Annotated in this window: 93 protein-coding genes, 1 tRNA gene and 2 pseudogenes; 42 read left to right on the top strand and 54 right to left on the bottom strand. The window is 30.4% G+C overall.

The window, feature by feature from the left end; translation table 11 throughout:
• Positions 1-64 precede the first annotated feature (64 nt).
• The 7 genes and pseudogenes from MPF19_RS13055 to MPF19_RS13030 all read right to left on the bottom strand — a co-directional run bounded on the left by MPF19_RS13055 (position 65) and on the right by MPF19_RS13030 (position 5832).
• Complete coding sequence (locus MPF19_RS13055; protein WP_249988574.1) at positions 65-691, bottom strand: hypothetical protein; 627 nt, start codon at positions 689-691, stop codon at positions 65-67.
• A gap of 239 nt (positions 692-930) precedes the next feature.
• Complete coding sequence (locus tag MPF19_RS13050; protein ID WP_249988573.1) at positions 931-1320, bottom strand: hypothetical protein; 390 nt, start codon at positions 1318-1320, stop codon at positions 931-933.
• A gap of 97 nt (positions 1321-1417) precedes the next feature.
• A complete protein-coding gene (locus MPF19_RS13045; RefSeq protein ID WP_249988572.1) occupies positions 1418-1987 on the bottom strand; it encodes an outer membrane beta-barrel protein in 570 nt (189 codons plus the stop codon).
• Between the two features lie 86 nt (positions 1988-2073).
• Positions 2074-3375 carry an OmpA family protein gene (locus MPF19_RS13040; protein ID WP_249988571.1) on the bottom strand — a complete coding sequence of 434 codons (1302 nt, stop codon included), beginning with the start codon at positions 3373-3375 and terminating at the stop codon, positions 2074-2076.
• A gap of 28 nt (positions 3376-3403) precedes the next feature.
• Positions 3404-3595 (bottom strand): annotated as a pseudogene (locus MPF19_RS19510) (T9SS type A sorting domain-containing protein); the annotation flags it as partial.
• 51 nt (positions 3596-3646) lie between these two features.
• Positions 3647-3973, bottom strand: coding sequence for a hypothetical protein (locus MPF19_RS13035; protein ID WP_203391821.1), 327 nt, complete (start codon positions 3971-3973; stop codon positions 3647-3649).
• 302 nt (positions 3974-4275) lie between these two features.
• On the bottom strand, positions 4276-5832 hold the full coding sequence (locus tag MPF19_RS13030; protein ID WP_249988570.1) for a response regulator transcription factor: 1557 nt from the start codon (positions 5830-5832) through the stop codon (positions 4276-4278).
• Positions 5833-6169: 337 nt separating this feature from the next.
• Here MPF19_RS13030 and aspS point away from each other — a divergent pair, with 337 nt between their 5' ends.
• The 3 genes from aspS (at position 6170) to MPF19_RS13015 (ending at position 10557) form a co-directional block, all read left to right on the top strand.
• Positions 6170-7924 carry an aspartate--tRNA ligase gene (aspS, locus tag MPF19_RS13025; RefSeq protein ID WP_203391819.1) on the top strand — a complete coding sequence of 585 codons (1755 nt, stop codon included), beginning with the start codon at positions 6170-6172 and terminating at the stop codon, positions 7922-7924.
• A 212-nt stretch (positions 7925-8136) separates the two neighbouring features.
• Positions 8137-9921 carry a chloride channel protein gene (locus MPF19_RS13020; RefSeq protein ID WP_249988569.1) on the top strand — a complete coding sequence of 595 codons (1785 nt, stop codon included), beginning with the start codon at positions 8137-8139 and terminating at the stop codon, positions 9919-9921.
• A gap of 42 nt (positions 9922-9963) precedes the next feature.
• Positions 9964-10557, top strand: a complete 594-nt coding sequence (locus tag MPF19_RS13015) for a hypothetical protein (RefSeq protein WP_249988568.1) — start codon at positions 9964-9966, stop codon at positions 10555-10557.
• 11 nt (positions 10558-10568) lie between these two features.
• Here the strand turns inward: MPF19_RS13015 and MPF19_RS13010 are convergent, their stop codons facing one another.
• Complete coding sequence (locus MPF19_RS13010; protein WP_249988567.1) at positions 10569-11564, bottom strand: LacI family DNA-binding transcriptional regulator; 996 nt, start codon at positions 11562-11564, stop codon at positions 10569-10571.
• 164 nt (positions 11565-11728) lie between these two features.
• Here MPF19_RS13010 and MPF19_RS13005 point away from each other — a divergent pair, with 164 nt between their 5' ends.
• The 4 genes from MPF19_RS13005 (at position 11729) to MPF19_RS12990 (ending at position 18622) form a co-directional block, all read left to right on the top strand.
• A complete protein-coding gene (locus MPF19_RS13005; protein WP_249988566.1) occupies positions 11729-14410 on the top strand; it encodes a TonB-dependent receptor in 2682 nt (893 codons plus the stop codon).
• Between the two features lie 101 nt (positions 14411-14511).
• Positions 14512-15816, top strand: coding sequence for an MGH1-like glycoside hydrolase domain-containing protein (locus MPF19_RS13000; RefSeq protein WP_249988565.1), 1305 nt, complete (start codon positions 14512-14514; stop codon positions 15814-15816).
• A 23-nt stretch (positions 15817-15839) separates the two neighbouring features.
• Positions 15840-17486, top strand: a complete 1647-nt coding sequence (locus tag MPF19_RS12995) for a sodium:solute symporter family transporter (RefSeq protein ID WP_249988564.1) — start codon at positions 15840-15842, stop codon at positions 17484-17486.
• A gap of 11 nt (positions 17487-17497) precedes the next feature.
• The gene (locus MPF19_RS12990) at positions 17498-18622 is read left to right on the top strand and encodes a glycerate kinase (RefSeq protein ID WP_249988563.1); all 1125 of its coding nucleotides are present in this window, start codon (positions 17498-17500) and stop codon (positions 18620-18622) included.
• A gap of 4 nt (positions 18623-18626) precedes the next feature.
• Here the strand turns inward: MPF19_RS12990 and MPF19_RS12985 are convergent, their stop codons facing one another.
• Positions 18627-19160, bottom strand: coding sequence for a hypothetical protein (locus MPF19_RS12985; protein WP_249988562.1), 534 nt, complete (start codon positions 19158-19160; stop codon positions 18627-18629).
• 79 nt (positions 19161-19239) lie between these two features.
• On the bottom strand, positions 19240-20214 hold the full coding sequence (gene glpQ / locus MPF19_RS12980; protein WP_284041510.1) for a glycerophosphodiester phosphodiesterase: 975 nt from the start codon (positions 20212-20214) through the stop codon (positions 19240-19242).
• A gap of 48 nt (positions 20215-20262) precedes the next feature.
• Here glpQ and MPF19_RS12975 point away from each other — a divergent pair, with 48 nt between their 5' ends.
• Positions 20263-20502, top strand: coding sequence for a hypothetical protein (locus tag MPF19_RS12975; protein ID WP_249988560.1), 240 nt, complete (start codon positions 20263-20265; stop codon positions 20500-20502).
• A gap of 93 nt (positions 20503-20595) precedes the next feature.
• On the opposite strand, the gene MPF19_RS12970 is transcribed toward MPF19_RS12975, so the two are convergent.
• Entirely contained in the window at positions 20596-21627 is a 1032-nt protein-coding gene (locus MPF19_RS12970) for an endonuclease/exonuclease/phosphatase family protein (protein ID WP_249988559.1), read from the bottom strand.
• A gap of 222 nt (positions 21628-21849) precedes the next feature.
• Here MPF19_RS12970 and hflX point away from each other — a divergent pair, with 222 nt between their 5' ends.
• The gene (gene hflX, locus MPF19_RS12965; RefSeq protein WP_249988558.1) at positions 21850-23058 is read left to right on the top strand and encodes a GTPase HflX; all 1209 of its coding nucleotides are present in this window, start codon (positions 21850-21852) and stop codon (positions 23056-23058) included.
• Between the two features lie 34 nt (positions 23059-23092).
• A complete protein-coding gene (locus MPF19_RS12960; protein WP_249988557.1) occupies positions 23093-23806 on the top strand; it encodes a VIT1/CCC1 transporter family protein in 714 nt (237 codons plus the stop codon).
• Positions 23807-23872: 66 nt separating this feature from the next.
• On the opposite strand, the gene MPF19_RS12955 is transcribed toward MPF19_RS12960, so the two are convergent.
• The 6 genes from MPF19_RS12955 to MPF19_RS12930 form a co-directional block, all read right to left on the bottom strand.
• Positions 23873-24985, bottom strand: a complete 1113-nt coding sequence (locus MPF19_RS12955) for a CNNM domain-containing protein (RefSeq protein WP_249988556.1) — start codon at positions 24983-24985, stop codon at positions 23873-23875.
• A gap of 88 nt (positions 24986-25073) precedes the next feature.
• Positions 25074-26000, bottom strand: coding sequence for a DUF3078 domain-containing protein (locus tag MPF19_RS12950; RefSeq protein WP_249988555.1), 927 nt, complete (start codon positions 25998-26000; stop codon positions 25074-25076).
• Between the two features lie 59 nt (positions 26001-26059).
• Positions 26060-26926, bottom strand: a complete 867-nt coding sequence (locus MPF19_RS12945; RefSeq protein ID WP_203391804.1) for a DUF3078 domain-containing protein — start codon at positions 26924-26926, stop codon at positions 26060-26062.
• A 39-nt stretch (positions 26927-26965) separates the two neighbouring features.
• A complete protein-coding gene (locus MPF19_RS12940; protein ID WP_203391803.1) occupies positions 26966-27478 on the bottom strand; it encodes a DUF2480 family protein in 513 nt (170 codons plus the stop codon).
• A gap of 95 nt (positions 27479-27573) precedes the next feature.
• Positions 27574-27894, bottom strand: coding sequence for a DUF59 domain-containing protein (locus MPF19_RS12935; RefSeq protein WP_203391802.1), 321 nt, complete (start codon positions 27892-27894; stop codon positions 27574-27576).
• A gap of 39 nt (positions 27895-27933) precedes the next feature.
• A complete protein-coding gene (locus MPF19_RS12930; protein WP_203391801.1) occupies positions 27934-28359 on the bottom strand; it encodes a SufE family protein in 426 nt (141 codons plus the stop codon).
• 72 nt (positions 28360-28431) lie between these two features.
• Here MPF19_RS12930 and MPF19_RS12925 point away from each other — a divergent pair, with 72 nt between their 5' ends.
• The 5 genes from MPF19_RS12925 (at position 28432) to MPF19_RS12905 (ending at position 38384) form a co-directional block, all read left to right on the top strand.
• Positions 28432-29358 carry a PfkB family carbohydrate kinase gene (locus MPF19_RS12925; protein ID WP_203391800.1) on the top strand — a complete coding sequence of 309 codons (927 nt, stop codon included), beginning with the start codon at positions 28432-28434 and terminating at the stop codon, positions 29356-29358.
• Positions 29359-29425: 67 nt separating this feature from the next.
• Entirely contained in the window at positions 29426-31324 is a 1899-nt protein-coding gene (locus MPF19_RS12920; protein WP_249988554.1) for an amidophosphoribosyltransferase, read from the top strand.
• Positions 31325-31546: 222 nt separating this feature from the next.
• Entirely contained in the window at positions 31547-34516 is a 2970-nt protein-coding gene (locus MPF19_RS19425; RefSeq protein ID WP_249988553.1) for a DUF8693 domain-containing protein, read from the top strand.
• Positions 34517-34669: 153 nt separating this feature from the next.
• Positions 34670-37156, top strand: coding sequence for a zinc-dependent metalloprotease (locus tag MPF19_RS12910; RefSeq protein WP_249988575.1), 2487 nt, complete (start codon positions 34670-34672; stop codon positions 37154-37156).
• Positions 37157-37430: 274 nt separating this feature from the next.
• On the top strand, positions 37431-38384 hold the full coding sequence (locus tag MPF19_RS12905; RefSeq protein ID WP_249988552.1) for a tRNA-dihydrouridine synthase family protein: 954 nt from the start codon (positions 37431-37433) through the stop codon (positions 38382-38384).
• Positions 38385-38590: 206 nt separating this feature from the next.
• Here the strand turns inward: MPF19_RS12905 and MPF19_RS12900 are convergent, their stop codons facing one another.
• Positions 38591-40219 carry a mechanosensitive ion channel family protein gene (locus tag MPF19_RS12900; protein WP_203391797.1) on the bottom strand — a complete coding sequence of 543 codons (1629 nt, stop codon included), beginning with the start codon at positions 40217-40219 and terminating at the stop codon, positions 38591-38593.
• Positions 40220-40319: 100 nt separating this feature from the next.
• Between MPF19_RS12900 and MPF19_RS12895 the strand changes: the two genes are divergently transcribed.
• Both MPF19_RS12895 and MPF19_RS12890 read left to right on the top strand, forming a co-directional pair.
• The gene (locus MPF19_RS12895; RefSeq protein ID WP_249988551.1) at positions 40320-40721 is read left to right on the top strand and encodes a Spy/CpxP family protein refolding chaperone; all 402 of its coding nucleotides are present in this window, start codon (positions 40320-40322) and stop codon (positions 40719-40721) included.
• A gap of 187 nt (positions 40722-40908) precedes the next feature.
• The gene (locus tag MPF19_RS12890; RefSeq protein WP_249988550.1) at positions 40909-41385 is read left to right on the top strand and encodes a hypothetical protein; all 477 of its coding nucleotides are present in this window, start codon (positions 40909-40911) and stop codon (positions 41383-41385) included.
• A 176-nt stretch (positions 41386-41561) separates the two neighbouring features.
• On the opposite strand, the gene MPF19_RS12885 is transcribed toward MPF19_RS12890, so the two are convergent.
• The 3 genes from MPF19_RS12885 to MPF19_RS12875 all read right to left on the bottom strand — a co-directional run bounded on the left by MPF19_RS12885 (position 41562) and on the right by MPF19_RS12875 (position 45338).
• Positions 41562-42077 carry a gamma carbonic anhydrase family protein gene (locus tag MPF19_RS12885; protein WP_203391794.1) on the bottom strand — a complete coding sequence of 172 codons (516 nt, stop codon included), beginning with the start codon at positions 42075-42077 and terminating at the stop codon, positions 41562-41564.
• Between the two features lie 29 nt (positions 42078-42106).
• Positions 42107-42838 (bottom strand): LytR/AlgR family response regulator transcription factor, encoded by a 732-nt coding sequence (locus tag MPF19_RS12880; RefSeq protein WP_249988549.1) that lies wholly within the window; start codon positions 42836-42838, stop codon positions 42107-42109.
• A 295-nt stretch (positions 42839-43133) separates the two neighbouring features.
• Entirely contained in the window at positions 43134-45338 is a 2205-nt protein-coding gene (locus tag MPF19_RS12875; RefSeq protein WP_249988548.1) for a tetratricopeptide repeat-containing sensor histidine kinase, read from the bottom strand.
• Between the two features lie 238 nt (positions 45339-45576).
• Between MPF19_RS12875 and MPF19_RS12870 the strand changes: the two genes are divergently transcribed.
• Complete coding sequence (locus MPF19_RS12870) at positions 45577-46707, top strand: vWA domain-containing protein (RefSeq protein WP_249988547.1); 1131 nt, start codon at positions 45577-45579, stop codon at positions 46705-46707.
• A gap of 126 nt (positions 46708-46833) precedes the next feature.
• Here the strand turns inward: MPF19_RS12870 and MPF19_RS12865 are convergent, their stop codons facing one another.
• On the bottom strand, positions 46834-47625 hold the full coding sequence (locus MPF19_RS12865; RefSeq protein ID WP_249988546.1) for a DUF2797 domain-containing protein: 792 nt from the start codon (positions 47623-47625) through the stop codon (positions 46834-46836).
• An 82-nt stretch (positions 47626-47707) separates the two neighbouring features.
• Here MPF19_RS12865 and MPF19_RS12860 point away from each other — a divergent pair, with 82 nt between their 5' ends.
• Positions 47708-49225 carry a GH3 auxin-responsive promoter family protein gene (locus tag MPF19_RS12860; protein WP_249988545.1) on the top strand — a complete coding sequence of 506 codons (1518 nt, stop codon included), beginning with the start codon at positions 47708-47710 and terminating at the stop codon, positions 49223-49225.
• A gap of 78 nt (positions 49226-49303) precedes the next feature.
• Positions 49304-51712, top strand: coding sequence for a TonB-dependent receptor (locus tag MPF19_RS12855; RefSeq protein WP_249988544.1), 2409 nt, complete (start codon positions 49304-49306; stop codon positions 51710-51712).
• A 12-nt stretch (positions 51713-51724) separates the two neighbouring features.
• Here MPF19_RS12855 and MPF19_RS12850 read toward each other — a convergent pair whose 3' ends face one another.
• The gene (locus tag MPF19_RS12850; protein ID WP_203391787.1) at positions 51725-52702 is read right to left on the bottom strand and encodes a polyprenyl synthetase family protein; all 978 of its coding nucleotides are present in this window, start codon (positions 52700-52702) and stop codon (positions 51725-51727) included.
• A 116-nt stretch (positions 52703-52818) separates the two neighbouring features.
• On the opposite strand from MPF19_RS12850, the gene MPF19_RS12845 reads away from it, so the two are divergent.
• Both MPF19_RS12845 and MPF19_RS12840 read left to right on the top strand, forming a co-directional pair.
• Positions 52819-54354 (top strand): toxin-antitoxin system YwqK family antitoxin, encoded by a 1536-nt coding sequence (locus tag MPF19_RS12845; RefSeq protein ID WP_249988543.1) that lies wholly within the window; start codon positions 52819-52821, stop codon positions 54352-54354.
• Between the two features lie 180 nt (positions 54355-54534).
• A complete protein-coding gene (locus MPF19_RS12840; protein ID WP_249988542.1) occupies positions 54535-55131 on the top strand; it encodes an LURP-one-related/scramblase family protein in 597 nt (198 codons plus the stop codon).
• A gap of 105 nt (positions 55132-55236) precedes the next feature.
• Here the strand turns inward: MPF19_RS12840 and rlmN are convergent, their stop codons facing one another.
• The 4 genes from rlmN to MPF19_RS12820 all read right to left on the bottom strand — a co-directional run bounded on the left by rlmN (position 55237) and on the right by MPF19_RS12820 (position 59810).
• Positions 55237-56274, bottom strand: a complete 1038-nt coding sequence (rlmN, locus tag MPF19_RS12835; protein WP_203391784.1) for a dual-specificity RNA methyltransferase RlmN — start codon at positions 56272-56274, stop codon at positions 55237-55239.
• A gap of 306 nt (positions 56275-56580) precedes the next feature.
• Positions 56581-57630 (bottom strand): tRNA preQ1(34) S-adenosylmethionine ribosyltransferase-isomerase QueA, encoded by a 1050-nt coding sequence (gene queA, locus MPF19_RS12830; RefSeq protein ID WP_203391783.1) that lies wholly within the window; start codon positions 57628-57630, stop codon positions 56581-56583.
• A 71-nt stretch (positions 57631-57701) separates the two neighbouring features.
• Positions 57702-58931 (bottom strand): 3-phosphoshikimate 1-carboxyvinyltransferase, encoded by a 1230-nt coding sequence (locus MPF19_RS12825; protein WP_249988541.1) that lies wholly within the window; start codon positions 58929-58931, stop codon positions 57702-57704.
• A gap of 177 nt (positions 58932-59108) precedes the next feature.
• On the bottom strand, positions 59109-59810 hold the full coding sequence (locus tag MPF19_RS12820; RefSeq protein WP_203391781.1) for a crotonase/enoyl-CoA hydratase family protein: 702 nt from the start codon (positions 59808-59810) through the stop codon (positions 59109-59111).
• A gap of 469 nt (positions 59811-60279) precedes the next feature.
• On the opposite strand from MPF19_RS12820, the gene MPF19_RS12815 reads away from it, so the two are divergent.
• Positions 60280-61581, top strand: coding sequence for a voltage-gated chloride channel family protein (locus MPF19_RS12815; RefSeq protein ID WP_249988540.1), 1302 nt, complete (start codon positions 60280-60282; stop codon positions 61579-61581).
• Positions 61582-61610: 29 nt separating this feature from the next.
• Here the strand turns inward: MPF19_RS12815 and MPF19_RS12810 are convergent, their stop codons facing one another.
• The 3 genes from MPF19_RS12810 to MPF19_RS12800 form a co-directional block, all read right to left on the bottom strand.
• A complete protein-coding gene (locus MPF19_RS12810; RefSeq protein ID WP_203391779.1) occupies positions 61611-62579 on the bottom strand; it encodes a BT_3928 family protein in 969 nt (322 codons plus the stop codon).
• Complete coding sequence (locus MPF19_RS12805; protein WP_203391778.1) at positions 62576-63214, bottom strand: hypothetical protein; 639 nt, start codon at positions 63212-63214, stop codon at positions 62576-62578. The genes MPF19_RS12810 and MPF19_RS12805 overlap by 4 nt, the downstream gene beginning before the upstream one ends.
• Positions 63215-63314: 100 nt before the next feature.
• Complete coding sequence (locus MPF19_RS12800; RefSeq protein WP_203391777.1) at positions 63315-63848, bottom strand: DUF1599 domain-containing protein; 534 nt, start codon at positions 63846-63848, stop codon at positions 63315-63317.
• 88 nt (positions 63849-63936) lie between these two features.
• On the opposite strand from MPF19_RS12800, the gene MPF19_RS12795 reads away from it, so the two are divergent.
• From MPF19_RS12795 to MPF19_RS12775, 6 genes and pseudogenes are all read left to right on the top strand, one after another.
• A complete protein-coding gene (locus MPF19_RS12795; protein ID WP_203391776.1) occupies positions 63937-64518 on the top strand; it encodes an LOG family protein in 582 nt (193 codons plus the stop codon).
• Position 64519: 1 nt separating this feature from the next.
• The gene (folP, locus tag MPF19_RS12790; protein ID WP_249988539.1) at positions 64520-65344 is read left to right on the top strand and encodes a dihydropteroate synthase; all 825 of its coding nucleotides are present in this window, start codon (positions 64520-64522) and stop codon (positions 65342-65344) included.
• Positions 65345-65520: 176 nt separating this feature from the next.
• Positions 65521-65628: pseudogene (locus MPF19_RS19505) on the top strand (hypothetical protein); the annotation flags it as partial.
• A 61-nt stretch (positions 65629-65689) separates the two neighbouring features.
• A complete protein-coding gene (locus tag MPF19_RS12785) occupies positions 65690-66295 on the top strand; it encodes an ExbD/TolR family protein (RefSeq protein ID WP_249988538.1) in 606 nt (201 codons plus the stop codon).
• A 52-nt stretch (positions 66296-66347) separates the two neighbouring features.
• Complete coding sequence (gene cdaA / locus MPF19_RS12780) at positions 66348-67124, top strand: diadenylate cyclase CdaA (RefSeq protein ID WP_249988537.1); 777 nt, start codon at positions 66348-66350, stop codon at positions 67122-67124.
• Positions 67125-67137: 13 nt separating this feature from the next.
• Positions 67138-67350 (top strand): hypothetical protein, encoded by a 213-nt coding sequence (locus MPF19_RS12775; protein WP_249988536.1) that lies wholly within the window; start codon positions 67138-67140, stop codon positions 67348-67350.
• Positions 67351-67402: 52 nt separating this feature from the next.
• Here MPF19_RS12775 and MPF19_RS12770 read toward each other — a convergent pair whose 3' ends face one another.
• From MPF19_RS12770 to truA, 3 genes are read right to left on the bottom strand one after another with little or no spacing between them, the layout of a single operon-like run.
• Positions 67403-67969 (bottom strand): hypothetical protein, encoded by a 567-nt coding sequence (locus tag MPF19_RS12770; RefSeq protein ID WP_249988535.1) that lies wholly within the window; start codon positions 67967-67969, stop codon positions 67403-67405.
• Positions 67970-68020: 51 nt separating this feature from the next.
• Positions 68021-69787 carry an ABC transporter ATP-binding protein gene (locus MPF19_RS12765; RefSeq protein WP_203391770.1) on the bottom strand — a complete coding sequence of 589 codons (1767 nt, stop codon included), beginning with the start codon at positions 69785-69787 and terminating at the stop codon, positions 68021-68023.
• Positions 69788-69790: 3 nt separating this feature from the next.
• Positions 69791-70516 (bottom strand): tRNA pseudouridine(38-40) synthase TruA, encoded by a 726-nt coding sequence (gene truA / locus MPF19_RS12760; RefSeq protein WP_249988534.1) that lies wholly within the window; start codon positions 70514-70516, stop codon positions 69791-69793.
• Between the two features lie 100 nt (positions 70517-70616).
• On the opposite strand from truA, the gene MPF19_RS12755 reads away from it, so the two are divergent.
• Positions 70617-71114, top strand: a complete 498-nt coding sequence (locus MPF19_RS12755; RefSeq protein WP_249988533.1) for a metallophosphoesterase family protein — start codon at positions 70617-70619, stop codon at positions 71112-71114.
• Here MPF19_RS12755 and MPF19_RS12750 read toward each other — a convergent pair.
• The 4 genes from MPF19_RS12750 to MPF19_RS12735 form a co-directional block, all read right to left on the bottom strand.
• The gene (locus MPF19_RS12750) at positions 71101-72831 is read right to left on the bottom strand and encodes an ATP-binding protein (RefSeq protein ID WP_249988532.1); all 1731 of its coding nucleotides are present in this window, start codon (positions 72829-72831) and stop codon (positions 71101-71103) included. The two genes, MPF19_RS12755 and MPF19_RS12750, sit on opposite strands and share 14 nt — an antisense overlap.
• Before the next feature lie 113 nt (positions 72832-72944).
• Complete coding sequence (locus MPF19_RS12745) at positions 72945-73634, bottom strand: hypothetical protein (protein ID WP_249988531.1); 690 nt, start codon at positions 73632-73634, stop codon at positions 72945-72947.
• 196 nt (positions 73635-73830) lie between these two features.
• Positions 73831-74496 carry a response regulator gene (locus tag MPF19_RS12740; protein ID WP_249988530.1) on the bottom strand — a complete coding sequence of 222 codons (666 nt, stop codon included), beginning with the start codon at positions 74494-74496 and terminating at the stop codon, positions 73831-73833.
• A 289-nt stretch (positions 74497-74785) separates the two neighbouring features.
• Positions 74786-75217 carry a DUF4293 domain-containing protein gene (locus MPF19_RS12735; protein ID WP_203391764.1) on the bottom strand — a complete coding sequence of 144 codons (432 nt, stop codon included), beginning with the start codon at positions 75215-75217 and terminating at the stop codon, positions 74786-74788.
• Between the two features lie 198 nt (positions 75218-75415).
• On the opposite strand from MPF19_RS12735, the gene rho reads away from it, so the two are divergent.
• Positions 75416-77107, top strand: coding sequence for a transcription termination factor Rho (gene rho / locus MPF19_RS12730; RefSeq protein WP_249988529.1), 1692 nt, complete (start codon positions 75416-75418; stop codon positions 77105-77107).
• 146 nt (positions 77108-77253) lie between these two features.
• On the top strand, positions 77254-79167 hold the full coding sequence (locus MPF19_RS12725) for a CocE/NonD family hydrolase (RefSeq protein ID WP_249988528.1): 1914 nt from the start codon (positions 77254-77256) through the stop codon (positions 79165-79167).
• Positions 79168-79222: 55 nt separating this feature from the next.
• Here the strand turns inward: MPF19_RS12725 and MPF19_RS12720 are convergent, their stop codons facing one another.
• Positions 79223-80428 carry an MFS transporter gene (locus MPF19_RS12720; RefSeq protein WP_249988527.1) on the bottom strand — a complete coding sequence of 402 codons (1206 nt, stop codon included), beginning with the start codon at positions 80426-80428 and terminating at the stop codon, positions 79223-79225.
• A 298-nt stretch (positions 80429-80726) separates the two neighbouring features.
• Between MPF19_RS12720 and MPF19_RS12715 the strand changes: the two genes are divergently transcribed.
• Complete coding sequence (locus MPF19_RS12715; protein ID WP_249988526.1) at positions 80727-81344, top strand: DUF1684 domain-containing protein; 618 nt, start codon at positions 80727-80729, stop codon at positions 81342-81344.
• A gap of 4 nt (positions 81345-81348) precedes the next feature.
• On the opposite strand, the gene MPF19_RS12710 is transcribed toward MPF19_RS12715, so the two are convergent.
• From MPF19_RS12710 to MPF19_RS12695, 4 genes are all read right to left on the bottom strand, one after another.
• The gene (locus MPF19_RS12710; protein WP_203391759.1) at positions 81349-81597 is read right to left on the bottom strand and encodes a hypothetical protein; all 249 of its coding nucleotides are present in this window, start codon (positions 81595-81597) and stop codon (positions 81349-81351) included.
• Positions 81597-81923, bottom strand: a complete 327-nt coding sequence (locus MPF19_RS12705; RefSeq protein ID WP_166387013.1) for a nucleotide pyrophosphohydrolase — start codon at positions 81921-81923, stop codon at positions 81597-81599. Before MPF19_RS12705 ends, MPF19_RS12710 begins: the two co-directional genes overlap by 1 nt.
• Positions 81924-82079: 156 nt before the next feature.
• A complete protein-coding gene (locus tag MPF19_RS12700) occupies positions 82080-82853 on the bottom strand; it encodes an alpha/beta fold hydrolase (RefSeq protein ID WP_249988525.1) in 774 nt (257 codons plus the stop codon).
• Between the two features lie 140 nt (positions 82854-82993).
• The gene (locus MPF19_RS12695; RefSeq protein WP_249988524.1) at positions 82994-83707 is read right to left on the bottom strand and encodes a pyridoxine 5'-phosphate synthase; all 714 of its coding nucleotides are present in this window, start codon (positions 83705-83707) and stop codon (positions 82994-82996) included.
• Positions 83708-83773: 66 nt separating this feature from the next.
• Between MPF19_RS12695 and MPF19_RS12690 the strand changes: the two genes are divergently transcribed.
• The 8 genes from MPF19_RS12690 to murI all read left to right on the top strand — a co-directional run bounded on the left by MPF19_RS12690 (position 83774) and on the right by murI (position 91698).
• On the top strand, positions 83774-84427 hold the full coding sequence (locus MPF19_RS12690) for a CBS domain-containing protein (protein WP_249988523.1): 654 nt from the start codon (positions 83774-83776) through the stop codon (positions 84425-84427).
• 35 nt (positions 84428-84462) lie between these two features.
• Positions 84463-85362: an NAD kinase gene (locus MPF19_RS12685; RefSeq protein ID WP_203391755.1), complete on the top strand. Its 900-nt coding sequence runs from the start codon at positions 84463-84465 to the stop codon at positions 85360-85362.
• A 105-nt stretch (positions 85363-85467) separates the two neighbouring features.
• On the top strand, positions 85468-86166 hold the full coding sequence (porG, locus tag MPF19_RS12680; protein WP_249988522.1) for a type IX secretion system protein PorG: 699 nt from the start codon (positions 85468-85470) through the stop codon (positions 86164-86166).
• Positions 86167-86171: 5 nt separating this feature from the next.
• Positions 86172-86915, top strand: a complete 744-nt coding sequence (gene uppS, locus MPF19_RS12675; RefSeq protein ID WP_203391753.1) for an undecaprenyl pyrophosphate synthase — start codon at positions 86172-86174, stop codon at positions 86913-86915.
• Between the two features lie 7 nt (positions 86916-86922).
• The gene (bamA, locus tag MPF19_RS12670; RefSeq protein ID WP_203391752.1) at positions 86923-89454 is read left to right on the top strand and encodes an outer membrane protein assembly factor BamA; all 2532 of its coding nucleotides are present in this window, start codon (positions 86923-86925) and stop codon (positions 89452-89454) included.
• A 64-nt stretch (positions 89455-89518) separates the two neighbouring features.
• Entirely contained in the window at positions 89519-90298 is a 780-nt protein-coding gene (locus MPF19_RS12665) for an OmpH/Skp family outer membrane protein (protein WP_249988521.1), read from the top strand.
• Between the two features lie 25 nt (positions 90299-90323).
• Positions 90324-90830, top strand: a complete 507-nt coding sequence (locus tag MPF19_RS12660; protein WP_203391750.1) for an OmpH/Skp family outer membrane protein — start codon at positions 90324-90326, stop codon at positions 90828-90830.
• A 70-nt stretch (positions 90831-90900) separates the two neighbouring features.
• Positions 90901-91698, top strand: a complete 798-nt coding sequence (gene murI, locus MPF19_RS12655; RefSeq protein WP_203391749.1) for a glutamate racemase — start codon at positions 90901-90903, stop codon at positions 91696-91698.
• Here the strand turns inward: murI and MPF19_RS12650 are convergent.
• From MPF19_RS12650 to MPF19_RS12600, 11 genes are all read right to left on the bottom strand, one after another.
• The gene (locus tag MPF19_RS12650) at positions 91695-92678 is read right to left on the bottom strand and encodes a PorP/SprF family type IX secretion system membrane protein (protein WP_203391748.1); all 984 of its coding nucleotides are present in this window, start codon (positions 92676-92678) and stop codon (positions 91695-91697) included. The two genes, murI and MPF19_RS12650, sit on opposite strands and share 4 nt — an antisense overlap.
• A 147-nt stretch (positions 92679-92825) precedes the next feature.
• Positions 92826-93524 (bottom strand): sulfite exporter TauE/SafE family protein, encoded by a 699-nt coding sequence (locus MPF19_RS12645; protein ID WP_249988520.1) that lies wholly within the window; start codon positions 93522-93524, stop codon positions 92826-92828.
• Complete coding sequence (locus tag MPF19_RS12640) at positions 93524-93970, bottom strand: FixH family protein (protein WP_249988519.1); 447 nt, start codon at positions 93968-93970, stop codon at positions 93524-93526. The genes MPF19_RS12645 and MPF19_RS12640 overlap by 1 nt, the downstream gene beginning before the upstream one ends.
• A 201-nt stretch (positions 93971-94171) precedes the next feature.
• Positions 94172-95593 (bottom strand): cytochrome c oxidase accessory protein CcoG, encoded by a 1422-nt coding sequence (ccoG, locus tag MPF19_RS12635; RefSeq protein WP_203391745.1) that lies wholly within the window; start codon positions 95591-95593, stop codon positions 94172-94174.
• Between the two features lie 5 nt (positions 95594-95598).
• Complete coding sequence (locus MPF19_RS12630) at positions 95599-96546, bottom strand: cbb3-type cytochrome c oxidase N-terminal domain-containing protein (RefSeq protein WP_249988518.1); 948 nt, start codon at positions 96544-96546, stop codon at positions 95599-95601.
• Between the two features lie 11 nt (positions 96547-96557).
• Positions 96558-96725: a CcoQ/FixQ family Cbb3-type cytochrome c oxidase assembly chaperone gene (locus MPF19_RS12625; protein ID WP_203391743.1), complete on the bottom strand. Its 168-nt coding sequence runs from the start codon at positions 96723-96725 to the stop codon at positions 96558-96560.
• 4 nt (positions 96726-96729) lie between these two features.
• Positions 96730-98925: a cytochrome-c oxidase, cbb3-type subunit I gene (gene ccoN / locus MPF19_RS12620; protein ID WP_249988517.1), complete on the bottom strand. Its 2196-nt coding sequence runs from the start codon at positions 98923-98925 to the stop codon at positions 96730-96732.
• A 10-nt stretch (positions 98926-98935) separates the two neighbouring features.
• Complete coding sequence (gene ccoS, locus MPF19_RS12615; protein ID WP_203391741.1) at positions 98936-99112, bottom strand: cbb3-type cytochrome oxidase assembly protein CcoS; 177 nt, start codon at positions 99110-99112, stop codon at positions 98936-98938.
• 91 nt (positions 99113-99203) lie between these two features.
• Positions 99204-100571 carry an oxygen-independent coproporphyrinogen III oxidase gene (gene hemN, locus MPF19_RS12610; RefSeq protein WP_249988516.1) on the bottom strand — a complete coding sequence of 456 codons (1368 nt, stop codon included), beginning with the start codon at positions 100569-100571 and terminating at the stop codon, positions 99204-99206.
• Positions 100572-100684: 113 nt separating this feature from the next.
• The gene (gene deoD / locus MPF19_RS12605) at positions 100685-101386 is read right to left on the bottom strand and encodes a purine-nucleoside phosphorylase (RefSeq protein ID WP_249988515.1); all 702 of its coding nucleotides are present in this window, start codon (positions 101384-101386) and stop codon (positions 100685-100687) included.
• Positions 101387-101388: 2 nt separating this feature from the next.
• Positions 101389-103764 carry a heavy metal translocating P-type ATPase gene (locus tag MPF19_RS12600; RefSeq protein WP_249988514.1) on the bottom strand — a complete coding sequence of 792 codons (2376 nt, stop codon included), beginning with the start codon at positions 103762-103764 and terminating at the stop codon, positions 101389-101391.
• Positions 103765-103868: 104 nt separating this feature from the next.
• Between MPF19_RS12600 and MPF19_RS12595 the strand changes: the two genes are divergently transcribed.
• Positions 103869-104555 (top strand): Crp/Fnr family transcriptional regulator, encoded by a 687-nt coding sequence (locus MPF19_RS12595; protein WP_249988513.1) that lies wholly within the window; start codon positions 103869-103871, stop codon positions 104553-104555.
• Between the two features lie 162 nt (positions 104556-104717).
• Here the strand turns inward: MPF19_RS12595 and MPF19_RS12590 are convergent.
• Positions 104718-104791, bottom strand: a tRNA-Asp gene (locus tag MPF19_RS12590).
• Positions 104792-104802: the final 11 nt, after the last annotated feature.

Below are 104802 nucleotides of genomic sequence, written 5' to 3'. Positions count from 1 at the left end.
TTCATAAATATGTAAAATTTAAAATTAATAAAAAAATCTCAGGTTAATTAATTAACCTGAGATTTTAAAACTTACACACTTTATGAGACAGTGCCTTTTTAACACAGATCATTTCTAATTTTAATACAACACCTTTATACATTAATTGTTTAGCACCGTGTATATCCCAAACTTCGCAATTGTATCCAAGAAAATTTTCAGTACCAATTAATTTACCGCCCATACCTTCTAACATTGATTTACCCGTTTTATGAACATTACCATTGGCAAAAGTTTTGTTTAATTCCATTGCCATATCACGTCTCAAGAAAATTTGTTGTTTGTTAAAATCTACGTGATAACTTTCGCCATTATTTAGTTTATACATGGAATGTGTAGTAGCTATATCTGTGTTTTTTTTACCAAAAATATCCGTATTTGTTGTTCTTGTAGATTTTTCTTCTACAAGTTCTAAATTACCCCAATCTTTAAAGTATAAACTCTCAGATCCTCCACCAACAATTTCACTTCCCATAACACTACCGTTTATGGTTAATTTGTATTTAATAATACCCGATTGTACTTCGTATCTTTTTAATTTAGATTTTAGTTGTTCTGCATGTACAGATAAACTATCTCCAATTTTTTTTTCGTTTCCTTTGCAACTTACTGTTGCAATAAATAGTGCTAGTATGATATATAAATTTCTCATTTTCTTTAAGTTTTGTAATCATTCTTAATTGCCTTTTAATTTAATTCTTTTGTCGTTTATTGATTGTTAGAACAGCTATTTTATTATAATGGATTTGCTATAATATTTAATTCTGCTGTAACCTGCACTTTAAAATCTGTTACCTTTCCACTTCTGTAATCTCCAGTTACTCTAATTGTTAATTGTTTGTTGTTTTTAAGAAGATTTGCTATTTCATTTATTTTAGCGATATCTACAACTTAAAAAATAGTTTGATTGGTATAAGCTTGGTAAATGTTAAACTCTAGATTACTCAACAATTTAATACTGTCTGCATAAAAATCGACAAAAGCTATGTCTGAAGACGTATCATCTCCTGAAAACTCAACAATTTTAAATGTCATTTTTTTTATACTAACATCTTCAAATTGATGTAAATAATCGTGTGTATCAGTATTATCTAAACTTAATACTTTTGTTAAATCTATACTTTCTTGACTTACATTTTCATTAAAATGGACTGGAATTTTAGCCGTAATTTCTGTGCCAAATTCTACATCGGCTAACTCTTTTATTTGTTTACAAGATGTAAATGTAAAACTGGCTACAATTACTACTAATACCGCTAAAACTTTGATTGACTTTTTCATTATATTTTTTTAAAGTTTTTTTTCAGAACACTCTTTACTCCTTTTTACAGTGTTAAGAAAAAGGAGTAAAAAGTGTTTTTCTTAAAATAATTAGCTTTTAAAGCTGATACAATACTCCTACACTCACTTGCATATATCCACCATTGTTTACTGCATATTTAGCTTCTCCCATGCCAAATAAATTGTCTGATAATTGATAACGACCTCCAACACCTAAATTAAAACCAGTATCTGTACTACTTATAGATCCAGAAGACATATACTCTTGTTCACTAGGCATATAATCATCATAAGGCGTATATTTTTCATCATAAGAATAATCGAAACCAGGAATAGTAATACGCATAATATTTACCCCTGCGATACCATAAATTTCAAAGTTATCTTTTGCAGAAAAAACATAATGAGCATCTAAATCAAAGCCCATCCATTTAATTTCAAAATCTCCTTCTCCTTTCGGAAAAAAGTAGTTAATACCTAGCGATCCTTCCCATTTATCATTTATTTTATAAACTCCTTTTGCAAAAATTGCTACAGAATTTATTTCGGTTGCGTACGCAACACCACCTCCTAATAAGATTTTAGATTCTTGTGCTTTTAATTGATTTGTTGATAATGCAACTATTGATATAATTGCGATTGCGAATACTAATTTTAACTTTTTCATAATTATTTAATTTAAATTTATATTAATTGATTTATTTAAAAATTTTACTTGCTACTTTAAAAAACCTAAATGGTTTTAAAATCTACTCAAAACTTAACAAATTCAACTCTTCTATTATTTGCTTTTCCTTCCGGAGTACTATTATTATCTATTGGTTTAGATTCTCCAAAACCATTATATTTTAATCTGCTAGCAGCAATCCCCATAGAAACTAATTTATCCATCACAGATTTTCCTCTTGCTTTAGATAATGTCATATTTGCTTCAACTCCTCCATCACTATCTGTATGGCCTTCTACACTAAATTTTAGATCTGTATTTTTCTCCATCAACTGATAAATTTTATTAATTGGGCCCATACTTTCTGCTTTTAAAGTGGCTTTATTGGTGTCGAATTTTATCCCGTTTACAATAATTTTGCCTTCGGATAAAACTCGATCATAATATTTTACGCCTCCTTTGGCAATACGAATATTTTTCAAATACATTTTATTAGTCTCTCCTTTAATCGTAAACCCCCAAGGATTTCCTTCTAAGTGAGGAATATTTATAAGTCGGGTATCATCCATGTATGCTTTAAATTCTCCTTTGGTATAGGCTATAGAAATATGTCGCCATTTACCTATTGGTTCAACACACCAATTAAGATTCTCAGTGCCCGGGTATCTTTTATTGGTTTTGGCAAATTGCAACCCTGTAGGTGTAACCGTTAAATATTGATTTAATCCTTTATTCCATTGATTTTTTTGATCTTCAAAATGAATATAATATCTACAAGCTGTGCTATACTTTTTTTCAAACCAAACATCAAATTCTATTGTGAAAATTTCAGGCAGATAATCTTCATCTGATTTTTTTATGTAGGGAACAATACTACCACCTCCCTCGAGGAATATAATAACAGGTTCTCCATCTACTTCGCCAATTTCAGCACTTCCCTTATATAAATCCCAACGGCTTGGAAACTCACCATTTTCTTCTTTAGTACTTGGACTATCTTCAAAAATAACAGTGTCTCCTGGAACAAAATCGAACTTACTCCAAACAACATTTAGTTTTTTTGTAGCTGTTGAATTTTCTTGATCAGCATCTACATTAGTCTCATCATTTTTTTTGTTATTTGCTTTTTTAGCATCAACTTCCTTGTCATTTTTTTTCGTTTTCCCGTCAATAACATCTTCTGCCTGATCAAATTCTTTCTCGATTTTTTTGTTCATACGGCGTTCAGAACGTTTTTCTGCTTCTTGTTTAATTTTCTTTGAAGCTTTTTCTTTTAACTTTTTAAAAAATTGAGCATTAGAACCTTGTGGTATTGCTATTAGCATACATAATGTTAAAAGCAATTTAAAGAGTACTTTAGTACTTATTTTTCTTTTTGCTGTTTTCATTTTATATCGTTTTTACCTCCTAAGAGAATTATTGAATAATAATTTTTTTAACACTAGGGTTTCTAGTATTTGTATTTTTTAAAAAGCATAGCCCTTTTGAAATACTAAAAACAGATATCGCGTTATTTCCAACAGATAATTTTCCTTTTCTTAAAATTTCCCCGTTTAGATCTATCAGAACAAAATTTGCTTCTGCTTCTATAGATAGGCGTATGTATTCTGATGTTGGATTTACTTTATCTTTTTATAAAATAAATTAGACCTTTTAAGACTATTCACAGGGTGCTGCTATTTCTTCTTCTAATTCTTTTATTAGTTCATTAATACTCTGTTCTTCTGAAGCAGGAATGCAATCTTTAAGTTTATTCAAAAAATCAATCACATTTTGTGCTTCCTTTTTTACATTGTTACAGTTTGCAGTAGAAGGAGTTTGATATTGCACCATAGTGGCATCGCTATATTTTTTTAAAGTGGTTTGAAACTCGGCAGTATATTCATCGCAAATACCACTTGTAGGATCATCATTGCTACTAGAACAAGAAACATTAAATAACAAAACTGTTAATAATAATACGAGTACTCTTTTAAAATTTTTCATAATAATTTGTTTTTAATTATACTACAAATTTAGGCGTAGAATTAAAAAAACAGACCATTAGAATAGGTGATTTCTATCACCCTAAAGGGTGATTTAAGAAAGGAAAAACCCTATTAAACCTAACAATAGAAGGGTTTTTACAATTACACTACTAAAAAAGGTGAATAAAAATTTTGATAATGAAGTTAAATCTAAAAGGCTACTTTTTAGCCTCTAAAAAGTGTGCATCTTGAGCTAAAAAGTTAATTGGTAAGATCATTTTTCTCGAAAACTAGCATCAGATTTCAAAAAAACAGGTACGTTTAAGAAGAAATTTTTTGAACTGCTTGAACTCTATTTTTTACATCGAGTTTTGTGTAAATATGAGAGATATGTGTTTTAATGGTATTGTTAGAAACAAACATTTTTTCTGCAATTTGGGCATTGCTCAATCCATTAGATATATGTTTAAGAACTTCTATTTCTCTTTTAGATAGTTCAAATTCTTTTAACTCTTTATTAGAAAAAGAAGGATCTTTTGAATTACTAGTTTTTAATTTTTTAATTTGAAGTAAATAATTTTTTATTTCATTATTTTTTTGATCTAATTCTAATAATTTATTTCTTCTCAATAATATTAAAATAAGAATAGTAGTAATACCAATTGCAACACTCGCTATAAAAAGCCAAAAATTAGAATTTGCTTTTTGATCACTTTTATTTTTTTCTTTTGCCAATAATTGAATTCTAGTATCTTTTTTAGACGACTCATAACTAATTTGTGTGCTAATAAAACTTTTCTGAGAAGCTTCATTAAGAATACTGTCTCTAAAAGCCAATACTTGCTTTTGAGCACTTAAGGCTTTTTTATATTGATTGGTTTTAGAGTAATAATCCGTTAAAGTTTCATAACCTAACAAAATATTTTCTTTAGAATTTATTTGCTTTGCTTTATCTAACCCAGCATTAATACACTTTTTCGACTCCTCAAACTTTTTTAAATGCAGATTATTAATACCAATATTTAGGTAGCTCTTACTTAAATAGCGGGTATTTTTAAATTTTTCTAATTGCGGAATTGATTTTATATAGTATTCGTTAGATTTTTTATAATCTTCTTTTCTTTGATATAATTTTCCGAATAAGGTGTATTTAATAGCAACACCTTCTTTTCTTGGGTACTTTATGGCTAATTTTAACGCTTTATCAATATAAAAATAGGCAGAATCAAACAGCTTTTTTTCTATAAATATTTCACCCAAATTAGCATAACCATATTCTTGCCCTTTGTTATTGTTTCTTTCTTTTTCGAGTAAAATTCCTTTTCTTAAATAATAAAGTGCTTTATCATATTGGTGGGTATCAATAAAAACATTCCCTATTCCGTTTAATGCAATAGATTTACTACGGTTATCCCTAAATTTTTCGGAGAGTTTTAATGCTTCAAAATAATAATTAAAAGCTTCTTTTTCTAAATTTACTTTTCTATAAGTAACTCCTAAATTATTTAAACAGATAAGTATTAACAAAGTATCTGTAGTTTGTGTTAAATAAGATAAAGCTCTTTTATGATTGGTTATAGAACTGCTATAATCTTGCTCGTACCTTGCAGTAATACCTTTTCGGTCATAACAAGTACCTATACCTTTAATATAAAAAATATGCTTAGAAATAGTTAAAGCATCTTCTAAAACACTTTTATTAATTTCTTTTTGTCTGATAGATTGTTTGTATAAGGTTATTAAATCATCTACCTTATTTATAGAATTCGGAGTATTTTTTAGAACTTGATAGGCACTATCTATTTGTATGTTCTTTTTTTGAGAAAATATTGAAATTGGTAAAATTAAAATACACAAAAGTAGACATAAGTACCTCATAATTAGATTATATCTTTCAAAGATAGTTCTAAACCCTTAAAATAATTAATTACAACAGCCTTTTTTAGTCAAATTTATAATGATTATTTATAACTAATTTTAGTGAATTAAACGGGTTCTGCGTTACCGATTGTAGTACTTCGACGACGCTCAGTATAAACTAATGTTTGAGCTCTTTTGAGGCACGAAAAAAGCGAGTGCGGAAAGCGGGGCATTTCTCTTTAGAAATGAACGCCCAAAAACCTCATATTAAATAGAAAATGATTAATTTTGCAGCTTGAATAAATGAGACTTCTGTCTTCGAAGGAATGGCAGATAAGAATATAAAAATAAAGAAATGTATAGAAGTCATTCTTGTGGCGAGTTAAGAGCATCGCATATAAATACAGAAGTAACCTTAGCGGGTTGGGTACAAAAAAGCCGTGATAAAGGTTTTATGGTTTGGGTAGATTTACGTGATAGGTACGGAATTACACAACTTATTTTTGATGAAGAGCGTACGCCAAAAGAAATGATGGAGAAAGCAAAATCTCTAGGTAGAGAGTTTGTTATTCAGGTTACAGGTACTGTAATTGAGCGTGAAGCAAAGAATTCTAAAATGAAAACAGGAGACGTAGAACTGTTGGTTTCTAAGTTAGAAATCTTAAATGCATCTGTTACTCCGCCTTTTACAATTGAAGATGAAACTGATGGTGGTGAAGATATTAGAATGAAATATCGTTATTTAGACATTAGAAGAAACCCGGTAAAAGACAGTTTAATTTTCCGTCATAAAGTGGCAATGGAAGTTAGAAAATACATGTCTGACCAAGATTTTATAGAAGTAGAAACTCCTTATTTAATAAAATCTACGCCAGAAGGTGCAAGAGATTTTGTGGTACCTTCTCGTATGAATGAAGGTCAGTTTTATGCGTTACCTCAATCTCCACAAACCTTTAAACAATTGTTGATGGTTGGTGGAATGGATAAATATTTTCAGATTGTAAAATGTTTTAGAGACGAAGATTTACGTGCAGACAGACAGCCAGAATTTACACAAATTGACTGTGAAATGGCATTTGTGGAGCAAGAAGATATTTTAAATGTTTTTGAAGGATTAACGCGTCACTTACTAAAAGAAGTAAATAATGTTGAAGTGGAGAAATTCCCGAGAATGTTATATGACGATGCCATGCGTTTGTATGGAAACGACAAACCAGATATCCGTTTTGGAATGGAGTTTGGCGAGTTAAATGCCGTTACGCAACATAAAGATTTTGGTGTTTTTAATAGCGCAGAATTAGTGGTTGGTATTGCTGTACCTGGCGGAAACGCATACACAAGAAAAGAAATAGACAATATTATTAAATGGGTTAAGCGTCCGCAAGTTGGTGCTTTAGGAATGATTTACGCACGTGTAAACGAAGACGGAACATTCAAATCTTCTGTAGATAAATTCTACAATCAAGAAGATTTAGCTAAATGGGCAGAAATTACAGGCGCAAAACCTGGAGATTTAGTGTGTGTATTATCTGGTGACACCAATAAAGTTAGAGCACAATTATCTGCTTTACGTATGGAATTGGCAACACGTTTAGGCTTGAGAGATCCTAAAGTATTTGCTCCGCTTTGGGTAATAGATTTCCCATTACTAGAATTAGATGAAGAAACAGGGCATTATCATGCAATGCACCATCCATTTACCTCACCAAAACCTGGTCAAATGGAATTATTAGATACAGATCCTGGAGCCGTAAAAGCAAATGCGTACGATTTGGTTTTAAACGGAAACGAAATTGGTGGTGGATCTATTAGAATTCACGACAAGCAAATGCAAGCAACCATGTTAAAGCATTTAGGTTTTTCTGAAGAAGATGCAAAAGCACAGTTTGGTTTCTTAATGGATGCTTTTGAGTATGGCGCACCACCTCACGGTGGATTGGCTTTTGGATTAGACAGATTAGTTGCTATTTTAGGCGGACAAGAAACTATTCGTGATTTTATTGCATTCCCAAAAAACAATTCTGGCCGCGACGTAATGATCGATGCACCTGCATTTATTGATGACGATCAATTGAAAGAACTAAGCTTAAAATTAGATATTAAAATATAAAGATTTAAATCCCGCTGCTAAAGCGGGATTTTTTATGAACTTTAAAAAAATCAGAAACTATAAAAGAAAATGTATTTTAACAAACTCCTGTTTTTATGTGAGTTTGTATTATTTTTGCCCCCGAATTAATTTCTTAATGTACATAAGACTTATTAAAAGGCAATTAACATCAAGAAAAAATAAATTTATAACAACAATTACTTATACATACAGTGCCTACAACTAAAGATATTTACAGAAAAATCCTAAAGTGGAAATATAGAAATATTTCTAACAAACAATTTACAAACATTGCAAGTGCCATTATTGGGTTATTGGCTGGTTTAGGTGCCGTTACTCTAAAAAATGCAACCCACTTAATTCAACATTTATTAGAAGGCGAATTTATTAAAGAAATTCATAGTGCATTTTATTTTATTTTTCCAATTATTGGATTATTAATCGTACTATTTTTAGTGAAGTTCGTCATAAAAAAAAGAGTTGGACACGGAATACCATCTACATTATATGCTATTTCTAAGCAAAAAGGAATTATGCCAAAACATCAAATGTGGGCATCTATTCTTACAGCTCCTATAACCGTTGGTTTTGGAGGTTCTGTTGGGCTAGAGGGACCAACAGTTGCTACAGGTGCTGCATTAGGTTCTAATTTTGCACAACTTTTTAGATTAAACCAAACAACCAAAACATTATTAATAGGTGCAGCGGCAGCAGGTGCTATGTCTTCTATATTTAAAGCACCAATTGCAGCGATTGTTTTTGCTGTAGAAATTTTTAGTTTAGAGTTAACTTTAGCATCCATGATTCCGTTATTATTGGCATCTATTACGGCTATTCTAACTTCCTATTTCTTTTTAGGAGATGATGTACTATTACACTTTAATATACAAGACAAATTTGAACTTAATGATGTCCTTTTTTATATTTCGCTAGGTGTTTTTACGGCTTTAATTTCAGTCTATTTTAGTAAAGTCTATTTTGCCATTGCTAAATTATTTAGAAAAATAGAAAAACCTTATCAAAAATTATTAGTAGGAGGAATCTCTTTAGGAGTGTTGGTTTTTTTAATTCCACCATTATTTGGAGAAGGGTACGAAACAATCAATAATGTATTAAAAGGAAATATATTAGAAGTGGTACAAAATAATATTTTTAATTCCATTTCAGATAATATTTACTTAGTTATTTTATTTTTATTAGGTTTAATTATCTTTAAAATAGTAGCAACTTCTTTAACTTTTGGAGCCGGAGGAATTGGAGGTATTTTTGCTCCAACATTATTTACGGGTAGTTTAGCAGGCTATGTTTTTGCACTGTTTATAAACTACACCAACGTATTTGGTCATAAATTATCTTTAATAAATTTTGCTATGGTTGGTATGGCAGGTTTAATGGCAGGAGTTTTATTAGCTCCCTTAACCGCTATCTTTTTAATTGCAGAAATTACAGGAGGCTATGAGCTGTTTATTCCTTTAATGATTGTAAGTTCAATTTCATTTATCATAACCAAACGCTACATCCCTCATAATATTTATGCTGCCCAATTAGCTAAAAAAGGAGAATTGATAACACATAATAAAGACAAAAATGTACTTATGTTTTTAGATACTGATTCGCTTATTGAAAAAGATTTTATATCTACAAAACCTAAAAAAACACTAGGAGAATTGCTAAAAGAAAATGTCGCAAAATCTAGTAGAAACATATATCCTGTATTAGATGATGAACAACATTTTATGGGTATTGTTTTATTAGATGATATTAGACCTGTAATGTTTAACCAAACAATGTACGATAAAATTAGAGTTTCTGATGTTATGACGAGTGCGCCAGAAGTAATTTTAAGTGCAGATACTACAGAAAAAGTAATGCAAAAATTTAAAGAAAGTGGTGCTTGGAACCTGCCCGTTGTTAAAGGTGGAATATATGTAGGTTTTATCTCTAAATCTAAATTATTAACGGCATATAGAAATAAATTAATAGAAGTAACTGCATAAAACTATTGAAAAAAAATGAGGACAAATAGTTTTACAACAAATATGAGGACAAAATCTAACAAAGAGTTAGAGACCATTCTAAAAGAGAAAAATAATTACACGGAAGAAGCCATACAGGCTGTAACCTGGGAATTAGAAGACAGAAATATCATAGAAAAAACAGTTGATATTTCTAAAGAAATAACCGTAGAAGATCAAATTACGGATACTTCTATTGCTAAAAAAACTCTAGAAAATAACGAAAGTCCTTTTAAAGAATTAGAAGTACCTTTTTTATATTCTAAAAAAGCAATACTAGGTTTTACCATCTTCTTTTCTACCATATTTGGTGCCGTGTTATTAATGCAAAATTTAAAAGAAATGAACAAGCCAAAAGCAAGAATTGAGGTTCTTGTTTTTGGAATATTATACATTCTTTTTTCAGCTGTACTTTCAACCTACCTGCCTCAAATGATGTTTATCCCATTATTATTTAACATAATTGGATATGCAGTACTAACAGAATATTATTGGAACAAAAATTTAGGTAAAGATTTCGCATACCAAAAGAAACCTATTTGGCAACCATTAGCAACTTCAATACTAATTGTACTTCTACTAGTTATATTACTTTATTTTACCACAACTTTTGGATAAAGAACTTAGTTTTAAATAGGCAAAAAAGTAGAGGCTCTAATTATTAAATTCGTTTTAATTTCAATTGTTTTACTATTTGCATAGCTATTATGTTCTTGAATTTCTCTAATTAAATAATCTACCGCCAACTCACCTATTCTTTTACCAGGTTGATCTGTAGTTGTTAAATTTGGTTCTACTATTGTAGATATTAAAGAATTACTAAAACCTACCACAGCAATTTCTTCTGGGATTGTAATATTAAATTTTTTTAAAGTTTGTATTACGCCCACAGCTGCTGCATCTGTTATAGAAAATATAGCATCTGGTCTTTCCTTTAAACTAATTAACTGACTCGCTAACATTTTTCCTTTATTTAAAGAAATATCATCTGTACTTAAAATAAGTTTTTCATCAATAGGAATGTTATGCGTTTTTAAGGCTCTCAAATATCCTTGAAACCTTTTTTCTGAATTATAAGAATGCTCAAACTCTTTTATAATAGCAATTCTTTTTTTACCAATATTTATTAAATGTTCAACCGCATTAAAAGCAGCTTCTTCTCCATTAATTATAATTTGAGTACAAGGAACTTTATTAGAAACTTTATCAAACAACACCAATGGTTTTTGATTTAATGCATATAAAATAGGATCTACATCTTTCGTATTTTTAGATAAAGACATTAAAATACCATCTACACCAAACTGCAACATGGTTAATAACATTTCTTTTTCCCGAGCAATGTCGTTATTAGATTCAGAGATAATAACCCGATAGCCTTTCATTTCAGATTGCAATAAAATTTCTTTTAAAATTGTTGATGTAAAGTAAGAAGTAATATTTGGTACAATAACTCCAATAATATTTGTTTTATGCAGTCTAAATCCCTTTGCAAAAATATTAGGCATATAATTTAGTTTTTTTGCCAAATCTTGCACACTCTTAGTTGTTGCCGGACTAATATCTGGATGGTCGTTTAAGGCTCTAGAAATAGTAGAAGTGGATAAACTCAGAATTTGAGCCATTTTTTTAAGTGTTACAACCTCTTTTTTCAAAATACATCGTTTTCGTAAAAATACTAAAAACAAACGTTCCCGCAAACGTTTGCGTAACATTTCCATAAAAAAAAGCATTTAAAACGTTGTAATTGTTAATAAATTTGGCTTATAATTAACTAATTCTTAAAAACATGAAATATTCATTACTTACATTATTATGTGTCTTTAGTTTTTCTGTAGTAGCAGCTCAGACAAATATAAAGGGAACAATTAAAGATAATACAGGCGAAGGAATTCCGGGTGCAAGTATTATTATTAAAGGAACTACATCCGGAGGAACATCTGATTTTGATGGAAATTTTAATTTTACATCTTCTGCAAATGGAGCTCAATCAATTCAAGTATCCTATATTGGATTTACAACTTTCGAAAAGAAAGTGAATCTAAATGGAACTACAATAAAAGTTGATGTTGTTTTACAAGAAGGAGGCGCAGAACTAGATGAAATAGTACTTACTGCCTCTGCAACTTTTAGATCTCAAAAAGAGACACCAATGTCTATTAGTTCTATTAAGCAAAAAGAAATTACAAAACTTTCTGCCAATAGTCAGGCAGATATCCTTAGAAGTGTACCCGGTATTACTGCAGAAGGTGGTGGTGGTGAAACAGCGACCAACGTTTTTGTTAGAGGTTTACCTTCAGGAGGACAATATGTATTTAATCCACTACAATATGATGGAATGCCATTAATGAGTACGTTTGGTTTAAACTCGTCTGCACATGATGTTTACGCAAGACCAGATATTGGTTTTAAAGGTGTAGAATTTGTAAGAGGTGGTGCAGCTGTTTTATACGGTGCTGGTTCTGTAGCCGGAATTATTAACTATACAAGTAAAACCGGAGATTCAAATCCTGGTAATATCGTAAATGTAGAATGGGCAGATAAAGGTCGTTTAAAAACAGATTTTTATTCTGGAGGAAGATTAGGAGGAGAAGATTCTAATACTTTTTATGCTTTTACGGGGTTTGTTAGAAAAGATGACGGACCAATAGAAACAGGTATGCCAACAAAAGGTGTACAGTTTAGAGCCAACATTAAAAAGAAATTTGATAAAGGATCTTTTACATTACATGGTCAGTTTATTAATGACAGAGCTCAATTCTTTTTGCCACTTCCATTAGATGGTGATAGAAATAGAATTGACGGAAATGATGGACAACCAGTTTCTCAGTTATTATCTAGCGAATTAGCACATACCTCATTTTTAACTGCAGGTGGCGCTTATGAAAGCCCTATAGAAGATGGTGTTTACACCGCTGGTGGATATTTAATGGGAGATTTTGATTATAAGTTTTCTGATGATTTAAAATTTAAATCAAAAATAAAATACGCTAATTATAAACATAATTTTGCTTTATATGTTGGTGGTAACGGAGACAACGGAAACCCAATTAAATTAAGTGATTATGTTGCAGATGTTGCTCCAGGAAACCAAGGATATACAGCACAATATCAAGGAAGTGCAGCTGGTTCATCCGTAAGCAATTCAGATTTAGTGGTAGATAATTTACATGTAGATAGATTACGCCCAATGACAGACTATTCTGGAGAAGCGTCTTTTACTAAAACCTTAGAAACAACTAAAGGAACTCATAATATTACAGCAGGTGTTTATTTAGCACTTACCGAAGCAGAAGATGTTAACTATCAATACAGAGTTTTATCAGAATTTAACAACGATCCACGTTTAGTAAACTTAAGTTATGTAGATGCTAGCGGTAATGATGTTACTTTCTCTGAAGGAGGATTGTATAATAGAATTGGTATGACATCTAACAAGTTTTTAACGCAAAACAAAACAGCGTTCTATTTAACAGATGAAATTGTATATGATAAATGGCGTTTTGATGCTGGTATTAGAATAGAAAATACAAATGGTACTTTTAGTAACGGAAACATAGTAAGCACTAAAGTATACGATGATGCTACTTTAACTGCAGAATTAGCAAACGTTAATTATGCCGATGGAAGTTTTACAAGAGGAAATATTGATGCTACTGACTGGGCTTTATCTTTAGCTGCATTGCATAATTTAACAGATGAAGTTAATTTATATGCTAACTTTTCAAAAGGTTTTTTCTTTCCACAAATTAGAAGTTTTGCTCCAGTAGCAGGTATAAAAAACACAAATTACGATTCAGAAAAAATTATTCAATTTGAAGCTGGTGTAAAATTAGGTAAAGAAAGATTATCTGGGTCTTTGGCTGCATACTATGTAAGTTTAAGCGATAGAATTAAAATAACGCAAGCATTTAATACTGCTGGTGCTTTAATTGATAAAACGAGATCTGAACAAGCAACAAAAACTTTAGGTTTAGAAGCAAACTGGTCTTATAAACTAGCAGATCATTTAGATTTTAGAGGTACTGCTACTTACCAAGAACATGAAATTACAAAAAACATTGATGAAGATTTAGAAAATGGTGGATCTACAGAAATTAATGTTGGTAATAAATTAGCAAGACAACCTAATTTCTTAGCAAGTTTAGGTTTAAACTATGACAATAATAGTTTTGATGCGCTGCTTTCTTTAAATCATACAGGAAAAAAGTTTGCTGCAGATAACAACAACGTAGAGTTAGAAGCAATAAACATTGTTAGATTAGGTGCAGGTTACACCTTTGGTTTAAATAAATCGGAAGACAGCCAAGAAAACTTAAGAATAGGTGTCTCTTTCTTTAACTTATTTGATAGTTCTGGTATTACAGAAGGAGATCCAAGAAATGTAAACCAATCTGGTGATGCCGAATTTTTTAACGGAAGACCAATTCTACCAAGAAGAATGTTTGTAACAGCAACCCTTAATTTTTAATCCCCCAACCTTTTATAAATAAGTTTCATTTTTAGGTTACTCACTATTCTAAGTAACATCTGAATAGTGAGTTTTTAAATTATTATAATCCATTTTTAAATATGAACAAATTAGAAAAACAAGCAATAGAAGTACTTAATAATAACTGGACAGGAAGTTTTAGTATTCCCTGTGCTAATTTATATCCTTTTCAATGGAAATGGGATTCTGGATTTATAGCCATTGGTTTTGCACATTTTGATATGCCTAAAGCAGAAAAAGAAATAGAAACCTTATTAGATGCTCAATGGGAAAACGGATTTATTCCACACATAATTTTCCATACAGACAATGATAGTTATTTTCCTGGTGCAGATTTTCATCGTTCAGACTTACATCCATTAGCATCAAAAAAATACAAATCTACAGGAATGACACAACCTCCTGTAACAGGTTTTGTGTTAGAGGAAATGTATAAAATTAGCAATAATAAAGAAGCTTCTTTAAAATATATAGCGTCTGTAATTGATAAAGTATATTTTAATCACGAATATTTTTATAAAAATAGAGACCCACAAAATGAAGGTTTAGTTTATATTTATCATAATTGGGAATCTGGTACGGACAACTCCCCTATTTGGGATGATATTTGGGCAACCATGAATCCACCAGAATATACTTTTGAAAGAAGAGACACCACGCATGTAGATGCAGCACAGCGTCCATCTAAAAGAGAGTACGATCATTATTTACATATTATAGAAATTGCTAAAGCGAATAATTATAGTGATGAAAAAATAGCAGAATTATCACCTTTTTTAGTTCAAGATCCATTGTTTAACGCAATGCTTATAAAATCTAACCAGAGTTTAATCGCTTTGTATAAATTGCTTGGAGGTAACGATGATAAAGTAGCACAGTTAGAGAAATGGCAAACAAAAAGTAAAGAATCGTTTAACAACAAATTATTTGATGAAGAAATAGGCGCTTATATTCATTATGATTTAAGAAATGAAAAACCTTTACGATATTTATCATCATCATCATTTTCACCTTTATTTGCTGGTATTCCATCAAAAGAAAGAGCAGAAAGAATGGTAAATGTTATGCTAGAAAAATTTGGTAATGAGAACCAATATCTATGTGCTTCTTTCGATCCAACAAGCGATCGTTTTAATCCGAAAAAATATTGGAGAGGTCCTGTTTGGATCAATTTAAATTGGATGCTTTTTAACGGATTAAAAGAATATGGCTATAATGATATCTCTAAACGTGTAAAACAAGATTCTATAGATATGATTGAAAAAAATGGTTTTTATGAATATTTCGATTCTAGAAAAGAAATGCATAAAGAGGGTAAAGCAGGTTATGGAGGTAATCATTTTTCTTGGAGTGCCGCTTTATTAATAGATATGCTTAAAAATTAAATTCACATAAAAACAAACTGATTATGAATTGGCTAGATTATAGTATCGTAATATTTTATATCATTTTCTTTTTAGGAATGGGTTTCTTCTTTAAAGACAATAAAGACTCAAAAGATTATTTTTTAGGAGGCAAAAGCATGGGATGGTTTCCATTGAGTTTATCAACTATGGCAACACAATTATCTGCCATCAGCTTTATTTCTGCTCCCGCTTTTGTTGGCTTAAAATTGGGTGGAGGAATGAAATGGTTAACCTTTGAGTTTGCCGTTCCTTTGGCAATGATTTTTATTATGATTGTTATAATCCCGCCATTATTTAGGTCTGGAGTAGTTAGTATTTATGAGTTTGTAGAAAAGCGTTTTAGCACTTCTACACGTTTAATTTTGAGTATCGTTTTTCAGATAAGTCGTGCATTGGGTACAGGTGTTATGGTGTATACTATTGCCATTATTTTACAAGCGGTTTTAGACATCGATTTTGTGTACACCATTTTAATAATTAGTGTTATTACTATCATTTATTCCTGGCAAGGCGGTATGAAAGCCGTTGTTTGGGGAGATGCTATACAGATGATTATTCTCTTCGCAGGTTTAATTATATGCTTGTATTTCGGCTGGACTCTTTTACAAGAACATGGTGGCTTGCCAAATGGTTTTGATCCTGAAAGGTTAAAAGTAATCGACTATAATCTAGGAATTGGTGAAGGAAACGAATATGGTTTGTTACCAATGATTATTGGTGGTTTCTTTTTATATGCTTCTTATTATGGTTGCGACCAAACACAAGCACAAAGAATGTTATCTGCTAAAGATGAAAAAACCATTAAACAACTTTTACTAGCCAACGGACTTTTAAGATTCCCGGTAGTTTTAATCTATTGTATTATGGGGTTAGTTATTGGTGGTTTAATAACACAAGCTCCAGGTTTCTTAGAAGAAATAGCCATGACTACCCAAAAATATTTCCCCGAAGAATTTGCAACGCATGGTGTAAAAGCAGATTTAATGATTCCTGTTTTTATCATGAAATATTTGCCTCATGGTTTAATTGGTATTTTAATGGTAGGTATTTTATCGGCAGCAATGTCTTCTTTAAGTTCTACTGTTAATTCTTTATCTGCAGTAACTGTAGAAGATTTCTTTAACAGAGGTGAAAAAAAATTAAGCAATAAAAAATACATGTTAATATCTAAAGGATCAGTTGTATTTTGGGGTGTAATTTGTATTGCTGCAGCCTTTCTTTTTGGAGGAAGTAAAAGTGCAGTGATAGAAATAATTAACGCCATTGGTTCTGTATTTTACGGGCCAGTATTAGTGACGTTCTTTTTGGCTTTCTTTTCTAAAAAAGTAAATCATATTGGTATGAATGCTGCAATTATTTCTGCCGTATTAATCAACCTAATATTTTCTAAAACCATTCAAGAATTGTTTCATATAGATTTAGGCTTTAACATTTTTTGGATTTGGCTAAACTTTACGGGTGTAATAATTGCATTGGTAGTTGCCTATACTGTTAGTGCATTTACACGTAGCACAGAAGTAAAACGTATTTCCAATTTTAATGTAAGCATTAAAAAAGAAGATTTTATGATAAAAGAAGTGTACATTCTTGTCGCCTTTTTTGTTTTTATAGTTGTATTAAGTTATTTCCTTCCAACTATTTTAAGTTAAAATTTAAGCAAATGAAAATAGTACTAGCACCAGATAAATTTAAAAATTCTTTAACAGGGTTAGAATTTTGCAATATTGTTGAAAAAGGAATTTTAGAAGAATTCCCCAATACAGAAATTCTTAAATTACCACTAGCAGATGGTGGTGACGGTACTATTGAAGTTGTAGAATACTACATTAAAGGAAGTACCATAAATGTAAAAGTGAACAACCCTTTTTTTGAAACTATAAATGCAACTTACATTTATTCAGAAAAAACAAAAACGGCTTTTATTGAAATGGCAGAAGCATCTGGTGTTAAGCTGCTAAAACCAACACAATTCGATTGTAAAAATGCGACTACATTAGGTACAGGAGAAATGATTGTTGACGCCATTAACAAGGGTGCTAAAACTATTATTATAGGTATTGGCGGCAGTGCAACCAACGATTGTGGTATTGGAATGGCAACGGCTTTAGGTTATCAGTTTTTAGATAAAAACAATAAATCAGTAAAACCTATTGGCGCAAATTTATCGAATATAAAATCGATAGATGTTACTAATGTTCATCCTAAATTAAGTGCTGTAGATTTTAAAATAGCTTGTGATGTTACCAATCCCTTATACGGAAAAAATGGTGCAGCCTATGTTTATGGTGCTCAAAAAGGTGCATCAGAAGAAGATATTGTAATGTTAGATAAAGGCTTACAAGATTTTTCTGAAATTCTAAATGCTATTTTCACGATCGATGTTCAGTCAGTAAAAGGTGCTGGTGCTGCAGGTGGAATGGGAATTGCTAGTAAAATATTCTTAAACGGAACTTTAGAACCCGGTATTCAATTGATAAAAAATATCGCGAATTTTGATACTCAAATTGAAGGTGCAGATTGGATTATTACTGGTGAAGGAAAACTAGACACACAAACCATGTCTGGCAAAACAATACAAGGAGTGTTGACTTCTGCGGTAGCTAAAAAAATAAAAGTAGCAGCTTTTTGTGGCGCGATAGATTTAGATGGAAAACAACCTGCTAATTTTGGAATTCAATATACGGATGCTGTTATAAATTATGCAAAGAGCCTAAAAGATTCTATGGAAAACAGCAGAGAATACCTGCGTTTATTATCAAGAAAATTCGCAGAAAAAAACCTTTAAAATACTAACTCCAAGGTTCGTCGTTGGGTTCTAATTGTTTTTGACTGGTAATAATTGTTTTACCTCTTTGTTCTACTTCTCCTATTTTTAAGCAAGAAAACAATAAAAAAGAAATTACTAAATCTTTTTCTTCCAAAAGTTGAAGTTTTATTCGATCACTAAAATCGGTATCTAAAAAAGATTCGTCTATCTCTGCTATTTTATCACCATTTTTAAACACAGATCTTTTCTTATTATGATGAATTTTTAGCTCATAAGTAATATCATTTACATCAATAGCATAAATGGTTTTTTTAGCATTCATAGAAATTAATTCTGTTACCACTCCATGATCATTTTTTATGGTAAACACCATTTTCCACTTCCAAAATTTGAACTTTTTAGAAACATAAAAAATTATTTTTTCTTGCTCATTAAAGAATTCAGAACCAAATTTACCAAACTCCATAAACCATTTAGAGCTGTATAATTTATCCTCAGCATTAAAAAGATCTAAAATATTATTAGCGTGTTTTATAGAATAGATTTTTGTGCTCATAATACATATATATTTAAAAATAAAAATACTGCAACTAAATAGAAATTCAATTTATTTATGGCACTTTTTAATTTATTTTTTACTTTTTTAAGAATATTGAAACTTTGTCTGGAAAATCAGTAAAAGCACCGTCTACCTTTGCATCAATTAAAAGTGTTTTTAGCATTTCATCAAAACTAGCAAACTCATCTAAATCATCTACTCTAAAAGTATACGGATGCACTTTTAACCCGAGTTTGTGAGCATCGGTAACTAAAGAAGTAAATTGCCATTTCCCCTCTACTTTCTTATCTAAAATTTGTTTATACCAAGGTCCTATTCCGTCTGCATAGCTAGCAAAATGGGCTAATTGTTTTGTTTCTTCTTCAAATTCCATAAGTTGAATTAAAAACAAATCAGACTTTAATTCTTTCCGAATCCTTTCTAATTCTTTAGCATCAAAACATTGTAAAATACAATTGTCTGCTTTGGTTTTGTAACCATAATCCGCAAGTATTTTTAGTACAATTTCCGTTAGGTTTTTACCTTCTTTTTGATGAAAACCAGGATCTTTAATTTCTGGGTAAATACCGATATTTTTTCCTGTAGATGTATTTAAACCTTGAATCAACTCTATTTCTTCTTGCAAAGAATGGAGTTTAAAATTTCCTTTTCCTATCGGAAAACGATTTGGATATACTTGGGCTCCCGTTTCAGTATTAAATCGTTCTGTAACAGTAAGCGTTTGTAGCTCCTTAAACGTAAAATCAATTACATAATAACGATTGTCATTTCTTTTCCTATCCAGAAATTTTAGGGCAACATCCGTTACATCATCTAAATAAATATCATGAATTACAATTGGTACATCATCCTTACTCAACACCAAATCTTGCTCAATAAAATCAGGATTCATAGCATAAGCCATTACTTTTGCTTCCATGGTATGTTCTGGCAAGTAACCAGAAGCACCTCTATGGGCAATCACAATTTTTGTGTTCATCTGTAAATCTTTTTTAGGTGAATTGCATGAAAAAAGTAGCAAACCAATCAAAAATAATGAAAATGATTTCATTTCGCTAAAAATTAGAAATTAAAGATATAACTTTTGTAATTTTGCAATATGAAGTTAACGTTAAAAATAATGTTTGCCATCTTTTTAGTTTGGATGGCTATTGGAATCTATCTCGTAAATACAGATCATGAAAAAGCACAAATTGTAATGGGGTTAGGCGTATTTTACTTTTCCTTTCTATTTATGCCTTTCTTTATTTATTACAGATATAGAAACGGCAAATACAAAAAGTATATTTTAAATGATGAAAAGCTAAAAAATGCTTTTAAAGATTTTGGAAAAGAATAATTAGTTTAAACGATGAAAATCAATTGTAGAATAAAGATAATTAAAACATCTATTTTTAATTTTCTTCTACAATTTCTTTAAAGTATCTCATATTTATTCTCCCTTTTTAAAGAAAGCATACACCGGAAAATGATCTGAGAAACCTCCTTGATACCAAGGACCAATATACGTTCTAAAGGGACTTCCTTTTAATTTTCCTTTAAATATTTTTAGCCATTTTTTATTAAAAACTTCGGCATGTTTAAAATACAATCTACCTTCTTTTTTATCTAAAAAGTTTTTTGTGATAATAATTTGATCAAATAAATTCCATTTACCCTCATAGGTTAAAGAACCAACGGAATCTCTATCCAATATTTTTTCCATAGGATTAAATAAATCATCTGTCATTAAAAATTCTTTAACAGACTTATTTGTTGGATCATCGTTAAAATCGCCCATAATGATAATCTTAGCATCAAAATTATTTGCTTGTATTCCCTCTATAATTACTCTGGCTAATTTTGCTGCAGCAATCCTTTTGGGTTCAGACACTTCCACACCTTCACTTCTAGATGGCCAATGATTTACTAAAATATGGACTAATTCTCCGTTTAAATTACCAGAAACAACTAAGATATCTCTAGTATAATCTCGTTCTCCCTTTTCATCTTCTAAATACAATGGAAAGTGTTCGGAATCTATTAATTCAAATATTTGTTTATTATACAAAAGAGCCACATCAATTCCTCTTTCATCTGGCGAATTGTAATGCACAAAACCATAATGATACTTTTTTAGGTATTTAGAGTTTACCAAATCTTTTACAACTTTTGCATTTTCTACTTCAACCAAACCAACAATTGCCGGTACATTATAAGATTTTTCTGCACCCAATTGAGAAATTACAGAACCTAATTTTTTAATCTTATCTCTGTAACGTTTATTGTTCCAATGATTTTTTCCGTTCATTGTAAAATCATCATCAAAAGTTTTGGGATCATTTACAGTATCAAATAAGTTCTCTACATTATAAAATCCGACTGTAAGAATGTCTTTACTCCTTTTTGAGGATGAAAAAAATGAAAGCATTGATGATTTTTTAGGTGAAATGTAAAAATAAGAAAATATTCCATCTGTATTCATAACTTAAATTATATGTTTTGTTAACATTAAGCTATAGTATATTATCTTATTCTCTTATAAATTTGCAATGATTAAAATCTGAATAAAGTATAAACCTATAAAAACCCATTGCTATAAGAAGAAAAAGTATTGAATTTGAATTTGAATTAATTATTAAAACCTCTACTATCTTGAGGTTTTTTTTATGCTTTTACAAATCAAATCTTTGTATTTTTGTATTCTATGATAGACGAACGCGAAGTTATTTCTGAAAAAGCCGTTTTAATCGGTATTATATCTCAGCAACAAGATGAAATTCAATCTACAGAATATTTAGATGAATTAGAATTTTTAACGTTAACTGCAGGTGGAGTTGCCGTTAAACGTTTTGTACAAAAGATGGAGAAACCAAATCCTAAAACCTTTTTAGGTGTAGGTAAGTTAGAAGAAGTTAGAGATTATATTGAATCGAATCATATTGGAACAGCCATTTTTGATGATGAATTGTCTCCTGCACAAATACGTAACATTGAGAAAGTTTTAGATTGTAAAATTCTAGACAGAACCAACTTAATATTAGATATTTTTGCACAAAGAGCACAAACAAGTTCGGCTAAAACGCAAGTAGAATTGGCACAATGTCAATATTTATTACCTCGTTTAACTAGACTTTGGACGCACCTTGACAAGCAAAAAGGGGGAATTGGAATGCGTGGACCTGGTGAAACCGAAATAGAAACAGATAGACGTATTATCCGTGATAAAATAACCATCCTAAAAAAGAAATTATTAACCATTGATAAACAAATGGCGGTGCAACGTAAAAACCGTGGTAAAATGGTTAGAGTTGCTTTAGTTGGATACACCAATGTTGGTAAATCTACCTTAATGAATGTGATTAGCAAAAGTGATGTTTTTGCTGAAAATAAGTTATTTGCAACCTTAGATACCACGGTTAGAAAAGTGGTAATAAAGAACATTCCGTTTTTATTAACAGATACGGTTGGTTTTATTAGAAAGTTACCTACGCAATTGGTAGAGTCTTTTAAATCTACCTTAGATGAAGTACGTGAAGCAGATTTATTGTTGCACGTTGTAGATATTTCTCACCCAAATTTTGAAGACCATATTGCTTCTGTAAACACTATTTTGGCAGATATAAAGTGTGCAGACAAACCAACTCTAATGGTTTTTAATAAGATTGATGCCTATTCTCATGAAACTATTGATGAAGATGATATTGTTACAGAAAGAGATAAAAAACATTATACGTTACAAGATTGGGAAAAAACTTGGATGAATGATTATGATGTAGAATCTATCTTTATTTCTGCATTAAACAAAGATAATTTAGAAGAATTTAAAGAAAAAACATACGAGGAAGTGAAGAAAATTCATATTCAACGTTTTCCTTATAATGACTTTTTATATTATGAATATAAAGAAGAATAAATAGTTATAATTTATTAAATTAAACTTTTTAGAAATGAACAAGAGCTCTATTGAATTAAACGACCATTTAGACCACCATTACATACACAAAAGTAATTGGTTAAGGGCTACTGTTTTAGGAGCAAATGACGGTATTCTATCTACCGCAAGTTTGGCTATTGGAGTTGCAGCTGCAAGTGATTTAAGAGAACCTGTAATTTTGGCAACTTTAGCTGGTTTAGTTGCCGGAGCATTATCTATGGCGGCAGGAGAATATGTTTCTGTAAGTTCTCAAACAGATATTGAAAACGCCGACATTGAAAGGGAAAAAATAGAATTAGAAGAAATGCCAGAACTGGAACTACAAATGTTGGCAAGTATTTATGAAAATAGAGGTCTTAAAAAAGAAACTGCTTTAATTGTTGCTAAAGAATTGACAGAAAAAGACGCCTTAGCTGCACATATTAGAGATGAATTAGGTATCAATGAAATTAGTCAAGCAAACCCTATACAAGCTGCAATGGCTTCTGGAGCTGCTTTTACCCTTGGCGGAATACTTCCGTTTTTAGTGACTCTTTTTCTACCTCTACAAAGCTTGGAATATTCAATTTATGGTTTTTCCATCCTTTTTTTAATGCTTTTAGGAGCATTTTCTGCTAAGGCAGGAGGTTCTAATATTGGAAAAGCTATTTTACGAATTACCTTTTGGGGTACCGTTGCTATGGGCTTAACTGCTTTAGTTGGATATTTTTTTAATGTAACCCTCTAAGAAAAATAATTACTGCTGTTTGTTGGTAATAAATAATTGTTTTAAAAAACTTGTAGTATAAAAATACTAGTCTTTTTTATCTTCAATTATCCCCATTCTTTTAGCACGTTTTTCCCAAGATTTTCTGGCATGAGCTTGCAAGTCTGCAACAGAATCACTTTCATCCATAATTTCTAAACCTAATAAAGTTTCTATAACATCTTCTTGAGAAACTAGACCACTTACAGAGCCATATTCATCTACCACTAAAGCAATATGTTCTTTCTCATTAATCAATCTTTCAAATAAATCTGGAATGTATAAATCTCTTTCTACGATTATAATATTTCTTTTTATAGAGGCTAAAGTTGCTTCTCCTTTTCCACTAATCATGGCTTCTAACAAATTGTCTTTTAGAAAATACCCTGTAATTTCATCTGGATTTTCAGCAAAAACAGGAATTCTAGAAAAACGCAAGTTTTTATGCTCTTTATAAAAAGATTGAACGGTTTGGCTTTCATCTGCAATTTCTAAAACAGATCTTGGTGTCATTACATCATTTACTTTTATCTCTTTAAAACCTAATAAATTTCTAATAACTTTACTTTCACTTTCATGAAAAACACCATCTTTTTCTGCCATTTCTGTCATCACCAAAAAACCTTCTCTACTTAAAATACTTCCATGTCCTTTACCGCCTATCAATTTTGTGGTAAGTTGTAATACCCATAAAAAACCAGTCCACTTTAGTGGAAAAATCATAATTTTTAAAGCTTTAGAAGTAAAATTAGCTAACTGTTTCCAATACGTTGCCCCAATTGTTTTAGGTATTATTTCTGAAGCTACTAAAATTAAAATGGTCATTATTGTAGATACAATACCTACCATAACATCTTCTGTTAATTTAATACCTAAAATTGTTTTCACAGAAGTACCATACATTTCTGCATAGGCTACTTTGGCTTGTACACCTACCAAAATGGCACCAACCGTATGCGCAATGGTATTAATAGTTAAAATTGCAATTAAAGGTTTGTCTACATCTTTTTTTAGTATTTCTAATTGTGTAGCATACTCATAACCCTCTTTCTTTTTAAGATTGATAAAAGTTGGGGTAATACTTAACAGAACTGCTTCTAATATAGAACACAAAAATGAAAAGAAAATAGAAATAGTAGCGAAAATTATTAATAATGTCATCAACAAAGGTTTAGACTGTAAAAGTAAGGAAAATAAAAAACCTCAAGAATTTCTTCTTGAGGTTTTGTAAAAAAATTATATTTTATATTTAGAAACCGTAGTTAAGACCAAATAACCAGTATGATTGTAATTTGTTATCTACAGTAGCAAAAGTTTCAGCTGGCACAGGGGTAAAGCTATTAGCATTATTTAATGCTTCTTGTTTGTTGCTTCTTAAACCAAATTCAAAACCTAAACCAATACCTCTCCATAATGTATAACCGAAAGAGTTGGTCCAAGTAATGTTAGATAAATCGTTAGATTTATAACTTTGAAAAGCAGAAACGTTAGACTTAAAGTTAATTGCACCAATTTTTCTAGTATAATCTGCATAAATCTTAGCACCTAAAGAAGATGTGTAATCTGATGCTCCATTACTAAATACAAAATTGTAGTTTAATGGGTGTACAACAACTACTAAATTTTTAATAGGAGTCCATGTTGCACCAATACCAAGATCTAAATATCCTGGATCATTAAAATTATCTATTAAAGTAGTTCTGTATTCTCCTAAAACAGAAGCAGCTAATTTTTCTGTAATTTTGTAACCGTATAAAGAAGTTAATGTAAATACATCGTTTGCCGTTTCAAAATCATCATCTAAATCAGAATCTTTATCAATATCATTTTTTAACCAAGAAATATTTACATTTAAAGAGTTTCTCCAAAAATATTTTTCTCTATCTAAGTTTGCATAACCATTACCAATAATTGCAATATTACCTGCATTATTGTCTGGTGCTGCTTTTGAGTACCAGTTGTTAAAACCAGAAAGGTTAACACCTAAAGTACCAAACGCTCCATATTTCCATCCTGGAAAAGCATCAATTTTTGCTTGTAAAGCACCTACTTCTCCGTTTAATTTAGAAATCTCACCTTTTTTAGATGATACTTCTTTTTTTAATTCTTCTACTGTTTGAGCATTCATAAATGTATATGAAAATGCAAAAACGAATACTAAAATAACTTTTTTCATTTTTGTTTATTTTTAAGAGTACAAAAGTACCCTTTTTCTTAATTTAGACAATAAAAAAATTAATAAGTCACTTTTTCATGAAAACTATAATTTAACCCCAATCCAAATAATTGTCTAAACTGCACTTTACTAGAGGCATTATCATCTACAATTGCATGAAAAGTCATGTTCATTTTAATATGATTATTTACTTTAAACTTAAGATTAGTTTGGTTTTCTATATCTACATTCTCTGGTTTTTCTAGGTAATCTGAGTAAACGGCTACAATATTTTCCATTTCAATATTCTCCATCACACGAAACTTAAAATAACCAGATAGATTAAAACCTAAACTAAACGCTGTATTGTCTCCTTCATCTACCCCATACTGCCCAGAAAAAAAGTCACTAACCATTGTTAATCTGGCCGTAGCTGGAGCAATGTTTATACTTGAATTATCAGATTTTTTCCATAACATACCTGTTCCAATACTTAGATATGCCGGTGATAAAAAATCTGAAACTGGTAAAGCGGGTTCTTTTTTATAATTATAACCTCTTGTATACTGAGTTTTAAAATTAATAAATTGAGAAAGAAACCAATCTTTACCTGATTTTATTCCTAATAGTGAATTTAATTCGAATCTATCATTTGTTTTTCGATATCCCTTGTCATTTAAATGACTCAATCCATACCCCGTTAAAATTCTAGTATCCCAGTTTACATTCTTTTTTTTGTAATTAATATCGTAGTGAATATTTAAATCTCCAGCAACGGTATTTTCTCCACCAGATGCCCAATTAGAAAAAGTAGATTGGTTAAAAACAAAATCAAACTTGCCAAGAATCTTCCATTTAGGTATAGGTAGTGTATCTTTTTTCTTTTTTTGTGCATAAAAAGAACTAGACATAACAAGTAATACTAGAAGTAGCAATGGTCTTCTCATTGTAATTTAAATTGCAAAAACAATAGCATAATTAAAATACTATTGTTTTTTAGTTTTATATAAAGGCACTGTTGAGCAAGCTTCTCCAAACATGATAGACCTTGCTACTGGTTGTAATTTTTCTATTAAAAAAATGTAAGCGGAATTAGGTATGGGCTTATTAGCACATCCTTTTATAATAACGGGTGCATCTGCAAATTCTTTAAAATCTAAGAACCCTATTAATTCTTGATAAAGTACAGTTTCTAATAATTCTAAATTACCAATAACTACTTTATTTGCAAACGGAATTAACTCTGAAGCCACCAACATAAAAGCCCAAGAAGGAATTATGGCATCTACAGAACAAGAAATAGCTACAAAAGAATTTTTGTATTGAGACCAATCATGGTTTTTTACAGATTCTCTAAAGTCTTTTTCTTTTAAAATCAATTCTTGAAACAACCAATCTTTTACATCAAATACCACTCTTTTTCCTTCTGGATAGATTTCTTCTAAATCAAAGGTTTTAAGCTTACTATTTGATACCCTATTTATAATTTCTTCTGCCATGTAAAAAGTTTAAAAAATGAGATTTCTCAATCGCTTAAAAAAGCTCATTTCGAAATGACGTTAGTTGTTTTTATTTCTTAGAACTGAATACTATTTTATAGCATTCCTAATTCTAGTTTTGCTTCTTCACTCATCATATCTTGTGTCCAAGTAGGATCGAAAGTAATTTCTACTTCACACTCGTTAATTTCCTTTAAAGTTTTTACTTTATCTTCAACCTCAACAGGTAAACTTTCTGCAACGGGGCAGTTAGGTGATGTTAAAGTCATTAATATTTTTGCATTATTTTCTTCAGATACAAAAACATCATAAATTAAACCTAATTCGTAAATATCTACAGGGATTTCTGGATCGTAAATTGTTTTTAAAACATTTACTATTTTATCTCCTACTATTTCTAACTCTTTATCTGTCATTATATTTCTTTTAACAATGGCTTTATACCCCTTGTATTTTTAATTCATTAATTTAGTTTGTTGTGCTATTGCATACATTTTTATGTACTTAATCATAGAAACTAAACCATTAGCTCTTGTTGGCGATAAATGTTCTTTTAAACCAATTTCATCAATAAAATCTGTATTTGCAGCTAAAATATCTACTGGTTTTTGATTTGAGTAAACCCTCAATAATAATGCCACAATTCCCTTTGTTAAAATAGCATCACTATCCGCAGAAAACTTAATAACATCATTATCTAATTCAGAAAATAACCAAACTTTAGACTGACATCCTTTTATTAAATTCTCATCTAATTTATGTGCATCATCAATAATTGGTAAAGATTTCCCTAGCTCTATAATGTACTCATAGCGTTCCATCCAATCATCAAACATAGAAAACTCATCAATAATTTCTTCTTGTATTTCTTTGATAGTCATTTTTAAAACTTATTTTTGCCTTTTTTAAAACGCATTTTTATAAAATGCAAAATTACGTATAAAATCTAAGAAATGAGTAAATTATTAGCAGTTGGTACAGTAGCTTTTGATGCAATTGAAACCCCTTTTGGGAAAACTGATAAAATATTGGGGGGTTCTGGAACCTATGTAGGTCTAGCTGCAAGTCAGTTTGGAGTAAAAACAGGCGTTGTTTCTGTAGTTGGTGGAGATTTTCCATCTTCTTATCTAGAAATGATGAATTCTAAAGGAATTAATACTGATGGAATTGAAGTAGACAAAGAAGGTAAAACTTTTTTCTGGAGTGGTAAATATCATAATGATATGAACTCTAGAGATACCTTAATTACAGAATTAAATGTATTAGAAACATTTACACCTGTTGTACCAGAAAACTTTAAAGACGCAGGTATTGTTATGTTAGGAAACTTACATCCGTTAACTCAAGCCTCTGTTATAGACCAAATGTCTGAAAGACCAAAATTAGTAGTATTAGATACTATGAATTTTTGGATGGATATTGCTTTAGATGATTTACATACTGTTTTAAAAAGAGTAGATGTAATTACTATTAATGATGAAGAAGCACGTCAATTATCTGGAGAATATTCTTTAGTAAATGCTGCTAAAAAGATTCATGAAATGGGACCAAAATACGTGGTTATTAAAAAAGGAGAACATGGCGCATTATTATTTAATGAAGGAAACATGTTTTATGCACCAGCATTACCTTTAGCAGAAGTATTTGATCCTACAGGAGCAGGAGACACATTTGCTGGTGGTTTTTGTGGTTATTTAGCTAAAACAGAAGACATTTCATTTAACAACATGAAAAATGCAATTATATATGGTTCTAACTTAGCTTCTTTCTGTGTAGAAAAGTTTGGTACAGAACGTATGCAAGAGCTTACTGCAAAAGAAGTTAAAAAGCGATTACAAGCTTTTAAAGAATTAACACAATTTGATATAGAAATATCTTAATTTTAATCCGCGGTTTTTGCTGCGGATTTTTTTTTACAACAACACAACAAAAAAACCATAAATACCAATGAGTGATGCTATTAAACATGAATGTGGAATTGCACTTGTTAGATTAAAGAAACCGTTACAATTTTATAAAGACAAATACGGTTCTGCTTTCTACGGAATTAATAAAATGTATTTATTAATGGAAAAACAGCACAATCGCGGACAAGATGGTGCCGGTTTTGCTAGTGTAAAATTTAATGTAGCTCCAGGTACAAGATATATTAGTAGAGTTCGTTCTAACCAATCGCAACCTATACAAGACGTGTTTGCTCAAATTAACGAGCGTTTAAATGGTGTTTTAGAACAAAACCCAGATAAAAAAGACGATGTTGCTTGGCAAGAAGAAAACATGCCTTATGTTGGTAATTTGTTTTTAGGACACGTACGTTACGGAACTTTTGGTAAAAATAGCATAGAAAGCGTACATCCGTTTTTACGCCAAAGTAACTGGAAACACAAAAATTTAATAGTTGCGGGTAACTTTAACATGACCAATTCTAATCAAATATTAGAAGAATTAATTGAGTTAGGGCAACACCCAAAAGAATTTACAGATACGGTAACTGTAATGGAAAAAATTGGTCATTTCTTAGAAGATGAAGTTGGCAAATTATACCAAGAAGCAAAGAAAAAAGGATTTAATAAAAAAGATGCTTCACCCTATATTGAAGAAAATTTAAAGCTTAAAAAAGTATTAAAAAGATCTTCTAGAAACTGGGATGGTGGTTACGCCATGGCTGGTATAGTTGGGCATGGAGATGCTTTTGTATTAAGAGATCCAAACGGAATTAGACCTACCTATTTTTACGAAGATGATGAAGTTGTTGTAGTTGCTTCAGAAAGACCTGTTATTCAAACAGTATTCAATGTAAAAATTGACGAGGTACAAGAATTAGAAAGAGGGCATGCTTTAATCATTAAAAAAAGTGGAAAAACTTCGATAAAATTAGTCAACGAACCTAAAGAAAATTTAGCATGTTCTTTTGAGCGTATTTACTTCTCTAGAGGAAGTGATGCTTCTATTTATGAAGAGCGTAAAAACTTAGGAAAATATGTTTTTCCGGAAGTTCTAAAATCTATAGATAACGATATTTCTAACACTGTTTTTTCTTTTATTCCTAATACAGCAGAAACTTCATTCTACGGAATGACAGAAGCTGCAGAAGACTTTTTAAATCAGCAAAAAACAGCAAAAATTTTAGCAGGGGTTGGTAAGTTATCAGCCGAAAAAGTTACAGAAATATTATCTGCAAGACCTCGTTTCGAAAAAATAGCCATTAAAGACGCCAAACTAAGAACTTTTATTGCAGACGATAGCAGTAGAGATGACTTGGTAGAACATGTATATGACATTACTTATGGTGTAGTAAAACCAACAGACAATCTTGTAATTATAGATGATAGTATTGTTAGAGGTACTACTTTAAAGAAAAGTATTATTAGAATTTTAGACAGACTAAGCCCTAAAAAAATAGTAGTAGTTTCTTCTGCTCCACAAATTCGTTACCCAGATTGTTACGGAATAGACATGGCAAAAATTGATGGTTTTATTGCTTTTAATGCAGCTTTAGAGTTATTAAAAGACACCAATCAATATCATATTGTAGACGAAGTTTACAAAAAATGTAAAGCGCAACAATCTAAATCTGATACCGAAATTATAAACTATGTAAAAGGAATTTACACCCCCTTTACTGCCGAAGAAATTTCTGCAAAAATTGCAGAAATGTTAAAAACAGAAGATATTAAAGCTGAAGTTGAAGTTATTTATCAAACGATAGAAGGCTTGCATAAAGCTTGCCCAGATAATCTAGGTGATTGGTATTTTACCGGTAATTATCCTACTCCAGGAGGAATGAGAGTTGTAAACCAAGCTTACATTAACTTTTACGAAGGAAACAACGAAAGAGCGTATTAACTACACTTTTTTATTACCGTATATTCTATATTTCTAGTTTTCCTTTTATTTAACAACTTACACCAATAGATCTACAAATTAATTTGTAGATCTATTATCACTATTTAAAATAAAAAAAAAATATTTTTGCTACATTATTAAAGAAATTAAACAGTTATGTTAAAACACTCCCTAAATATGTTTTTTCTAAAATCACTACCTTTTATTTTTATATTACTAAGTGTGAGTTCTTTTGCCCAAAAAGGTCCTGGAGGAGTTGGTGACAGTAGTAATAATGGCCTTTGGTTAAGGGCTGATAGTTTTTCTTCTTACGGTTCTGTTAGTTCTTGGAAAGACACTTCTGGCAACAATAACAATGCAGGTCAAACAGCACCTACAAAGCAACCAATCAGCCATTCTACTAGTAATTTAAATGGAATGCCAATTGTACGTTTTGATGGAGCATCTGGTGTTACAAACGGTGATGAAATGGCAGTACCTGATGCCGATATATTAGATGGTACCGCAGGTATTTCTTATTTTGTTGCACTAAGACCTAATAATTTAAACGCTAGTCCAAGAGGTATTTTAGGCAAGAGGATAAGCTCTGGAAATACATATAATTATTCTTATACTTGGTTTTTTTGGCAAACACCCCAAAATTTATACGTGGACCTTCAGACTCAAGATGATCGTTTTTATACTAACGAAACGTTTTCCAATAACATTAACTATATTTTATCTTATACTTTTGATGGTAGTCTAGTTTCAAGCGAACGAAGTAAGATTTATAATGAAATGAACTTAATAAGAACATCTAATGAAACTAGTACAATGATAGAAAACAGTAACCAACCTTTAGCAATAGCTGCTTTAAATGTTGGTTATGGCACATATTTGGGAGCGGATTTCGCAGAAATTATACATTATAATTATACAGTTACTGAAGTAGAAAGAATTATAATAAACAATTACCTATCTGCTAAATACAACATAACTTTAACTAATAATGATTTTTATGATGAGGATACTACAGGAGAAAATTTCGATTTTAAAGTAGCCGGTATTGGACAAGCATCAGATGGCTCTAACCACACAGACTCTCAAGGATCCGGTATTATCAGAATAAATACACCATCAGCATTGTCTAATGATACCTTTTTATTTTGGGGAGAAGATGTTAAAAATGCAAATTATAACTTTTCTTCGTCCGCTGCTACAAACTATAATGAAAGATTAGACACTAAATGGAGAGTTAGTAAACGTAATAATTTAGGTACAGTAACTTTATCTTTAAAAGCATCAGATATTACTTTTAATTCTCCTGATGGATGTAACGCTTTAAAATTAATAGTTAGTAATTCATCTACCTTTGCAACAAAAACAAGTTATGATTTAGTATTATCTGGTGGAGTCTACACCGCAACCGGAGTTACCTTCAATGATAATGATTACTTCACTTTAGAGTATAAGGACTTAATTGTTTTAGATGGCACAACATTTTATAATGGCGCCGGAACTTCTAACGCTCCAAATACTACAGATGGTTGTTATAAGTTATTAGTAAAGAATACAGCAACAGGTAGTCTAACGTTAACAGAAAATGCAAATGTAAGAGAAGTAGAAGTTGAGACTGGCGGAATTTTAAGCACAGCTTCAAATATTTTACTACAAGTAACAAATGGTATTCAGAATAACGGAGATATTAGATTAGTTGGTAATTCTCAACTAATACAAACACATGGTGGTACAAATCTTAATACAGGATCCGGAAACCTTTATGTAGATCAAAAAGCAAATACTTCTAACTTTTATCAGTCTGGTTATTGGTCTTCACCTGTAAGAAAAGCAGGAACAGCAATAGGAATAGATTTTGCCATTAATGATGTATTAAAAGACGGTTCTGTTGCAACCGCATCAACCTCTTCAGTTGGAGAAGCTGTTGATATTGATTTTATTGTGGGATATGATGGAGATGCATCTTCTTCACCCATTAAGATTAGCAAAAGATGGTTGGCTAAACTAATTGACGCACCTGATTGGACAAGGTACCTAGACCCTACATCTGCAGTTTTAAAACCAACCTACGGTTGGAATATGAAAAGTGTTGGAGCAACTTTTACCTTTAAAGGACTACCTAATGATGGTACTTACACGTCTACAATTACCAAAGATAATTATAGTTTATTGGGTAATCCCTATCCTTCTGCATTAGATTCTGAAGCTTTTATAGCAGATAATTTATCTGCCATCAATGGTACTTTGTACTTGTATAATAGCGCAAGTGACAATACTCATGTAAGAGGCAGTTATACCGGTACTTACACAACCATTGTGTCTAGAGTTACTATTGGAGGCGGAATATATCTGCCGATTGGACAAGCATTTTTTGTTACAAGAGAAGCAGATGGTTCTGGTACAGTAACATTTCAAAACTCACAAAGAACTATAACAGACGTTAGTGATACTGCTTCAATATTAGCTAAAAGCAATCAAAAGAATAAGTATAAAAGTGAATATAGTTTCCCTTTATTAAGACTAGGTTTTAGCGTTGAAATTGATAGTGACTTTACATATAAAAGACAACTAGCAGTTGCTTTTAGAAACCTTACACAAGGTTACGAAAATGGTTTTGATGGAGAAATGTTTGACCAAAAACCAAGTGATTTAGGCTTGATAGTTAAAGATAGAGAGCTTCCTTTTGTAATATCTACCGTAGAGGAATTTAATAATGAAATAGAAATTCCTTTAATCTTAGTATTAGATAAAAACAGAAAAGTGACTTTTAATATAGATGCTCTAGAAAATTTTGATGAGGCTTCTATCTTTTTAAATGACCGTTTAGAAAATAAATTCTATAATTTATCTGAAGAAAAAGTTGTTTTAGATTTAATTCAAGGAACCTATTCTAACCGTTTTTTTATCACCTTTAAAAAGGAAACGTTATCTCTTAATGACGATGTCTTTAATGAAAATTTTAACGTGTATCAAAATGATATTTCTAAAGAACTTGTCATAAATAATTTAGGAGAACAAACCATAAATAGAATAACTTTATACTCTTTAACAGGTAAAAAAATACTTAAATTAGAAAAAGACGTATTATTGAATAACGAAATAAGAATTAAAACGAATAAGATTTCAACTTCCCTGTATGTCATTAAAATTAAAACGGAACAAGGTGTTACTTCCAAAAAAGTATTTATTAGATAAGTAAAGCACTAAAAATTAGAATTATAAAAAAGCATCCTAAAATTTTGGATGCTTTTTTTTTGTATTACAAGTAGTTTGTCTTTAACATATAATTAAGATTGCTATTTTTTTAGATTCCTTAACTTCGAAACCAATTCAAACAACATTTTAATGATGTCAAAAAAATTACTTACTAAATTATTTTTAGTTGCTTTTGTTTTTGGTTTTACAATCCAAACAGAAGCCCAATTTTGGAAGAAAAAAAAGGACGAAACTCCTAAAGAAGCTCCAAAAAAGAAACCCGAAAAAGGAGACTTACAACCTTATAACAAAGTAGTAACCAAAGACTTTACAACGGACGAGGGTTTATTTAAAGTTCATTCAAAAGACAATACATATCTTTTTGAAATACCAGATTCCCTTTTAACAAGAGAAATGTTAATGGTTACAAGAATTGCAAAAACTGCAACTGGTATTGGTTTTGGTGGCGGAAAAACCAACACACAAGTTTTACGTTGGGAGAAGAAAAAAAAACAAATACTCTTAAGAATTGTTTCTTATGACATCGTTGCAGACACTATTTTACCTGTTCATGAAGCTGTTGTTAATTCTAACTTAGAACCTATACTATTTTCTTTTCCTATAAAAGCAATTAGTAAAGATTCTACTGCAACAGTTATAGATGCTACTGCCCTATTTTCTGCAGATATAAAACCCTTAGGTCTTCCTGGGTTTTACAGAAAAACATATGGGGTTACAAGAATGGATAAAGATCGTTCTTATATAGAACGAGTAAGTAGTTACCCACAAAATATAGAAATTAGACATGTAAAAACATATTTTGCAAGTAAGGCACCTTCTAATAATGCCCTAGGTTCTATTACCTTAGAAATGAGTAATTCAATGGTTTTGCTACCAAAGGTTCCTATGAAACGTAGATATTTTGATGAACGTGTAGGTTGGTTTGCACGCGGACAAACAGATTATGGTTTGGAAGCTCAAAAAAGTAAAACGGTTACTTATTTAGACAGATATCGTTTAGAAGTAAAAGATGAAGATATCGAAAAATTTAAAAGAGGAGAATTAGTAGAACCTAAAAAACAAATTATTTACTACGTAGACAGAGCAACTCCAGAAGAGTGGGTTCCTTATATTATACAAGGAGTAAATGATTGGCAAGTTGCTTTTGAAGCAGCAGGTTTTAAAAATGCAATTGTAGGTAAAAGAGCACCTAGTAAAGAAGAAGACCCAGAGTATAGCCCAGAAGATATTCGTTATTCTGTAATTAGATATTTAGCATCACCTATTCCTAATGCAAACGGTCCTCATGTTAGTGATCCTCGTTCTGGAGAAATTTTAGAATCAGATATTAACTGGTATCATAATGTAATGTCTTTATTACACAATTGGTTCTTTATTCAAACTGCAGCGATTAATCCCGATGCAAGAGGAAACAATTTTAAAACAAAAACCATGGGAGAATTAATCAAATTTGTGTCTTCTCATGAGCTAGGGCACACGTTAGGTTTACCACACAACATGGGGAGCTCTACTGCATATCCTGTAGATTCTTTACGCTCTGCATCTTTCACTAAAAAATACGGAACAGCTCCATCAATTATGGATTATGCTCGTTTTAATTATGTGGCACAACCAGAAGATAAAGGTGTTGCTTTAATGCCAAATATTGGTGTGTATGATAAATATGCTATTTCTTGGGGATATAGACCAATTCTTGATAAAACTGCTAAAGAAGAAAAACCAATTTTAGATGCTTGGATTTTAAAACATGCGGGAGACCCAATGTACAGATTCGGACATCAACAAGCTACAGGTGTTGTAGACCCAAGCTCTCAAACGGAAGATTTAGGAGACAATGCTATGAAAGCTTCTATGTACGGTATTAAAAACTTACAAAGAATTTTACCGAGATTAGAAGAATGGACTTCTGAAAAAGGTGAAAATTATGATGAATTATCTACGATGTACGGACAAGTTTTAAGTCAGTTTAATAGATATATGGGGCATGTAACAGCCAATGTTGGTGGTGTTTATGAAAACTTTAAAACTACCGACCAAGAAGGTGCTGTTTACACGTGTGTAGACAAAGCAACTCAAAAAGAAGCTTTACAATTTGTAATTGATGAATTATTTAAAACACCTACTTGGATGCTAGATAAAAATATTTTTAACAAAACCGAATTTTCTGGTTCTGTAGAAAGAGTGCGTGGTTTACAAGCTAAGACTTTAAATAATATATTAGATGCTGGAAGAATGGCTCGTATGATAGAAAATGAAACTTCTAATGGTACTAGTGCTTATTCATTAATTAATATGATGAGCGATTTAAGAAAAGGAGTTTGGAGCGAAATCTATGCTGGTAAATCTATTGATACCTATAGAAGAAACTTACAAAGAGCATATTTAGATCGGTTAGATTATTTATTAAATAAAGCAACTGACCAAAAAGGTTATAATAGCGGTTATAGAAAAAGTACTGGTATTACTATCAATCAATCTGATGTAAAATCTTTAGCAAGAGGCGAGTTGAAACGTTTACAACGTGATGCAAAATCTGCTTCTAACAGAGGGAACACTTTAACACGCTACCACTTGCAAGATGTTGTAGACAGAATTGATACTATTTTAGATCCTAAATAATTTAAAATATTCATCACATAGAATTATAAAACCTCATCAAATTTGATGAGGTTTTTGTTTAAACTAAAGTTCTAAATAAGTCATCCGATACGGGAAATTCAAAAATTCTAAAACTCAAAATCTTTTACATCTTTAGTTTTTTTTGAGGGCCTAGCTCAAACAAGTGGTACCATAAACAAGGTATCGCTGCAATACCAAAGAAACTTATTTGCTTTATCACTTTTTATAATAAACGCATTAAAAAGTATTCTATATTTGCAGCACAATATTTTTTATGAGTCAAACTCTTTTATCATCTCCTTTACAAGGCTTTACAGATTACAAATTTAGAAATGCTTTCAATCATTTTTTTGGTGGAATAGACACTTTTTATTCGCCTTATATCCGTTTAAACGGAAAATTAGTGATTAAAAATTCTTACAAAAAAGACATTCAATTAGATAACAATAATGAGTTAGAAGTAATTCCGCAAATTATTACCAATGATGTAGATGAATTTCTATTTGTTTCTAAATATGTAAGAGAATTAGGTTATAAAGAATTAAACTGGAATTTAGGCTGCCCCTACCCGATGGTTACCAAACGTGGTATGGGTTCTGGACTAATTGCCGATCCAGAAAAAATAAATAGCATTCTTCATAAAATTCATAATGAATCTGACATTTTAGTTTCAATGAAAATGAGAATGGGGTATGATACGCCAGAAGAAATATTGGAGACTTTACCTGTTTTAGATAAATATCCGCTAAAAAACATTGCCATTCACGCAAGAATAGGAAAACAATTATACAAAGGCGGAACAGATTTAGATTCTTTTCAGAAATGTGTAGACAATACAAAGCACAAATTGTATTATAATGGTGATATAACTTCTGTAGCCACATTTAAAAAACTACAAGAACGTTTTCCATCCATAGATCATTGGATGATTGGTAGAGGCTTAATTGCAGATCCTTTTTTACCAAGTATGATAAAAAACGACACCACAGAATACCCTAAAAATAGATACGATCTTTTTAACGAATTTCATGATCGAATTTTCACAGAATATGATGCTGCGCTTTCTGGACCAACACCTATTAAAATGAAAATGCTAGGTTTTTGGGAATACTTTTCTCAGAGCTTTTCCAATCCTCAAAAGACTTTTAAAAAGATTAAAAAAGCAGGAAATTCAAAAAAATATGAAATTGCTGTTAAAGAAATTATTAAAGAAGCTAAAAATGGCTAATTAAATTCGGCATTGCGAGGTACGAAGCAATCAGCTTGATCTATTAGCCGCTTGTTTCGTATACTCGAAATGAGATTCCTCTTCGTCCCTCATTCGGAATGACATCCGTTTTAAAATTGACTTTTCTAATTAATAAAGCGATCCTCCAATAACAGATAATAGTGCTATTTTAACTACAGATTGCTTCGTAAACTTTCTATGTAAAGTTATTCAGTTTCACTAGGGTTTTCTTTATTAAAATCGCTAACAACAGTTGCAATTACAGTATCTATTCGTTCTTTATCAATATCGTATTTTGGGTTTAAACCTTTTTTCTCTGGAAAAGTTTCTATAGTAACCGTAGTAGAAGGAAAAGCAAAATCTACCCCTAATTCTTTCGCTAATTTTACGATTGCTATATGCAATCTGTGTTTAGAAGACTGCTCTACTCCCCAAGTTAAACTTTTAAAATACACATTTACCATAATCAATAAAGCAGAATCTCCAAAACCTGTAAACTCTACATTATAAGAGTCAGAACGAGTCTCTGGATGTGCAATAATAATTTCCCTTACACCCTTTACAAAAGCTTCTATTAATTCTGGAGGTGTATCATAACGCAAACCTAAGTTTGTATTGTAACGTCTAAATAAACGCAAGCCTTTATTATTGATCACCAATTCAGACAATCTACTATTTGGTATTTGATAAATAGAAGTATCTGCTGCACGTACTTGTGTAGACCTAAACCCTACTCTTTCTACAGTACCCACAACTTCACCTGCTTCAATCCAATCATCTATATGAAAAGGTTTATCAAGAAAAATCATAATGGTACCAATTAGGTTTTTTACAGTGTCTTGAGAAGCCAACGCAAATGCCAAACCTCCAATAGTTGCACCAGCAATCATTGTTGTAGTATCTACACCAAAAAGAACTAATAATTTTAATACACCAGCTACAAGAACCAAACCTGTTAAGAAACTATGTAAAATAGGTACTAATTGATCATCTAATCTACCATGAGTTCTCTCAGTAAACTCTGCATAAATACGCATTACAACTTGCACTAATTTTAAGAAAACATAAATCCAGAAAACTGTTTCTGCAATATTTAAAGCTAAAAACACCCATGTATTTGTGGTTAACCCAAATTGTAAGGATGGAAAAACTTTATCTATAAAGGTTAACGTAACCAATAAACTTATTGGATGCGCCAATTTCTTAATCACTTTATTAACTTCAAAATTAGTGTTTTTGGTAATTTGATGTTGTAATTTTAGTAGTAGAAAAAAAGCGAATCTCTTTGCTATTAAAAAAATAAAATACCCTAGAACAAGCATTAATAACAAACCTGCTATTTGCCAAAGCTCTAAACCTACTATTTTTTTTCGTCCAGAAACAGGAATTAATTTCTGTAATTTTTGAATATACCAAGGGTACACCTCTTTGTATAAACTTTCTATTTTTGTTATTGTTTCTGTTGAGTAATACCAATTATTACCTATTTTTTCTACATAAATCTGAGGCATCCTTTCAGGAAAAATTACATATTTAGAATAAGAAGAATACCCTACAGTATCTTTATAATTAGGACTAGTAGGAATCTTGTTCATATCTACATATAAACCTTTACCATCTAAAACTTGTTTTATTTTAATTGCTTTTTCAACTGCTTTCTCTTTAGAGAATCCTAAAATAGTTTTCGCAGCTTTTTCAGGCTCGTAAGAATCTGATTGTAAAAAATATAAATGTGTATAAATGGTAGCGTGAGGGTTACTCAAATCTACACGAATACTATCTTGTGCTATGGTAAATGTTGGTAATAAAAAAAGGAGCCACAAAAATTTTTTCATCTTTTTTTCTTAAAATTGTGTTAAACAGAAATACAAATTTAAACCTTTTCCTTTTTTAAGTGTCAAAGATGTGTAATTATTAAATAACAAAACAAAAAAAATGAAAAACATAGTAACTATTTTAGTATTTGTATTAGCTTTTACATTTACTGCGCAAGCGCAAAAAAAAGGAGGAAAACCTTCTGCTGAAAAGATGCTTAAAAAAATAACAAAAGATTTAAGTTTATCAGAAGATCAACAAAGTAAAATTAAACCTTTATTAGAAGGACAAATGGCTGATAGAAAAGCTGCGATGGAAAAAAGAAAAGCCACACAAGAGTCTGGAGAAAAACCTAGTAAAGAAGAGCGCAAACAATTAAATGCTGATAGAAAAGAAAAAGCTGCTGCTTTCAATACTGAAATGGCAAGTATTCTAGACAAAGATCAATTTGCTAAGTTTGAAGCAATGGCTAAGGAGAAAAAAGGAGATGTTAAAAATAGAGTTAAAAAACAAAAAAATTAAAAATTTTATGTAACTAGTTTTGGGTTGATTAGTTTATTAAAAAACTCGGTTTCTTTATTGAAACCGAGTTTTTGCTTTTTAAACACTTTTTATCTGTTAAATACTTGTTAAACAAAAAATTACATTAAACCTTTTTATTTATAAACAGTCAAAGAAATATAAAACAAAACATTAAATTTATATAGATATGAAAAAATTAGCAAGCATCTTAGTATTCGTTTTTGCAGTAACATTTACTACACAAGCACAGAAAAAAAGACAAGGAAACGGAGAAAGAATCTCTAAATTATCAATAGAACAACATGCTTCTTTAGCTGTTAAAAAAATGTCACTAACTTTAGATTTATCTAAAAATCAACAAGAGCAAATTAAACCTCTTTTGATGGCTCAAATGGCAGAAAGAAAAGCGTCTATGGCAAAAAGAAAAGCGAATAGAACAGCCAACAAAAGACCAACAGCAGATGAAATGTATGCTATGCAAAACAAGCAATTAGATAATAAGATTACCATGAAAAATCGTATGAAAGACATTTTAGATAAAGAACAACTGGTAAAATTTGAAGAAATGCAAAAAGCCAGAGGTAAAATGGCGATGAATAATAGAAAAGGATCAAAAAATAATAAAGGGAATAAAAAAGGAAATAAAACTCAACAAGGAAAGTAAACTAGTTTTGGTTGATTAGTTGATTGAAAAAACCCGATTTCTTAATTGAAATCGGGTTTTTGTGTATATAACGAATTGGTGTTTTGCGTTAGGGATTGAACGGTCTGTTTGAGCTCTTTTTTGTGTTTACAAAAAAAGCGAGTAGTGAAAGCCCGACCTTGAGTAACGCCCAAAATTTACTCTTTAAACCAACTTGAGTATTTTACATAATTGTTAGCAATTCTATCTATCTCACCAGAAATTAATTCTTGAGAAATATCTTTTACTTTTTTAGCAGGAACTCCAGCATAAATACTTCCACTTTTTACGTGCGTATTTTTAGTGACTACTGCTCCTGCAGCAATAATTGAGTTAGATTCTACCACACAATCGTCCATAATAATGGAGCCCATACCCACCAAAACATTGTCGTGAATTGTACAACCATGTACCATGGCATTGTGCCCAATGGAAACGTTATTACCTATTGTTGTAGGCGATTTTTGATATGTTGCGTGTATAACTGCCCCATCTTGAATGTTGACTTTATTACCAATTTTTATATAATGCACATCGCCACGAATTACTGCATTAAACCAAATACTACATTCTTTACCTAGAGAAACATCGCCAACAATAGTTGCGTTTTCTGCTACATAACAATCTTCTGGTATTTGTGGGTGTTTTCCTTGTACGGATTTTATTAGTGCCATTTTTTAAGTTCTAAAATTGAACTATAAATTTACTTAAAATATGACAATAAATTTCCTTTTTGAGAGGCAGAAACTAAAATTTCTTTTCCGTTAGAAACAATTACGCTTCCTCCTTTTCCTTTTTTATATTTGGTAATGGCATTTACATTTACCAAATACGATTTATGAATTCTTGCAAACGTATATTCGGTTAATGCCTCTTCGAAATACTTTAGGGTTTTACTTACTAATTTCTTTGAGTTTGCTAAGTGAATTTCTGTATAATTATCGTCTGCCTTACAAAAAACAATATCGTTTATGTCTAAAACTTCAAAACCGTCTTGTTGCGGAATGGTTATTTTACCCGTTGCCGAATTTTTTTTTGGAGCTAATATTTGATTTTGTAGCTGGTTTTCTTTTTCCTTAATTTCGGTAACAATATTTACTGCTTTTATAAGTTCGTCTATAGAAATTGGTTTTAACAGGTAATAACTTGCGTGACTATTTAAGGCTTCTATTGCATAATGATCGTACGCGGTTACAAAAACGGTTTCAAAAGTTCTGTTTTCTACTTTTTCTAATAAATCGAACGCGTTACCAAAAGGCATTTCTACATCTAAAAACACCAAATCTAATTCGTGCTCTTTAATTAATTTGTAACCATCATCAATATTACTTGCTTCGCCCAACAACTGAACATTAGGGCAGTATTTACCAATATAATTTCGCAGAATATCTCTACTTATTTGTTCGTCTTCTACAATAATTGCTTTTAATTTCATAGACTTATTTATTTTTTTTGAAGCTATTTCCTGCTTTCCGCACTCGCTTTTTTAATTCTGAAAAAGAATTAAAAAGAGCTCAAACAATTGCTTCAATCAGGGCTAAACTTATTTGCCAACTTTTTTAATATTAATAAATTAAAGAATAATTAGCAGCCAATTATAGATTCCTGCCTACGCAAAAATGACAAACTATTCTCAATCTATATCTTATTTCTTGATTAAAGAAGTAAATCTTATTTAGCTAAAAACTGTAATTGAGTACTGTTTTACTGTTACTGAAAACTGCGACTGACTACTTCTTTTTCAATAACAACTCAACCTTAGTTCCTTCTCCGTTTTCTAAAACATTAGAAACAACCACAGAAATTCTGTCTTTATACATATCATTTAAAATAGCAATTCTATTTTTTATGTTATTCATTCCTTTTGATTGCTGTTTCAGTTGATTTTTGGTCTTTAATTCTTGTGATCTCTTTCTTCCTATTCCGTTATCTTTTATGATAACCGAAACCGTTTCATTGTCTTTTTTAGCAAATGAAACCTCTAAACTCCCAACGTCTTTTCTGTATCTTAATCCATGCCAAATGGCATTTTCTATATAAGGTTGCAACAACATAGGCGGAATAGAAAATTGTTCTAAATTGATGTTTTCATCTACAGAGATTTGATACTCGAATTTTTCCTTAAAACGATTATGCTCTAACTTTACATACAATTCTAGTAATTCTATTTCTTTTGTTAAAGGAATAAAATCTTCATCAGAATTTTCTAAAACGGCACGCATTAAAGCCGAAAATTCTGATAAATAGCGGTTGGCATTCCGTTCGTCATTTACCGCAATAAAACTGTTAACAGAATTTAAGGCATTAAAAATAAAATGAGGATTCATTTGAGAGCGCATCGATTTTAATGCCAATAAATTATTTGCTAATTTTTGTTGTTTGATATTTCTAAACATAAAATACGCCAACAAACTCATCAATAAAAAACCACCTATTAAACTATAAATAATTAATCGTTGTCTTTGATTACTTTCTTCGGATAATTTTTGATCTATATACGCCAAACTAATTTTACTTTCTGCCAATTCTTTGTCTTTTTCTAAACTAGAAATTCGGTTTTGATTGTCGGAAATTTTCTTAGAAAAACGTTTTACTTGCTGAATTTCTTGTTCTTTTTGTATGTAAGATTCATCTACTAATTGTACATAATCTTGGTAGCTTTTTAATGCTTTATCATAGTCACCAACCGTTGCATACACTTCAGATAATTTTCTAGTAGCATCTTTTTCTATGGTAATATCCTTTTTTTCATCCGCATCTTTTTTACTTTTTTCTAAAAACGGAATCGCATTTTGATAGTCTTCTTTTAAAATATAGGCGTTACCAATTTTATAGTTTATTTTTTGAGAAGTAATAGAATCTGGTTCATAATTTAACTTTTTTTCTGATGTTTTGTTTTTCTCAGCTTTTAAAAGACTTTCTTTTCTTAATTTAATTTCATCATCAAATTGATTTGATTTATTATAAAAATCGGCTACTTTTTCTTCTTCTTCTAAAGCTCTATTTACATTTTCTTTTGTAGCTAGATCTAACGAGTTTTTAAACTGAATATTTGCTTGAGTTATATTTCCTTCGGATGCAAAAACAGTTGCCAACTTAGAGTTTAAATCGGTGATTTTTGGAGTTACTAAGTTTTTTTTAGCAACATTTAAAGATTGCTGATAATACTTTTTTGCCTTTGAATATTTTTTCAATGAAAAAACAACATCTCCCAAACCTTCTAAAACAAGAATCCGTTCATAGTTACTCAGTTTTTGCTTTTCTAATTCAGCGTATGTTTTTTTACTTTCACCAAAATCTTTTAATAAAAACTGAGCATTTGCCAATGCGATCTTTGTTGCCGTATTTTCTTTTATCTGAATAGAAAGTTTGTAATTATTTACAGCTAAATCATATTGTTTCCAATACAAATAAATATCTGCTAGTGTTTTATAAGAAACTGAATTCCGTTGCTTAGATTCCTTATTTTGTAACGTTTTTTCTACAAAAGACAAACTTAGATCGATGTCTTTTTTCTTATAAAAATTAGCTGAATCTAAATATTGATGATAATAATCTGGTGCCTTTATCGATTTCTCTTTTCGAGAACTTTTACTCATAATAAGCTCTCTTTCTGACTCCAAACCTTCTACCAAAATTTTTATTTCTTCATCCGATTTTATCGTATAATAAACCGTTTCAAAATCCGGATTCGAAACTCTTAGTTGGTCTCCTACTCTAGCTTTAATTAAATAACAACTTCTAACTTCATCATAATTAAAATACTTTCCGCTTACAAAAACCTCTGCATTTTTAATATAGTCTCCAGAATCTTTATTTTCTACAACAACCTTTACATCGAATTGATTGGTTTGGAAATCTGTATTTATTTCTTGTGCAGAAACAGCTACAAATAAGCAGATAAAAAGTCCCGTTATGTAATTTTTTAAAATCATTCTGTTATTTAATACTGTAAACATACACACAAAAAAGCATCCAAAAAAATGGGAATTCCTTTAATATGTCCATTTTCTCAATTAAAAATAAAGTGTTACTCAATTTGTATTCTCATTCACTCAATCAAAAGGAGGTTTCACTCATTATCGGTTTTATAAGAAGAAAGTTGGTGTTAATATTGACCTATCAAACGCAACCAACCTTTTAATCATTTATAAAACCTAAAAACAATCTATTATGAAAAATTCAGTATTAAAAGTCGTATCAGTGCTACTCTTATTTGTAACCACAAATTATTTTGCAACAGACAAACCATCAACAGAAAAAGTAGAAAAGCAAACCATTAAAGTTGCATTATTGCTAGACACCAGTAGCAGTATGGATGGATTGATAAACCAAGCAAAAGCACAACTTTGGGAAATTGTAAACGAGCTTTCTTATGCTAAATATGGCGTTCAGAAACCTAATTTAGAAATTGCTTTGTATGAATATGGTAATTCTAGATTATCCTCTAGAGAAGGGTATATAAAACAAGTACTACAGTTTAGTAACGATTTAGATGAAATTTCTGAAAAACTTTTCTCTTTAACCACAAATGGCGGAAACGAGTTTTGCGGACAAGTAATAAAAACTTCTTTAAACGAGCTTTCTTGGGGCGAAAATAAAAACGATTTAAAGCTAATTTTTATTGCTGGTAACGAACCTTTTACACAAGGTAAAATTAATTACAAAGAAGCTATTACAGATGCAAAAGAAAAAAATGTAATTATCAATACCATTTTTTGTGGTAATTATTCAAACGGAATTTCTGGAATGTGGAAAGATGGTGCTGATATAGGTGGTGGCGATTATATGACAATAAATCAGGATAAAAAAATTGTACATATTGTAACTCCTTATGATGACGATATTCTTATTCTAAACAAAAGATTAAACAAAACCTATATTTATTATGGCAACAAAGGATATTCTAAATTTTCTTCTCAGAAAGAACAAGATATGAATGCGGAGTCTTTAGACGAAGTGGTTATTGTAAAAAGAGCAGTTAGTAAAAGTTCTCGTTTGTATGATAACTCTAGTTGGGATTTGGTAGATGCTGATAAAAAACAGCAAGTAGATTATAAAAACATCGAAAAGAAAAAACTACCTAAAGAATTACAAAATAAATCGGAATCTGAAATAAAAAGTTATGTAAAAACAAAAGCTAAAGAACGTACCGAAATTCAGCAAAAAATTAAAGAACTAGATGCCAAAAGAAGAAGTTTCATTACTAAAAAACAAAAAGAAGGTACCAAAAAAGATGAATTGAATAACGTTATGATAAATGCCATTAAGAGACAAGCTAAATCTAAAAATTATTCTTGGTAAAAGGTAATACTGTAGTTATTTAGCGGAGCCACACAGAGCATTCCACAGAGATTCACAGGAAAAAAACAATGACTTTCTCTGTGAATCTTTGTGTAATAATTATTTTGTTTAGTTTAACATAGAATTTTAGATAGTTATAGAAACCACCAAACCTTCATTACTCCTAACATTAAAAACAGTCTCGTCTTCAAAAATTAAATACTGTCCTTTTATTCCAACTAATTTACCTTTATAAGTTGGTGTTTTAATCAAGTTTAAACTTTTAGGCTTTTCCGGATATTTTATAACTGGAAAATTAATATGTGTTTCAGAATTATTTTCGATAAAGTATTCTTTTGCTTCTTCTGGTATAAATTCTTTTAATTTTTCTCGCCAAGCTACCAAATCCACATCTTCAATATCATTTTTTAGCATTTTACGCCAATTGGTTTTATCGGCCACATGGTCCTTTAAAACAACCTCGGTAATACCTGCTAAATATCTATTGGGAGCTTCCAAAATTTCAATAGCTTCATGCGCTCCTTGATCTATCCAACGTGTTGGCACTTGCGATTTTCTTGTTACACCCACTTTTACATTGCTAGAATTTGCCAAATACACAATATGTGGCTTTAATTGTACCGCTTGTTCATACGCTAAATCTCTATCTTCTATCCCTAAATGTGCTTTGCTTAATTCCGGCTTCATAATCCAATCTGCGGCACTCGGAATTTCAAAAAAACAAGATTTACAAAAACCTTGTCGATAAATTTTCTTTTCTAAACCACAGTTTAAACATTCATAAGTTACAAAATTGATGGTTATTTCTTTATTTATTAACTGATTCATGTTTATAAAATCAGTTTTCATATCTAAATAATACTGAATTTGTTCTGCATTTTCAGTCATCATTTTTTTTAAAACTCCTTGGTAAATCATCGCACAAATTTTAGTATTTTTAAACTTTGGTTTTAAAACAGTACTTGTTCTAAAATCCTTTAAAACAAACTTACGATTTTCTATGGCTTTTCAAATTATCAATTCTATAATTTCTTGGTTTTTAAAGAAACGAAAACATCAAATAGAGTTATTTTTAAAATATCCTATTGATGTTCAAAATGAATTACTTCTAAAGCTTGTAAATTCTGCAAAAAACACAGAAATTGGTGAAAAATATAACTATGCCAACATAAAAAACCATAGAGATTTCACTAAAAATGTTCCTATTCAGAAATATGAAACTTTTGAACCATTAATAGAACGTTGTAGAAAAGGCGAACAAAATTTATTCTGGCCAACAGATATTAAATGGTTTGCAAAAAGTAGCGGAACCACCAACGCAAAAAGTAAATTTATACCTGTTTCTGATGAAGCTTTAGAGTATTGCCATATGAAAGCCGGTAAAGATATGTTGTGTTTATACATTAATAATAATGAAGACACACAACTTTTTACAGGTAAAGGATTGCGCCTAGGCGGAAGTTCGGATGTTTACCAAGACAACAATTCTTATTTTGGAGATTTATCTGCAATTATTATAGAAAACATGCCTTTTTGGGCAGATTTTAGCTCTGCTCCTAGTCAAGAAGTGGCTTTAATGAGTGACTGGGAAACAAAAATGGATGCCATTATTGATGAAACTATCGATGAAGATATTACAAGTTTAGCAGGTGTACCAAGTTGGATGTTGGTACTGCTAAACCGTATTTTAGAAAGAACTGGAAAAGAGCATATCTTAGAAGTTTGGCCTAACTTAGAAGTGTATTTTCATGGAGGTGTAAATTTTAATCCTTACAGAGAACAATACAAAAAAATCATTCCAAAAAAGAATTTTAAATATTACGAAATTTACAATGCCTCAGAAGGTTTCTTTGCGATTCAAGATAGAAATAACTCCAAAGAATTATTGCTAATGTTAGATTACGGAATCTTTTATGAATTTATTCCGATGAGTTCATATAAAGGAGAAAATTCTAAAACTATAACACTTTCTGATGTTAAAAAAGACATCGATTACGCTTTAATTATTACTACAAACGGAGGCTTGTGGCGTTATTTAATTGGTGATACCATTCGTTTTACCTCTTTAGAACCTTATCGAATTAAAATTACGGGACGCACAAAACATTATATAAATGTTTTTGGGGAAGAACTAAATATAGAAAATGTTGAAGATGCCTTAAAGCTAGCCTGTGAAAAAACAACAGCTACTATTTCTGATTATACCGTAGGTCCCATTTTTATGGAAGGTAAAGAAAAAGGTGGACATGAATGGATTATAGAATTCAGTAAAAAACCAAAATCTATTGGTTATTTTTCTGAAATACTAGACAATGCATTAAAATCTATTAATTCAGATTATGAAGCTAAACGCTATTTAAATATGACTTTAATGGCTCCAAAAGTGCACCAAGTAGAAGATGGTTTATTTTATAGTTGGTTAAAACAAAAAAACAAACTAGGAGGCCAACATAAAGTACCTAGATTATCTAATACAAGAGATTTTGTAGAAGAATTATTAGTCTTAAAAAATTCTTAATATTATTTTTCATTCTTAGCTGATAGGCATGATTTTTGATGATTAAATCAAAAAAATATCTATACCTAAAAACATAAAATGATTAAAAAAATTACTTTTATTTTTTTCCTTTTGTTTCTAAACTTTACTGCAAGTTCCCAAATTCTTACTATTCTAAACAAAGAGACTAAAGAACAATTAGAGCAAGTAACCATATTTAACAAGTTAACCAATGACTACGTTACTACTAATGGAAAAGGACAAGCGGATATTAGTGATTTTGAAAGCGCTGAAAAATTAGAAATTCGATTTTTAGGTTTTAAAACACAATTTAGAAGTTATCAAGCTTTAAAGAAAAATAACTTTATAGTAAAACTTACTCCAACTATTTTAAAAATAGATGAAATTGTTATTTCAGCTACAAGATGGAAACAAAAAACATCTGATTTAGCCTCTAAAGTTAGTGTTATATCGCCAAAGGCAATACAATTAATGAACACACAAACGGCAGCAGACTTACTTACTGTTTCTGGTAAAGTTTTTATGCAAAAAAGTCAACAAGGAGGAGGAAGCCCAATGATAAGAGGTTTTGCAACCAACAGATTATTATATACGATTGATGGAGTTCGAATGAATAACGCCATTTTTAGAGCGGGTAATCTTCAAAATGTAATTTCTTTAGACCCTTTTGCTATTGCAGAAACCGAAATAATTTTTGGGCCAGGTTCTGTAATCTATGGCAGTGATGCTATTGGAGCAGTAATGAGTTTTAAAACTTTATCTCCAAGTTTATCTTTAGATGATGAAACTCTAATTACAGGAAATGCGTTTACCCGATTTTCTTCTGCAAATGAAGAAAAAACCTATCATGCCGATTTTAATTTAGGCTATAAAAAATGGGCATTTGTTACCAGTTTGAGCTATAATGATTATGGTGATTTAAAAATGGGTAGTAATGGTCCGGATGAATATTTAAGAAATGTATATGTAGAAAGGCAAAATAATGAAGATATTGTAATTACTAATAAAAATCCAAAAATTCAAACGCCTACTGGTTACACACAAACCAACTTGATGCAAAAAGTGAGGTTTAAACCAAGTGAAAAATGGAACTTCGAATATGGTTTTCATCTATCGGAAACTTCTAGTTATTCTAGATATGATAGACATTTAATGACTAAAGACGGAAATCCTAAATATGGAGAATGGAGCTACGGCCCACAAAAATGGATGATGAATAATTTTGAAATCAACAAAAAAGGAAATAGTACTTTTTATGATGATGTTACTTTAAGACTAACCTATCAAAAATTTGATGAAAGTAGAATAAGTAGAGATTTTAATGACGATCAAAGAGAAACAAGAACAGAAAGAGTAGATGCTTATTCTACTAACCTCGATTTCTTTAAAAGTTTAAATAGAAAAAGTAAATTATTTTACGGAGCAGAATATGTTTATAATGACGTAAACTCTACAGGAGTTAATACAGATATTTCTACTAATATTTCTCAAGCTGGACCAAGTAGATATCCAGATTCTAATTGGTCTTCTTTAGGTTTTTATGTTTCTAACCAATACAATCATTCTAAAAAATGGGTTTTACAATCTGGTTTGCGTTATAATTTTTACAGTTTAAATGCAACTTTCGATACTACTTTTTACGATTTTCCTTTTACAGATGCAAATATAAGTGATGGCGCTTTAACTGGTAGTTTAGGTTTGGTTTTTAGACCTGAAGATGATTGGTTATTAAGCACTAATTTCTCTACAGCTTTTCGCTCACCCAATGTAGATGACGTTGGTAAAGTTTTCGATTCGGAACCTGGTTCTGTTGTGGTACCAAACCCAGACTTAAAAGCAGAATATGCTTATAATATCGATGTTTCTGCAGTAAAAACATTTGGCGATTACTTAAAAATTGAACTTACCGGTTTTTATACTAATTTAAAAGATGCCATGGTACAAAGAGATTACACTTTAAATGGTGAAACTGAAATGATTTATGATGGTGAATTAAGTACAATACAAGCAATTCAAAATGCTGCTGTTGCCAATGTATATGGTTTTCAAACAGGCTTTGAGGCTGAATTAGGAAATGGAATTGGTTTATCTTCTACAATTAGTTATCAAAAAGGAGAAGAAGAATTAGACAACGGAGACACCAGTCCTTCTAGACATGCTGCTCCTTGGTTTGGTACCACTCGCCTTACGTATAACGCAAGTAAATTAAAAGCCCAATTATACGCAGATTATAGCGGCTCTGTTGCTTATGAAGATTTACCTGATAGTGAAAAAGCAAAAGATTATATCTACGCAATTGATAAAAACGGAAACCCATACTCTCCTTCTTATATAACATTAAACTTAAAAACGTCTTATAGATTTACTGATAATTTACTAATATCTACAGGATTAGAGAATATTACAGACAAGCGTTACAGACCTTATAGTTCTGGAATTGTTTCTCCCGGTAGAAATTTTGTAATTTCTTTAAAAGCTAATATTTAAAAGTATAGTAAACTATATTTTACGTTCTACTACGTAATCTATCATGGTGAAAAGAGACTTTTTATATTCAGATTCTGGATAGTTTTCTAAAATAGCTAATGCCTTATTTTTATAATCATTCATTTTAGCGGTGGTATATTCTATTCCTCCATTACCTTTAACAAAAGTAATGACCTCTTTAACTCGTTTTTTATCTTTATTGTGCTTTTTAATCGAATTGATTAACCATGCTTTTTCTTTTTTAGAACAAGTATTTAAGGTATGAATTAAAGGTAGCGTCATTTTCTGCTCTTTAATATCAATTCCTGTAGGTTTTCCAATTTTTTCATCAGAATAATCAAACAAATCATCTTTAATCTGGAAGGCAATACCAATATATTCCCCAAATTTCCGCATTTGTTGTACTGTATCATTATTCGCGCCAACAGAAGCTGCACCAATACCACAACAAGCAGCAATTAAAGTCGCTGTTTTTTTACGAATAATATCAAAATAAACATCTTGTGTTATGTCTAACTTTCTTGCTTTCTCTATTTGAAGTAATTCGCCCTCACTCATTTCTCGAACGGCAATAGAAATTAGTTTCAGCAAATCGAAATCTTCATTATCTATGGATAATAATAATCCTTTTGAGAGTAAAAAATCTCCAACCAGAACCGCAATTTTATTTTTCCAGAGTGCATTAACAGAGAAAAAACCTCTACGTCTATTGCTATCATCTACCACATCATCGTGCACCAAAGTTGCCGTATGTATTAGCTCTACTACAGAAGCACCTCTATAAGTTCTCTCATCAAAACCTCCATCAGAAACCATTTTTGCTACCAAAAAGACAAACATTGGTCGCATTTGTTTTCCCTTTCTACGAACAATATAATAGGTAATTCTGTTTAAGAGTGGAACCTTAGACAACATAGAATCTTTGAATTTTTCTTCAAAGAGTTCCATCTCATTCTTAATGGGAAGTTTTATAAGTTCTACTGGTTTCATTTTACGAAAAATAATTTCGAAGCAAAAATAATAGATTAATAATAAAAACACTGTTTTAAATAAAAAAACAATAATTTTACAACAAAATTCACCTATTTATTAAGACTAAAAAGACAATGAGAAAAGCATTTATCTATTTAATTATTTTATTTCTATTTCAAAACGTAATTTTTTCGCAAGAAACAATGCTTTGGAGAGATATTGACATTCAAAAATTTGGAAAAGAAACTATCTACAAAAATTTAAAAGGCGACAAATTAAAAGGAACATTTAAAATTGCTAAACGAGATGGATCTTATTCTAAAATTACATTTACTGATGGAATTATTTTTGATAAGCGAATAAATTATGACAGTAATGGCAATTTAATTTCTGAAGTAAATTATAAAAATGGTCTTAAAGAGGGAAATTTTACTAATTATTTTGAAGATAAATCTATAGAACAAAAAGGAAATTTCTCTTCTGGAAAAAAATCGGGAGAATGGATTACCTATAATAAAGAAGGAGAAAAAATAGCTAAAGAAAACTATAAAAATGATTTAAAAGATGGCATCTTTTGGAAAAAATCTAAATATAGAAGAAACACAGAAAAAAATATTATCAGTCAAGAAGAATATCAAAATGATATTCCTAAAGGTACTTGGTTTAGTAAAATTGAAGGAGAAAACCTTCTTTTTGAAAAAAAATATACGACTCCAAAAACGTATACTTTTAAAGCATATCATACAAATGGAAATATAAAATATATCCAAAATTATAAAGAAGGTAAAAAGGATGGTTATTGGTTTGAAAAAAATGATGAAGGTATCTTAAAATGGGAAAAAACATATCTTTCTGAAGGAGACTATACAGAAAAAAGGTTTTATGACGATGGTACTTTACAATCTAAAAAAACATATAAAGATAGACGTGTTGATGGTGAATATGTTCAATATAATAAAGAAGGAGAAAAAACAAAAGTAGAGTTTTTTAAAAATAACAAAAGACACGGCAAGTGGTTTAGACAGTATTCTAGAGGTAATGTTTACTTAGAAGAATATAATTTAGGAGAGCCTAGTGGAAATTGGTTTGAGAAAGATAAAGATGGAAACATTACCTACGAAAAATCTTACAAAGACCCTAAAAGTTATTCTTATAAGAGATATCATATAACAGGAAAATTAAAAGAATCTGGCACCTATGTAGACGGAAAATTAGAGGGAGATTATTTTAAATATAATGTTAACGAAATGATTTTGGTAAAGCGATTCTATGAAAAAGGGAACCCAATTAATTTAGAATCTTATTTCGAAAATGGAAATAAAAGAGAAATTATAAAAAGAATAGGGAAATCTGACAATGCTACTGTAGAAATATATAATAGTGATGGTATTTTAATTAAAAGCGGTACTTTTTTTAAAAAATACAAGAATGGATTGTGGAAGTTTTTTGATTCTAAAAAAGGTAGATTATTAGAAGAGATTACGTACGAAAATAATTACAAACATGGACTTTACAAAAAGTATAACGCAGCAAATACCGTTTCTATAGAAGGTAATTACGCTAATAATGATAAAGATGGTATTTGGAAATATTATAGTTTGGCAGGAGATGTAACTCAAGAAATTCTTTATAAACTAGGCAAAAAAATATCAACAAAAACTTTTGATTAAATTTAGTTCTAAAAAAAGACAAGAAAATTAAATGTAGTTTCTTGTATTTTTAGTTGGTAATTTTAAGCACGTAATAATTATAAATCGACCTATTTTTCTAGACAAATTAAACTTATTTAATAAGTTCTAACTTTTAAATTTCTATTATCTTCGAATTAAAAACTTACAAACTAAATTACTATGCAAGACATTAATTTTCCGGTTACTTTTGAATTTAAAATATCTACACTAGCCAATGATTTTACGGCAAAAGATAGCAGCGGAAAACCTATTGCTTATGTGCGTCAGAAAATGTTTAAACTTAAAGAAGACATTAGCATTTATGAAAACGACACAAAAGCTAAATTAAACTACAAGATTAAAGCGGATAAATGGTTAGATTTTTCTACCGCATATTCCTTCTATGATCATAGTGATAAAGAGTTTGGAAAAGTAGCAAGAAAAGGATGGAAATCTCTTTGGAATGCCCATTATGAGATTATTGATCAGCACCAAAAAAAACAATACGTTATAAACGAGAAAAACCCTTGGGTAAAAGTTTTAGACTCTATGCTTGGTGAAATTCCTGTTTTAAGTTTTTTTACTGGGTATCTTTTTAACCCAACGTATTTGGTAAAAAACCAACAAGGTAAAACTGTAGTAGAGCTTAAAAAATTAAAATCTTTCTTTGGTAAAAACTTTGAGGTTTCTAAAATCGGCGAGCTAGATAGTGATGACGACGACAGAGTTATGTTGTCTTTAATGATGTTTGTTTTATTAGAAAGAAGAAGAGGATAGACATAATATTTTAAAACATAAAAAAAGAGCTAAACAGATTATAATATCTATTTAGCTCTTTTTTATTTCATTTCTTACTTCTCTTCTACTCTAACAATAAAAGTATTAAGATTTATTTGCCAATTGACCGCAAGCAGCATCGATATCTTTACCTCTACTTCTTCTTACGTTTACCGTAATATCATTCATTTCTAAATTAGAAATATAATTGTTAATTGCAGACGGACTTGCTTGTTGAAACTCTCCGTCATCAATTGGGTTGTATTCTATTAAGTTAATTTTACAAGGCACTGCTTTACAAAATGCTACCAAGGCTTTAATATCTTCTTTTCTATCATTAATGCCTCCCCAAACAATATATTCGTAGGTAATTGCTCTTCCTGTTTTTTCATACCAATATTCTAAAGATTCTTTTAAATCTTTTAAAGGAAAATTGACATTAAATGGCATAATAGAAGTTCTAACTTCATCTATTGCAGAGTGCAAAGAAACCGCTAAATTGAACTTAGCTTCTTCATCTGCCATCATTTTTATCATTTTTGGCACTCCAGAGGTAGAAACGGTAATTCTTTTAGATGACATGCCTAAACCTTCTGGAGATGTAATCATCTCTATAGATTTCATTACGTTTTTATAGTTCATAAGAGGTTCTCCCATACCCATAAAAACAATATTTGTTAGTTTTTTGTCATAATACAATCTACTTTGTTTATCAATTACCACAACCTGATCATAGATTTCATCTGGGTTTAGATTACGCATTCTTTTTAAACGTGAAGTTGCACAGAATAAACAATCTAAACTACACCCAACCTGACTAGAAACACAAGCTGTTGTTCTTTTTTCTGTAGGAATTAAAACTGACTCTACAATTAAACCATCGTGTAATTTAATTCCGTTTTTTATAGTTCCATCCTTACTTTTTTGCATAGAATCTACTTTGATATGGTTAATTACAAAGTTAGCTTCTAACATTTCTCTAGTTTCTTTAGAAATGTTTGTCATAGCCTCAAAGGTATGTAAAGACTTACTCCAAAGCCATTCATAAACTTGATTTCCCCTAAAGGCTTTGTCGCCATTTTCTACAAAAAAATCGCGTAATTGTTCTTTGGTTAAGGCTCTTATGTCTTTCTTTTTATCCAAGTTTTCTAGTTTTTAAAGTAACGTTGCAAAAATACAACATAATTTGAAGTAATTACTATTGTTAACTAATAGGCTGCGTTAGCGATTGAAGTGGCATCCTTTTTATAACCTTTTTAAATATGCGTCATTGCGAGGCACGAAGCAATCTCTTTCGGATAATGAGATTGCCACAGTTTACAAAAAAGTAAACTTCGCAATGACAGTTATAAAAAGATATAGTGTAAAGCGCGACCTTTTTAGGGAACGCCAAAAAAAAACTGACAATTGTAATAACTGTCAGTTTTAGTTTTTCAATTTATAATTGAATTATATAATTAACATAGCGTCTCCGTATGTAGAGAATCTATATTTTTCTTTAATTGCTACTTTATATGCTTCCATTACAAAATCATAGCCTCCAAAAGCGGCTGCTTGCATTAATAAGGTAGATTTTGGTGTATGAAAATTAGTAATCATTGCAGTTGCAATACTAAACTCATGAGGAGGGAAAATAAATTTATTTGTCCAACCTGTAAACCCTTTTAACTCACCTTTAGAAGAAACAGAAGATTCTATAGCTCTCATTACAGTTGTACCTACAGCACAAACTCTTCTTTTTTCTTTTTTAGCTTTGTTAATTTTATCTGCAGTTGCATCTGAAATATCAATTTGCTCAGAATCCATTTTATGCTTAGACAAATCTTCTACCTCTACGGGGCTAAAGGTACCTAAACCAACATGTAACGTAGTTTCTGCAAACTCAACTCCTTTAATTTCTAAACGTTTAATTAAATGTTTAGAAAAGTGTAAACCTGCAGTTGGCGCTGCTACTGCTCCTTCATGCTTTGCATAAATGGTTTGGTAACGTTCATCATCTAACGGTTCTACATCTCTACCAATTGCTTTTGGTAATGGAGTTTGACCTAATTCTAATAATTTTGCTCTAAACTCATCATAAGGTCCATCAAATAAGAAACGTAAAGTTCTTCCTCTAGATGTTGTATTGTCTATTACCTCAGCAACTAAACTATCATCATCACCAAAAAATAATTTGTTCCCGATTCTAATTTTTCTTGCTGGATCTACTAAAACATCCCACAATCTATTTTCTGCATTTAGTTCTCTTAATAAGAAAACTTCTATTCTTGCACCTGTTTTTTCTTTGTTACCATACATTCTTGCAGGAAAAACCTTGGTGTTATTTAACATCATAACATCACCTTCATCAAAGTAATCTATAACATCTTTAAATAACTTATGCTCTATAGTTTGTTCTTTTCTGTTTAAAACCATTAAACGAGACTCGTCTCTATGTTCAGCAGGATATTTTGCTAACAATTCTTCTGGCAATTCAAATTCAAAGTGCGATAATTTCATATATATATTTGCTTATAACCGCGCAAAGATACGATATCGGAATAGGCGTTGTCAAGTGTTTGACCGTTTATTTATAGTTTATCTATTTTAATACCAATTTGTTGCATGTCATCCCAAAACTTTTGATACGATTTTGTAACCACTTCTGCATTTAATATATTGATAGGAACTTTAAAAGCTAAAGGTGCAAATGCCATAGCCATTCTATGATCGTTATAGGTTTTTATAGAAATATTTGAGTTTATTTCTGATGAAACTTCTAAATGCAAACTTGTATCTGTTACAGAAATTGCAGCTCCTAAATTGGTTAACTCATCATGTAAAGCGACTAACCTGTCTGTTTCTTTTATTTTTAACGTGTGTAAACCTGTTAAATTACACGCAATATTTTCTGCAAAACAAGTTACTGCAATAGTTTGTGCAATATCTGGAGCATTTTTTAAATCTATTTCTAAAGTTGCTTTCTTAGTTTCTGTTATTTTTTTCAGGGTGATAAAATTCTCGCCGAAAATAGTTTCTACACCAAAATGTTGATAGATTTCTGCCAAACAAGAATCTCCTTGTAAGCTTTCTTTTTTATAGGCTGATAAAGAAATTTCTGATCCTATTTCTGCCAAAGCAGCAATAGAATAAAAGTAACTTGCAGACGACCAATCTGATTCTACTACAACGGTTTGTTTTTTGATTGCTTTTTTAGGCAATACTTTAATAAAGTTTCCTCGAAAGCTTGTTTCTATTCCTAATTGATTTAACAAACTCAAGGTCATGTTTATGTAAGGAACTGAGGTGATTTTACCGATTAACTCAATTTCTAATCCGTTTTCTAGTTTAGAAGCAATCAATAACATCGAAGAAATATACTGGCTACTTACGTTACCATTAATTTGTACTTTCTCTTTTGTAATTTTAGATCCTTTAATTCTAATTGGAGGATACCCTTCTTTAGCTTGGTAAGAAATAGTTGCTCCTAAATCTTGCAAAGCATTTACCAAGATTTCAATAGGTCTATTTTGCATTCTCTCAGAACCCGTAAGAACCACTTCTCTACCTTCCTTAACAGCAAAATAAGAAGTTAAAAAACGCATTGCGGTACCTGCATGACCAATATTTACAACTTCTTCTTTTGTAGAAAGTGCATGTTGCATGTGCACAGAATCGTCTGAATCTGATAAATTTTCTATAGAAAGTTCTGGAAATAAATTTTGAAGAATTAACAGCCTATTCGATTCACTTTTAGAACCCGAGATTGTTATTTTCTCATTAATCTTTTTATTATTTACAACATTTAATAATATATCCATCTCCGTGAGTTCTATAAATTGATTTTTTTAACAAAGTGCCAAAGTTACTACTCAAAAGAGTTTTAACAAAGCTTCTTTGCAAGAAAAAATTAGTCTCCCGCAGATTGCGTAGATTTAAGCAGATTTTTCTTTTCTGTGCTAATTAGCAAAATCTGCGGGAGAAATTACATACTAACTTTAAGAATCAATAGAAATATCACTCTTTAAATCCAATTCGATTGCATTTTCTAAATCTTGTAAATGTTGTTTCCTTACTTTTAACTTTGTTTCTGCATGTGCTTTCTTATTTAGTTTAGCAAACATACCTGCTACTTTAATTGCGGTTGGTAATAAATGACTTTCAGGTGCAATCATGTCTAAAAACCCAGCCTTTACAGCATCTTTAGGATTATAAATTTCAGCATTATTTACACTTCTATTTACATACACTTCAGACAATCTAGCTTTTGCAATTGCAATACCAGCATTATGCATGGTCATACCAATCATCACTTCATTTAATCCGATTTTAAAATCGCCTTCTACCCCAATTCTATAATCTGCAGAAAGCAATAAAAAGGCTCCTTTTGCAATGGCATGACCAGAACACGCAATAATAATAGGCTGCGAAAAAGACAACATTCGCAATGATAATTGAGACCCTTTTGTAACCAACTCTTTAGCTGCTTCTGGTGATTTTGTCATCACTTTTAAATCGAATCCTCCAGAGAAAATTCCGTTTCTACCTGTAAGAATTACTACTTTATTTTCTGTTGCTGCTTTGTCTAAACTCGCATTTAACCCTGCTATTACTCCATGAGAAATGGCATTTGCTTTTCCGTTATTTATCGTAATTAAAGCATAATTTTCTTCTGATTTATAATTGACAAATTCGTTCATTCTTTTGATTTTGAAACAAGTTACAATAAAATTTATAATTGAACATTAATTCTATTTTCAGGGCTCCTTTCAGGTCAGATTTTATGCTTACCTCTTTTTTAAAACTATCATTGCAAAATTTACTTTTTAGTAAACTGTAGCTATCTCATTTTAAGAAAGGGATTGCTTCGTACCTAGCAAAAACGACAATTAAAAAAGAATTTGCAGATCAAAATGTAAAGTAATTACGATTTCGATAAAATATTAAAGCATCAGTAATATCACTTGTAGCTATCTAGATACACTAACTACATTTTAAACGAACGGTTTTAGGTGTACTAAAATTTTGTCTTACTAACATTCTCTAATTCATTAATTATTAGCTATTATTTGTTTATTTTTGCCAAATTAAACAATTTAAAGACTTCTTTAACCGTTTTACGAAACACAAAATATCATACTATCTTTCACTTAAGAAGTAGTAAAATATATGGATAAAATTAAAAAACTATTTTTTTCTTTTCAGCAAGGATTTTCTTTGCTTTTTCTACTAAAATGGACATTTATCTGCTTACTTATAGGCGCATTAACGGGTAGTACTTCTGCTGTTTTTTTGTGGTCTTTAGAATGGGCAACAAATTATAGAGAAGCAAACCAATGGATTATTTGGCTACTACCTGTTGGGGGTTTTATTATTGGTTTATCTTATCATTATTATGGAGAAAGTGTTGTAAAAGGAAACAACTTATTGTTAGAAGAATTTCATTCTCCTAAAAAAGTAATTCCTTTTAAAATGGCTCCTTTGGTTTTTTTAGGTACTGTACTTACTCATTTATTTGGTGGTTCTGCAGGTAGAGAGGGAACTGCTGTACAAGTTGGTGGAGCCATTGCAGATCAGTTTACTAAAGTTTTTAAACTCTCTGATTTAGATAGGAAAATTGTATTAATTGCTGGTATAAGTGCAGGTTTCTCCTCTGTCTTTGGAACTCCTTTGGCAGGTGCTATTTTTGCATTAGAAGTAATGGTGATTGGAAGAATAAAATTTGATGCCATTTTACCAAGTTTTCTTGCAGCTGTTTTTGCAAATTATTTTTGTGTTGTTTGGCAAATTTCTCATCACACACATTATACCATTTCTACCATTACAGCTTTAACTCCAGCAAGTATCTTATGGTCTTTATTAGCAGGTATAATTTTTGGGTTGGCAGGTATGTTGTTTTCTAAATCTACGCACTTTTGGGGTGTTTTATTTAAAAAGCAGGTTAAATATCCTCCGCTTCGCCCAGTAATTGGTGGTGTCATTTTAGCTGTAATTGTATTCCTTATGGGAACCACAAAATACATTGGACTAGGTGTACCAACTATTGTAGATGCTTTTCATATAGATATGAATTCTTATGATTTTTTATTAAAAATACTATTCACATCCTTTACTTTAGGAGCAGGATTTAAAGGGGGTGAAGTAACTCCGTTATTTTATATTGGTGCTACGCTAGGAAATGTTTTAATATGGTTTATACCTTTACCAATGGGTTTATTAGCAGGAATGGGCTTTGTTGCTGTTTTTGCAGGCGCAACAAACACACCTATTGCTTGTACAATTATGGGAATAGAATTATTCGGTATTGAATCGGGAGTTTTTATTGCCTTGGCTTGTACAACCTCTTATTTATTTTCTGGACACTCCGGTATTTATAGCGCTCAAATTATTGGAAGCCCAAAAAATATGTTTTTTAACAACGAAAAAGGACTAACCCTTACTGAAATTGATAATCAACACAATAAAGATTAGTCCTTAAAAACGTATTAAAAGTAAATAAATTACAACTCTAACTCATCTACATCTATCCAATTTTTCTTTTGTACCACAATTCCTTTATCTAGAATAACAACTCCCGGATTTGCTCTAATTACAGTTTTTAAGGTAGTTTCATCACAGAATAAAAAATCAAACGGTAAGTTATATTTCTCTTTAGTCAGAATTAAATCGTCTGTAAATGATGCAGACACTCCGTAAACAGTATATCCTTTTTCTTTTGCCTTAGTAGCTGCTTCTTTAATTGCCGGAAACCCATCTTTATCTACTTTATCTAAGTTATAAATAATCACCAACATTACTTTTTCTTTCTTCAATAACTCAGGAGCTAAATCTGCTTGTTCATCTTCTAGCATAAAATCATGTACTGGCGGAATTTCTCCATCCTCTTTATACTTCATTCCCTCCGGAATACTTTTACCAATTGCATATGGTCTAAAATCTATAATAGGCAAATGCGTTAAAACATGTTGCACAATAAATAAGAAACCGGCCAATGATAAAAATGTAATTACTTTTGGAATTTTCCCAGCAAAAATAGGCTTTACGTGTTTTGCTCCTACTACTAAAATAAGTACCAATCCAATTAAAACTATATTTTTATAGAAGGTTCCCCAAGTAGATAATTTTACAGCATCTCCAAAACAACCACAATCGGTTACTTTATTATAATACGCAGAGTACCAAGTTAAAAACAGAAAAACGAGCATTAAAGCGAACAAACTAAAAATAGTGATTTTTGGTTTGTAACCAATTAAAATCATAACACCCAATAATATTTCTGCAACTATTAAAAGTATTGCAAATGGCAATGCATACGGAATTAAAAACTCCATATTTAAAACATCCGCAGAAAAATACTCTTGAAACTTATATTGAGAACCTATTGGATCTACCAATTTTACAAAGCCTGAAAACACAAATAAGGCTCCTACTAAAATTCTTGAAATTTGAACTACTATTTTTGAAATCATAATTTCTCTATTTTTAATTGATGTTGTTTATTTTCATTAATTGTTAAATAATAAATAGCAAAAAAAAGTCTTCTTGTAATACTTGCATACTCTTTTGGTGTAATCTTATAGAGAGATGAAGCTGCTACAGCAAAATTTATACTATTAGAAATATACGCGCTTTTATATGTTTCTTTAAAATACTCATCTTTACTGCTATTTTCTTTTAAAAATTGAAAATATTTTCCCAAAACATTTATATTATAATGTTCTTCTTTTATAAATTTAAAACCTTTAGAAACCCGGTTTTCTTTTGGTACAATTACCCAAATTTCTTTAAAGAATGAAGTGTCTATATTTTTATATAATTTTTGTTGATTGGTATAATTAATTTTTAGTTTACTTCTAGAATCATCCAAAAAATTCTTTACACTTTTTTTTGTAAAAGCTTGATAATTTTCTGGTTTAGTTAAACTATTATCTAAACAAATTTCGCTTTCAAAAAAATCAACAATTTTAACCAAATCTTTTAATTCATTGTCTGTAAAGAAATTTGATAACATTTCATCGGATTTCATTTCCTTATAAGTTGGAGATTCTTTTTCAGAACAACTTATAAAAAGTAAAATAGATAATAAGAAAACTAACTTTTTCATAAACTTACATTTAAAACTTCTCGATACAAATACTCACTTTTCAATAAAGGGATTACTTCGTTACTAGCAATGAAGAGAACTTTGTTACTTTTAACTTTTTTTACCCCAAATGAATCAATGCAAAAACTGCGTAATTAATCATGTCTTGGTAATTCGCATCAATTCCTTCAGAAACCAATGTTTTACCTTTATTATCTTCAATTTGCTTAACGCGTAATAATTTCTGTAAAATTAAATCTGTTAAACTAGAAACACGCATATCTCTCCAAGCCTCTCCATAATCATGATTTTTATTCATCATTAATTCTTTGGTAATTTTGGCATGTTTATCATACAAAACAGTGGCTTCTTCCGTATTTAAATCGGGGTTAGCAACTACTCCATTTTCTAACTGAATTAACGCCATTATAGAATAATTGATGATTCCTATAAATTCAGATTTCTCCCCTTCATCCACTTTTCTAACCTCATTTTCTTGTAATTGACGAATTCTTTGCGCCTTAATAAAAATCTGATCTGTTAAAGATGGTAACCGTAAAATTCGCCACGCAGAACCATAATCACTCATTTTTTTTATAAATAAACTCCTGCATTCTTCAATTACAGCATCGTATTGTTTAGATGTATCTTGCATTTTCTCTTGTTAAAAAGTATTTGTTCAAAAATACTAAATCCTATAGGCATTTCATTAATTTTACCAAAGAATTTTAAAACGTATAAAGTTGAAAAAAATTGTTGTTTTTTGTGGCTCAAGCTTAGGTTTTAACCCAATTTATAAAGAAGCCGCCGTAGCATTAGGAAATCATTTTGTAAACAACAAAATTGGTTTGGTATATGGAGGCGGTAAAATAGGAATGATGGGCGCCATTGCCGATACAATTCTAGCTCATAACGGCGAAGTTATTGGTGTAATTCCTAAATTATTAGAAAAAGAAGAAGTTGCTCACTCTGGCGTTGAAGAAATGATAGTTTGTAATACAATGAGCGAACGTAAAGTAATAATGAGCAAATTAGTAGACGCTTACATTGCATTACCAGGAGGTTTTGGCACCCTAGACGAGTTGTTTGAAGCACTTACTTTAGGACAATTACATATTGAACAAAAACCTGTAGGACTCTTAAATGTAAACGGTTTTTTTGATGCTGTTTTATTGCAATTAGATAAAATGATAGCAGAAGGTTTCTTAAAACAAACCAATAGAGACATGTTAATAATTGGTACTTCCGTAGAAGATTTAATGCAAAAAATAAACACTTACAAAGCACCAAAAATTAGTCACATAATAAATAAAGTAGTTAGTTAGCATGACGATAAATTGCAAAGGTACTTTAGTCGATTTAGCCACCCCAAAAGTGATGGGGATTTTAAATATTACTCCAGATTCTTTCTTTGACGGTGGTAAATATAAAAACGAATCAGATTTTCTAAATCAAACTAACAAAATGATATCTGATGGCGCTACTTTTATAGATGTAGGCGCCTATTCTTCTAGACCTGGTGCAAAACATATTTCCGAAGAAGAAGAATTACAAAGAATTGTTCCTGTAATTAATTTATTAGTTCAAAATTTTCCAGAAATCATTATTTCTGTAGATACATTTAGAAGTAAAGTTGCCCAAGAAACCATAAATGTGGGTGCAGCCATTATAAATGATATTTCGGGTGGTAAAATGGACGATACTATGTTTACCACCGTTGCAAATTTACAAGTTCCTTACATTTTAATGCACATGTTAGGTACGCCACAAAACATGCAACAAAACCCCGTTTATAAAGATGTAACTCAAGAAATCATTTCTTTTTTCGCAGCACAAATACACAAATTACATCAACTTAAATTAAACGATATTATTATAGATGTTGGTTTCGGGTTTGGTAAAACAAATGTCCATAATTTTGAAATCTTAAAGAATTTAGAACTTTTTAAAAGTTTAGATACGCCAATTTTAGCCGGAATTTCTCGTAAATCTATGTTGTATAAAACGTTAGATATTTCTGCACAAGAAGCCCTAAACGCAACAACCTCTGCCAATACAATTGCCTTATTAAATGGCGCAAATATTTTACGTGTACATGACGTAAAAGAAGCGGTAGAAGCTGTAAAATTGGTAAATCAGATTTCCTTTTAGAAGCTATTTCCTGCTTTCCACTATATCTTTTTTTAAAAAAAATAAAAAAAGGATGCCGTTTCAATCAGGGCTAGACATATTTACGAACAAACTTCCCAAACAAAAAGCAACGTATCATTTAAAAATAAGCACTTTTTAGCAATTAAGAAATCTCATCAAGATTAAATTATTGAGATTCTTCTTCATGTTCCATAAAGAATAACATCCTTTCTAAAAATAAAATATTTGGCATTCTTTTTGTTAAATATATGTTAACGTCAAAAACCAATCTAGTCAAACTTTAATAAATCAATTCGAAATAATTCGAACTGAAAACCATTTATTAACTTTTAAAAACTAGAAATTATGAGTAGAAAAGAATCTCCAGAAATTAATGCGGGTTCCATGGCAGACATCGCCTTTTTATTATTAATCTTTTTCCTTGTTACCACAACAATGAGTGTAGATGCAGGAATATCGAGAAAAATTCCGCAGAAACAAGAAAACCCCACAGATTTAGACATCAATGAAAGAAATATATTAGAAATAAACATCAACAAACACAATGCATTATTAGTAGATGGAAAAATAATTGAAGTAAAAGAGTTAAAACAAATTGCGATTAACTTTATAGACAATGGAGGTGGACTTGATATTAATAAAAACACTTGCAGTTGGTGCACAGGAAAGCGAGACAAACTATCTTCAGATCATCCATCAAAAGCAATCATATCAATAAAAACAGATAGATTAACAAATTATGGAACCTATCTTTCTACCCTCGATATTATAAATTCGGCTTACGCACATTTACGAAATAAATTGGCTATTAAACTGTACAAAAGAAATTATAAGAGTCTTTTAGAAGAGTTAAAAGCATCAAACAACTCCGATAATAATCTTTTAGAAAAAATTAAATTAATTAGAGAAAAATACCCTTTATTATTATGCGATGCAGAAATTAATATATGACATTGACTTTTGCCAATTTATTAGTACTTTAGCCTAAAATCAGTCAATTTTCATGTTCGATTTTATTGAGTTTTCTTTATTAGATGTATTAGATATTTTATTAGTTGCAACACTACTATACTACATATACAAATTATTAAAAGGTACTGTTGCTATTAACATTGTTATTGGTATAGCCTTTATTTTCTTAATCTGGAAAATTACACAAGCCTTAAAAATGGAAATGTTAAGTGGTATTTTAGGCTACTTACTTTCTGGTGGAGTTATTGCGTTAATTATTGTTTTTCAGCAAGAAATACGTAAATTTTTGTTAATGATTGGTACCACAAACTTTACCAACAAACGTAGTTTTTTAAAACAATTAAAATTTTTACAAACAGATATTAGTTCAGAAATTGAAACAGAAACAATTTTAGAAGCTTGTAAAAATATGTCTAAAACAAAAACTGGTGCTCTAATTGTTATTGAACGCACCAATTCTTTAGATTTTCTAATAAATACAGGCGATAGCATGAATGCTTTAGTAAATGTAGCTATTTTAGAAAGTGTTTTCTATAAAAACAGCCCTTTACACGATGGAGCACTAATCATTAGGGATAATTATATTGTTGCTACAAGGGTAATTTTACCCGTTTCTGACAGTACAAAAATTCCTGCAAGATTTGGACTAAGACATAGAGCTGCAATTGGAGTTTCGGAAAAAACAGATGCTGTTTGCTTGTTAGTTTCTGAAGAAACAGGAGAAATTTCTTATATAAAAGATGGTGGTTTTGAATTGTATGCTGATTATAATGATCTAGATGACAAACTTAAAAAAGATTTGATGTAAAGGTATTTATATTATGAATAAATTACTTTGGAAATTTTCAGGAGCTATTTTAGTAGGATTTTTAGGATGGCTGATAAGCTATAAATTGAGCCTTTTACTTTTAGGAAATGATAATTCTGGGTTTATAGTAATTGTTATAATGGTGTTTATGGGTATCCTCCTTGGAACAATTCTCGGTTTTGTTATAGCTGGAGAAAAATTTAAAAAACATCAAAAAAAAGTATAAAAAAAAGGTCCTCAATATTGAGAACCTTTTTAAATTTTAAAAATAACTTTCCTTATTTAGAAGGAGCCATTTTAGATTGAATAGTAGATAATACACTTTTGTATTTCATTAATTCACTTGCATCTAATTTAGATGCTAATTTTTTTCCTTCTGCTAATAAAGCAGCTCCTTTAGGTGCTAAAGCAGAAATCTTACCTAAATTACCGTTAGCAGCAATATAATCTTTTGCATAAGTAGCGTATTCAGTTAAGTTTTTTGTTACCGCTTCATTTGCAAAACTAGGAATAGTAATTCCCGCTAATGCAGAATCTTTAGCTCCAGAAACAGCTTCTTTTGCTCCTTCAACAGCACTTTCAGCACCTTCTACAACTGCATTTGCTGCATCAGTAGCTCCATCTTTAACTTTAGTAGCAGCTTCTTTTGCTCCATCAGCTACTGCGTTAGCAGCATCACTTGCTCCTTCTGCAACTACATTTGCTGCATCTTTTGCTTCATTTGCAACTGTACCAGCCGCTTCTGTTGTTGCATCTTTTAATTCTTTAGCTCCTTCAGTAGCTTTTTTACAAGAAGAAAACATTAATGCTCCAACTACGAAAATTGATAATACGATTTTTTTCATTTTTTTGATTTGTTTTGTTTGTACCACAAAGGTAAATCAAAAATATTGATTTTAAGAAGCTTTCTTGATGCTAAATTGTTTATCGTATAAGTTTTTATAATACCCATTATCTCTGTCTAACAACTCATTATGAGTTCCTTCTTCCACTATTAAACCTTTATCCATCACAATAATCTTATCCGCTTGTTTTATAGTAGCTAATCTATGTGCAATAACAATAGAAGTTCTCCCTTTTGTAATGGTTTCTGTGGCGTATTGAATCATTTGTTCTGCATGAGAATCAACCGAAGAAGTCGCTTCATCTAAAATTAAAATACTTGGTTTACTTACATAAGCCCTTAAAAAAGCTATTAATTGTCGTTGTCCAGAAGATAACATAGCTCCACGTTCTTTTACGTTATATTGATAACCTCCTGGAAGTGTCATAATAAAATCGTGAATACCAATTTGTTTTGCCGCTTTTTCTACTTCCTTTAAAGTGATGTTTTCATCCTTTAAAGTAATATTATTTAAAATTGAATCTGAAAATAAAAAGACATCCTGTAAAACAACCGCTACTTGATTTCTTAAACTCTCTAAAGCATATTCATTTATCGAAATATTATCAACACTAATAGTACCACTATCAATCTCATAAAAACGATTAATTAAGTTGATAATAGTCGATTTACCAGCACCTGTAGCACCTACAATAGCTACTGTTTGTCCTTTTTTAACATTTAAAGAGATGCCTTTTAACACTTCTTCTCCTTTTATATAGCTAAAATGAACATCTTTAAAACTAATATCTCCTTTCAGTTTTTCTGCTTTTTGTGTTCCGTTTTTAACAATACTACTTTGTGTATCTATCACTTTAAAAACACGTTCTCCAGAAACGATACCCATTTGTAATTGGTTAAATTTATCTGCAATCTGGCGTAACGGTCTAAATAACATTTGTGCCATTTGCACAAAAGCCATTACGGTACCAGGACCAGGAACAGACCCTCCAATAATTTGTTTACTACCAAACCAAACAATTAAACCAATACCAATTGATGATAAAATTTCTGCAATAGGAAAGAAAATAGAAAAATACCAAATGGTTTTTACATACGCTTCTTTATGTTTATTATTAATCTCTTTAAAATTTTTATACTCTATGTTTTCTCTGTTAAATAGCTGTACAATCTTCATTCCTGTAACACGTTCTTGCACAAATCCATTTAAATTTGCTACTTGATTTCTTACTTCTTGAAACGTTGCTTTTATAGCTTGCTGAAAAACTCTCGTTGCATAAATTAAAATTGGTAAAACAGCCAATGCAATTAATGCTAACTTCCAATTAAAATAAAACATTAAAGCCGCTATTGCAAACATCTGTAAAACATCACTTACAATTGTAAAAACACCACTACTAAAAAAGGCGGCAATAGTTTCTATATCAGAAACCACTCTTGTTACTAATTTACCTACAGAATTGGTATCAAAATAAGACATTTTAAATTGTAAAATATGCCGAAATGTTTTTGCTCTAATATCTCTAATAATATGTTGCCCAACCCAGTTAGCATAATAAATAAAAGTAAAACGTAGCAATACTTCTATTAGCACTACTCCAAACATTAAAAGTATATTGTTAATAAGACCTTGTGTGTCTTTTTCTGTGATATATTTATCTACCGTTTCTTTTATTAAATAAGGGTTTAACAAAGCTACAAAAGCTAATAAAATAGTAGAAGAAACAGCTATAAAAAAGTTTAATTTATAGCGTTTTGCAAAAGACATCAGTCTTAAAAAGATTTGTAAATCGAAAGCTTTTCCTGTTTTATCTGCCAAAACCTAATATTTAATATTTGTTAAAAACAACCCTTTTGCAGGAACTGATAAGCCCGCATTTCCTCTATTTTTACTCTCTATAATTTTTCTAAAATCGTCTTTTGTAATTTTCCCCAAACCAACATCTACCAAAGTACCCACAATGGCTCTCACCATATTTCTTAAAAAACGATTTGCCGTAATATAAAACACCAACTCCTTTCCGTTTTGTTTCCAAACAGCTTCGGTAACATCACAATTATAAGTATACACATCTGTCTTAACTTTAGAAAAAGTCTGAAAATCGGTATACTCCAATAATAATTTTGCGGCATCATTCATTAAATAAATATTTAAATCCTGTGAATGTATTTGCCAAGAAAAGTCTAATAAAAAAGGGTTTCTACCTAACCATATTTTATACTCGTAACTTCTGCTAAGTGCTCCAAATCGTGCGTGCATTTCATCATCAACCGAAAACACATTATACACAACAATATCCATTGGTAGTAATGAATTTAACTTATGCGGAATATCTCCCTTCAGTTCTTTTTCGATATCGAAATGAGCAAACATTTGAGAAGCATGTACTCCGGTATCCGTTCTTCCTGCTCCAACAACTTCTATCTTTTCTTGAAGAATGGTACTAACTGCTTTGTTCAATTTTTCTTGTACAGAAATAACATCTGGTTGAATTTGCCAACCATGATAAATTTTTCCGTTATAAGAAAGTTCTATAAAATACCTCAAGAAAGTGTGTTTTTGTAGCTGTCAAAATTACGGAATTTATTTTGTTATGATTACATTTGAAGCTAATAGAGACGTTAATCTTTTCTTACAATTACTTTTGATGAAGAAAATCTTATTATTATCTGATACTCATAGTTTTATTGATGCTCAAATTTTAAAGTTTGTAAAACAAGCTGATGAAGTTTGGCATGCTGGCGATATTGGCAATTTAGAAGTTACCGACACCATCAAAAAACTAAAACCTTTACGTGCTGTTTTTGGCAATATTGATGGAGCCGAAGCAAGATCTGAATTTCCTTTAGATTTAAAGTTCGAAATTGAAAATGTTTCAGTTTGGATAACCCATATTGGCGGTTATCCTAATAGATATGATAAAAGAATACGTGAGGAAATAAAGTTAAATCCTCCAAAAATATTTATTTCAGGGCATTCACATATTCTAAAAGTACAATACGATAAAAAACTAAATTTATTGCACTTAAACCCAGGTGCCGCAGGAAACCATGGTTTTCATAAAGTAAGAACCATGTTACGTTTTGCTTTAGAAAACGGAGAAATAAAAAACATGGAAATTATAGAATTGGCTAAACGAGGTTAATTGCCTCTTTTTCTAAAATAGGCAATACTACTTTAATAACAGTACCGTTCTTTAGAGCAGAATCTATTAGAAAATCTCCTTTCATCATTTGTATTCTTGCTTCAATTTGATTTAAACCAAGACCGTCTTTATTGATGATTTTGTTTTTATCAAAACCAATGCCATCATCTGAAATTCTTAAATACAGTTTGCTATCTGCTTCATTTAAATGAATCATCGCTTTTTCAGCTTTACTGTGCTTTAAAATATTATTAACAAATTCTTGAATAATATTATATACTTTTATTTCAAAGTTTTGTTCATACCTCCTAGTTTCGCCTATTCTTGTATCAATCTTAATTTGAGAGTTAGAGTACTTATCTGCCATATCTTTTATAGCGTATTTTAACCCAAATTTTAACAAAACGGAAGAAACTAAAGTATGAGATAAGTCTCTAATTTTTTGAGAAGCTTCTGTAATAATCTCTTGAGTTTTATCTATCTCTATAGGAATTTCACCATTTAACTGGCTTCTTGTAGCTTGTAAGTGAAGATTTGCCGATGACAATAAAGCACTAACACTATCGTGCAAAGTTTCTGCTATTTGTTTCCTTTCAGACTCTTTACCATCTATTGTAGCGTTTAAAATTCTTACTTGCGATTCTGATCTTATCTTTTCTATATTTTGATGCTGGAGTAATTGGGTTTGAGAAAGTTGAAGCCCTAAATTCTTTTGTCTTAATTTATACACATTAACCCAAAACAATAAAGATAATATAATTACAAAAGCACTAATAACAATCGCCAAAAAAATCCTTTGATTTTTAAGACGTTTATTTTCTGCCTCTTTTAAAACTAATTTTTTAACCGTATTAACGTTATTTTCAGCATTAATTTTTTTCACGATACCTCTTAATTCAGTATCTCTTAATTCATCTTTTATACCATAAGATAAATCTTGAAACTCATAAGCCTTATAATCTTTAAGTTTATACATAGACCAAGATAAGTTTGCATATAAACTTGCTTTAAATCTAACAGCTTTAGCACTATTATCATTTCTAATTAATTCTAATGCTTCTAAATACGTCTTTTTTGCTAACTTATAATCCTCTTGAATTAAATAAATACTAGCCAAGTTACCTAAAGCAGCAGCGTGATTAACTTTATTTTTATTAAGTCTATGAATTTCAATAGATTTATTTGCATATTTTTTGGCTAAATCATATAAGGAATCATTTATATAAAAAGCTGATAAATTACTATACGCTTTTGCTTTAACATCTAATACCCTTTTATCTAAATCACTATAAACTAAAATTTTATTATAATAATATAAAGTACTATCTCTATATTTAGTTATTAACTCTTTATCTTGTATATCTTGAACATCTTCCCGCTCTTTAAGTTTATGGTAAGAGCTTCCCAAACGAAGATAATTTTGAATTAGCAATAATGATACATCAAAGCTTTTATTATGATCCTCTATTCTTAGAGAATCATAAACCATACTCTTTACATTTACCCTAAAGTATTTAACACCATCTTTAAAACTTAATGTTTCATAAAAAATATTACCTATCAAATAATTTGTTTTATAAAGCACTTCTCTATCCTTATTTTTTGAACTATCTAATAATTTAAAAGCTTTTTTTAATGCTAAATCAAACTTTTTTTCTTCATATAATTTATTAATATTTCGAAATCTTTTATTTAAAAGACTATCATTTAATTGCATATAAAAAGAAGTTGTATTTGATACAACTTCTTTTCTACTAGCCAGTGTTTTAAAAAAAACGACCAAAAAAAATAATAAAATTAATTTATTTAGAGTTTTCAATCCTTATTAATTTAATCTATAATTACCTCAGGTCTTCTTTCTTTTGTAAAAGCATAAGACTTAGAATTTGTTTTAGCAGCAGTATCACCCTCTATAAGAATATGATTTACAAAATCAATTTCTAGAGCTTCACCATCTATTTTATCAAAAACTTTAGAGAAAGTTGTTACATCTGTTTTTCCTTCTTCTAAATGAACTTCATAAATATTCAACTCATCATTATAAACAAAATCTACTTTTACTTTGCTGTTTACTGTAAAATCTAAAGTGTATGTTCCATCTTCATTTCCAGAAATACTATACTCAGAAAGCATATCTTCATTTTCATTTTTAGACAAAGAAGCATTTTTATCTTTAATAGTAATTTGGGGCTGATTACTAGAATTAGTATCTACAAAACCTACTTTAAGCTGATTTCCATCAATAGTAAGATCTTGCGTAACTTTACGGCTTAACAGATTCTCTGATGAATATAAATAAATATAATTTGTATTTGTAGTGTCATCAACAACGTTTTCCGTTTTTACATTACCATTTACGTTGTAATCTAAAAAATATCCTCCGTTAGCATCTCTATTAATCGTAAATGTTTTTAAAAGATCTAAAGATTGTTCTTCTTGTAAAAGTGTTTCGTTGGTAGAACAAGAAGAAAAAACTAGTACTACTGATACTAATAAGGCAAATAAGTTGAAATTTTTCATAATGTGAAGGGGGGATTAAGATTTAATACTTTGTTTAATTTAATTATTTTCGAGAACTATTATTATATTATTTAATTAGCTAAGGCAAGAATGTATGCAACAATTAGGGGTTCTAGGGGTTTAACTATAAAGCCTTTTAGGGGAATGATTTAAAAAAATCAAAGCTTATAAATAATTATTTTTTGGGGGATAAGAACTATACTATATTGTTTTTTACTGCATACATTGCCAAGCCTACTGCATTTTTTACATTTAATTTTTTTAACAAACTCTTTCTATACGTTTCTATTGTATTCTTACTCAGGTGCATTATATCAGCCATTTCTATAGTGCTATGTTCCTGTGTAATCAATTTTAAAACATCCAATTCTCTTTCTGTTAAACTATCTAACAAAAATTTCCCTGGTACTTCTCCCTTAGGAACCATTTGACCAGATAAAGATTGTAACAATATCTTTTGAATATCATTACTAAAATATTGTTCTCCTTTAGCAACCGCTTTTATAGCATTTATAATATGCTCGCCAGCATTGTTTTTAGAAATATATCCCATACAACCAAGATTTAAAACTTCTTGAACAATTTTAAGATCATCATAACTAGACAATATTATAACCTTTTGGTCTATTCTCTTTTCTCTAAAATATTTTAACACTTCAAAACCATCTAAAACTGGCATGGTAATATCTAAGACTAAAACATCTGCGGTGTTTTCTTTTTGACTAAACCAATCAATCACCTCTTGTCCTGTTAAAGAATATCCTTTTATTTCAATCTCTTTATCAGTTTTTATTACAGCGATGATACCTTCTATTAATATTTTATGGTCATCAGCTACATGAACGTATATCTTTTCTTTCATTTTTACATTACAAATTTAATTCACAAATTAAAACTATACAATACCCATTTACAGTGAAATTTTCACCTCCCTATTTTCAGTTAGACGCCTCACTGAAAACAGTGAGACACTTATTTTATGACATTGATTTTCAACACATTAAATCCTCGTAAGATTTTAATATATTCGTCTCTAAAAATACAAATTAAAAACTCAAATTAGATTTAAACTCTGAAAACATATAGAAAACAAAAAACCGAGAATTAAATTCTCGGTTTTTTTTCGCACTAAATATACTAATATGATAGGTTTATCGCAATCTATCTACAGATTTCACAAGATCTTCATCCTTTTTAATAGCCTTATTTGCCAAAACAATAAGCAAAACAACTAAAATCGGTAAGAACATCCCAATACCCTTCTCCGAAATCGAAACTTCTCCAGGTAAAGTTAGAGATACATAAATCAATAATCCTAATAAAAAAAGATTGATCAAAATAACTAAACGTCCTACAACAAACTGTAACTTTCTATTTTTAAATAAAAAAATTGTTACAAAAGAGACTATTGCAGAAAGCAAATATAACAAAGGAATTACTTTTAAAAGCATAGAATCTCTAAAAAATAAATCTAAAGCAAATATTTCTTCCTTAAGATTACTCCAAATATTGAATACAAATATCAACCCTCCAGAAACTGCGGTTGCTAATAATAAATATATACTCTGTATTCTTTGAATCATCTTAAAAAATAGGTTTACAAAAGTAGAACTTTCTTTTTTAAAAAGAAAACCTAAAACTTAAAAATTTTGTATATATTTGTAATATAATAACCACCCAATAAATATTGTATAGTACTATATACAATACATAAACTCTAAAAAAAAATTATAATTAATCTTATCTAAATAAGGTTTCCAATTTAACTTAACATATAACGAATGTTCGAAATCTCAGAACTAAAAGCAAAAACACTTGCTGATTTACAGGTAATTGCAAAATCTATTGGTCTATCAAAGACGAGTCAACTTAAAAAACTAGATTTAGTGTATCAAATATTAGATACACAAGCTGCAAACCCTGTAGATACTTCACCAACTGTAACTGAAGTAAAACCAAAAACAGAAAAACCTAAAAGAAAAAGAGTTTCTAAAGTTGCTACACCTGTAAAAACTAAAACCGAAATAGAAACACCAACACCTGCTGTAGAAACAACAGAAGAACCAATAAAACAAGAAAAGATACCTCAAAGAAAACCTATTGCTAGAAAAACTGCGGCTAAAGAGACTCCAGCAAAGACAGAAAACAAAACGGAAGTAACTAAAGAAAGAGTTATTAAACAGGTTGAGAAAAAAGAGCCTAAACCGGCTAATAATCAAAATAAACCACAAGCTAATAAACCGCAAGCAAATAAGCCACTACCAAAGAAAAACCCAAATCAAAATAGAGACAAGAACAACTCTAATAGAAATAACGGTAATAAATCTGGTAATCGTTATAAAGATCCAGATTTTGAATTTGATGGAATTATTGAAAGTGAAGGCGTATTAGAAATGATGCCTGATGGATATGGTTTTTTACGTTCTTCTGATTATAATTATTTATCATCTCCAGATGATATTTATGTTTCTCAATCTCAAATTAAATTATTTGGCTTAAAAACAGGTGATACCGTTAGAGGAAATGTTCGTCCACCTAAAGAAGGTGAAAAATATTTTCCTTTAATTAGAGTATCCAAAATAAACGGATTAAACCCTAACTTAGTTAGAGATCGTGTTTCTTTTGAGCACTTAACACCTTTATTTCCTCAAGAAAAATTCAATTTAGCAGAAAGAGGTAGTTCTTTATCAACAAGAATTATCGATTTATTTTCTCCTTTAGGAAAAGGACAAAGAGGTATGATTGTAGCACAACCTAAAACGGGTAAAACCATGTTATTAAAGGATGTGGCAAATGCAATTGCAGCTAATCACCCAGAAGTTTATCAAATAGTATTATTAATTGATGAGCGTCCGGAAGAGGTTACAGACATGAAACGTAATGTACGTGGAGAAGTTGTTGCTTCTACCTTTGATGAACCAGCAGACAAACACGTAAAAGTTGCCAACATTGTTTTAGAAAAAGCAAAACGTTTGGTAGAATGTGGGCATGATGTTGTTATTCTTTTAGATTCAATTACACGTTTGGCAAGAGCTTACAATACCGTTGCACCTGCATCTGGTAAAATACTTTCTGGTGGTATCGATGCAAACGCATTACACAAACCAAAACGTTTCTTTGGTGCAGCAAGAAACATAGAAAATGGTGGATCATTAACCATTATTGCAACTGCACTTACAGAAACTGGTTCTAAAATGGACGAAGTAATTTTCGAAGAATTTAAAGGAACAGGTAATATGGAACTTCAATTAGATAGAAATATTTCTAATAGACGTATTTACCCTGCTATCGATTTAATTAAATCATCTACAAGACGAGACGATTTATTATTAGACGCTAAAACCGTACAAAGAATGTGGGTTTTACGTAAATATCTTGCAGACATGAACCCTATAGAAGCAATGGAATTTATTAATGACAAAATTAAATTCTCTAAAAATAATGATGAGTTTTTAATTTCTATGAATGGTTAGAAATAACAATTAGACATTAAAAAATACTTTACACAAAACCTTTTTGAGCAATCAAGAAGGTTTTTTTATTGGAAGCTATTTTAACATTAGAATTTTTACCACTTCTTTTATGTTTTGTAGATTTAGCAAAACTAATTCACCTTTATATGAAGAAACTTTTACTTTTATCATTTTTAAGTCTTTTTTTACTCAACTCTTGCAACTCTATCGTAAAAAAAGAAGCCAAAAAAGACACTTTTGTATCCGATAATTACTCAAAAAAAGAAGTAGATATTGTTATGCGAGATGGTACAAAACTGCACACCACCATTTATTCTCCGAAAGATACTAGTAGAAAATATCCTATTTTAATGCAAAGAACACCTTATAGTTCTAAGCCTTACGGAGAAGGTAAAATGAAAACTAAAATTGGTCCTAATATTTATCTAATGAAAGAATTGAATATTGTAGTGTATCAAGATGTTCGTGGCCGTTGGATGAGTGAAGGTGTTTATGACAATATGCGCGCTTATATTCCCAATAAAACGGCAACACAATCTGACGAGGTTTCTGACACCTACGACACGATTGATTGGTTGGTAAAAAATGTAGAAAACAATAACGGAAATGTAGGTACTTGGGGAATATCATATCCTGGGCATTATGCTACAATTTCTACAATTGATGCGCATCCTGCCTTAAAAGCAGCTTCTCCACAAGCGTGTATTGGCGATTTTTTCTTTGATGATTTTCATCATAATGGAGCTTTTATGCTAAGTTATTTTAGAGCAATTTCTTTATTTGGAACCTACAAAGACACACCAACAGATACGGCTTGGTATTCGTTTCCTAAAATGGATTCCCAGGATCAATATCAATTTTTCTTAGATAAAGGGCCTTTAAAAAACTTAAACGAATATTTTCAGTATGATCGATTAGGTGTTAAAACAGCTGAAAATAAAGATAGAATTGATGATTTTTTCTGGAAAGAAATTGTAGAACATCCAAATTATGATTCCGTTTGGCAAAGTAAAGGTATTATTCAGCATTTAGACAAAGTGCCTTCTACGGTTGCTACTATGATAGTTGCAGGAGAGTTTGATGCAGAAGATTTATATGGACCTTTATCTACTTATAAAGCCATAGAAAAAAACGAAAAAGACAATTATAACACCTTGGTTTTTGGACCTTGGGATCACGGAAAATGGGCTAGTTCTAAAGTTACAAACTCTGTTGGAAATTATTATTTTGGAGATTCTATTTCTTTAAAATTTCAGTCTGATGTAGAAACAAAATTCTTTAATCACTTCTTAAAAGGAAATGGCGACAAAAATTCTGGGTTACCAGAGGCTTATGTTTTTGATACTGGTAAAAAAGAATGGAAGTCTTACGATGCTTGGCCTCCTAAAAACGCATTTAAAGAAGATTGGTTTCTGTCTAAAAACCAGAAATTGACTTCAGACAAAAAATCAACAGAAAAAATAAATTTTATTAGTGATATTAAACATCCTGTTCCGTATTCCGAAGATATAAAAACGGTTTTTACGCCACGTAAATACATGACAGACGACCAACGTTTTGCGGCAAGAAGACCAGATGTTTTGGTTTTTGAAACGGATGTTTTAACCGAAGACTTTACTTTAGCCGGAGATATTTTAGCAAAATTAAAAGTAGCAACTACAGGTTCTGCAGCAGATTGGATTGTAAAAGTAATTGATGTTCATCCTGCGGATGCAGAAGAAAATAACGAAAAACTACAAGATCATTTAAAAATGAGCAATTATCATTTAATGGTTAGAAGTGAAGTTTTAAGAGGTAGATTCAGAAATAGTTTTGAACATCCAGAACCTTTTATACCATACAAAAAAACCGATGTAAATATAAAATTACAAGATGTTTTTCACACGTTTAAAAAAGGACATAAAGTACAAATACAAGTTCAAAGCACTTGGTTTCCTTTAATAGATTTGAATCCGCAAACGTATGTAGACAATATTTACAAAGCAGACGAAAAAGATTTTAAAACACAAACACATACCGTTTTTACAGATTCTAGTATTGAGTTTACAGTATTAAAATAATCCTTCTAAGATAAAACGTAAACAATCCATCAATAAAATTTGATGGATTGTTTACCTATAAAACTTCCTTTTTTAATACTCGTAAAAGATATCCTAAAATTAAAACGCCTACAAGCGCAAAAATTGTCATGGCAAACCAAGTGGTATCAAAACCATATTCAGCAACCATTTGCATACCAACATTATGACTAAAAATATGTGCTAAAGAAAATGAAATACTATACAAAGCCATATATTCTCCTTGATTTCCTTTTGCAGCACGTTCTATTGCAAAAGCATTCGAAAACGGAAAAGCAATCATCTCTCCAATAGAAATTAATAAAACTCCAATAATTAAAATACCAACCCAACCTGTTAAATTTAGAATAATAAAACTTAAGGCTACCAAAAAAAGTCCTGAAGCTATTAATTTAATTTTAGACATTTTTAAATCTTCCAACCATTTTATCAAAGGCATTTCTAACAAGAAAATAAAAAGTCCGCTTAACCCCATTAGCAAACCAATATCAAACTCTGATAAATGACGATTTTCACTATAATACAGAGGAATTGTAGAAAAAAACTGCATAAATACAAATCCAAAAATAAACATCGCTAAAAAGAAAATCCAAAAAGCTTTATCGTCATAAGCAGAAACAGGGTTTTCTACTTTTACCTCATCTTGTATTTTTGTTTTCTTAGGATGCAATACTTGTAGCAATAAAAAAGCGGCTAATACACAGGTAATTCCATCCATCCAAAATAAGCCTACATACCCAATACCTGTAATGATTAAACCTCCAATTGCGGGTCCTGCAGAAAACCCTAAGTTAATTGCCAATCGAATTAACGTAACAGAACGTGTTTTATTTTCTGGTTTACTATACGCACTTAAAGCAACAAACATTGCAGGTCTAAAAGCATCTGCAACCAGCATTACTGTAAAAATACCAAAGCAAAACTCATTAAAAGTTGCTGCATATTGCAGAAAAACAAATAGAATTCCCGTGAGCACAAGACTCACTAACATAACTTTGTAATAACCAATTTTGTCTGTTAATTTACCACCAATCCAAGTACCAACTACAGAACCTAACCCAAAGAAAGACATGATCCAACCAACATCTGCTAAAGAAAAATGAAGACTTTTTGTAAGATATAAGGATAAAAAAGGGATTACCATTGTACCAGATCTATTAACAAAAGTGATTAATGATAACCACCAAACTTCTTTAGAAAGCCCTCTAAAAGTATTAATGTAATTGTTATATAGTTTTATCATTTTGGTTTATATTAATATTTAATCATTGAAAGAAGTTCAGTATAATTATTACGAATCAATTTTTTTTAGCATTGAAATACTACTAAAAATAAAAAAGTCCGACTGTGAAGTCGGACTTTTATAATTATTTGATTTTATATTGAAATCATCAAAACATATAAACATACCGACTACTGTGGTTTATCCACGATAACTTGGTAATATATGTTAAGACTCTGTTCATTTCTGTTTTTATTAATGATTCAAAACTACATAAAAATAATTGAATATTGTATTTTTGAATTGTAAATAAATTATAATGAAAAAAATAGTACTTATACTCTATGTAACTTTTCTATTGATATCTTGTAATTCTCAAGGCAAACGCCCTTTAATAGGAAAAACTATATATCAACAAGAATTAAACGCTAGTTATAAAGACGCTTCGAAATCCCCCTTAAAAAAGAAAGATTTAAAGAATTTTAAAGGATTAAACTTCTTTGAGGTTGATTCTACTTTTATAGTAAAAGCGAATTTTATAAAAATAGAAAATGCGCCTACGTTTAAAATGACAACTACCACAGATAGAAAACCATTATATAAAGAATATGGTTTACTAAACTTTGCTTTAAAAGGAATAAATTGTCAATTAACCATTTACCAAAGTCAAGATGATTTAGATGATGAAAAATATAAAGACTATTTGTTTTTACCTTTTACAGATGATACTTCTGGAGAAACATCTTATGGTGGTGGACGTTATATGGATGTAATGATCACAGATATTACGCCAGAATTTACTGTTATCTTAAATTTTAACAATACTTACAACCCTTATTGTGCCTATAACGACAAGTATTCTTGCCCTATTACACCAAGAAAAAATCATTTAGATTTAGAAATAAAAGCCGGAATAAAGGATTTTAAAAAACACTAAAATATTATACCATTTTTTTATTGGTCATATAAAAACCATAAACAGCACTAAAAACAACCTTAAACCCAAAAAAGTTTTTCCATTTATCATTTGCAAAATTGGTTTCTGAAACTTTAGCAAAATCTCCAGAAAACAAATCGCTAGAACTAGCTATTAATAAAGAAACTACTGTTACAATAACAAAAAAAGGAATGGCAACTTTTGCAAAATTAATCCAAAAAAGAGGCTGTTTTATTTTTTCTAATAAACTCATTATTTTAATTTTTGATTGTTGTGATGACGATCGTGATCACGTTTGGTTTTAATATCTAATTTCTTTTCGAAAGCATCTTGTAAATCAATTCCGGTTTGGTTTGCCAAACATAAAACCACAAACATAACATCTGCCAATTCTTCTCCCAAATCTTTATTTTTATCAGATTCTTTTTCACTTTGCTCTCCGTAGCGTCTTGCTATAATACGTGCAACTTCACCAACCTCTTCTGTAAGTTGTGCCATGTTGGTTAACTCGTTAAAATAACGAACTCCATGAGCTTTAATCCAATCGTCTACTTGTTTTTGTGCGTTTTCTATGTTCATTTTTTTTATTAAAAGATTGAAAAATTAAAGACTCAAAGGTATAGTTTCTAAATTTATTTGGTTTGTTTCTAATGGTAAAAAAACTAACCTCGCTTACTTCTGATAAAAGTCATTAAAACAGACGTTATATCATTATAGAAAGCGAAACCTTTTCTTTTACTTCAAAAACTCAGAAACCTCTGCATAAAACTGCTTCGGATTTTCTGCATGCAACCAATGACCTGCATTTTTAATTTCTACAATTTTAGAATTAGGAAAATGAGCTTCTATAATTGGTTCTTCCTCTTTTGTGATATACTCAGATTTTTCTCCTTTTAAAAACAACGTCTCCTTTTCGAAAACAGTAAAAGAAGGCAACGCTTCCCCAATCTCTGCATTATTTTCTGTTAAAGATTCTAAATTAAATCTGAATGCTAATTGTCTTTTTTCTTTCCAATACACATTTTTTAACAAAAACTGACGCACACCAAAATCTGGAATTAATCCTGATAATTTATTATCAACCAAAGTTCTAGTATTTTCTACAGAAAAATCAATAGAATTTAATGCTGCCAAAATAGCATTATGATGTGGTTGATACATTCTTGGAGAAATATCAACAATAATTAATTTATCAACCAATTCTGGATACGTAACAGCAAACAACATTGCTGTTTTTCCGCCCATAGAATGCCCAATGATATCTACTTTTTCTAATTGATAGTGTTGTATATAATTATACAAATCTTCAACTAAAACCTCATAATTAAATTCATCTTCATGAAAACTACGTCCGTGATTTCTTTGGTCTATAAGGTGAACTTGATAATCTTTGGCAAACTGATTTCCTAAAGTTTTCCAGTTATCAGACATTCCAAAATAGCCATGTAAGATTAATAATGGTTTTCCTTCTCCTTTTATTGTTGAATGTAATATTGGATTATTAGACATTTATATGAATTGATTATTATATAATTTGTCAGGTCAATCGTGTTCGAGACCTAAGTTTTATTCTTGAGATTTCTCAATCGCTAAAAAAGCTCATTTCGAAATGACACTGTGACTGAAAACGGCAACTGAATACTGTTAAATTACTTAAGTCGATGCAAATACATATTTACAACATTCTCTAAACCTAAATACAAACTTTCTGCAATAAGCGCGTGGCCTATAGAAACTTCTGCCAAATGAGGTATATTCTCTTTAAAGAATTTAATATTATCTAAACTTAAATCGTGCCCAGCATTAATACCTAAACCTAATTTGTTAGCTAAAACAGCCGCTTCTGTATATGGTTTTATAGCATCAAAATTCCCTAAATCATATTGAGTTGCAAAGTCTTCCGTATATAACTCAACTCTATCTGCACCTGTTTTTGCAGCTGCTTCTAGCAACTTAGCATCTGTATCTATAAAAATAGAAGTTCTAATTCCGTTTTGTTGAAATTCTCTAATAACTTCTTGTAAAAAAGATTGATGTGTAATAGTATCCCAACCCGCATTAGACGTAATAGCATCTAAAGCATCTGGCACCAAAGTAACCTGCGTTGGCTTTACTTCTAACACCAAATCCATAAAAGATTTTATCGGATTTCCTTCAATATTATACTCTGTAGTCACAATATTTTTTAAATCTCTTGCATCTTGATAACGTATATGTCTTTCGTCTGGTCTTGGGTGAATTGTGATTCCCTGAGCACCAAATTCTTCAATATCGCTGGCAACTTTTAATAAATTAGGCACATTTCCGCCACGAGAATTTCTTAAAGTTGCTATTTTATTAATATTTACACTTAACTTTGTCATTGTCTAAAATTAGGCTGCAAATATAATTTATTAAATCATTTTATCCTATATTCGTAAAGCATGAATATGAACGACTATATATTAGAAGAAATAAAACCACTTCGCTTAAAAGATGCTGTAAAAAGCGCTCAAAAAGTGTTTAAAAATTACCCTATAACACATTTTCCTGTTATTGAAAACAATAAACTATTAGGTTCTTTTGCGGAAGATGACCTACAAACTATAGAAAACAATGAGGATGAATTAGTTGAACATGCTTATTTATTAAATTCTTTTTTTGCTGATGAAAAAGCAACTGTTTTAGAACTATTAAAAATTTTTGCAGACAATGACACCAACATCATTCCTGTTTTAAATGAATATAAAGATTATATTGGTTATTTTGATTTAAGAGACGTTTTAGATGTTTTTTCCACAAGCCCTTTTATGGTTGAAGAAAGCGAAACTTTAATTATAGAAAAATTGAGCAATGATTATTCTATGAGTCAAGTTGTACAAATTATTGAAGCTAGCGGCGGAAAATTATTAGGTTTGTATATCTCAGAAAAAAATACAGACACTATTCAAGTTACTATCAAAGTAATTTCAGATGAAATAAATGAAATTATGCAAACCTTTAGAAGATATGATTATAAAATTATATCTATGCATGAAAATGATATTTATTTAGAGGATTTAAAAAGTAGGTCTGAATATTTACAGAAATATTTAGAAATGTAAACCTTTTAAAAGGCTTTTACAAAAAAAACAAAAAAGTGAAGAAAGCAGCAATTTACGGTCAGTCTTACGCCATTTCATCAGAAAAGGAAATTAAAACATTATTACACGTTTTAGAAAAAAAACAGATTGATTTTTATATAGAAAGTGAATTTTATACCCTTTTGGTAGAAAATAACGTTTTAAAAGATGTGTATAAATCTTTTGTTAGTTTTAACGATTTAGATAGTTCTTTTAATATTATGATTACCATTGGTGGAGACGGAACATTTTTACGTTCTGCAACACATATTAGAGATTTAGACATCCCTATATTAGGTATAAATACGGGTAGATTAGGTTTTCTCGCTATTGTTCCCAAAGACCTTATTGAAGAAAGTATAGATCTTGTTATTAAAGGTGATTACACTCTTCAAGAAAGAACACTTGTATCTATAAGGACAGAACCAAAAACCAAGGATTTTGCAGAACTTAACTTTGCATTAAACGAAGTAACCATCGCTAAGAAAAATACCACTTCTATGATAGGTGTACAAACGTATTTAAATGGTGAATATTTAACTAATTATTGGGCCGATGGGTTAATTATTTCTACGCCCACAGGCTCTACGGGCTATTCCTTAAGTTGTAATGGACCTGTTATTTTACCAGATTCAAAAAATTTAGTTATCACACCTATTGCTCCTCATAATTTAAATGCGAGGCCTATGGTAATTTCTGATGAAACTAAAATAGAATTAAAAGTAGATTCTAGAGAAAAAAGCTTTTTAATCTCTTTAGATTCTAGAGTATCTAGTGTACCAAACAACACGACCATTTTTATAGAAAAAACCGATTTTACAATAAAAAGTATACTTCCAAAAAACCAATCTTTTTTAAAGACATTAAGAAGCAAACTTTTATGGGGAGAAGACATTAGAAACAAAACAAATGTTTAACAAACTCCTTACAATATTTCTTTAAAAAAGTTGTTATTCAAAAAAGACTATATATTAACTTTATAAAGCAATTTGAAATCTCTATATTTGCCCACTATTTTTAGAATGAAAAAAAGAATATTATTTTTCGTATTTGTAGGTTTTACAACCATCTTCTTTGGCCAACTCCATGAAGTAGGCCTTACTATTGGCGGCACAAACTATGTTGGTGATATTGGTAAAAACTACTATTTCTACCCAAACAAACTAGCCGCAAGTGTTTTTTATAAATACAATTGGAACCCTAGAATTGCACTAAGAGCAAGCTATAGTCTTCTACCTATTTCTGGTAATGATGCAGATGCAGACACTGGTTTTAGAAGAGACAGATTAGACCCAACTGGAAAAACATACAAGTTTTCTAACACAATAAATGAATTAGCGGCAGGAATAGAATATAATTTTTACGAGTATGATTTATCTTCAGATGATAAAACATGGACACCTTACCTACTATTAGAATTGGCTGTATTTAATTATACAAACGTTAAGACATACTTACCAACAGGAAAAGTAGACAAATTAGGTAAGAAGACCTCTTTGGCTATTCCTTTCGGTTTTGGTTATAAGTCTAAATTATTTGGTACTTTAGCGTTTGCAATTGAAGCAAAATTTAGATATACTTTTGAAGACGATTTAGACTACCTTTCTACAGATACACCAAATGTAAATTTAGAAGGCACCGGAAATGATTGGTATATGTTTACAGGAGTTTCTTTAATCTACACCTTTGGTAGACCAGCTTGTTACACAAACGGATTATAAAAATTATGGACAAAAAACTACTTATTGACTTACAAAGAACACCAAAACATGTTGCCATAATAATGGATGGTAATGGGCGTTGGGCAAAAGGTAAAGGGATGAATAGAATTTTTGGACACAGAAACGCCTTAACAGCGGTTAGAGAATCTGTTAGTGCGGCATCTAACATCAATGTAAAAGCAATTACTCTTTATGCTTTTTCTACAGAAAACTGGAACCGTCCTAAATTAGAAGTAGACGCTTTAATGAGTTTACTAATCAATTCTTTAAAAAAAGAATTACCCGGTTTTATGAAAAATGGAGTTAAAGTAAACGCCATTGGTCTAATTACTAGTCTACCCCAAAAAGCTCAAAAAGTACTAGCTGATGTAATTTCTAAAACAAAAGACAATACAGATATTGTATTAACTTTTGCACTAAGCTATGGTTCTAGAGAAGAAATTGTTAATACTATTAAAAACATATCCAAAAAAGTTGTTAATAATGAGCTCAATATCGAAGAAATTGATGAAAATACTATAAATAACCATTTATATACGTTTAATTTGCCCGACGTTGACCTAATGATAAGAACTAGTGGAGAACAACGCATTAGTAATTTCTTATTATGGCAGATGGCATACGCCGAATTATATTTTACAGATATACTTTGGCCAGACTTTAGAGAAGAGCATTTTTACGATGCAATCATAGATTATCAGAATAGAGAACGAAGATTTGGAAAAACAAGCGAACAAATTACAGAATAAATTTTTTATGAAATTATTTTCTGCTACAATAATGCTAACGGCATTATTTTTTACTTTTAGTGCCAAAGCACAAAATGAAAAAGATAGTTTATCAATTGTAAAAAAAGATACTACTGCTACAAAAGATCTTTCCTTTGAAAAAGGGAAAGAATATATCTTAGGAGGCATGAGTGTTACAGGATTAAAAAAGTTTAGCGAAGAAACCGTAAGGGTTTTTACAGGCTTAAGAAATGGTCAACCCCTAAAACTTCCAGGAGACAAACTTACAAGTGCTATTAAAAAGTTGTACGAAAGTAAGCAATTTAGTAACGTAGACGTATACCTAGCCAAACTAGATGGCAATACCATATACCTTCAGTTTGATGTATTAGAATTACCTCAATTAAACAATGTAACCATTACAGGTATTAAAAAAGGAAAAGCTAAAGACCTTAAAAAAGATGCAGAGCTTAAAAAAGGTGCTATGGTAACAGATAACCTTATTGTTACCTCTAAAAACTACTTTACCAAAAAATATACAGATAAAGGTTATCTTAAAACCAAAGTTAATTTAGATGTTAAAAAAGACACTAGTGATATTAACATTGTTAATATGGCTATTTTTATTGATAAAGGAAAAAAAATAAAAATTAAGGACATTATATTTAAAGGTAATAAAGCGCTTTCAAGTAAAAAACTTAGAAAAGCGATGAAAAATACCAAAGAAAAAATAATTGGTCGTTTTTGGAAAGGCTCTAAATACATCGAAGAAGATTTTCAAGAAGACTTAGAAAGTATTTTAGATAAATACAGCCGATTAGGCTATAGAGATGCACGTATTCTTAGTGATAAAATTAGTTGGAATGATGATAACACCATTAATATTAATTTAGATTTAGAAGAAGGTAGACAATACCGATTTGCAGAAATATTATTTGTAGGTAATAAAGAATATACGGCAGAACAACTTCAACAATATTTAAAAATTGAAAAAGGAGATGTTTATAACGGCGCTGTTTTAGAAGAACGTGTTAAAGGTGACGGTAGCCCAACATCTCAAGATATCTCTACTTTATACCAAGATAGTGGTTTTTTATTCTCTTCTGTGAATGCCGTAGAAACAAAAGTAAAAAATGATTCTATTACAGTAGAAATTAGAATTAGAGAAGATGAAAAAGCGCGAATCAGAAAAGTAACAGTTTCTGGTAATGAAAAAACAAATGACCACGTATTATTTAGAGAACTTAGAGTAAAACCAGGTGATTTATTTAGTAGAAGTGCCATTATTAGATCTATTAGAGAAATTGGTCAATTAGGGTTCTTTGACTCTAATGTTACTCCTGATGTAATACCAGATTATCAAAATAAAACAGCTGACATAGACTTTACGGTTGTAGAAAAAGGTGGAAGCCAAATAGAACTACAAGGTGGTTATGGTGGAGGTTCTTTTATAGGTACTTTAGGTTTATCTTTTAATAACTTTTCTATCAGAAATATTTTTAATAAGGAAGCTTACAAACCATTACCAATGGGAGATGGTCAAACATTATCTTTAAGACTACAAACCAGTAGAACATATAATACGTATAGTTTTTCTTTTACAGAACCATGGTTAGGTGGTAAAAAACCAAAATCATTATCATTTTCTGTATACTCATCTAATCAATATCAATTAGATTATACTACTTATGATGTAGACAAAAGCAAAAGTTTAGGTATAATTGGTGCTTCTGTAGGATTAGGACAACGATTAAAATGGCCGGATGATTATTTTCAATTATCTCAATCTATTAGTTATCAAGCATTAAAATCTAATGATTATAATTTTGGTTTGGCAGGTTTAAACTTAAACAACGGTACTCTTAATAATCTTTCTTATAATATTTCTTTAACAAGAAATTCTGCAGGACCAAGTTTAATATTTCCTACTTACGGATCTGAGTTTACAATTGGAGCAAAAGCCACATTTCCATATTCTTTAGTGAATAATAAAGACTATAATGATAGTAACTTAGATGCTATAGATAAATACAAGTGGTTAGAATACTATAAATTAAATTTTAAAGGAAAATGGTACACTTCTTTTACAGATAAATTGGTTTTAATGACCAATGCAGAAGGAGGATATTTAGGCTCTTACAACAAAGATCTAGGAGCAACACCAGTAGAACGTTATTTTGTGGGTGGAGATGGTATTGCAGCTTACCAATTAGACGGTAGAGAAACAGTTGGTTTAAGAGGTTATGAAAATAGCGGACTTTCTTCTAATTATGGTGGTACAATTTATAATAAATTTCAGTTAGAACTGCGCTACTCTATTACAGACGCTCCATCGGCATCTATTTATACTTTAGGATTCTTAGAAGCAGGTAATTCTTATGATACTTTTAAAGAATTTAATCCGTTTGACTTAAAACGTTCAGCAGGAGTTGGTGTAAGAATTTTTATGCCAGCATTTGGTTTATTAGGAATTGATTTTGCACATGGATTTGATCCATTGCCTGGGGAAACTGAAAAATCTGGTTGGCAAACACACTTTATAATTGGAAAACAATTCTAAAAAAACGATAGCTTTGTAAAGAAAAAGTTTTTTTGGCACGGTTTTTTCTAAATACATAATACAAATGAAAAAAATATTTTTATTAGTCTTTCTTACACTTAGTGTTAGTGTATCTTGGTCTCAGAGAAATCAATTAATTGCTTATATAGATATGGAGTATATTCTAGAAAATGTTCCAGAATATCTAGAAGCACAAAATACACTTGATGGCAAAGTTGCTAAATGGAGAAAAAAATTAGATGAACAAGCTAGACATATAGAAATCTTAAAAACAGATTTAGCAAATGAAAAAGCAATTCTTACAAAAGATTTAATTGAAGAAAAAGAAGAAGAAATTAGTTTAAAACAAATAGAATTAAGACGTCTAGAATCTTTATACTTTGGGCCAAATGGAGATATGTTTTCTGTAAGAAAACAATTGGTTAAGCCAATTCAAGATCAAGTTTACAATGCAATTCAAAGTATTTCTAAAAGAAAAAAATATGACTTTGTTTTTGATAAATCTACTGATTTAGTCATGCTATATTCAAATAAAAAATACGATATTAGCGACCTTGTTTTAGCCACAATAGACCGTAGTAGATTAATCGGTGAAAAAGATAAAAAAAGACAAGAAAAAATGCTTACTCCTAAAAAGGAGTTAACAGATAGACAAAAAGAATTAATTAGCAAAAAAGAAGACGCACAAGCAAAGAAAATTGCTGATGTTGAAGCAAAAAAGAAGCTAATAGCAGAAAAAAGAGAAAAACTCTTACAACAACGAGAAGAAAAAAGAGAATTGTTAAGAGCTAAAAAAGAAGCTTTAAGAAAGAAAAAAGAAGCTCAAAAAGAAGAACAAGAATAAGAATAATAATTAAATCAAAACAAGAATGAAAAATTTAAAATCGTTACTATTAATCGCTGTATTTACTTTAGGACTAGCAGGTGTTGCAAATGCACAAAAAATAGGTCATATAGACTTTGAAAAATTAGTAGCAGAAATGCCTCAAACAAAAACCCTAAAATTAGACATGGAAAAGCTTGGTAAAACTTACCAAGATGAGATTACAGGAATGGAAAAGAAAATTGAAGCAACAAGACAAAAATATGTTGCCGAGTCTAAAGGTCAAACGAATGAAACGAATGACAAAAGAGCTCAAGAGCTTCAAGCTGAAGCTGCAAAAATTGAACAAGCAAGAAGATTTGCTTACCAAGACATGCAGAAAAAACAAAATGAAGGTTTACAACCAATTATACAAAAAGCACAAACAGCTATTGATGCTGTAGCAGCTTCTAAAGGTGTATTATATGTCTTAGATGCTTCTGTAGGAAAAGGTTTATTAGTTAAGAAAGGTGAAGATTTATACGGAGCTGTAAAAACTAAATTAGGTTTTTAATATAAACTAAATAAGATTACAAACTAAAACCTACTGAAATTTCAGTAGGTTTTTTTATTTTTACAAGTATATGGTAAAAGAAAACAAATTTCCTATTGGTATATTCGACTCTGGTGTGGGGGGCACATCGATTTGGAAAGAAGTTAACGCACTTTTACCCAAAGAGAATACTATTTACTTATCGGATAGTAAAAATGCTCCGTACGGAGAAAAAAGCAAGCAAGATATTATAGACCTATCTATTAAAAATACAAAATTTTTAATTCAACAAAACTGTAAAATAATTATTGTTGCATGCAATACAGCAACCACAAACGCCATTAAAGTTTTAAGAGAAAAATATAGCATTCCTTTTATAGGAATAGAACCGGCAATTAAAACCGCTGCTTTACAAACTAAAACAAATACAATTGGTATACTTGCCACCAAAGGAACTTTAAACAGTGAGTTATTTGAGAAAACAGCTCATTCTATCAATCAAAAAATTACACGTAAAGAGATTATAGGAACAGGCTTAGTAGACCTTATAGAAGGTGGTAAATTGCACTCTAAAGAAATGACTGCATTATTAACCTCTTATGTGCATCCTTTAATAAAGCAGAATGTAGACTGCTTGGTTTTAGGTTGTACACATTATCCTTATTTAATTCCTCAAATAAGAAAGCTTGTAGGTACCAAAATTCAAATTATAGATTCTGGTGAGGCTGTTGCCAGACAAACCAAAAATATTTTAGAAAAACATCAATTAATTAATAGCAGTACTAAAGAAAGCGTGCATCAATTTTTTATAAACAAAGATAAAGAAGTCTTAAAAATGTTGGTTTCAAACAAAGCCAAAAGAATAAAAATTACTGAAAAGGATTTTTAGAAACCAATAAACGAATTATTAATATTTGGAGTACTACGCCAAGTTTTATTTCGAGTCCACAAATTAATACCTAAAGTAATTTGATGAAAACCAGATTTTGTTAAAACTACATCACCTATTTGATTTGTATAGGTATAAGAAAACATGACATTTTTATAATTTAAACCAAATATAGGAGATATAAATTGCGAATTCCCAGCAACATCGGCTCCAAAAGTTACTCTATAAGACAATGCTAACCATAATTGATAATTATTAAGTGTTTTATATCCTTTTAAATTAAAATCTGATATTTTTTGGCCTGTGCCTTCCTTTAGTTGTAGCATAAAAGAAGGTTCTAATTGAAAATAATAATTTTTATCATAATAATATCCAACAGAAAAAACATAATTCCTTAAATTTAAAGGCTCAAGAACATTCAAATTATTTTTAGCTGTTAAAAATAAATTCTTCACAGTAAAATACGAAGAGAATCCACCTCTATGATAAGCAGCACTAAAGTCTGAATTATAATAACTAGTGCTTTCAATAATTGCAGCTACATCATCATTACCAAATGATCTTTGATCCGATTGATTTTGAATAAAAGAAAAAGACAATCCAAACGAGAGTTGTTCAAAATAATGACCATTATCATTTAAAGGTAAGTGATAAGCATAAGTAGCCTGAACCCCTTTTTGAGAATGATACCCATTTTTATCGTTAAATAAAACAAAACCATAGGCTGCATTTGTCTCTTCTCCAAACCTTGAATGAAAACTTATAGTTTGTAAAGCAGGTGCATCTGCTATACCAGACCATTGTTGTCTTGCTGTAAAACGTAATTTACTAGAATTACCAATACCTGCTGCAGATGGATGCACCAAATACACATTATCAGATAAATAATCTTGATAAATTGGCAATGTTTCTTGGGCAATATTCTTAAAAGAAAAAAATAAAGCAAATAGAGAACAAAATTTTAGATATTTTAATATCATTAATAAGGGATAATTACAAGTTATCAAATATATTCCTTTTCTTAAAACAAATACTTTATAATACAAATATTTAATAATGTAGTATATTATTTATGTTAAGAAAGCTAATCTTTATTATTACAATAAAGATAGTGATAAAAAAGGAACCTAGTGACAAGAACTATTTGCAGAGACAACATCTACTAAAGGAGCTGGAGATACATAAGGAATACCTAAACCTAAACCTCGTAATACAAATAAGACTCCTATAAAAACAACCACAATGGGTATTAATTTTTGTATTTTTTTTCTAAAATTCCCTTTTGTAAAATTTCCTAAGTATACAACTGAAGTCATTAAAGGAATTGTACCTAGACCAAATAAAAACATATATAAACTACCGAAAAAAGCATTTGTTGTTGCTAAAGCTCCAAAAACAGCCATATATACTAAGCCACAAGGTAGAAACCCATTTAAAAAGCCTATGGTAAAAAAGGTGTTATTTCTCTTCTTCTTCAATTCTTTACCCAAAGCATTCTTCACTTTAAAAATGACTTTATTAATCCCCTTTGAAAAATTTACTTTTGAAAAAATTTTAGGAAATAGAACCATCAAAATCATACTAACACCAACGATTATAGATAACTGTTGTTGAAATCCGAAGAAATAAAATCCTTTACCTAGAAAACCGAATAACAATCCTATAAGACTGTAGCTAAATAATCGTCCAAAATGATAACTTAGTATTTGAAAAAAACCTTTGGTAGTGTTTTGTCTATCAATGGGCAACATAAAAGCTATGGGTCCACACATACCTACACAGTGAAAACTACCTAATAACCCAAATATTATTGCCGATAAAAACATTAATATTGTATTTCTTTTTTAATTAAGTATTCTTTATTGTTATATTTGAAAGATAAATTAATGTTCCAACGACCATCTAATAAACGTTTCTCAGGCACGAGCAAATATGTATTAGAGATTGAAATAGGTATTTCAAAATCTAATTGTTTATTAGACGGTCTATATAGGAACACTTTACCTTTAATTTTTTCTGGAGAAAATTCTTTTGGAAATGTTATTTTTAAACCTTCTTCTGATCTTTGAATAGTTATTTTGTCTTTTAATTCTAATGCATTTTTTTCTGCATTAATTTCATCTTGAAAACCTAATTCTTCTTGATAGTATTTTTCTGTAACCAAGTCATAACTATATCTCTTATCGGTACTCATAGTAATAACCATGTATAAAATAAAACTCATAAAAGCTACAATTGCAATAACAATACCTGTTCCCCAATTAAATTTCATAATATTATAATTTTTATTTTATACTCTGTCTTCAGAAGTTTAGTTTATAATCATCCATGACGGAATGCAACATTCTAAAAACTTCATTTATCGATAAAAAATAACCTGTAGATTTATTTATAGTTCTTTTTGGTATACTTTAATAATCGATAAAAAGTATTTTAAAACCTTGCAGTAAGCATATTTGTAAACATACTTACACTACTTATAACTTCTTGGTCCTAAAAAATTTGTTATGGTAGTTTCAATTAATTTATCACCACTATAAACACCAATTTCTAATTTAATTTTATCTTTTTCTAAGGTCGCTGAATTTATTTCTATAAATAAAGTACCTTCTGCTAAACCTTGTTTTGGCACCGCAAAATTATGATTAGAAACTAATTTTATGGTCCCTTTATGAGAAAGTAATTTATAACTTACATCATTTATATCTTTTGTTGTTTTATTAATTACTTTAAAGGTATAAACATTACTAATAATATTATTTTCTTTATGTTGATACAACTGTCCAGGCAACCTTAAAATTGTAGCTTCAACATCATTTCTTAAAAATAACATTCCTATTAAAATACCTATTAAAATAAATAAGACAGCAGAATATCCTTTAATTCTAGCGTTTAATTTAAAAGGCTTCTTTTTTTCGATGTTATCTTCACTTTCATATCTAATTAATCCTTTTGGCAAGCCAACACTATCCATTATATGATCGCATTCATCAATACAGGCAGTACAATTTACACACTCTAATTGTGTACCGTTTCTAATATCTATACCTGTTGGACAAACAACTACACATTGTTTACAATCTATACAATCTCCTTTACCTAAAGCTTCTCTATCCTCATTTTTCTTAAATTTAGATCTTCCCTCTTCTCTTTCTCCTCTCTTATAATCGTACGCAACATTTATCGTTTTGTTATCTAACAAAACACCTTGTAACCTACCATAAGGACAGGCTATAATACATACTTGTTCTCTAAACCAAGCAAAAATAAAATAGAAAACACAAGTAAAAATTGTTAATGAAATAAGTGTACTAATATTATCAAAAGGGTTCCCCGTAATGTAACTGATAAGTGTATCTCCACCAATTAAATACGCTAAGAACACATTGGCTATTATAAAAGAAACCACAAAGAAAATAAACCATTTTAAAAGTCTTTTTCTAATCTTTTCTGCATTCCAAGGTTGTTTATCCAAACGAATTTGTTTCCCTCTATCTCCATCAATCCAATATTCTATCTTTCTGAAAACCATTTCTAAAAAAATGGTTTGAGGACAAATCCATCCACAGAAAATACGTCCAAAAATTACTGTAAATAGAATGATAAATACAACACCCACAATCATTGAAATGACTAATAAGTGAAAATCTTGTGGCCAAAACGGAAATCCAAAAATATTAAATTTACGTTCTAAAATATTAAACAATAAAAACTGGTTTCCATTTATCTTAATAAAGGGTGCTGATAAAAGAAAAATTAACAGAAAATAACTTACGTACGATCTATATTTATAGAATTTACCGCTAGGCTTTTTAGGAAAAACCCAAGAACGTTTTCCAGATTTATCAATGGTACCAATACTATCTCTAAATTTTTCGCTTTCTGGAGTTTCCATATTTACTAATTAGCTTGTTCTAAAACCTGACCAACTTCTTCTGTTCCTGTACTTTCTTTTCCTTCTTTAAGTTCTGTATCTGGTTGTACTTCTGCCCCTTCATCTACCCATTTTTCTCCTTGAGGAGCTTTTGGGTTTGCTGGTGAAGTTCCTTGTAAAGAAAGTACATAACTACCAACTTTAGCAATATCTGCTGCTTTTAATGTTTTATTCCAAGCAATCATCCCTTTACCATCTCTACCTCCATTAGAAATAGTTGTAAAAACATTTTTGATTCCTCCTCCTAAAATCCAGTATTCATCTGTTAGATTTGGACCAATAGCCCCACCACCATCTGCTATATGACAAGATGCACAGTTTAATTTAAAAATTGCTTTACCTCTTCCAAGGTCTTTAGCATCTGTTAATAAAGTTACACTTTCTGCAGTAATTAAATCTGTTGCTGTAGACTTGTATTTTTTTAACGATATTTTTGCTTCTGCAACTGCTTTATTATATTCTACTATTTGGTCGTCTCCATCTAAAACCTCAAATCTCACCAAATATACTACAGCAAAGACAATTGATGCATAGAACAAATACACCCACCAAGGTGGTAAAGTATTATCTAGTTCTCTAATTCCATCATAATTATGATCTAAAATAATCTCTTCTTCACTTTCAATACCTTTAGTTCTTGTCCAAGATTGTAGTAACTTTTTAATCCAAGCATCACTTTCTTCAGGAACAATTCCTAGTTTTTCATTTTGTAATTCTGTTGCTTTATTAATGGCAATTACGTTCACCATTTCTTTTAAAACAACAACCAAAACAAAGCCTATAATTGCAATCCAAACTAAAGGATTCTCATAAACATTAAATGGGTTTTTGTACACCATAAACGACTTTGCAAGCGCTAAAAACGTAACAATTACAAAGATTATATATACCGTAGATTGAAAATATTTTTTCATTTTTTTTCTTTTTAATTATCTAAAGGTAAATTACTTACCTTATTTATATATTCTTTTTTTGCTGTAAAAACCCACCAAAACAAGACCATGAAGAAAGTGAAGAATATGATTAATGATATTAAAGGATATATTTCTACACCTGAAATGGTTACCATATAATTTTTTACAAATTTTAACATCGCCTTAGTTTTTAGTTATTTTTTGTTCGTCTTTCACTTTTATATCCGTACCTAAACGTTGTATGTATGCAATAACGGCAACAATCTCTCTATTTTTCATTTCTATAAAAGGTTCTCCATTCTCTTGAGCGTACTTTTTATCAGCTTCATAATTTTTTGCAAAATCTGGATCTGAGTGTAAGTTGTCCTCAATTTCAGTTCCTTGCGCTAACATACTTTGTTGGGCATTTGCTATTTCTTCTTCAGAATAAGGAACTCCTAAAGTAACCATCACTTTCATCTTACTTTCTATATCTCCTGTATAAAGTTTGTTAACAATTAACCATTTATAAGAAGGCATAATAGAACCTGGTGAAGTACTTTGTGGATCATACATGTGGTTTAAGTGCCAGCTATCAGAATATTTCCCTCCAATTCTATGTAAATCTGGTCCTGTACGTTTAGATCCCCATAAAAATGGATGATCATATACAAACTCACCCGCTTTAGAGTACTCTCCATAACGTTCTACCTCACTTCTAAAAGGTCTAATCATTTGAGAGTGACACCCTACACAACCTTCTCTAATATAAATATCACGTCCTTGTAATTCTAATGGTGTATAAGGTTTTACACTACTTATAGTAGGTATATTAGATTTTACTAATATTGTTGGAATAATTTGAACAGCTCCTCCAATTAAAATTGCAATCGTTGCATAAATTGTTAATTTGATTGGTTTTCTTTCTAACCAAGTATGCCAACCTTCTCCTTTAGTTCTATATGTAGGCACTACAGATAATGGAGCTGCTTCTGCTAACTCATCTGTAACATCACTACCAGACTTAATCGTTCTAATTACGTTGTACAACATTATAAATGCTCCAATGATATACATACTTCCTCCAATAGCACGCATCCAATACATTGGTATAATTTCGTGAACAGTTTCTAAGAAGTTTCCATAAGTTAAAGATCCATCAGGATTAAATTGTTTCCACATAGAAGCTTGTACAAAACCTGCAACATACATTGGTAACGTATACATTATAATACCTAAAGTACCAATCCAGAAATGCGCGTTTGCTAATGCTAAGGAATGTAATTTTGTTTTAAACAATCTTGGTATCATCCAATATAACATACCAAAAGTTAAGAAACCATTCCAAGCTAATGCACCAACGTGTACGTGTGCAATAATCCAATCACTATAATGTGCAATTGCGTTTACATTTTTTAAAGCCAACATTGGCCCTTCAAAAGTTGCCATACCGTATCCAGTAATTGCAACTACCATAAATTTTAAAACAGGGTCTGTTCTAACTTTATCCCAAGCTCCTCTTAATGTTAATAAACCGTTTATCATCCCTCCCCAAGAAGGTGCTAATAACATTATAGAAAACACAACTCCTAAGTTTTGTGCCCAAGATGGTAATGCTGTATATAATAAATGGTGAGGTCCTGCCCAGATATAAATAAAAATCAATGACCAAAAGTGAACAATTGATAATCTATATGAATATACAGGTCTGTTAGCTGCTTTTGGAACAAAGTAATACATTAACCCCAAAAAAGGTGTGGTTAAGAAAAATGCTACGGCATTATGCCCATACCACCATTGCACCAATGCATCTTGTACCCCTGCATACACAGAATAAGATTTTAAAAAGGTAACAGGTAACGCTAAGCTATTAAAAATATGCAATACAGCAACTGTTACAAATGTTGCTAAGTAAAACCAAATTGCCACGTATAAATGACGTTGTCTTCTTTGTAAGATGGTCCAAATCATATTGGCTCCAAATACAACCCAAACAACTGCAATGGCTATATCTATTGGCCACTCTAATTCGGCATATTCTTTAGATGAAGAATACCCTAAAGGTAAAGTAATGGCTGCTGCAACAATAATTAACTGCCAACCCCAAAAATTAAAGTTACTTAAAAAGTTACTTGCCATTCTTGCTTTTAACAATCTCTGAAGCGAATAATAAACCCCTGCAAAAATTGCATTACCTACAAAGGCAAAAATTACAGCATTGGTATGTAATGGTCTTAAACGCCCAAAACTTAACCATGAGATTCCTTCTGTATAATAAGGGAACAAAAACATAAATGCGAGCATTAACCCCACAGAGAACCCCACTATTCCCCAGAATAACGTGGCATAGATAAATTTCTTTACGATCTTATTATCGTAATAAAATTGTTGCATTTCCATAATTTAATATTTAGTCTTTAGTTGATTTTTCTTTTTTATCTTTTACTAACTCATCATCAAACAACATGCGCACAGATGGCGTATAAGAATCGTCAAATTGCCCAGTTCTAACTGAATAAATAAATGCGATAAAAAATAAGATTGCTACTAGTATACTAATAGTTAGTAGTAGGTATATTACGCTCATATCTTGCCTGATAATAGATTTTCAAAAATAGTATTGGTCACTTTCATAAAACATGACATTTATCATGTTTAACAAATATCTTAATTTTTTGTTAAATAGTCATAGAAAAAAGCTGTGTTTTTGGTTTATTTTTTAATAAATGCACATCAAAAGCCATACAAACGTTTCTAACATAGGGTCTTGCCTCTTCTGGGATGGATAAAGACTTTGACTTTACATCAATTTTAACCAATCCATCTTGCTCCATTTCTTCTAATAATCCTAAATGCATTTCAATATTATTGATTTTCATAGTTTTTTCTTCCCACGAAGTGGAAAAATGACACATAATATTTAAAATATGTTTTCTGATAACTCTATCTTCTTCAGATAATAAATGACCTCTAAAAATTGGAATCTCTCCTTCATTTACAATTTTTTGATATTCTTTTACCGTCTTAACATTTTGTGCAAACGCATACCAAGAATCGGAAATTGCAGACATCCCTAAACCAATCATTAACTGGGTTTTATTAGCGGTATAGCCCATAAAATTTCTATGTAATGTTTTGTTGATGGTTGCTTTATATAAACTATCTGTCTTTAAAGCAAAATGATCCATACCAATTTCTACATAGCCTAACTCTGCAAAAAGTTCTTTCCCTATTTCATACAAAGCTCTTTTTTCATCATCCTTAGGTAAATCATCTTCATTAAAACCTCTTTGTCCTACTCCTTTTACCCAAGGGACGTGTGCATAACTGTAAAATGAAATTCTATCTGGCTGTAATTCTTTTGTTTTGTTAATGCTATAAATGACGTTTTCTTTTGTTTGATGTGGTAACCCGAAAATTAAATCGTGACTTACAGAAGTATATCCAATTTCTCTAGACCATTTGGTAACTTGTGCTACGGCTTCAAAAGGCTGAATTCTATGAATTGCTTTCTGTACTTTTTCATTATAATCTTGTACACCAAAACTAACTCTAGTAAAACCTTCATCAAACAACGTTTGTAATTGTTCTTTGGTGGTATTATTTGGATGTCCTTCGAAACTAAACTCTGCTTTTGGATGCCTTTTTGCGATTTCAAAAATACCATCCATTAAATATTTTAAATTTTCTTTTGAGAAAAAAGTTGGAGTTCCGCCACCTAAATGCAATTCTTTTACAACAGGAATTTCATCTACCAAATCAACATATAATTTCCATTCTTTTAAAACCGTTTCTATGTATTCATCTTCTACTTCGTGACGTTTTGTAATGTGTTTATGACATGCACAAAATGTACACAAACTCTCACAGAAAGGCAAATGAATATAAATGCTAATTCCTTCTGATGAATTACTTTCTTTAAAGGAAGTTTGAAAAGATTGTATCCAATCTTGTTTATCAATACCTTCCTTGTTCCAATAAGGTACCGTTGGATAACTGGTGTATCTTGGTCCTGGAATGTTGTATTTTTGTACTAGTGATTTCATGTATTATCGTTTTGTCTGGTCTAGTGTGATTAAGGCTTAATTAACTTCTAAAGAAATTGCCTTTAGACCTTTCAATTATTTATTTTGAGTTCAGCAATACGCAAGGCAAAATTTTATTCTCCTAACTCTAAAGCTATTTCTATCATTTCTTTAAACGTCTGTTCTCTTTCTTCTGCAGTAGTTCTTTCTTTGGTAACCAAACTATCAGAAATAGTTAAAATAGACAAGGCATTTACATTGTGTTTTGCAGCAACGGTATACAAACCAGCAGTTTCCATCTCTACACACAAAACACCATAATCTGCCCATTTTTTATAACTATCAAACTCATCTGCATAAAACTCATCAGAACTTAAAATCCCTCCAGCTTTTACGGTTATATTTTTCTCTTTAGCCACTTCTATTGCTTTTTGAAATAACTTAAAACTTGCTGTTGGCGCATAATCTGCTCCGTTAAAACGGATGGTATTTAATCCAGAATTGGTAGAAGCCGCCATGGCTAAAACAATATCTCTAATTTTTACTTCCTTTTGATAAGAACCTGCAGAACCTACTCTAACTAAATTTTTAACTCCATATTCTGTAATTAATTCTGTAGCATAAATTAAAGTAGACGGAATTCCCATCCCTGTTCCCTGTACCGATATTTTTTTCCCTTTATACGTACCTGTAAAGCCTAACATTCCTCTTACATCATTGTATTGCTTAATATCTTTTAAAAAGGTATCTGCAATCCATTTTGCTCTCATAGGATCTCCTGGTAATAAAACCGTTTCTGCTATTTCTCCTTTTTTCGCTTCGATATGTACACTCATAATTATTTTATATTTTTTCCAATTAAATTAGTAGAAATAGTTGTAAAAACCACAATACTAATAGAACTTAAAGGCATTAAAATTGCCGCCATAACCGGTATTAGTTGCCCTGTTACAGCAAAATACAATCCTATTACATTATAGCATAAAGATAATATAAAACTGTATTTAATAACTTTTATAGCTTTTTTTGACGCACTTATATAGCTCCCAATTTTATTAAATTTTGATGCATCTAAAATACCATCACAAGCAGGAGAAAACACATTAATATTTTCTGACAAAGCGATACCAACATCACTTTGTGCCAATGCCCCAGCATCATTTAAACCATCACCAATCATGGCTACTTTTTTATTCTTTTTCTGAAAATCTGCAACAACCTTTAATTTATCTTCTGGTTTCTGATTAAATAACAAGTCTGTTCCTTTTGGTAAATTTTCTTCTAAATAAACTCTCTCTCCTTCATTATCTCCAGAAACAACTGCTAAATGATACATGGTTTTTAAAGAATCAAACAAAGCTTTTACCCCTTCTCTATATGAATTTTTAAATATGAATTTACCTTTATAAACCTTATTAAAACTAATATAAACCGAGGTATCTAATATTGATTTATCTTCATTATTTTTAACAAAGGAAGACGAACCTAATTTTAAATTAACATCTTTATAACTCACCTCAATACCTTTTCCTAAGATTTCTTTATAATTAGAAATAGTGAGCACCTCAACCTCTCCTAAATCGTTATACAACGTTCTACTTAACGGATGATTAGAAGCTCTTAAAGAACTTTTTAAAATACTTTTTTCTTGATGATCTAATGGAGTTCCTTCATAAGAACTCGTATTTTCTTTATGTGTTGTAAGGGTACCTGTTTTATCAAAAATAATGGTATCTATTCCCGCCAATTGCTCTACAACCGTGGCATTTTTTAAATAAAATTTTTCCTTACCAAAAATACGCAGCATATTACCTAAAGCAAACGGAGCTGCCAAAGCAATTGCACAAGGACAAGCAATAATTAAAACCGCAGTAAATACATTTAGCGCCTTACTAGCATCAAAAAACAACCAATAGGATGTAGACAAAACAGCAACTAACAACACTATAATCGTAAAATTTTTACTAACGTTATCTGTAATGGTTTTAAAATGCGATTGATTATCTTTATTAAAAATATCATTACTCCACAATTGTGTTAAGTAACTTTGAGAAACGGAGGCTAAAACTTCCATTTCTAAAACTCCAGAAAGTTGTTTACCACCTGCAAATAATTTATCTCCAGACTTTTTAGACACTGGCACTGCTTCACCAGTAACAAAACTATAATCTATATCTGCTTTTCCATTAATGAGAATACCATCTGTAGGAATTAATTCTTGGTTTCTAATCAGTAATCTGTCCCCTTTTTCAATATCATAAATAGCAACATTCTCTTCCTTTCCTTCTTTAGACACCCGAGTAACAGCAATTGGAAAATAAGATTTATAATCGCGCTCAAAAGACAAGAAATTGTACGTTTTCTGCTGAAAAAACTTTCCTAATAATAAAAAGAATACCAAACCGGTTAAACTGTCAAAAAATCCTGTTCCTAAATCTAAAATAATTTCTGTAACACTTCTTATAAATAAAACCGAAATTCCGAGTGCAATAGGCACATCTATATTTAATATTCTAGAACGCAATCCTTTATAAGCAGAGATATAATAATCTCGTCCAGCATAAAAAACAACAGGTAAAGAGAAAGCAAACATTAACCATCTAAAAACATGTTTGTATTTCTCTATCCAAAAACCATCTACTTCAAAATATTCTGGAAAAGAGAGAAACATTACGTTTCCAAAAGCAAAACCTGCAATACCTAATTTATAGATTAAACTTCTATCTACTGATTTTTTTCCGCTTTCATAATCTTCTAAACTTATATACGGTTCGTACCCAATAGAACTCATTAAAAGAACAATTTCTTTTAGAGAAGTTTCATCAGAATTAAAAGTAATTCGTACTTTTTTCTTTGGAAAATCTACTTGAGAAGAAGATACTTTAGGGTTTAATTTATGTAAGTTCTCTAATACCCATATACAAGAACTGCAGTGAATATGCGGAATGTATAGTGTTACTATTTGCGTATTACCATCATTAAAATCTAATAATTTTTCCGCAATTTCTACGTTATCTAAAAAATCATATTTCCCTTGAATTTCAGTCGGAATTGCCCCAGGATTGTCTTGAAAATTGTAATAACAAGTTAAATCATTCTCAGAAAAAATCTCATAAACAGTCTTACAACCATTACAACAGAAACTTTTACCATCAAATTCAATTAAATTATCATCACAAGAATCGCCACAGTGATAACATTGTGTAGATTTCATATTTACTCTTTTGCCTTTTGCAAATTTACAATAAGAATAGCACTTTAAAACATGATATATATCACTTTTTTAATATCTTTGACACCCCAATACCATTAGTCATTATGAGTAAATGTGAGCAATGTATTATTCGTCAACTTAATTCCTTAAAACACTTAACTAAAGAGGAATTGGTAAAGATGTCTAATTGTAAAACATCTAGAGTTATAAAAAAAGGAGAAGCTATTTTTGAAGAAGGAGAACGCTTAAAAGGTATTTTCTGTATCAAAGATGGTGTTTGTAAGGTTTCTAAAATGAGTGAAAATGGTAGAAATCAAATTATTGGCTTAGTAACTAGAGGCGATTTACTAGGAGAAAGAAGTTTAATTTCTGATGAAGCCTCTAACCTTAAAGCAGTTGCTTTAAATGATATGGAAGTTTGTTTTATTCCTAAAGAAGAAATTCTAAAGGATTTATCTAAAAACTCAAACTTTACAATGAATGTGCTTAAAGACATGGCTCAAACCCTAAAACAAGCAGATAATGTTATTGTTGATATGGCTCAAAAAACCGTTAAACAACGTTTAGCAGAAACTCTTTTAAGACTGCACAGCAAATTTGGTACAAATGCCGAAAACACCATTAACATCCACCTTTCTAGAGAAGATATCGCTAATATTATAGGTACTGCAACAGAATCTGCAATTCGTTTGCTATCTGACTTAAAAAAGAAGAAAATTATTGAATTTAAAGGAAAAGATATTTCTATACTAGACAGTAGTGAATTAGATAAAATTGCTCAGGGATTTTAATATAGAAAGATACAATTTTCATATATAAAAAAAACACATCTATTGATGTGTTTTTTTTGTGATTTATATTTTTTAAACATCATTCCTATCAAATATTATTTGCTTGAAACTTAAAAAAAATCGCTAAACGAAAAAAGCACCTCATAAATGAAGTGCTTTTCGCGGTCTGGACGGGACTCGAACCCGCGACCCCCTGCGTGACAGGCAGGTATTCTAACCAGCTGAACTACCAGACCGTTGCTTTAAG

Origin of the sequence: Polaribacter sp. Z014, assembly GCF_023555435.1 — a bacterium.
GTDB lineage: Bacteria > Bacteroidota > Bacteroidia > Flavobacteriales > Flavobacteriaceae > Polaribacter.
The sequence above is the reverse complement of the archived record's forward strand: the minus strand, read 5'-3'. Positions and strand labels throughout refer to the sequence as shown.

Bases quoted from the DNA above. Each gene is read 5' to 3' on its own strand.
- MPF19_RS13055 (WP_249988574.1), bottom strand. From the start codon at position 691: ATGAGAAATTTATATATCATACTAGCACTATTTATTGCAACAGTAAGT.
- MPF19_RS13050 (WP_249988573.1), bottom strand. From the start codon at position 1,320: ATGAAAAAGTCAATCAAAGTTTTAGCGGTATTAGTAGTAATTGTAGCC.
- MPF19_RS13045 (WP_249988572.1), bottom strand. From the start codon at position 1,987: ATGAAAAAGTTAAAATTAGTATTCGCAATCGCAATTATATCAATAGTT.
- MPF19_RS13040 (WP_249988571.1), bottom strand. From the start codon at position 3,375: ATGAAAACAGCAAAAAGAAAAATAAGTACTAAAGTACTCTTTAAATTG.
- MPF19_RS13035 (WP_203391821.1), bottom strand. From the start codon at position 3,973: ATGAAAAATTTTAAAAGAGTACTCGTATTATTATTAACAGTTTTGTTA.
- MPF19_RS13030 (WP_249988570.1), bottom strand. From the start codon at position 5,832: ATGAGGTACTTATGTCTACTTTTGTGTATTTTAATTTTACCAATTTCA.
- aspS (WP_203391819.1), top strand. From the start codon at position 6,170: ATGTATAGAAGTCATTCTTGTGGCGAGTTAAGAGCATCGCATATAAAT.
- MPF19_RS13015 (WP_249988568.1), top strand. From the start codon at position 9,964: ATGAGGACAAAATCTAACAAAGAGTTAGAGACCATTCTAAAAGAGAAA.
- MPF19_RS13010 (WP_249988567.1), bottom strand. From the start codon at position 11,564: ATGGCTCAAATTCTGAGTTTATCCACTTCTACTATTTCTAGAGCCTTA.
- MPF19_RS13005 (WP_249988566.1), top strand. From the start codon at position 11,729: ATGAAATATTCATTACTTACATTATTATGTGTCTTTAGTTTTTCTGTA.
- MPF19_RS13000 (WP_249988565.1), top strand. From the start codon at position 14,512: ATGAACAAATTAGAAAAACAAGCAATAGAAGTACTTAATAATAACTGG.
- MPF19_RS12995 (WP_249988564.1), top strand. From the start codon at position 15,840: ATGAATTGGCTAGATTATAGTATCGTAATATTTTATATCATTTTCTTT.
- MPF19_RS12990 (WP_249988563.1), top strand. From the start codon at position 17,498: ATGAAAATAGTACTAGCACCAGATAAATTTAAAAATTCTTTAACAGGG.
- MPF19_RS12985 (WP_249988562.1), bottom strand. From the start codon at position 19,160: ATGAGCACAAAAATCTATTCTATAAAACACGCTAATAATATTTTAGAT.
- glpQ (WP_284041510.1), bottom strand. From the start codon at position 20,214: ATGAAATCATTTTCATTATTTTTGATTGGTTTGCTACTTTTTTCATGC.
- MPF19_RS12975 (WP_249988560.1), top strand. From the start codon at position 20,263: ATGAAGTTAACGTTAAAAATAATGTTTGCCATCTTTTTAGTTTGGATG.
- MPF19_RS12970 (WP_249988559.1), bottom strand. From the start codon at position 21,627: ATGAATACAGATGGAATATTTTCTTATTTTTACATTTCACCTAAAAAA.
- hflX (WP_249988558.1), top strand. From the start codon at position 21,850: ATGATAGACGAACGCGAAGTTATTTCTGAAAAAGCCGTTTTAATCGGT.
- MPF19_RS12960 (WP_249988557.1), top strand. From the start codon at position 23,093: ATGAACAAGAGCTCTATTGAATTAAACGACCATTTAGACCACCATTAC.
- MPF19_RS12955 (WP_249988556.1), bottom strand. From the start codon at position 24,985: ATGACATTATTAATAATTTTCGCTACTATTTCTATTTTCTTTTCATTT.
- MPF19_RS12950 (WP_249988555.1), bottom strand. From the start codon at position 26,000: ATGAAAAAAGTTATTTTAGTATTCGTTTTTGCATTTTCATATACATTT.
- MPF19_RS12945 (WP_203391804.1), bottom strand. From the start codon at position 26,926: ATGAGAAGACCATTGCTACTTCTAGTATTACTTGTTATGTCTAGTTCT.
- MPF19_RS12940 (WP_203391803.1), bottom strand. From the start codon at position 27,478: ATGGCAGAAGAAATTATAAATAGGGTATCAAATAGTAAGCTTAAAACC.
- MPF19_RS12935 (WP_203391802.1), bottom strand. From the start codon at position 27,894: ATGACAGATAAAGAGTTAGAAATAGTAGGAGATAAAATAGTAAATGTT.
- MPF19_RS12930 (WP_203391801.1), bottom strand. From the start codon at position 28,359: ATGACTATCAAAGAAATACAAGAAGAAATTATTGATGAGTTTTCTATG.
- MPF19_RS12925 (WP_203391800.1), top strand. From the start codon at position 28,432: ATGAGTAAATTATTAGCAGTTGGTACAGTAGCTTTTGATGCAATTGAA.
- MPF19_RS12920 (WP_249988554.1), top strand. From the start codon at position 29,426: ATGAGTGATGCTATTAAACATGAATGTGGAATTGCACTTGTTAGATTA.
- MPF19_RS12910 (WP_249988575.1), top strand. From the start codon at position 34,670: ATGTCAAAAAAATTACTTACTAAATTATTTTTAGTTGCTTTTGTTTTT.
- MPF19_RS12905 (WP_249988552.1), top strand. From the start codon at position 37,431: ATGAGTCAAACTCTTTTATCATCTCCTTTACAAGGCTTTACAGATTAC.
- MPF19_RS12900 (WP_203391797.1), bottom strand. From the start codon at position 40,219: ATGAAAAAATTTTTGTGGCTCCTTTTTTTATTACCAACATTTACCATA.
- MPF19_RS12895 (WP_249988551.1), top strand. From the start codon at position 40,320: ATGAAAAACATAGTAACTATTTTAGTATTTGTATTAGCTTTTACATTT.
- MPF19_RS12890 (WP_249988550.1), top strand. From the start codon at position 40,909: ATGAAAAAATTAGCAAGCATCTTAGTATTCGTTTTTGCAGTAACATTT.
- MPF19_RS12885 (WP_203391794.1), bottom strand. From the start codon at position 42,077: ATGGCACTAATAAAATCCGTACAAGGAAAACACCCACAAATACCAGAA.
- MPF19_RS12880 (WP_249988549.1), bottom strand. From the start codon at position 42,838: ATGAAATTAAAAGCAATTATTGTAGAAGACGAACAAATAAGTAGAGAT.
- MPF19_RS12875 (WP_249988548.1), bottom strand. From the start codon at position 45,338: ATGATTTTAAAAAATTACATAACGGGACTTTTTATCTGCTTATTTGTA.
- MPF19_RS12870 (WP_249988547.1), top strand. From the start codon at position 45,577: ATGAAAAATTCAGTATTAAAAGTCGTATCAGTGCTACTCTTATTTGTA.
- MPF19_RS12865 (WP_249988546.1), bottom strand. From the start codon at position 47,625: ATGATTTACCAAGGAGTTTTAAAAAAAATGATGACTGAAAATGCAGAA.
- MPF19_RS12860 (WP_249988545.1), top strand. From the start codon at position 47,708: ATGGCTTTTCAAATTATCAATTCTATAATTTCTTGGTTTTTAAAGAAA.
- MPF19_RS12855 (WP_249988544.1), top strand. From the start codon at position 49,304: ATGATTAAAAAAATTACTTTTATTTTTTTCCTTTTGTTTCTAAACTTT.
- MPF19_RS12850 (WP_203391787.1), bottom strand. From the start codon at position 52,702: ATGAAACCAGTAGAACTTATAAAACTTCCCATTAAGAATGAGATGGAA.
- MPF19_RS12845 (WP_249988543.1), top strand. From the start codon at position 52,819: ATGAGAAAAGCATTTATCTATTTAATTATTTTATTTCTATTTCAAAAC.
- MPF19_RS12840 (WP_249988542.1), top strand. From the start codon at position 54,535: ATGCAAGACATTAATTTTCCGGTTACTTTTGAATTTAAAATATCTACA.
- queA (WP_203391783.1), bottom strand. From the start codon at position 57,630: ATGAAATTATCGCACTTTGAATTTGAATTGCCAGAAGAATTGTTAGCA.
- MPF19_RS12825 (WP_249988541.1), bottom strand. From the start codon at position 58,931: ATGGATATATTATTAAATGTTGTAAATAATAAAAAGATTAATGAGAAA.
- MPF19_RS12820 (WP_203391781.1), bottom strand. From the start codon at position 59,810: ATGAACGAATTTGTCAATTATAAATCAGAAGAAAATTATGCTTTAATT.
- MPF19_RS12815 (WP_249988540.1), top strand. From the start codon at position 60,280: ATGGATAAAATTAAAAAACTATTTTTTTCTTTTCAGCAAGGATTTTCT.
- MPF19_RS12810 (WP_203391779.1), bottom strand. From the start codon at position 62,579: ATGATTTCAAAAATAGTAGTTCAAATTTCAAGAATTTTAGTAGGAGCC.
- MPF19_RS12805 (WP_203391778.1), bottom strand. From the start codon at position 63,214: ATGAAAAAGTTAGTTTTCTTATTATCTATTTTACTTTTTATAAGTTGT.
- MPF19_RS12800 (WP_203391777.1), bottom strand. From the start codon at position 63,848: ATGCAAGATACATCTAAACAATACGATGCTGTAATTGAAGAATGCAGG.
- folP (WP_249988539.1), top strand. From the start codon at position 64,520: ATGACGATAAATTGCAAAGGTACTTTAGTCGATTTAGCCACCCCAAAA.
- MPF19_RS12785 (WP_249988538.1), top strand. From the start codon at position 65,690: ATGAGTAGAAAAGAATCTCCAGAAATTAATGCGGGTTCCATGGCAGAC.
- cdaA (WP_249988537.1), top strand. From the start codon at position 66,348: ATGTTCGATTTTATTGAGTTTTCTTTATTAGATGTATTAGATATTTTA.
- MPF19_RS12775 (WP_249988536.1), top strand. From the start codon at position 67,138: ATGAATAAATTACTTTGGAAATTTTCAGGAGCTATTTTAGTAGGATTT.
- MPF19_RS12770 (WP_249988535.1), bottom strand. From the start codon at position 67,969: ATGAAAAAAATCGTATTATCAATTTTCGTAGTTGGAGCATTAATGTTT.
- MPF19_RS12755 (WP_249988533.1), top strand. From the start codon at position 70,617: ATGAAGAAAATCTTATTATTATCTGATACTCATAGTTTTATTGATGCT.
- MPF19_RS12750 (WP_249988532.1), bottom strand. From the start codon at position 72,831: ATGCAATTAAATGATAGTCTTTTAAATAAAAGATTTCGAAATATTAAT.
- MPF19_RS12745 (WP_249988531.1), bottom strand. From the start codon at position 73,634: ATGAAAAATTTCAACTTATTTGCCTTATTAGTATCAGTAGTACTAGTT.
- MPF19_RS12740 (WP_249988530.1), bottom strand. From the start codon at position 74,496: ATGAAAGAAAAGATATACGTTCATGTAGCTGATGACCATAAAATATTA.
- MPF19_RS12735 (WP_203391764.1), bottom strand. From the start codon at position 75,217: ATGATTCAAAGAATACAGAGTATATATTTATTATTAGCAACCGCAGTT.
- rho (WP_249988529.1), top strand. From the start codon at position 75,416: ATGTTCGAAATCTCAGAACTAAAAGCAAAAACACTTGCTGATTTACAG.
- MPF19_RS12725 (WP_249988528.1), top strand. From the start codon at position 77,254: ATGAAGAAACTTTTACTTTTATCATTTTTAAGTCTTTTTTTACTCAAC.
- MPF19_RS12720 (WP_249988527.1), bottom strand. From the start codon at position 80,428: ATGATAAAACTATATAACAATTACATTAATACTTTTAGAGGGCTTTCT.
- MPF19_RS12715 (WP_249988526.1), top strand. From the start codon at position 80,727: ATGAAAAAAATAGTACTTATACTCTATGTAACTTTTCTATTGATATCT.
- MPF19_RS12710 (WP_203391759.1), bottom strand. From the start codon at position 81,597: ATGAGTTTATTAGAAAAAATAAAACAGCCTCTTTTTTGGATTAATTTT.
- MPF19_RS12705 (WP_166387013.1), bottom strand. From the start codon at position 81,923: ATGAACATAGAAAACGCACAAAAACAAGTAGACGATTGGATTAAAGCT.
- MPF19_RS12700 (WP_249988525.1), bottom strand. From the start codon at position 82,853: ATGTCTAATAATCCAATATTACATTCAACAATAAAAGGAGAAGGAAAA.
- MPF19_RS12695 (WP_249988524.1), bottom strand. From the start codon at position 83,707: ATGACAAAGTTAAGTGTAAATATTAATAAAATAGCAACTTTAAGAAAT.
- MPF19_RS12690 (WP_249988523.1), top strand. From the start codon at position 83,774: ATGAACGACTATATATTAGAAGAAATAAAACCACTTCGCTTAAAAGAT.
- porG (WP_249988522.1), top strand. From the start codon at position 85,468: ATGAAAAAAAGAATATTATTTTTCGTATTTGTAGGTTTTACAACCATC.
- uppS (WP_203391753.1), top strand. From the start codon at position 86,172: ATGGACAAAAAACTACTTATTGACTTACAAAGAACACCAAAACATGTT.
- bamA (WP_203391752.1), top strand. From the start codon at position 86,923: ATGAAATTATTTTCTGCTACAATAATGCTAACGGCATTATTTTTTACT.
- MPF19_RS12665 (WP_249988521.1), top strand. From the start codon at position 89,519: ATGAAAAAAATATTTTTATTAGTCTTTCTTACACTTAGTGTTAGTGTA.
- MPF19_RS12660 (WP_203391750.1), top strand. From the start codon at position 90,324: ATGAAAAATTTAAAATCGTTACTATTAATCGCTGTATTTACTTTAGGA.
- murI (WP_203391749.1), top strand. From the start codon at position 90,901: ATGGTAAAAGAAAACAAATTTCCTATTGGTATATTCGACTCTGGTGTG.
- MPF19_RS12650 (WP_203391748.1), bottom strand. From the start codon at position 92,678: ATGATATTAAAATATCTAAAATTTTGTTCTCTATTTGCTTTATTTTTT.
- MPF19_RS12645 (WP_249988520.1), bottom strand. From the start codon at position 93,524: ATGTTTTTATCGGCAATAATATTTGGGTTATTAGGTAGTTTTCACTGT.
- MPF19_RS12640 (WP_249988519.1), bottom strand. From the start codon at position 93,970: ATGAAATTTAATTGGGGAACAGGTATTGTTATTGCAATTGTAGCTTTT.
- ccoG (WP_203391745.1), bottom strand. From the start codon at position 95,593: ATGGAAACTCCAGAAAGCGAAAAATTTAGAGATAGTATTGGTACCATT.
- MPF19_RS12630 (WP_249988518.1), bottom strand. From the start codon at position 96,546: ATGAAAAAATATTTTCAATCTACGGTATATATAATCTTTGTAATTGTT.
- MPF19_RS12625 (WP_203391743.1), bottom strand. From the start codon at position 96,725: ATGTTAAAATTTGTAAAAAATTATATGGTAACCATTTCAGGTGTAGAA.
- ccoN (WP_249988517.1), bottom strand. From the start codon at position 98,925: ATGGAAATGCAACAATTTTATTACGATAATAAGATCGTAAAGAAATTT.
- ccoS (WP_203391741.1), bottom strand. From the start codon at position 99,112: ATGAGCGTAATATACCTACTACTAACTATTAGTATACTAGTAGCAATC.
- hemN (WP_249988516.1), bottom strand. From the start codon at position 100,571: ATGAAATCACTAGTACAAAAATACAACATTCCAGGACCAAGATACACC.
- deoD (WP_249988515.1), bottom strand. From the start codon at position 101,386: ATGAGTGTACATATCGAAGCGAAAAAAGGAGAAATAGCAGAAACGGTT.
- MPF19_RS12600 (WP_249988514.1), bottom strand. From the start codon at position 103,764: ATGAAATCTACACAATGTTATCACTGTGGCGATTCTTGTGATGATAAT.
- MPF19_RS12595 (WP_249988513.1), top strand. From the start codon at position 103,869: ATGAGTAAATGTGAGCAATGTATTATTCGTCAACTTAATTCCTTAAAA.